Origin of the sequence: Parabacteroides sp. D25 (genome assembly GCF_000307475.1) — a bacterium.
Taxonomy (GTDB): Bacteria; Bacteroidota; Bacteroidia; order Bacteroidales; family Tannerellaceae; genus Parabacteroides; species Parabacteroides distasonis.
Genome location: NZ_JH976504.1, coordinates 138,729 through 254,071, shown reverse-complemented (window position 1 = coordinate 254,071; position 115,343 = coordinate 138,729). Strand labels below are relative to the sequence as shown.

96 protein-coding genes, 7 tRNA genes and 2 pseudogenes (2 of these 105 cut by a window edge) are annotated in these 115,343 nt (G+C 45.3%); 50 read left to right on the top strand and 55 right to left on the bottom strand.

All coding sequences use genetic code 11. The features are described from left to right. Together HMPREF0999_RS13825 and HMPREF0999_RS13820 are read left to right on the top strand one after the other, a co-directional pair. Positions 1-588: the 3' end of an MATE family efflux transporter gene (locus tag HMPREF0999_RS13825; protein WP_008779310.1), read on the top strand. 759 nt of this gene lie to the left of the window's left edge; 588 of the gene's 1,347 nt are visible here — the last part of the coding sequence; its start codon lies off the left edge, out of view; the stop codon is at positions 586-588. An 84-nt stretch (positions 589-672) separates the two neighbouring features. After that, positions 673-1,266 (top strand): DUF4251 domain-containing protein, encoded by a 594-nt coding sequence (locus HMPREF0999_RS13820; RefSeq protein ID WP_005859017.1) that lies wholly within the window; start codon positions 673-675, stop codon positions 1,264-1,266. A gap of 78 nt (positions 1,267-1,344) precedes the next feature. On the opposite strand, the gene HMPREF0999_RS13815 is transcribed toward HMPREF0999_RS13820, so the two are convergent. Then, positions 1,345-3,093: a RagB/SusD family nutrient uptake outer membrane protein gene (locus tag HMPREF0999_RS13815; protein ID WP_009276173.1), complete on the bottom strand. Its 1,749-nt coding sequence runs from the start codon at positions 3,091-3,093 to the stop codon at positions 1,345-1,347. A gap of 26 nt (positions 3,094-3,119) precedes the next feature. After that, complete coding sequence (locus tag HMPREF0999_RS13810) at positions 3,120-6,446, bottom strand: SusC/RagA family TonB-linked outer membrane protein (RefSeq protein WP_009276172.1); 3,327 nt, start codon at positions 6,444-6,446, stop codon at positions 3,120-3,122. 396 nt (positions 6,447-6,842) lie between these two features. Here HMPREF0999_RS13810 and HMPREF0999_RS13805 point away from each other — a divergent pair, with 396 nt between their 5' ends. From HMPREF0999_RS13805 to gltA, 3 genes are all read left to right on the top strand, one after another. Then, positions 6,843-7,229: a co-chaperone GroES family protein gene (locus HMPREF0999_RS13805; RefSeq protein WP_005859009.1), complete on the top strand. Its 387-nt coding sequence runs from the start codon at positions 6,843-6,845 to the stop codon at positions 7,227-7,229. A gap of 91 nt (positions 7,230-7,320) precedes the next feature. Beyond that, complete coding sequence (locus tag HMPREF0999_RS13800; RefSeq protein WP_005867880.1) at positions 7,321-8,118, top strand: sulfide/dihydroorotate dehydrogenase-like FAD/NAD-binding protein; 798 nt, start codon at positions 7,321-7,323, stop codon at positions 8,116-8,118. A gap of 20 nt (positions 8,119-8,138) precedes the next feature. Further along, positions 8,139-9,608 carry an NADPH-dependent glutamate synthase gene (gltA, locus tag HMPREF0999_RS13795; protein WP_009276171.1) on the top strand — a complete coding sequence of 490 codons (1,470 nt, stop codon included), beginning with the start codon at positions 8,139-8,141 and terminating at the stop codon, positions 9,606-9,608. Positions 9,609-9,701: 93 nt separating this feature from the next. Here gltA and HMPREF0999_RS13790 read toward each other — a convergent pair whose 3' ends face one another. The 12 genes from HMPREF0999_RS13790 to HMPREF0999_RS13735 all read right to left on the bottom strand — a co-directional run bounded on the left by HMPREF0999_RS13790 (position 9,702) and on the right by HMPREF0999_RS13735 (position 16,380). Continuing rightward, positions 9,702-10,085, bottom strand: a complete 384-nt coding sequence (locus HMPREF0999_RS13790) for a DUF3037 domain-containing protein (protein WP_005867882.1) — start codon at positions 10,083-10,085, stop codon at positions 9,702-9,704. Next, positions 10,063-10,845 (bottom strand): HipA family kinase, encoded by a 783-nt coding sequence (locus tag HMPREF0999_RS13785; protein WP_009276170.1) that lies wholly within the window; start codon positions 10,843-10,845, stop codon positions 10,063-10,065. The genes HMPREF0999_RS13790 and HMPREF0999_RS13785 overlap by 23 nt, the downstream gene beginning before the upstream one ends. A 92-nt stretch (positions 10,846-10,937) precedes the next feature. After that, positions 10,938-11,010 (bottom strand) — tRNA-Gly (locus tag HMPREF0999_RS13780). Positions 11,011-11,025: 15 nt separating this feature from the next. After that, positions 11,026-11,110: transfer RNA gene (locus HMPREF0999_RS13775), tRNA-Leu, on the bottom strand. Between the two features lie 22 nt (positions 11,111-11,132). Continuing rightward, positions 11,133-11,205, bottom strand: a tRNA-Gly gene (locus tag HMPREF0999_RS13770). A gap of 73 nt (positions 11,206-11,278) precedes the next feature. After that, the gene (locus HMPREF0999_RS13765; protein ID WP_005867883.1) at positions 11,279-11,752 is read right to left on the bottom strand and encodes a Rieske (2Fe-2S) protein; all 474 of its coding nucleotides are present in this window, start codon (positions 11,750-11,752) and stop codon (positions 11,279-11,281) included. Next, a complete protein-coding gene (argH, locus tag HMPREF0999_RS13760; protein ID WP_009276169.1) occupies positions 11,745-13,085 on the bottom strand; it encodes an argininosuccinate lyase in 1,341 nt (446 codons plus the stop codon). Before argH ends, HMPREF0999_RS13765 begins: the two co-directional genes overlap by 8 nt. 13 nt (positions 13,086-13,098) lie before the next feature. Further along, positions 13,099-13,512 carry a polyketide cyclase gene (locus HMPREF0999_RS13755; protein ID WP_005858994.1) on the bottom strand — a complete coding sequence of 138 codons (414 nt, stop codon included), beginning with the start codon at positions 13,510-13,512 and terminating at the stop codon, positions 13,099-13,101. A 22-nt stretch (positions 13,513-13,534) separates the two neighbouring features. Further along, entirely contained in the window at positions 13,535-14,170 is a 636-nt protein-coding gene (pyrE, locus tag HMPREF0999_RS13750; RefSeq protein WP_005858992.1) for an orotate phosphoribosyltransferase, read from the bottom strand. An 86-nt stretch (positions 14,171-14,256) separates the two neighbouring features. After that, positions 14,257-14,946: a ComF family protein gene (locus tag HMPREF0999_RS13745; RefSeq protein ID WP_005858990.1), complete on the bottom strand. Its 690-nt coding sequence runs from the start codon at positions 14,944-14,946 to the stop codon at positions 14,257-14,259. Continuing rightward, positions 14,927-15,427 (bottom strand): regulatory protein RecX, encoded by a 501-nt coding sequence (locus HMPREF0999_RS13740; RefSeq protein WP_008772662.1) that lies wholly within the window; start codon positions 15,425-15,427, stop codon positions 14,927-14,929. The genes HMPREF0999_RS13745 and HMPREF0999_RS13740 overlap by 20 nt, the downstream gene beginning before the upstream one ends. Next, on the bottom strand, positions 15,424-16,380 hold the full coding sequence (locus tag HMPREF0999_RS13735; protein WP_005858986.1) for a N5-glutamine methyltransferase family protein: 957 nt from the start codon (positions 16,378-16,380) through the stop codon (positions 15,424-15,426). Before HMPREF0999_RS13735 ends, HMPREF0999_RS13740 begins: the two co-directional genes overlap by 4 nt. A 56-nt stretch (positions 16,381-16,436) precedes the next feature. Between HMPREF0999_RS13735 and ribD the strand changes: the two genes are divergently transcribed. The 8 genes from ribD (at position 16,437) to murI (ending at position 25,436) form a co-directional block, all read left to right on the top strand. Then, positions 16,437-17,516, top strand: coding sequence for a bifunctional diaminohydroxyphosphoribosylaminopyrimidine deaminase/5-amino-6-(5-phosphoribosylamino)uracil reductase RibD (ribD, locus tag HMPREF0999_RS13730; RefSeq protein WP_009276168.1), 1,080 nt, complete (start codon positions 16,437-16,439; stop codon positions 17,514-17,516). Positions 17,517-17,635: 119 nt separating this feature from the next. Further along, positions 17,636-19,012, top strand: a complete 1,377-nt coding sequence (locus HMPREF0999_RS13725; protein ID WP_009276167.1) for a DUF6242 domain-containing protein — start codon at positions 17,636-17,638, stop codon at positions 19,010-19,012. A gap of 81 nt (positions 19,013-19,093) precedes the next feature. After that, a complete protein-coding gene (locus tag HMPREF0999_RS13720) occupies positions 19,094-19,798 on the top strand; it encodes a DUF6089 family protein (RefSeq protein ID WP_009276166.1) in 705 nt (234 codons plus the stop codon). Between the two features lie 11 nt (positions 19,799-19,809). Then, positions 19,810-20,553, top strand: a complete 744-nt coding sequence (locus HMPREF0999_RS13715) for an isoprenyl transferase (protein ID WP_008772657.1) — start codon at positions 19,810-19,812, stop codon at positions 20,551-20,553. Between the two features lie 14 nt (positions 20,554-20,567). Then, positions 20,568-23,258 carry an outer membrane protein assembly factor BamA gene (bamA, locus tag HMPREF0999_RS13710; RefSeq protein WP_008772656.1) on the top strand — a complete coding sequence of 897 codons (2,691 nt, stop codon included), beginning with the start codon at positions 20,568-20,570 and terminating at the stop codon, positions 23,256-23,258. Between the two features lie 172 nt (positions 23,259-23,430). Beyond that, a complete protein-coding gene (locus tag HMPREF0999_RS13705) occupies positions 23,431-23,946 on the top strand; it encodes an OmpH family outer membrane protein (RefSeq protein ID WP_005858974.1) in 516 nt (171 codons plus the stop codon). Positions 23,947-24,020: 74 nt separating this feature from the next. Further along, positions 24,021-24,515 (top strand): OmpH family outer membrane protein, encoded by a 495-nt coding sequence (locus HMPREF0999_RS13700; RefSeq protein ID WP_005858972.1) that lies wholly within the window; start codon positions 24,021-24,023, stop codon positions 24,513-24,515. A 90-nt stretch (positions 24,516-24,605) separates the two neighbouring features. Beyond that, positions 24,606-25,436 (top strand): glutamate racemase, encoded by an 831-nt coding sequence (murI, locus tag HMPREF0999_RS13695; RefSeq protein ID WP_009276165.1) that lies wholly within the window; start codon positions 24,606-24,608, stop codon positions 25,434-25,436. A gap of 311 nt (positions 25,437-25,747) precedes the next feature. Here murI and HMPREF0999_RS13690 read toward each other — a convergent pair whose 3' ends face one another. Together HMPREF0999_RS13690 and HMPREF0999_RS13685 are read right to left on the bottom strand one after the other, a co-directional pair. Further along, on the bottom strand, positions 25,748-26,116 hold the full coding sequence (locus tag HMPREF0999_RS13690; RefSeq protein ID WP_005858967.1) for a YccF domain-containing protein: 369 nt from the start codon (positions 26,114-26,116) through the stop codon (positions 25,748-25,750). Positions 26,117-26,119: 3 nt separating this feature from the next. Then, positions 26,120-27,418, bottom strand: a complete 1,299-nt coding sequence (locus HMPREF0999_RS13685; protein WP_008772654.1) for a M23 family metallopeptidase — start codon at positions 27,416-27,418, stop codon at positions 26,120-26,122. Between the two features lie 145 nt (positions 27,419-27,563). Here HMPREF0999_RS13685 and HMPREF0999_RS13680 point away from each other — a divergent pair, with 145 nt between their 5' ends. The 3 genes from HMPREF0999_RS13680 (at position 27,564) to HMPREF0999_RS13670 (ending at position 29,892) form a co-directional block, all read left to right on the top strand. Continuing rightward, complete coding sequence (locus HMPREF0999_RS13680; protein ID WP_009276164.1) at positions 27,564-28,934, top strand: MATE family efflux transporter; 1,371 nt, start codon at positions 27,564-27,566, stop codon at positions 28,932-28,934. A gap of 83 nt (positions 28,935-29,017) precedes the next feature. After that, positions 29,018-29,443, top strand: a complete 426-nt coding sequence (locus tag HMPREF0999_RS13675) for an META domain-containing protein (RefSeq protein ID WP_005858961.1) — start codon at positions 29,018-29,020, stop codon at positions 29,441-29,443. Next, the gene (locus HMPREF0999_RS13670) at positions 29,443-29,892 is read left to right on the top strand and encodes an META domain-containing protein (RefSeq protein ID WP_008772651.1); all 450 of its coding nucleotides are present in this window, start codon (positions 29,443-29,445) and stop codon (positions 29,890-29,892) included. The genes HMPREF0999_RS13675 and HMPREF0999_RS13670 overlap by 1 nt, the downstream gene beginning before the upstream one ends. A 49-nt stretch (positions 29,893-29,941) precedes the next feature. On the opposite strand, the gene HMPREF0999_RS13665 is transcribed toward HMPREF0999_RS13670, so the two are convergent. Both HMPREF0999_RS13665 and HMPREF0999_RS13660 read right to left on the bottom strand, forming a co-directional pair. After that, on the bottom strand, positions 29,942-31,999 hold the full coding sequence (locus tag HMPREF0999_RS13665) for a TonB-dependent receptor plug domain-containing protein (protein ID WP_009276163.1): 2,058 nt from the start codon (positions 31,997-31,999) through the stop codon (positions 29,942-29,944). A 6-nt stretch (positions 32,000-32,005) separates the two neighbouring features. Then, complete coding sequence (locus HMPREF0999_RS13660) at positions 32,006-33,199, bottom strand: exo-beta-N-acetylmuramidase NamZ domain-containing protein (protein WP_009276162.1); 1,194 nt, start codon at positions 33,197-33,199, stop codon at positions 32,006-32,008. A gap of 98 nt (positions 33,200-33,297) precedes the next feature. On the opposite strand from HMPREF0999_RS13660, the gene HMPREF0999_RS13655 reads away from it, so the two are divergent. From HMPREF0999_RS13655 to HMPREF0999_RS13645, 3 genes are all read left to right on the top strand, one after another. Then, complete coding sequence (locus tag HMPREF0999_RS13655; RefSeq protein WP_009276161.1) at positions 33,298-35,712, top strand: S9 family peptidase; 2,415 nt, start codon at positions 33,298-33,300, stop codon at positions 35,710-35,712. Between the two features lie 146 nt (positions 35,713-35,858). Further along, positions 35,859-36,401 (top strand): HDIG domain-containing metalloprotein, encoded by a 543-nt coding sequence (locus tag HMPREF0999_RS13650; protein ID WP_005867908.1) that lies wholly within the window; start codon positions 35,859-35,861, stop codon positions 36,399-36,401. A 65-nt stretch (positions 36,402-36,466) separates the two neighbouring features. After that, positions 36,467-39,211, top strand: a complete 2,745-nt coding sequence (locus HMPREF0999_RS13645) for a putative LPS assembly protein LptD (protein ID WP_009276160.1) — start codon at positions 36,467-36,469, stop codon at positions 39,209-39,211. 63 nt (positions 39,212-39,274) lie between these two features. Here HMPREF0999_RS13645 and ung read toward each other — a convergent pair whose 3' ends face one another. Continuing rightward, positions 39,275-39,937, bottom strand: coding sequence for a uracil-DNA glycosylase (gene ung / locus HMPREF0999_RS13640; protein WP_005858947.1), 663 nt, complete (start codon positions 39,935-39,937; stop codon positions 39,275-39,277). A 21-nt stretch (positions 39,938-39,958) separates the two neighbouring features. After that, entirely contained in the window at positions 39,959-40,996 is a 1,038-nt protein-coding gene (asnA, locus tag HMPREF0999_RS13635) for an aspartate--ammonia ligase (protein WP_005858945.1), read from the bottom strand. Between the two features lie 196 nt (positions 40,997-41,192). Here asnA and HMPREF0999_RS13630 point away from each other — a divergent pair. Continuing rightward, positions 41,193-41,266 (top strand) — tRNA-Arg (locus tag HMPREF0999_RS13630). A gap of 63 nt (positions 41,267-41,329) precedes the next feature. Here the strand turns inward: HMPREF0999_RS13630 and HMPREF0999_RS13625 are convergent. Then, positions 41,330-41,752, bottom strand: a complete 423-nt coding sequence (locus HMPREF0999_RS13625; protein ID WP_009276159.1) for a GNAT family N-acetyltransferase — start codon at positions 41,750-41,752, stop codon at positions 41,330-41,332. Positions 41,753-41,816: 64 nt separating this feature from the next. Then, positions 41,817-42,395 carry a Crp/Fnr family transcriptional regulator gene (locus tag HMPREF0999_RS13620; RefSeq protein WP_005858942.1) on the bottom strand — a complete coding sequence of 193 codons (579 nt, stop codon included), beginning with the start codon at positions 42,393-42,395 and terminating at the stop codon, positions 41,817-41,819. Positions 42,396-42,804: 409 nt separating this feature from the next. Between HMPREF0999_RS13620 and HMPREF0999_RS13615 the strand changes: the two genes are divergently transcribed. Next, positions 42,805-43,242, top strand: coding sequence for a DoxX family protein (locus HMPREF0999_RS13615; protein ID WP_009276158.1), 438 nt, complete (start codon positions 42,805-42,807; stop codon positions 43,240-43,242). A gap of 111 nt (positions 43,243-43,353) precedes the next feature. On the opposite strand, the gene HMPREF0999_RS13610 is transcribed toward HMPREF0999_RS13615, so the two are convergent. Both HMPREF0999_RS13610 and HMPREF0999_RS13605 read right to left on the bottom strand, forming a co-directional pair. Then, positions 43,354-43,428 (bottom strand) — tRNA-Val (locus tag HMPREF0999_RS13610). A gap of 33 nt (positions 43,429-43,461) precedes the next feature. Then, positions 43,462-43,536: transfer RNA gene (locus tag HMPREF0999_RS13605), tRNA-Val, on the bottom strand. Positions 43,537-43,772: 236 nt separating this feature from the next. Here HMPREF0999_RS13605 and purB point away from each other — a divergent pair. From purB to asnS, 3 genes are read left to right on the top strand one after another with little or no spacing between them, the layout of a single operon-like run. After that, positions 43,773-45,116 carry an adenylosuccinate lyase gene (gene purB, locus HMPREF0999_RS13600; RefSeq protein ID WP_005858936.1) on the top strand — a complete coding sequence of 448 codons (1,344 nt, stop codon included), beginning with the start codon at positions 43,773-43,775 and terminating at the stop codon, positions 45,114-45,116. Between the two features lie 59 nt (positions 45,117-45,175). Next, positions 45,176-46,663, top strand: a complete 1,488-nt coding sequence (locus HMPREF0999_RS13595; RefSeq protein WP_009276157.1) for a pseudouridine synthase — start codon at positions 45,176-45,178, stop codon at positions 46,661-46,663. A gap of 15 nt (positions 46,664-46,678) precedes the next feature. Continuing rightward, positions 46,679-48,085 (top strand): asparagine--tRNA ligase, encoded by a 1,407-nt coding sequence (gene asnS / locus HMPREF0999_RS13590; RefSeq protein WP_009276156.1) that lies wholly within the window; start codon positions 46,679-46,681, stop codon positions 48,083-48,085. Positions 48,086-48,168: 83 nt separating this feature from the next. Here asnS and HMPREF0999_RS13585 read toward each other — a convergent pair whose 3' ends face one another. Continuing rightward, positions 48,169-48,639: an Lrp/AsnC family transcriptional regulator gene (locus tag HMPREF0999_RS13585; RefSeq protein WP_005858930.1), complete on the bottom strand. Its 471-nt coding sequence runs from the start codon at positions 48,637-48,639 to the stop codon at positions 48,169-48,171. Positions 48,640-48,783: 144 nt separating this feature from the next. On the opposite strand from HMPREF0999_RS13585, the gene HMPREF0999_RS13580 reads away from it, so the two are divergent. Next, positions 48,784-49,332: a GNAT family N-acetyltransferase gene (locus HMPREF0999_RS13580; protein WP_009276155.1), complete on the top strand. Its 549-nt coding sequence runs from the start codon at positions 48,784-48,786 to the stop codon at positions 49,330-49,332. 52 nt (positions 49,333-49,384) lie between these two features. On the opposite strand, the gene HMPREF0999_RS13575 is transcribed toward HMPREF0999_RS13580, so the two are convergent. The 8 genes from HMPREF0999_RS13575 to HMPREF0999_RS13540 all read right to left on the bottom strand — a co-directional run bounded on the left by HMPREF0999_RS13575 (position 49,385) and on the right by HMPREF0999_RS13540 (position 54,556). After that, positions 49,385-49,855, bottom strand: coding sequence for an ExbD/TolR family protein (locus tag HMPREF0999_RS13575; protein WP_005858926.1), 471 nt, complete (start codon positions 49,853-49,855; stop codon positions 49,385-49,387). Next, on the bottom strand, positions 49,855-50,445 hold the full coding sequence (locus HMPREF0999_RS13570) for an ExbD/TolR family protein (RefSeq protein ID WP_005858924.1): 591 nt from the start codon (positions 50,443-50,445) through the stop codon (positions 49,855-49,857). The genes HMPREF0999_RS13575 and HMPREF0999_RS13570 overlap by 1 nt, the downstream gene beginning before the upstream one ends. Before the next feature lie 32 nt (positions 50,446-50,477). Further along, the gene (locus HMPREF0999_RS13565; RefSeq protein ID WP_005858922.1) at positions 50,478-50,951 is read right to left on the bottom strand and encodes a hypothetical protein; all 474 of its coding nucleotides are present in this window, start codon (positions 50,949-50,951) and stop codon (positions 50,478-50,480) included. Positions 50,952-50,960: 9 nt separating this feature from the next. Continuing rightward, positions 50,961-51,704 (bottom strand): MotA/TolQ/ExbB proton channel family protein, encoded by a 744-nt coding sequence (locus HMPREF0999_RS13560; RefSeq protein ID WP_008772636.1) that lies wholly within the window; start codon positions 51,702-51,704, stop codon positions 50,961-50,963. 80 nt (positions 51,705-51,784) lie between these two features. Continuing rightward, positions 51,785-51,872: transfer RNA gene (locus tag HMPREF0999_RS13555), tRNA-Ser, on the bottom strand. Positions 51,873-52,019: 147 nt separating this feature from the next. After that, entirely contained in the window at positions 52,020-52,805 is a 786-nt protein-coding gene (locus tag HMPREF0999_RS13550) for a TatD family hydrolase (RefSeq protein WP_005858918.1), read from the bottom strand. A gap of 3 nt (positions 52,806-52,808) precedes the next feature. After that, complete coding sequence (locus tag HMPREF0999_RS13545) at positions 52,809-53,783, bottom strand: polyprenyl synthetase family protein (protein WP_008779351.1); 975 nt, start codon at positions 53,781-53,783, stop codon at positions 52,809-52,811. An 80-nt stretch (positions 53,784-53,863) separates the two neighbouring features. Further along, positions 53,864-54,556 carry an energy transducer TonB gene (locus tag HMPREF0999_RS13540; protein WP_005858914.1) on the bottom strand — a complete coding sequence of 231 codons (693 nt, stop codon included), beginning with the start codon at positions 54,554-54,556 and terminating at the stop codon, positions 53,864-53,866. Between the two features lie 207 nt (positions 54,557-54,763). Here HMPREF0999_RS13540 and porQ point away from each other — a divergent pair, with 207 nt between their 5' ends. The 6 genes from porQ to HMPREF0999_RS13510 all read left to right on the top strand — a co-directional run bounded on the left by porQ (position 54,764) and on the right by HMPREF0999_RS13510 (position 61,940). After that, entirely contained in the window at positions 54,764-55,774 is a 1,011-nt protein-coding gene (gene porQ, locus HMPREF0999_RS13535) for a type IX secretion system protein PorQ (protein ID WP_005858911.1), read from the top strand. A gap of 32 nt (positions 55,775-55,806) precedes the next feature. After that, entirely contained in the window at positions 55,807-56,496 is a 690-nt protein-coding gene (gene cmk / locus HMPREF0999_RS13530) for a (d)CMP kinase (protein ID WP_005858908.1), read from the top strand. A 184-nt stretch (positions 56,497-56,680) separates the two neighbouring features. Next, positions 56,681-57,553 (top strand): 4-hydroxy-3-methylbut-2-enyl diphosphate reductase, encoded by an 873-nt coding sequence (locus HMPREF0999_RS13525; RefSeq protein WP_009276154.1) that lies wholly within the window; start codon positions 56,681-56,683, stop codon positions 57,551-57,553. A gap of 97 nt (positions 57,554-57,650) precedes the next feature. After that, positions 57,651-58,631 carry a 6-phosphofructokinase gene (pfkA, locus tag HMPREF0999_RS13520; RefSeq protein WP_005858904.1) on the top strand — a complete coding sequence of 327 codons (981 nt, stop codon included), beginning with the start codon at positions 57,651-57,653 and terminating at the stop codon, positions 58,629-58,631. Positions 58,632-58,712: 81 nt separating this feature from the next. Next, positions 58,713-60,464, top strand: a complete 1,752-nt coding sequence (locus HMPREF0999_RS13515; RefSeq protein ID WP_008779353.1) for a DUF6057 family protein — start codon at positions 58,713-58,715, stop codon at positions 60,462-60,464. A gap of 3 nt (positions 60,465-60,467) precedes the next feature. Then, positions 60,468-61,940 carry a TolB family protein gene (locus HMPREF0999_RS13510; protein WP_009017012.1) on the top strand — a complete coding sequence of 491 codons (1,473 nt, stop codon included), beginning with the start codon at positions 60,468-60,470 and terminating at the stop codon, positions 61,938-61,940. A gap of 49 nt (positions 61,941-61,989) precedes the next feature. On the opposite strand, the gene meaB is transcribed toward HMPREF0999_RS13510, so the two are convergent. The 9 genes from meaB to HMPREF0999_RS13465 form a co-directional block, all read right to left on the bottom strand. Further along, complete coding sequence (gene meaB / locus HMPREF0999_RS13505) at positions 61,990-63,087, bottom strand: methylmalonyl Co-A mutase-associated GTPase MeaB (protein WP_009017013.1); 1,098 nt, start codon at positions 63,085-63,087, stop codon at positions 61,990-61,992. Positions 63,088-63,096: 9 nt separating this feature from the next. Continuing rightward, positions 63,097-64,206: a DUF1573 domain-containing protein gene (locus HMPREF0999_RS13500; protein ID WP_009017014.1), complete on the bottom strand. Its 1,110-nt coding sequence runs from the start codon at positions 64,204-64,206 to the stop codon at positions 63,097-63,099. 27 nt (positions 64,207-64,233) lie between these two features. Further along, positions 64,234-64,611 carry a DUF1573 domain-containing protein gene (locus HMPREF0999_RS13495; protein ID WP_005858893.1) on the bottom strand — a complete coding sequence of 126 codons (378 nt, stop codon included), beginning with the start codon at positions 64,609-64,611 and terminating at the stop codon, positions 64,234-64,236. A 192-nt stretch (positions 64,612-64,803) separates the two neighbouring features. Further along, on the bottom strand, positions 64,804-70,485 hold the full coding sequence (locus HMPREF0999_RS13490) for an alpha-2-macroglobulin family protein (protein ID WP_009276152.1): 5,682 nt from the start codon (positions 70,483-70,485) through the stop codon (positions 64,804-64,806). Positions 70,486-70,572: 87 nt separating this feature from the next. Next, positions 70,573-71,070, bottom strand: coding sequence for a dihydrofolate reductase (locus HMPREF0999_RS13485; protein ID WP_005858889.1), 498 nt, complete (start codon positions 71,068-71,070; stop codon positions 70,573-70,575). A gap of 83 nt (positions 71,071-71,153) precedes the next feature. Beyond that, positions 71,154-71,546 (bottom strand): hypothetical protein, encoded by a 393-nt coding sequence (locus HMPREF0999_RS13480; protein ID WP_009276151.1) that lies wholly within the window; start codon positions 71,544-71,546, stop codon positions 71,154-71,156. 19 nt (positions 71,547-71,565) lie between these two features. Next, positions 71,566-72,222, bottom strand: coding sequence for an HIT domain-containing protein (locus tag HMPREF0999_RS13475; protein WP_009276150.1), 657 nt, complete (start codon positions 72,220-72,222; stop codon positions 71,566-71,568). Position 72,223: 1 nt separating this feature from the next. Further along, positions 72,224-74,236: an ATP-binding protein gene (locus HMPREF0999_RS13470; RefSeq protein ID WP_009276149.1), complete on the bottom strand. Its 2,013-nt coding sequence runs from the start codon at positions 74,234-74,236 to the stop codon at positions 72,224-72,226. Between the two features lie 3 nt (positions 74,237-74,239). Next, positions 74,240-75,859, bottom strand: coding sequence for an FAD-dependent thymidylate synthase (locus tag HMPREF0999_RS13465; RefSeq protein ID WP_009276148.1), 1,620 nt, complete (start codon positions 75,857-75,859; stop codon positions 74,240-74,242). A 441-nt stretch (positions 75,860-76,300) separates the two neighbouring features. Between HMPREF0999_RS13465 and HMPREF0999_RS13460 the strand changes: the two genes are divergently transcribed. Together HMPREF0999_RS13460 and HMPREF0999_RS13455 are read left to right on the top strand one after the other, a co-directional pair. Continuing rightward, positions 76,301-77,449, top strand: a complete 1,149-nt coding sequence (locus HMPREF0999_RS13460; RefSeq protein WP_009276147.1) for an aldose epimerase family protein — start codon at positions 76,301-76,303, stop codon at positions 77,447-77,449. 538 nt (positions 77,450-77,987) lie between these two features. Beyond that, on the top strand, positions 77,988-78,356 hold the full coding sequence (locus tag HMPREF0999_RS13455) for a hypothetical protein (RefSeq protein ID WP_005858880.1): 369 nt from the start codon (positions 77,988-77,990) through the stop codon (positions 78,354-78,356). Here the strand turns inward: HMPREF0999_RS13455 and HMPREF0999_RS13450 are convergent. Together HMPREF0999_RS13450 and HMPREF0999_RS13445 are read right to left on the bottom strand one after the other, a co-directional pair. Beyond that, entirely contained in the window at positions 78,348-80,324 is a 1,977-nt protein-coding gene (locus HMPREF0999_RS13450) for an OmpA family protein (RefSeq protein ID WP_008772625.1), read from the bottom strand. The genes HMPREF0999_RS13455 and HMPREF0999_RS13450 overlap by 9 nt on opposite strands. A 60-nt stretch (positions 80,325-80,384) precedes the next feature. After that, complete coding sequence (locus tag HMPREF0999_RS13445; RefSeq protein WP_010182051.1) at positions 80,385-81,599, bottom strand: S-adenosylmethionine:tRNA ribosyltransferase-isomerase; 1,215 nt, start codon at positions 81,597-81,599, stop codon at positions 80,385-80,387. A gap of 125 nt (positions 81,600-81,724) precedes the next feature. Between HMPREF0999_RS13445 and HMPREF0999_RS13440 the strand changes: the two genes are divergently transcribed. The 3 genes from HMPREF0999_RS13440 to HMPREF0999_RS13430 are packed head-to-tail and all read left to right on the top strand — an operon-like array spanning position 81,725 to position 85,426. Beyond that, positions 81,725-82,807 (top strand): DUF2027 domain-containing protein, encoded by a 1,083-nt coding sequence (locus HMPREF0999_RS13440; protein WP_005858870.1) that lies wholly within the window; start codon positions 81,725-81,727, stop codon positions 82,805-82,807. Beyond that, positions 82,797-83,270 (top strand): CYTH domain-containing protein, encoded by a 474-nt coding sequence (locus tag HMPREF0999_RS13435; protein WP_009276145.1) that lies wholly within the window; start codon positions 82,797-82,799, stop codon positions 83,268-83,270. Before HMPREF0999_RS13440 ends, HMPREF0999_RS13435 begins: the two co-directional genes overlap by 11 nt. Continuing rightward, positions 83,267-85,426 carry a S46 family peptidase gene (locus HMPREF0999_RS13430; RefSeq protein ID WP_009276144.1) on the top strand — a complete coding sequence of 720 codons (2,160 nt, stop codon included), beginning with the start codon at positions 83,267-83,269 and terminating at the stop codon, positions 85,424-85,426. Before HMPREF0999_RS13435 ends, HMPREF0999_RS13430 begins: the two co-directional genes overlap by 4 nt. 94 nt (positions 85,427-85,520) lie before the next feature. Here HMPREF0999_RS13430 and HMPREF0999_RS22740 read toward each other — a convergent pair whose 3' ends face one another. The 3 genes from HMPREF0999_RS22740 to hemW form a co-directional block, all read right to left on the bottom strand. After that, positions 85,521-85,688, bottom strand: coding sequence for a hypothetical protein (locus HMPREF0999_RS22740; RefSeq protein ID WP_005858864.1), 168 nt, complete (start codon positions 85,686-85,688; stop codon positions 85,521-85,523). After that, the gene (locus tag HMPREF0999_RS13425) at positions 85,681-86,280 is read right to left on the bottom strand and encodes a zeta toxin family protein (protein WP_005858862.1); all 600 of its coding nucleotides are present in this window, start codon (positions 86,278-86,280) and stop codon (positions 85,681-85,683) included. Before HMPREF0999_RS13425 ends, HMPREF0999_RS22740 begins: the two co-directional genes overlap by 8 nt. Positions 86,281-86,397: 117 nt before the next feature. Next, positions 86,398-87,525 carry a radical SAM family heme chaperone HemW gene (hemW, locus tag HMPREF0999_RS13420; RefSeq protein ID WP_009276143.1) on the bottom strand — a complete coding sequence of 376 codons (1,128 nt, stop codon included), beginning with the start codon at positions 87,523-87,525 and terminating at the stop codon, positions 86,398-86,400. Positions 87,526-87,715: 190 nt separating this feature from the next. Between hemW and HMPREF0999_RS13415 the strand changes: the two genes are divergently transcribed. The 3 genes from HMPREF0999_RS13415 to HMPREF0999_RS13405 all read left to right on the top strand — a co-directional run bounded on the left by HMPREF0999_RS13415 (position 87,716) and on the right by HMPREF0999_RS13405 (position 91,953). Next, positions 87,716-89,872 carry an elongation factor G gene (locus HMPREF0999_RS13415; protein WP_009276142.1) on the top strand — a complete coding sequence of 719 codons (2,157 nt, stop codon included), beginning with the start codon at positions 87,716-87,718 and terminating at the stop codon, positions 89,870-89,872. Positions 89,873-90,031: 159 nt separating this feature from the next. Continuing rightward, positions 90,032-90,802 carry a UDP-2,3-diacylglucosamine diphosphatase gene (locus tag HMPREF0999_RS13410; protein WP_005868472.1) on the top strand — a complete coding sequence of 257 codons (771 nt, stop codon included), beginning with the start codon at positions 90,032-90,034 and terminating at the stop codon, positions 90,800-90,802. Further along, positions 90,799-91,953, top strand: a complete 1,155-nt coding sequence (locus tag HMPREF0999_RS13405; protein ID WP_005868473.1) for a glycosyltransferase family protein — start codon at positions 90,799-90,801, stop codon at positions 91,951-91,953. Before HMPREF0999_RS13410 ends, HMPREF0999_RS13405 begins: the two co-directional genes overlap by 4 nt. A gap of 125 nt (positions 91,954-92,078) precedes the next feature. Here the strand turns inward: HMPREF0999_RS13405 and HMPREF0999_RS13400 are convergent, their stop codons facing one another. Next, the gene (locus HMPREF0999_RS13400; protein WP_008779363.1) at positions 92,079-93,359 is read right to left on the bottom strand and encodes an O-acetylhomoserine aminocarboxypropyltransferase/cysteine synthase family protein; all 1,281 of its coding nucleotides are present in this window, start codon (positions 93,357-93,359) and stop codon (positions 92,079-92,081) included. Between the two features lie 70 nt (positions 93,360-93,429). After that, positions 93,430-94,758, bottom strand: coding sequence for an MATE family efflux transporter (locus HMPREF0999_RS13395; RefSeq protein ID WP_009276141.1), 1,329 nt, complete (start codon positions 94,756-94,758; stop codon positions 93,430-93,432). A 74-nt stretch (positions 94,759-94,832) separates the two neighbouring features. Here HMPREF0999_RS13395 and HMPREF0999_RS13390 point away from each other — a divergent pair, with 74 nt between their 5' ends. Next, complete coding sequence (locus HMPREF0999_RS13390) at positions 94,833-95,720, top strand: TIM barrel protein (RefSeq protein WP_008772604.1); 888 nt, start codon at positions 94,833-94,835, stop codon at positions 95,718-95,720. A 107-nt stretch (positions 95,721-95,827) separates the two neighbouring features. Here HMPREF0999_RS13390 and HMPREF0999_RS13385 read toward each other — a convergent pair whose 3' ends face one another. Continuing rightward, complete coding sequence (locus HMPREF0999_RS13385; RefSeq protein ID WP_008779365.1) at positions 95,828-98,020, bottom strand: glutamine synthetase III; 2,193 nt, start codon at positions 98,018-98,020, stop codon at positions 95,828-95,830. Positions 98,021-98,165: 145 nt separating this feature from the next. Next, positions 98,166-100,370: a sodium-translocating pyrophosphatase gene (locus HMPREF0999_RS13380; protein ID WP_005858819.1), complete on the bottom strand. Its 2,205-nt coding sequence runs from the start codon at positions 100,368-100,370 to the stop codon at positions 98,166-98,168. A gap of 166 nt (positions 100,371-100,536) precedes the next feature. Between HMPREF0999_RS13380 and HMPREF0999_RS13375 the strand changes: the two genes are divergently transcribed. Both HMPREF0999_RS13375 and HMPREF0999_RS13370 read left to right on the top strand, forming a co-directional pair. Further along, positions 100,537-101,373 (top strand): patatin-like phospholipase family protein, encoded by an 837-nt coding sequence (locus HMPREF0999_RS13375; protein WP_005858815.1) that lies wholly within the window; start codon positions 100,537-100,539, stop codon positions 101,371-101,373. A gap of 59 nt (positions 101,374-101,432) precedes the next feature. Then, the gene (locus HMPREF0999_RS13370) at positions 101,433-103,136 is read left to right on the top strand and encodes an alpha-amylase family glycosyl hydrolase (RefSeq protein ID WP_008777935.1); all 1,704 of its coding nucleotides are present in this window, start codon (positions 101,433-101,435) and stop codon (positions 103,134-103,136) included. 161 nt (positions 103,137-103,297) lie between these two features. On the opposite strand, the pseudogene HMPREF0999_RS22010 reads toward HMPREF0999_RS13370, so the two are convergent. From HMPREF0999_RS22010 to HMPREF0999_RS13365, 3 genes and pseudogenes are all read right to left on the bottom strand, one after another. Then, a pseudogene (locus HMPREF0999_RS22010) lies at positions 103,298-103,471 on the bottom strand (inorganic phosphate transporter); the annotation flags it as partial. Next, positions 103,453-103,548 (bottom strand): annotated as a pseudogene (locus HMPREF0999_RS22510) (DUF47 domain-containing protein); the annotation flags it as partial. The pseudogenes HMPREF0999_RS22010 and HMPREF0999_RS22510, both read right to left, overlap by 19 nt. Then, on the bottom strand, positions 103,544-104,188 hold the full coding sequence (locus HMPREF0999_RS13365) for a DedA family protein (RefSeq protein ID WP_005858811.1): 645 nt from the start codon (positions 104,186-104,188) through the stop codon (positions 103,544-103,546). The gene HMPREF0999_RS13365 and the pseudogene HMPREF0999_RS22510, both read right to left, overlap by 5 nt. A 698-nt stretch (positions 104,189-104,886) precedes the next feature. On the opposite strand from HMPREF0999_RS13365, the gene HMPREF0999_RS13355 reads away from it, so the two are divergent. Next, the gene (locus HMPREF0999_RS13355; RefSeq protein ID WP_005858805.1) at positions 104,887-105,828 is read left to right on the top strand and encodes a ribose-phosphate pyrophosphokinase; all 942 of its coding nucleotides are present in this window, start codon (positions 104,887-104,889) and stop codon (positions 105,826-105,828) included. A gap of 79 nt (positions 105,829-105,907) precedes the next feature. Here the strand turns inward: HMPREF0999_RS13355 and mnmA are convergent, their stop codons facing one another. Beyond that, positions 105,908-106,984 (bottom strand): tRNA 2-thiouridine(34) synthase MnmA, encoded by a 1,077-nt coding sequence (mnmA, locus tag HMPREF0999_RS13350; RefSeq protein WP_005868490.1) that lies wholly within the window; start codon positions 106,982-106,984, stop codon positions 105,908-105,910. A gap of 169 nt (positions 106,985-107,153) precedes the next feature. On the opposite strand from mnmA, the gene HMPREF0999_RS13345 reads away from it, so the two are divergent. From HMPREF0999_RS13345 to HMPREF0999_RS13315, 7 genes are all read left to right on the top strand, one after another. Beyond that, on the top strand, positions 107,154-109,214 hold the full coding sequence (locus tag HMPREF0999_RS13345; protein WP_008779367.1) for a dipeptidyl-peptidase 3 family protein: 2,061 nt from the start codon (positions 107,154-107,156) through the stop codon (positions 109,212-109,214). Between the two features lie 3 nt (positions 109,215-109,217). After that, on the top strand, positions 109,218-109,913 hold the full coding sequence (locus HMPREF0999_RS13340; RefSeq protein WP_005858799.1) for a DNA alkylation repair protein: 696 nt from the start codon (positions 109,218-109,220) through the stop codon (positions 109,911-109,913). Between the two features lie 55 nt (positions 109,914-109,968). Beyond that, positions 109,969-110,430 (top strand): Fur family transcriptional regulator, encoded by a 462-nt coding sequence (locus tag HMPREF0999_RS13335; RefSeq protein ID WP_005858797.1) that lies wholly within the window; start codon positions 109,969-109,971, stop codon positions 110,428-110,430. A 33-nt stretch (positions 110,431-110,463) separates the two neighbouring features. Beyond that, positions 110,464-111,735, top strand: a complete 1,272-nt coding sequence (locus HMPREF0999_RS13330) for an adenylosuccinate synthase (RefSeq protein ID WP_005858796.1) — start codon at positions 110,464-110,466, stop codon at positions 111,733-111,735. Positions 111,736-111,855: 120 nt separating this feature from the next. Then, positions 111,856-112,542 carry a zinc metallopeptidase gene (locus HMPREF0999_RS13325; protein ID WP_005868492.1) on the top strand — a complete coding sequence of 229 codons (687 nt, stop codon included), beginning with the start codon at positions 111,856-111,858 and terminating at the stop codon, positions 112,540-112,542. Between the two features lie 175 nt (positions 112,543-112,717). Further along, complete coding sequence (gene hisS / locus HMPREF0999_RS13320; RefSeq protein WP_005858792.1) at positions 112,718-114,073, top strand: histidine--tRNA ligase; 1,356 nt, start codon at positions 112,718-112,720, stop codon at positions 114,071-114,073. Between the two features lie 125 nt (positions 114,074-114,198). After that, positions 114,199-115,343, top strand: partial view of a glycoside hydrolase family 30 protein gene (locus HMPREF0999_RS13315; protein WP_009276139.1) — the 5' portion only. The gene runs 286 nt beyond the window's last position; 1,145 of the gene's 1,431 nt are visible here — the first part of the coding sequence; the start codon lies at positions 114,199-114,201; its stop codon lies off the right edge, out of view.

Below are 115,343 nucleotides of genomic sequence, written 5' to 3'. Positions count from 1 at the left end.
GGCAGTGTGGTTGTGGTGATCATGAACCATGCGTTGAAAGAGAATGGAGGCGATTTGGCGATTGGTGCCAGCGGTATTATTTCCAGTATCGCCATGCTGCTGGTTATGTTGATTATCGGTATCGCCCAAGGGATGCAACCGATTGTCGGGTTTAATCATGGCGCTGGGCATCATGACCGGGTATTGGCTACCTTGCGGTTGTCTATTATAGTATCGACCTTGATTACAGGGGTAGGATGTATCGTCAGTTTATTATTCCCTAGACTGATCGTTAGCGTATTCTCGACGGATGCCGAATTGGTGTCGATTACGGACAATGGATTACGTCTGACGATGCTGGTCTTTTTCGTTGTCGGTTCCCAGATTACGATCAGCCAGTTTTTTCAAAGTATCGGTGTCGCATGGAAAGCGATGTTTCTGAGTCTAAGTCGGCAGGTTTTATTCCTGATACCGGCTATCCTGCTATTTCCTCCGATCTGGGGATTGGATGGCGTTTGGCTAGCGCAACCTTTCTCCGATTTCATTGCGGCGGTAACCGCATGGGGCTTTTTATGGTATCATGTTAAAAACGTGAAAAATAAGGGTTAAAGATGAACTTATGTCGATGTTAATTGTATTTTTATTGTATGTATAAAAGTACTTTTATAGACAAACCTTTAAAAATGAGTTAATATGAAGAAGATTGTATTATTGCTCGCCGTTTTATTATTTGGTGCAGGGTCGATGATGGCACAGCAGGACAAGTCAGCGGAGAAAGCTGCGAAGCAGGCTGAGAAAGAAGCAAAGAAAGCAGAGAAGGCAGCGAAGAAAGCTGCGGAGGAAGCCGAGGCTAACGCATTGTTTGAACAAGCGGTGCAAGCTTTGAAGAATAAGGATTTCGTATTGGAAGCGGATCGTATAGAGTTTAAGCGCGGTAGTTTTGTTTATGTTACTCCGAACACGAACTTCGTTTCGGTGAAGGGTGAGAAGGCTACCATTCAGTTAGCGTTTAATACTCCGGCGGCCGGTCCTAACGGAATAGGAGGTATAACGGTTGATGGAACAACTTCCGGTGTACAGATGAAGACTGACAAAAAAGGAAACGTTATGTACGAGATGAATGTGCAGGGTGTAGCGGTATCCGCTAGGGTTACGTTCCGTATGGCGAAAGGTACGAATAAATGTACTGCCACGGTATCACCTAACTTTAATAGCAACCGTATATCCTTTACGGGAAATCTCTATCCTTCGAGCGAGTCGAATGTGTTCAAGGGACGTTCTATTTAATGTAGATACAAAGAATCGTGAAGGCGGACTTTCTTTCGGGAAGCCCGCCTTTCTGTTTATAAGAAGGATGAGATTGGACTATTTCCAAGCATCATTTTGTACCAGATAAGCTTGGCCGTTCTCATCGTTTCCTGCGGTCTGGATCTCTGTCTCGGGAATCGGGAACATCGTCTTAGAAGCGGTTGGAGCGGATACACCATAGAATTTAGTTAGGTATTGCTTCTCATAATTTATATATGCCGTCAATTCCTTGTTCATATAATCACCTCCCCAACGAACCAGATCGAAAAATCGTTGTCCTTCCATCGCAAGTTCCAGCTTACGTTCCATATGAATCGCCTTGATACAAGTTTCCTTGTTGCTGAATGCGGCGTGACTGGATGGATAAGGTTTCACCAAATAATTGGCGGCAGGCGTTCCGTCTTCCAAATAAATGATATTGTCCGGTTTGGCTGCACGTTCACGGATATCGTTTACTTGCTGCATGGCGGCACTTAATTCTCCGTCGTTCGCTAGGCATTCCGCATATAACAATTTACAATCACGTAGGCATAGATATTGTAAATTCATGGCAGAACCGGGAGCCCAGCCGGATGAATAGGTGGAGCCAGCTAATCCGGCATCCTGTTCCGCTTTGCTATAGACATGCTTTTTGGGTAGGAATACCCCACCGCTGCTTACATTTCGTACCCAATCATTAGCGGGCAATCCCCAATCTTTATAAGGAATCTCCATACGTCCTACGGCGAAATCTAGACGAGGGTCTACGGCGATCGTCTTATCATTCTTAGAGATGTAATCATAATCGGTAACACGTTCTGTCACGGATTTTTTATTTCTGTACTCTCCCTCAAGATAAGGAAGCCCATTTTCGTCTACTTGGAATGAGTTTACCAATTCGTAAGAGGGTTGATAAAATCCGCAACATCCACCGGGGCCTGTGTTATGAGGATAATTCAGTAAAAATCCGTAATTCCCGTTATTATTGGCTCCGACAGAGAATTGTACCTCAAAGATAGACTCTTTCCCATTTTCGGTAGTTGCGTTAAAATTTGCGTCCAGATCATCTTGTAAGGCCAATCTCTCTCCTTTAGGACTTAATCCGTTTGCGATAATATCGGCCAAGATGGGTTTGGCGGCTGCCATATCACCTTGCTGCATCAGTATTTTAGCCTTTAACGCTTTTGCCGCTGTTTTCGTAGGACGTGCCACTTCGGTCTGTTTTTCGGGCAATCCTTCAATGGCCGCTTCTACGTCTGCTAAAATATTAGGATAGATATCCGTACCGTTATGAACTTTCGGATCGTTTTCTTCAGCGGCGATCGTCTCATCGATATAGGGCATGCCGGTCGGTCCGAAAATCTTTACCCCTTCGAACATGAATAGGGCACGTAAGAATTTCAGCTCCGCAGTCCGGTTGGCCTTGGTCGTCTCGTCCATATCTGCCGCTTCTTTCATCACATTGAGCGCTAAGTTGCAACGTTGTGCTCCATAATACGCGTCTTTCCACTTATTCAGTAAATAATCGTTTGTGGCGGTGACAGCATACGTCTCTACGGAGTTCAATACGGATTGGTCATTGGATTCGGAGCCTTTATTGGCGTCACCTCCGTATACACCGCCGAATACCCAGTTGAACATATTGTCATATCCGGTCGGCCGGGTCAAACCGGCATAAGCGTTGACCACCAATAACTCAACCCCTTCAGCATTTGTTAATGCTTCTTGGTCAATACTGCCTTGAGGAGCTTTATATAGAAAATCCTCACCGCAAGAACTCAAGGTAAATAAAGCAACTGCGCTTACTATTAATATTTTATGTCTCATAATAGTCGTTTTTATAGTAAATGGATTTAGAAAGTAAAATTCACGCCCAATAAGAATCGCATAGTTGTAGGCCAGCCTCCCATATCGACTCCTCTTTTTAAGTCTACACGTCCGGCTCCGTCGGTGTCAGAATCGCTTTGCCGTAAATAGGCGTTGGTAAACTCTGGGTCCAAGCCTGTATATCCGGTGATCGTAAGGATATTCTCGGCTTGTAAATACAGGCGAAGATTCTGGATACCAGCCTTCTTGAGTAATTCCTTAGGCAAGGAATATCCCAATACGAGATTTTTCAGGCGTAAGAAGGAGGCGTCTTCTACGTAATAAGAGCTAGAATAAGCTCCGGAATAGTTATCTTCCGTATTCAGCATAGGAAGGATAGCATTACTGTTATCGCCATTCAATGTCCATGATTGATCTCTGAGGCGTGAGGATTTATTACCGTTGAAAGTCCAGAAATCGGTAAAATATTTTGTGTTATTATATAAGTCATTGCCGATAGAGAAGTTCCAGAACATAGTAAAGTCCCAGTTTTTCCATGTTAACGTGGCGTTGAGGCCTCCGGTTAAGTCCGGATGAGGAGAGCCGATAAAGGTCCGGTCGCTATCATCCAATTTGCCGTCTCCGTTCAAGTCCTCGAAACGGAAGCGGCCGACATAAGCGGCAGCGTCTGCCTCTGTGATATCACTTTGTCCAAATGGCTTGGTTGCCATAACATCGGCTACGGACTCATAAAAACCATTTTGCTTCAACCCCCAGAATTCAGACACGGCATGTCCTTTTGTCGTACGGGTTACGTATCCTTCGATACGCGTACCGCTAGCCCATAGAGAATAATCGTCAGCTTCCGCGAGTTTCAAGACCTCATTTTTATAATGGGATAAATTCAAGGATAGATCCCATGCCCAGTCTCCTTTTCGGTCACGGTAATTAAACATGAAGTCGAAACCAGTGTTCTTTATATCTCCGAAGTTGATATAAGGGCTTCCGGATTCTCCGGCCATCGAGGTGTAGGCCGCTTGTATCAACATATTGGATGTCTTCTTCGTATACCATTCGAATGAACCGCTGAATTTACCATTCAGGAAGGTCGCGTCCAGACCCAAGTTGACCATCTTGGTCATTTCCCATTTCGTATCAGTGTTACCGTAGGTACTGAGGCGGAATCCGGTTGTCTCGCTATTGTTCGCTCCGGTCATGTCGTAATTCGTATAGGAGGTGCTGGTCGTGAACAAATTAGCGAAATTAGTCGCGACAGGAATCTCTGAGTTACCCGTGACGCCGTAACCGGCTCGTATCTTTAAGTCGTCCAGCCAATCTCGGCTTGGTTCCATAAATGCCTCCTCTGACATACGCCAACCGGCGGAGATAGAAGGAAAGACTCCGTAACGATTACTTTCCGAGAAACGGGAAACACCGTCCCGGCGGATAATACCAGTTAATAGATACTTATCCTTATATCCATAGTCTGCACGGGCAAACATACCAAATAGCGCGAATTCTCCATTGTAAGTGGAAGAGTTGGTACGTTGGCTATTGTTCTCGCCCATATCCAAGGTGTATGTATTGGTATTGTCTTCGAATAAATAGTTATATCTACGTGCGTTGAGGGATCTGCCTAAACCATCCCGAATAGCCTCTGTTCCCAATAAGATGTTCAAGGAATGGATCTCATTGAATGTCCGGCTGAAAGATAGCGTATTGGTCCAAACCCAACGATAATTGAAGTAATTACTTTCGTAGAAATTATTTTGGCCACCGGACTCGGAGAACTCCGGGTTGTTCTTGGTCATCGAGTAAGAATAATCATTACGATAATCGATACCGAAGTTTGTTTTAAAAGTCAGCCCGGTCCATAGGTCTGCTTCTCCATACACGTTGCCAAATACACGTTGGGTAGTGGCATAATTATCCTTATTTCTTTCACGAATAGCTACAGGATTCTGGAAATTGCCGGTCCCGGCGAATAAGGAGCCTGCATAATTGCCCGCATAGTCATAAACCGGTACATAAGGAGAGGCCCGATAAGTCCATGAGTAGATGTTGGACTCTGTACCTGAGAAGCTAAGTCCGTTGTTTTTGCTAAAACTATAAGTTAGGTTCTCTCCGAATCGCAACCATGGGCGGACGTTATACGATGAATTAGCACGTGCTTGATAGCGTGTGAAATAAGATTCGATAGCGGTACCTTGCTGGTCGAAATAGTTCATGCTCATGGTGTATTGCCCTTTATCGGTACCTCCAGACAAGGACAACTGGTGATTTTGCATCCAACCGAGTTGGCTGATTTCATCCCACCAGTTCGTATCGCCTACGGGCGCATAGACTACGTTGTTCGCTTGATCGTAATCGCTAGGATCGATGGAGGTGCTACCACCGGCGCCGGTTACGGTCATGTAATTGGGTAGATGATTAACCCAAGAGTCGGAAGTGCTTCCGAATTGCTGGTGGTAAGGTAATTCTCCATTGGCGCTGGCTCCTGTTAAGTCCAGATTGTTTTTCGAGGCTTGCCATTCGACATCAATACGGTCATAAGCGTTTAAGACGTCATAGCGTTTACCTGTTTTAGAGAAACCGTAATATCCGTCATAGGTTAATCTCGGCTGTCCCGTTTTTGTCCCTTTCTTGGTCGTGATCAAAATGACGCCATTCGCTGCTTGCGCTCCGTAGATCGCTGCGGAGGAGGCGTCTTTCAATACTTGCATACTCTCGATGTCATTGGGATTGATAGAGCTTAGGTCTTGGTCACGAGTGGATACACCATCGATAACATACAAAGGTCCGTTGTCATTGATGGAATTAATACCTCGGATGCGTACCATCGTGGCTGAACCGGGAGCACCAGAGGTACCGATGTTTACGCCCGCCGCTTTACCTTGCAACTGTTGTGTGGCGGAAGAACCGGAAGACGCCAATAGCTCTTCAGTATCGATAACCGCTACGGAACCTGTGATGTCCTTTTTCTGTTGGGTACCGTAACCGACAACGACTACCTCGTCTAGATTTTGGGTGTCTTCCTTTAAGGTAATGTTCATGACGTTCCCGCTTGCAGGTGTTTGTTGAGTTACGTACCCGATGTAAGAGATGACCAGAATGGCATCCGGCTCTACTTCTAATACGTATTTACCATCCAGATCGGTGATCGTTCCGTTCGTGGTACCCTTTACGACTACGTTAACACCTAATAGGGGCTCTCCTTTAGCGTCGGTGATCGTACCCGTTATTTTCCGGGATTGTTGCGTAACGGAGGTTTCCGCTTTTAATACGGAACTTTGCGGTATGATAGCACCGCCTGCCAACATAAAGCATAAAGCTAGTCCCAGCCTGCTTCTAAAGATCGCATGTCTGTGTTTCATAATAAAATAGGTTAATAAAGTATAGTAAACTAGGTTCAATATTAAAGTTTGTTTAGAGTCTGAGCAATAAAAGTCAGTGAATGGGCGGATTTATTCTGTGAAATCGTGTTTTTTATCGGTGAACAACTTTTGATAGAATCCGATTGTTTTCTGATGGGGATAAATGAGAAAGGGCACCCGAAAGTGCCCTTTTCCTTAATGTTTACCTATTCTGCCGGTCTGTATGATGAACCGGATTGTTATGGCTTTCACAAGTTCTAACGGTGTAAATGTAAATCAAGGGAAAAACTTAGGAAAATATAATCTGTGAACGAGCGGATTTATTCAACGAACAGGGTTTTTTGTTCGGTAAACTTTCCGTAAGTTCGCGAAATAAAAATTTAACATCTTATAATCATGCAACTATCCATAGATCAAAAAGACATCGATAAATTTCTGATGATAGGCGATAAAGTATTGATTAAGCCTAAGAATCCACAGAGCCAGACTAAGACCGGATTGTATCTGCCTCCCTCGGTTCAACAAGGGGAGAAGATACAAGCGGGTTATATCATAAAGACGGGGCCCGGATATCCGTTGCCTTCTCAATCTGAGGAGCATGAGGTCTGGGAGAAAAAGAAAGGGGAGGAGGTGCAATACTTGCCGCTTCAAGCCCGTGAAGGTGATTTGGCTGTCTATTTGCAGAATGCCGCTTACGAGATCAATTTTAATGACGAGAAGTTCTTGATTGTTCCTCATTCCGCTATTTTGATGTTAGTGCGTGATGAAGGTTTGTTTGAATAAAGCCTTTTGTTAAGGAAAATAGGGCTATATTCACTTTTTTATCTTATTTTTGCCAGCAAAACAAGACAAACTATCAACAGTAGCGATTATAATGAATAAGATTGTAAGTAAAGAACATTTCTCAGCCAACGTGGTGAAGCTGGAAGTCGAGGCTCCTTTGATCGCCCGCTCCCGCAAGGCCGGTCACTTCGTGATCGTGAAGGTTGGCGAAAAAGGCGAACGTATACCTCTTACCATTGCCGGGGCGGATACCGAGAAAGGTACCATCACCTTGGTGATCCAAGCGGTAGGCGGCTCATCCCGTAAAATCTGTGAATTGAACGAGGGTGACTATATCACGGATGTGGTGGGTCCGTTAGGGCAGGCTACCCATATCGAGAAGGTTGGAACGGTTGTTTGTGCCGGTGGTGGCGTAGGTGTCGCTCCGTTGTTGCCGATCGTGGAGGCTTTCCATAAGGCAGGAAATCGTGTGATCGTCGTATTGGCGGCCCGTACCAAGGACTTGGTGATCCTTGAGGAGCAGATGCGCCAAAACTCGGATGAGGTAATTATCATGACCGATGACGGATCATATGGTATGAAAGGCTTGGTGACGAATGGCGTGGAGAGCGTGATCAACCGGGAGAGGGTGGATTTATGCGTTACGATCGGTCCGGCTATTATGATGAAATTCGTTTCCGCTCTTACAAAGAAATACGAGATTCCTACCGTAGCTTCCTTGAATACGATCATGGTGGACGGAACGGGTATGTGTGGTGCTTGCCGTATTACGGTAGGCGGGAAGACCAAGTTCGTTTGTGTGGACGGACCGGAGTTCGATGCTCATCAAGTGGATTTTGATGAGATGATCATGCGCCTCGGCGCTTATAAGGATATAGAGAAGAAATAACGAAACCACGTAATTGAATCATGACAACAGAAGAATTAATCGCTGCTCGTCGTGCCGAACCTTGGCGGGAGGCGCTTCGCAAAAGCAAGAAAAATAAAGAACGTGCGGATATCCCCCGTGTGAAGATGAACGAGTTGGACCCGGAATACCGGAGTCGTACCCGTTTGGAGGAAGTTAACTTAGGCTTGACAAAAGAACAGGCTATGCAAGAGGCCGAGCGCTGTCTGGATTGTCCGAATCCTACTTGTATGCAGGGATGTCCGGTAAATATCAATATACCTACTTTTATCAAGAATATCGAGCGTGGGGAATTCTTGGAGGCCGCTAAGACCTTGAAAGAGACAAGTGCCCTGCCCGCTGTTTGCGGTCGTGTCTGTCCGCAGGAGAAACAATGTGAGAGCAAGTGTATCCATTTGAAAATGGGTAAGGAAGCGGTTGCCATTGGCTACTTGGAACGTTTCGCCGCTGATTACGAACGTGAGAGCGGTAATATCTCGGTTCCGGAGATTGCGGAGAAGAACGGTATCAAGATTGCCGTGGTAGGTTCCGGTCCTGCCGGATTGTCTTTTGCCGGAGATATGGCGAAGCGTGGATATGATGTGACTGTGTTCGAGGCATTGCATGAGATCGGTGGTGTATTGAAATATGGTATCCCGGAGTTCCGCCTACCGAATAAGATCGTGGACGTGGAGATTGATGGCCTTCGTAAGATGGGCGTACGGTTTGAGAAAGATTGTATCGTGGGTAAGACGATTAGTTATGATGATTTGCATGCGGATGGCTTTAAGGGCGTGTTCGTGGCAAGTGGCGCCGGTCTGCCTAATTTTATGAACATTCCGGGTGAGAACTTTGTGGGCGTGATGTCGTCCAACGAGTATTTGACCCGTGTAAACTTGATGGATGCGGCGAATCCGGAAAGTGATACGCCGGTGCTACAAGGGAAGAAGGTGGCCGTGATCGGAGGTGGCAATACCGCTATGGACTCTGTCCGTACCGCTCGCCGTCTGGGCGCTGAGCGTGCTATGATTGTCTACCGTCGTAGCGAGGAGGAGATGCCTGCCCGTCTGGAAGAGGTGAAACATGCGAAGGAAGAAGGTGTGGAGTTCTTGACGCTTCATAATCCGATTGAATATATAGGAGATGAAAGAGGTCGTGTTAAGCAGATGCGCTTGCAGAAGATGGAGCTAGGTGAGGCGGATGCCTCTGGTCGCCGTCGTCCGGTACCTATCGAGGGAGCTATCGAAACAATCGATGTGGATGAGGTGATCGTTAGCGTCGGTGTATCTCCGAATCCATTAATACCCCGTGCCTTTGGAGGCTTGGAGGTGAGCAAGAAGGGTACGATCGTAGTGGAGGAAGACAGTATGCGCTCCGCTTTAGGCGATGTGTATGCCGGTGGTGACATCGTTCGTGGTGGAGCTACCGTGATTCTGGCGATGGGAGACGGTCGTAAGGCTGCCGCCGCTATGGATGCGGACTTAAGAGGATAAGTATAATATCTATTAGTTCTATAAGGAAAGACGGGTTGTTTGGACGATCCGTCTTTTTTCTTTTATCGTGATACGGAGATTTATGTTTATTATCTATAAGACTAATTCTTGAAATAATCTCTCAAATGTCTGTTCTAGATCGTTGGAAAAACCGGGATGTGGACGCGAGGTTTGGATAGAGGCACTTCTTATGGCGGTAAGCCAACGAAAGCGCTCCGGAATATCTAGGCTGGCTATAGGACCTCCATCCTTTGCGCCGGAACATATCTTATCGAAAACGTGGAGATTCGTACACAAAGATTCCTTATCTATATCTGATGTGAACAGACGAAGTTTCTCCTCGTTTACATGATAGCGAGCCTTGATGAATTTAGGCCGTTTACAGAACATGATAAGGCCTACATTGATAAACTCCTCCCGTTCGATTTTCGGTACGATACGGATTACGGCATATTCATATAAGTGTTTGTCTTGCATGTCGAGCTTCATTTATAAACGTGTCAGAATGGGCGATTCGGTCAATTAAGAACCGGATATATACATCACGTATCTCTTGAGGCGTACCGGGACTATCGTTCCAATGCAACCAATCGTCGGGTACTAGACCTACGATCTCACGAATTTTCTCTTCCGTTAAGATACGTTTGAAATCCTTGTTTACTTCCTCCAGCAGCGTCGCTTGTGGCAATAATACATGATCCTTGATATGGATGAAAGGGCCGATCGCATGTTTTTGCCAATTTACCCATGAGAAATGGAAAAATAAGGAAGCTCCATGATCGATGAGCCAAAGTTCTTTATTCCATATCAACATATTCGTATTCCGGACCGTGCGGTCTATATTTGTCAAAAGAGCATCGAGCCATACGACTTGTGAGGCGAGTTTGGGATCTACACGATTGACTACCGGATCGAAAGTCAAGGCTCCCGATAAAAAATGTAATCCCAGATTGAGCCCTTGACTTGCTTGTAGTAAGTCTTGTATCTCCTCGTCACCTTCCGACCGCCCGAAAGCCTCGTCAAGATTCAGGAAGACCAATTCCGGTACATGGAAACCCAAGCAACGAGCGATCTCACCTCCGATCAACTCGGCTATCAAGGCTTTTGCCCCATGTCCGGCTCCCCGGAACTTAACGACATATTTAAACTCATCGTCCGCCTCCGCTAAAGCAGGCAATGATCCGCCTTCCCGCAGAGGCATGATATATCGGGTAACATTCGCAGTACGTAATTCCATAACCCTCACTTTAATTGAAGATAAAGATACGATTATATTTTAGAAATAAAAAGCCCCGCTATTCTTTCGAACAGCGAGGCCTTTTGGAAGCGAGCGGAAGACGGGACTCGAACCCGCGACCCTAACCTTGGCAAGGTTATGCTCTACCAACTGAGCTACTTCCGCAATTAAATTAGATCGTACTCGAAGCGGGACTTGAACCCGCACAGCCGCAATGGCCAAAGGATTTTAAGTCCTTCGTGTCTACCGATTCCACCATTCGAGCATCCACTCTTCTCTAAGAGTTGAGCGGAAGACGGGACTCGAACCCGCGACCCTAACCTTGGCAAGGTTATGCTCTACCAACTGAGCTACTTCCGCATTGTTTGTTTCTCTTTTGCGAGTGCAAAGGTAGTACAAATATTTATACTACCAAACATTTCCGGTGAAAAATTTAATTATGGATGTAAATTTTATTACCGTTTGTATCGACGACATATTGTTTGAGGGCTTGTTTCTCCTCAGCGCAAGGTCCTTCCACCGGATTGCCGATACCGTTTAAAAGTTCAAATTTACTACCGCATTTCGGACAAATGGCGTATACGGCAGATTCGTCCACATCTACGATGACATTAGCGGATGCCTCATGAGGACAAGCGGCATCGAATGCGAAGAATGCTCCAGTTCCGTTACTGGACAATCCATGATAGACCAATACGCCTCCAAAACCTGTTTGCTCGCCAGCTTGGTCTACATCTTTAGAGGTGTAGATCTTATAAGCCTGTATTGCATTCAACGCTTTATCTTGATAAGTCAGATCTAGTTCCAGATAGACCGCACGATAGGGAATGCGAGTCTCTATCGTGTCTGCGCAAGATAATAGCGTAAACAAGATCAAAAGTGGAAATATCCGTCTTATCTTATCCATGGATCAATTTCTTTTCAGCCTCGTTCATCCGTTCGAAAGAGAAAGAACCTATCACGCTACGCATCATGGCGGCGATTGGTTCATTACATAGATTACCGATACTACCTTCGTGCGTATGGTTGACGCTTTTCGAAGGAACGAATTTATCGGCCTCGATATCCAAACCTACTTGCTTATAAGCGTCGCGGAAAGGCATTCCGGCCAAGACACGGCGGTTCACTTCTTCCACGCTAAACAATAGAGAATATTTATCATCGTCCAATATATGCTCGTTCACTTTCACCTCACGCATCATATGAGTTACCATGCGTAAGCAATCCTTCAGCTCGTCGAAAGCCGGGAGGAAGACTTCTTTGATGATCTGGAGATCCCGGAAGTAACCGGAAGGAAGATTATTGCTGATCAAGATGATTTGCTGAGGCAAGCCTTGAAGCTTATTGCATTTGGCACGTGTCAACTCAAATACATCCGGATTCTTCTTATGCGGCATGATACTGGAGCCGGTCGTGAACTGATCCGGCAGTTTAATGAAGCCAAAGTTCTGGCTATTGAACATACAAGCGTCGAACGCCAACTTGGAGAGCGTAGCGGCGATACCCGCCATAGCGAAAGCTACGGTGCGTTCCATCTTGCCACGTCCCATCTGGGCGTATACCACATTGTAGTCCAGCGAGTCGAAACCTAATAAATCCGTAGTCATCTGGCGGTTTAGCGGGAAGGATGAACCATATCCGGCGGCGGAACCCAGCGGGTTGCGGTTGCAAATACGGTATGCGGCTTGCATAAGTTGCAAATCATCTACCAAGCTCTCCGCATAAGCGCCGAACCAAAGTCCGAACGAAGAGGGCATGGCTACCTGCAAATGCGTATATCCGGGAAGCAGTACATCCTTGTACCGGTTACTCTGGGAGATCAAAACGTCGAACAAGCCGGAAACCAACTCAACCAATTCCTGTATTTGCGAACGGGTGAAAAGCTTCAGATCCAATAAGACCTGATCATTACGGGAACGCCCGCTATGGATCTTCTTGCCCATATCGCCCAAACGACGTGTAAGCATGAGTTCCACTTGCGAGTGCACATCCTCGATGCCTTCCTCGATGATGAATTCTCCACGATCCGCTACGGCGTATATATTCCGTAATTCTGCTAATAAGACGTTTAGTTCCTCTTTAGTCAACAAACCGATACTTTCCAGCATCGTGATATGCGCCATAGAGCCTAATACGTCATATTTAGCGAGGTAAAGATCCATCTCACGGTCCTTACCTACCGTGAATATATCTACTTCATGATCTACCTGTACATTTTTTTCCCAAAGTTTCTGAGCCATAATGAAAAAGGAATTAATAAGGCAAGGAGGCGATAACGGTCGAGATTTTATCCACAGCCTCTTGCAAAGGTTTCGATACCATTGGTTTCAAGAACGGATTCAGATCGGCACGAACCGTGATTTTTAACCGTGTGTCGTCCTCGGCCACCTGTTTCAATTGTATCCATAAGAAAAGGGGAACAGGAGAGTTGGTCGTCGTGAACTTGATTAATTTATTCGGCTCTCTTTCTACGATCTGGAAGGTAATCTTACCAACGGGATCGACAGCGAAACTACAGGTATCGCTGTCGAACTCAAAATTTTTTATTTTATCTTGCGGGATGCGATCCTTGATACGTTCCAAGTTGGAAAGATCGGACAACATCGTGAAGATACGTTCATCATTGTGTGGGATCTGTTTGACCTCACTCACAAATTCTTCAGTCATTGAGTGTCTTTTTGTTTATTACTTATTTCGGGTCCCAGTTAGCCGGATCTTTACGCCATTCCTGAAGAACCGCGATCTCAGACTCATCGATGTAATGCGTACGGACAGCTTCTTCCAAGACAGCGTCGTAGTTACTCAATGTAGTCAATGTTACTTTAGCGTCCTTGAAAGCGGCTTCCGCTACAGGGAATCCATAGGTAAAGATAGCTACCATACCCGCGACATCGCAACCAAAGTTACGTACGGCCTGTACGGCTTTCAAGCTACTACCTCCGGTAGATACCAAATCCTCGATGATCACTACTTTAGAACCCGGTTTCAATTCTCCTTCGATAAGGTTTTCCAATCCATGATCTTTTGGCGTAGAGCGGATGTATACGAATGGCAATCCTAATAAATCGGCTACTAAAGCACCTTGAGCGATCGCGCCTGTAGCAACACCGGCAATGGCATCTACGTTCTCGAATTTTTCACTAATCACACGAGCCAACTCCAATTTAATGAAGCTACGAACGACCGGATAAGAAAGAGTCTTTCGGTTGTCATTGTAGATCGGAGATTTCCAGCCGGATGCCCAAGTAAACGGATTGGCCGGTTGCAACTTTACGGCTTTAATCTTTAATAATTTTTCTGCTACTAAACTTTCCAGTGTTTTCATACAATCCTATATTTATATCAGTCTGCAAAAATAGATAAACTGAATGACATTACCTTGAATATCGTACGTTAATTTTTTATTAATATTTATGCGACAGACAGGGCTAAAATGCTGATGCGTATGCCCGGAATCCCTGATAAAGCCTTTGCGCAAGCGGAAATCGTGGCTCCGGTTGTGATCACGTCGTCTATGAGCAGGATATGTTTGTTTTTTAAGCTTTCCGGATGAATGACATTAAAAATAGAACATACATTTAACCAACGATCGTAAATGGCCTTACGAGTTTGGGTACTTGTGTGGGTGGTGCGGGCTAGACTTTGCGTATCGATGGGGATATCCCATATGGAACGGATGCCGGAGGCGATCCATTCGGACTGGTTGTAACCTCTTTGCCGTTTTTTGCGGGGATGCAGGGGAACGGGGATAAGGAGGTCTACGGTACATATCGGGCTGTGATCCGCTTGGAGCTCTCTCGCTATCTGCCGTCCGAGTAGATAGCCCAACTCTTTATTATCATGGTATTTGAGCGAGTGGATCAGGCTTTGTACTTTTCCGCCTTTCTCGTATCGTAGATAAGCGGTGGCATATTCGATCCGGTTCTTTCCGATAAAAAGTTGCTCGACGGGGTTGTTCGCCTGTTGATGATATCCCGTGTGCGGCAGGTCGCATAGGCATTTCAGGCAAATTTGTTCTTCTCCCTCGACGAGTGGTCGTTTACATATTTTACATAAGTTTGGGAAAAACAGGTTGAGCAGATTATTCCATGTCGTCGGCATAATCCTCGCAGTCTGTTCCTTTGAATAATTGGCTTAGGCAATCCAACGTGATCCGGCTTTCGAAACCTCGTCCGGCGGCGAAACGGAGTAACTTGTTGAATAGGTCCCGCTCGTCTTTTCCTTTTGTCGATTTCTTTTTGCTTTTTAGTAAATCGAGTAAGATGGAGCGGTATTCTCCCTCGTCAATGGCGGCGAGCGATTCTTCCCGGATCGGGGAGGGGATGTTTTTCTTATAAAGCTCGTAGCCTATCTTTACCCGTCCCCATTTATTGAATCGTAGCTTATCGTTCACGAAGAAACGGGTGTAACGGGATTCGTCGATAAACCGCTCTTTCAGCAAGCGAGCGATGATACGCTCGGAGGCGTCGGGGGGAAGTCCGGCGGCATCGATCTTTTTCTGTACGTCTTGTATGCAGCGTTCGGCGGCGGAGCAATAGGCGGCTGCCCGGTGCAACATCTCGGGTTCGGTTATCTCTTTCATATTTTTGCTTTTACGATCCGGTCTTTTCCGTATAAATCTTGTATTAATTCGACTTCGGTGTAATTCTCTTGACGTAGCATCGCTACGGTCTCTTTTCCGCAAAGGGCGTTGATCTCGAAATAGAGATGCCCGCCTTCCGCCAAATGCCTTTGTCCGAAGCGGGCGATGGCCCGGTAGAAGAGAAGCGGATCGTCGTCGGGAACGAACAAGGCTAGATGAGGCTCGTTCTCCAGAACGTTCGCTTCCATGGTCGCTTTCTCTCTATACATTATATAAGGGGGATTACTGACGATGCAGTTTAAGCTTCCTATAAGAGACGCTTCGGTTTCCTCCGTATGGGATTTTAGTTTCACGTACGTGAAAATTTTGTTTCTCGTACATGAAAATCTAGTTTCACGTACGTGAAAATTTTGTTTCTCTTGCATGAAACTGGAATAACCTTCGGAAAGGATATCCAATTCATGGAAGGATACGGAAACTTGATTCATACGGGCGTTCTCCTCGGCCACGGCGAGCGCTTCGGGTGATATATCCACCGCCGCTACCTCTGCCTCCGGAAGATGTTTCGCCAAGGAAATAGCGATACAGCCGCTTCCCGTGCCGATATCTAATATACGAGGGGCTTGGCCTTGGTAGTCCGTGATGATCCGCTCGACCAACTCGGCGGTTTCCGGGCGGGGAATCAATACGTCCGGCGTCACCTTAAACTCCATCCCGTAAAAATCCGCTATGCCTAATAAGTATTGTATGGGCTTGTATAAACGCAGTCCTTCTACAATCTCCTTGATTTTAAATTTCTCCGTATCAGATAATTCTTTACCTTTGCCTAACAGGAGTTGATGGGTAGAAAGACCGCAAACACGTTCCATGATGAGCCGGACGAGCGCTTGGGCTTCGCCGGGAGGATAAATATCTTTGAGGGAATTTCGGATGTAAGCGACGGTCTCAGTCATATCTTTCTCTTGTTTTATCGCGAAAGTAGTGTAAAAACCGTTTATATGCAAAGATTATGGTAGAGGTTGAAGAGAAATACATGGCTCGTTGCATCGAGTTGGCTAAAGGAGGGAGGGGAAATGTCAGTCCGAATCCGATGGTTGGTGCGGTGGTTGTGCATAAGGGCCGTATTATCGGTGAGGGATTTCACAGGAAATGTGGGGAGGCGCATGCCGAGGTGAATGCTATCGCTTCCGTGAAAGACGAGTCTTTGTTGAAAGACAGTACGATTTATGTGAGTCTGGAGCCTTGCTCTCATTATGGGAAGACGCCTCCTTGCGCCGAGTTGATTATCCGGAAAGGGATTCCACGGGTGGTGGTCGGTTGCTTGGATCCTTTTCCCGAGGTGTCGGGGCGAGGTGTGCGGATGTTGCGTGAGGCCGGTGTCGAGGTAGTCACAGGCGTGATGGAGGAAGAAGCCCGTGCGTTGAACAAGGCGTTTATGACGCTACAAACGAAAGGCCGTCCTTATATTATCTTGAAATGGGCGCAGAGTGAGGATGGGTTTATCGACCGTTTACGTATGGACGTGTTGGAGCCGGTCACGGTTTTGTCTTCTCCGGAGACTTCCCGCTTGGTGCATAAACTTCGCTCGGAGGTGGCGGCTATCATGGTCGGTACACGGACTGCTTTATTGGACAATCCTTCATTGAACGTGCGCCATTGGTCCGGTAATTCTCCGGTTAGGGTTGTATTGGATCGCCGGCTCGTTATTCCCGATTCTTATCGGTTACTGGATGGTTCCTTGCGTACATTAATATTTACGGAGAAGGAAGTGGAAAACCGAGAGGACGTGGAGTATATCCGGATAGATTTCGAGGGTCCGGTGATCCGGCAAGTGTTAGATCATCTTGCTGTCCGGAAGTTGGATTCCTTATTGGTGGAAGGTGGGACTCAGCTGATTAATTCTTTCGTGGAAGCGGATGTGTGGGACGAGGCGAGGGTGGAAACAGCTCCGGTTCGCCTGTATCAAGGGGTGCATGCGCCGATGCTTGAAAAGGGGGTTGTTAGGCGTGTCTCTCGAGGTTCTGTTATGAGCATTAAAAATCATAACTATGAAATTTTAAATCATAACGATGAGTTCGAAAAATCATAACTATGAATTTTAAGGCTCATATAATCAACTAAAATATTATAAATATTAGCAGGTATTAGGGTGAAAGCAAAAAATGTTTCTACTTTTGTGCCTTTATATGCGACAAACTTATGTTTTTGATGAAAAATAAATTAGTACTATTTATAACAGGTTGTTTTGCGTTAGTGCTGTCTTCTTGTTTGAAGTCAGATGAAATCGTTGGTGTAGAAGCTATTAAGAATTGCCAGATACATACTTTTTCATTAAGTCATGATTCTGTGTCGGGGTTGGATACTGTGAAGTTTACGATAGACCAGCTAACGGGACGGATTTTTAATATAGACTCTTTACCTTTTGGTACGAAGATCGAGAAAGTGGTTTGTAAGATTGGGTTCGCTAATTCTTCAGTGATAGGTGGCGTGGAGGCTAGTCCCGAGGCTTATCCCGATTCCACTTATTATTTAAGTAGTTTGTCGGATTCCATCGATTTCTCCGCTCCGGTAAAGTTCGTGGTTCATGCGTATGACCAAGTCACGACAAAAGTCTATATGGCGCAAGTGAATATCCATCAAGTGGTTCCGGACTCTATGGTTTGGAGTATGTACGCGAATCCTATGATTGGCATTACCGTGAAGGATCAGAAGGTGGTAACCTACGATTATAATGGATCGGAGAATTACTTTATGTATGTGAAACCCGCCGAGTCCGGTAAACCTTACCAATTATATTACGCTCCGGTAAGCGCGCCTAAGGGCTGGCAGCCATTATCCTTGACCGGTCTGCCTTCCGATGGGCTTTTGATCTCCCAGATTACTGAGTATAACAAAGCTTTATATGTGCCGGCTACAAATGGCACTTTATATAGATCCGAGGATGGCTTGACTTGGAGCGCTGTAGAGAACGCCCCTTCCGTGAAATACGTTTTGGGTAGCGTGAAGCAGGGCACGAAACAGCCTTCCGCCTTGGCTACGATCGTGGATCAGGAAGGAAAGCTAGCGTTCTATGCGATGAACGAATCCATGGAGTGGATCGCCGGAGATGCGGTGCCTAGCGGATTCCCTGTTACCGGATTTAGCAATCTCCAATATGCCGCAATGTATCATGAGTACTTGATGACCGCCAGCGGACGTACCGTGGACAACCAAGTGGTTAATACGACTTGGGCTACCATGGATGGTATCTCTTGGGCGTTGATGGCTTCTGGTGACGCAAACTTCACGAAGCGTGAGGGAGCGATGATCACGAATTATGACGATAAGTTTTTCTTGATCGGAGGTATCGACGCTTCGAACAAGGCATTGAAAGATATGTATCAATCGATAGATTATGGTATTTCTTGGTCGTTGATCGACTCGATGGTGGTGTTACCGACCGACTATGCGGCGAGAGGCTTTTCCTCAATTATTGTGGATAAAGAGAATTTCGTGAACATTTTCGGAGGAAAGACCAGCACTGGTTCCAATGACTTGAACCAACTTTGGAGAGGCCGTATCAATCGTTTGATCCCGAAGGAATAGAAAAGTTCGATAGGAGATGTATAATTTTATGAGGCTTTTAGCGTTAGAAAAAGAAGTGTGGTATATATAACAGCAAGGCTTATGACTTCAACTTTTTTTCAGCGGCTTCTCATAATCATCCTATTAGCGGGTACGGTCCCTACGCTTTGGGCGCAGGAATATAAGTACGAGATCGGTGGTATGGCTGGTGGCGCCTTTTATATGGGCGACGCCAACAAGAATACGATATTTAAAGGAATGAATCCGGCGGTGGGAGCCGTGTTCCGGTATAACATCAACTTTCGTTGGGCCTTGAAAGCCAACTTGATGTGGGGACAGGTTTCCGGTAAGACCGAAGGTATGGAGAACGTTTTTCCGAATAATGCCCAAACCTCTTTCAACCGTAGTATCATGGAGTTGGGGGGACAGGCGGAGTTCAACTTTTTCCCGTATAGCGATAAGTTCGACTATGCGGGGGCGAAGCGTTTCTCTCCTTATGTCTTGGTGGGCATTGGGCTGACGGTGGCTCCGGGTGGCGGGAAGACTTTCGCCAGCCCGAATATTCCTTTAGGCGTGGGCATGAAATATAAGATCAAGAACCGCCTTAATTTAGGGTGCGAGTTCTCGTTTCGTAAGTTATTTGGCGATGGCCTAGAGGGAAAGGACATGTTGGACGATCCGTATGGTGTTAAGAGTAGCGCTCTTAAGAATAAAGATTGGTACTCTTTCTTGTTGTTGTCTGTTACATGGGATTTCGGCCCGAGGTGCCGTACTTGTAACAATGCGAAAAATATAAGTGAATATTAGTAAGATAAAAAATGTCGTTGATTGAGAAAATAGACAAGAATCGCTTGCCACGGCACGTGGCAATTATTATGGACGGGAACGGACGTTGGGCCAAGGCGAAGGGGAAAGACCGTAGCTTCGGGCATCAGGAAGGCGTTGTTTCGGTCCGTAAGATTATGGATGCGGTCACTCAACTCGGATTGAAATATCTGACGTTGTACACTTTCTCTACCGAGAACTGGAATCGTCCGGAAGAAGAGGTCCAAGCGCTGATGAGCTTGCTGGTCTCCGCCATTCACCGGGAGACTCCGGACATGATGAAGAAAAACGTCCGCCTTACCGCCATAGGCGACCTCTCCCGCTTGCGTGAGGATGCATATAATACATTGCAAGAATGTATCGATATGACTTCGGCGAACACGGGAACCACACTTGTTCTGGCGCTTAGTTATTCTTCCCGGTGGGAGATCACCAGAGCGGCTAGGCAACTCGCCCAAGAGGTCTTGGAACAGAAAATAAACCCCAATGATATAACCGAGGCCATGGTCTCGGACCACTTGACGACCAAGAATATCCCCGATCCCGATCTTTTGATACGGACCGGAGGAGAGAAACGCATCAGTAACTTCTTGCTATGGCAGTTGTCATATGCTGAATTCTTCTTTACGGATGTGTTTTGGCCGGATTTCAGAGAAGAAGAGTTGTATGAGGCTATATTGTATTACCAGCAACGTGAGCGTCGTTTCGGTAAGACAAGTGAGCAATTAATCTTATAAACAATAGCTGTTATATGTACAAAAGAATAGTGCTGTTTTTTATTTGCTTGGGTTTCGCTTGCGGTGCGTTTGCCCAAGAAATAGACACTACCCAAGTTGAGGCGCCGGCAGAAGTGCCGGTCATTTCGTACTCGTTGGCCGCGAAGAAATACAAGATCGCGGATATAAAGATTACGGGTATCAAGAATTATGATGATTTTGTGTTGATCGGCTTCTCGGGCTTGTCGGTAGGCGATGAGATTACCGTACCGGGAGAGGAGATCACTACAGCAGTGAAGCGTTTTTGGAAACATGGCTTGTTTTCGGATGTGAAGATCTTGGCGACGAAGATCGAGGGCGACCAGATTTGGCTGGAGATCCAGCTGAAGCAACGTCCGCGTATCTCGCAAGTCAATTACCACGGGATCAAGAAAGGCGAGCGTGAGGACTTGGAGGCGAAGCTGGGCTTGAAGAAAGGTTTCCAGGTGACGCCGAACGTCATGGACCGTGCCAAGATCGTGATCCAGAAGTTCTTCGATGGCAAAGGCTTTAAGAACGTGGATGTCGAGATCGAGCAAAAGGACGATCCCGCGAATGAAGGCGAGGTGATCGTGGATATCAATATCGATAAGAATGAAAAGACCAAGATCCATCGTATCTATTTTGAGGGTAACGAAAAACTGACCGCCCGGGAGTTGAAGAAGGCGATGAAGAAGACGAACGAGAAGTTCAGCTTGCCGAACGACTGGAAAACCAGTATCATGGAGATGTTCAGCACGAAGAAGTTCACGACTGAGGAATATGAGAACGATAAGAAAAATATAATCGCTAAATATAACGAGCATGGTTATCGCGACGCCGTATTGTTGTCCGATAGCGTAGCGAACTTTAACGAGAAGAAGGTAGATATCTTCTTGAAAGTGGATGAAGGTGAGAAATACTATTTGAAAGATATTCGCTTCGTGGGTAATACGCAATATTCTACGGACTATTTGATGGCCGTGCTGGGTATGAAACCGGGCGAGGTGTATAATCAAAAGAAATTGAACGAACGTTTGAGTACGGATGAGGATGCCGTTTCGAATGTCTATTTTAATAACGGTTATTTGTTCTTCAACGCCGATCCGGTAGAGGTGGATGTAGCGAATGACTCTATCTCGTTAGAGATCCGTATCCAAGAGGGTCCGCAAGCGACGATCAACCGTATTATCATTAATGGTAATGACCGTCTGTATGAGGATATCGTTCGCCGTGAGTTGCGTACGAAGCCGGGTATGTTGTTCAGCCGCGAGGATTTGATGCGTTCCGTTCGTGAGTTGGCCCAGATGGGACACTTCGACCCGGAAAACATGAATCCGGTGCCGCTGCCTGATCCTGAGAATGGAACCGTGGATATCGAGTATAACTTGGTTTCCAAGGCGAATGACCAGATCGAGTTCTCCGCAGGTTGGGGACAGACGGGTGTGATCGGTAAGTTAAGTTTGAAGTTTACGAACTTCTCTATGAAGAACTTCTTAAACCCGAAAACCTATAAGGGCATCATCCCGCAAGGTGAGGGACAGACATTGACCTTGAGCGGCCAGACGAATGGGCGTTACTACCAGGCTTACAGCATCTCCTTCATGGATCCTTGGTTCGGCGGTAAACGACCGAATACATTGTCTGTCAGCGCTTATTTCTCAAAGCAAACCGATATCAGTAGCAATTACTTGACCAATTCCGGTTATGGTTATGGCTATCCGGGCTATGGCTATGGTTATCCCGGTTATTATGGGGGCGGTTATGGCTATGGTAGCAACTATTACGGCAACTATGGTTACAATAATAGTTATGAGTATGCTTACGACCCGGATAAGTCTATCATGATGTTCGGTTTAGCGGCCGGTTATGGTAAACGTTTGAATTGGCCGGACGACTACTTCCAGTTCATGGCGACGTTGAACTATCAGTTGTATATGATGCATGATTGGGACTATTTCTTGGTTAATAACGGAAATTGCCATAATATCAACTTGGAGTTGATGTTGCAACGTAACTCTATCGATAACCCGTTGTATACTCGTAAGGGTTCACAATTCATGTTGTCTGTAGCTGCTACGCCTCCTTACTCTTTATTCGATGGTAAGGATTATGCGTCGATGTCAAGCTCAGACCCGGATAAGTATAAATTCATCGAGTATCATAAATGGAAGTTCAAAGCGAAGATCTTCTCTCCGTTGGCTCCGTTGACCGTGAAACGTACGCCGGTATTGATGACCCGTGTTGAGTATGGCTTCTTAGGTACTTATAATAAAAATAAGAAGTCTCCGTTCGAGACCTTCTATATGGGTGGTGACGGTATGAGTGGTTACTCCAGTACCTATGCTCAGGAAACGATCGGTTTGAGAGGTTATGAGAATGGTAGTATCGCCGGTAATGGTGGTTACAACTCTTATGGATACGCTTATTCTCGTTTGGCTATGGAGTTGAGATATCCGTTCTTGCTGGAGCCTTCCTCTACGATCTACGGATTGGTATTTGTGGAGGCTGGTAACGCTTGGACTGATTTGAAGAATTTTAATCCGTTTAACTTGAAACGCTCCGCCGGTGTCGGTGTCCGTATATTCTTGCCGATGATCGGTTTGATGGGACTCGACTGGGCTTATGGTTTCGACGAGCCGAATTATGGATCTAATGGTAAACGTAGCGGTAGTAACCTGCACTTTATCATCGGACAGGAATTCTAAAATATAGATCGGGTATAGCTTCGTATGTAGAGACGGGGCGTGTTCCGTATGTAGAGACGGGGCACGCCCCGTCTCTACATTTAAATAAATACTTTTAACGAATATTGGTAGGCTGTAAGTAAACCCTCTGTTATATTTGCAGTCATAAAGTAGAACTATAAATAAAGAGAGTATGAAAAAGATTATCACATTGAGCTGTCTGATGTTGCTTTGTTCTTTTGCCGGCATGGCACAGAAGTTCGCTTTAATCGACATGGAATATATATTGAAGAATATTCCGGCTTACGAAATGACCAATGAGCAGTTGAGCCAAGTTTCCAAGAAATGGCAAAATGAGGTGGAAGCGATTCAGCAAGAAGCTCAGAATATGTATAAGAATTATCAGAGCGATCTGGTATTCCTCTCTGCCGAGATGAAAACGAAACGTGAGGAAGAGATCGTGAAGAAAGAGCAAGAGGCGCAAGATCTGAAGCGTAAATATTTCGGTCCTGAGGGTGAGTTATATAAGAAACGCGAGAGTTTGATGAAACCGATTCAAGACGAGGTGTATAATGCGGTGAAAGAAATCTCGGAAGACAAGGGATATCAAATTGTTTGGGATCGAGCTTCAGCTATGAGCATTATTTTCGCTTCTCCGAAGATCGATATCAGTAATGAAGTGCTGATTAAGTTAGGATATTCAAAATAAATGCTTACATTTGTGCGCTTTATGCATGAAAAGTGTGAAAGCTTGATTAATAACAAAGTAATTATATAGTAAAAATGAAGAAACTTATTGTTTTATTGTTGATGATTCTCCCGTTGGGAGCTATCGCTCAGGAAGTTAAAATTGCGTTTGTAAAAACTCAAGAGGTGTTTATGGCTATGCCGGAGGTATCTGGTATGGAAAAACAAATGGCAGACTTGAATGAGAAATATAGAGTTGAATTGAAGCAAATGCAAGATGAATACCAAAAGAAATATTCAGACTTCGTAGCGCAGCAAGATTCATTGACAGAAAATATCAAGTTGAGAAGAATGCAAGAGATTCAAGATATCCAAGAACGTATGGATAACTTCGTTCAGGTAGCTCAGCAAGACGTACAAAAGAAACAACAGGAATTGTTGCAACCGATCCAACAGAAGTTGCACGAGGCTATCCAGAAGGTAGGCGAGGAGAAGGGATATACGTATATCATCGATCCGGCAGCTTTGCTTTATACGGGTACTAACGCGGTAGACGCAACTCCGTTTGTTCGTACGAAACTCGGTTTGTAATTAGCGAGAAAATTTATTCTATAGAATAAAAGAGGGGGTGTTTTCCGAAAGGATTGCACCCTTTGTACTTTATAAAAGAAAGGTTCTGATATGTTTCCACAAGCTCCCGGTCCGATCGGTCTTTTTGATTCGGGTTATGGCGGACTGACGATTTTCGATAAGATCCATCAGTTGATGCCCGGTTATGATTACGTTTATCTGGGCGATAACGCACGTTCTCCTTATGGAACCCGTTCGTTCGAGGTCGTTTATCAATTTACCCGTCAGGCGGTATCGCGTCTGTTTGAGTCGGGTTGCCAATTGGTGATCTTGGCTTGTAATACGGCATCCGCGAAAGCGCTTCGTACGATCCAACAAAAAGACTTGCCTACATGGGATCCCAATCGTCGTGTATTGGGAGTCATCCGTCCTACAGTTGAGTTAGTGGATACGATCAGCCGTACTAAACATATCGGTATCGTAGGTACGAGCGGTACGATTACGTCCAATTCTTATACGATAGAGATCGGCAGGATGTACCCACATATCCAAGTGACAGGCGAGGCTTGCCCCATGTGGGTTCCTTTGGTGGAGAATAATGAGTTTAATTCTCCGGGAGCGGATTATTTCGTGAAAAAGCATATCGACCATATATTATCCGTAGATCCGCAAATCGATACGCTTATCTTGGGATGTACTCACTATCCCCTTTTGATGGATAAGATCCGTGCTTTTCTTCCTTCCGGCATCACTCTATTCTCGCAAGGCGAGCATGTAGCGGAGAGTTTGCGAGATTATTTAGGGCGTCACCCGGAAATGGATCGTAAACTCACGAAGGGAGGAAGTTGCCGTTTTCTTACCACGGAGTCGGCAGAGAAGTTTTCTGAGGCGGCCTCTATCTTCATGAATACTCCGGTTTCGGTTTCCCAGATCGAGCTATAACGCCCCTAGGCCCTATGAGGGAGATGTATATGAACGCTATTTATACTTCCCTCCTTCTTTATGAATACTTGAAAGATATCGGATGAATTCATTTGAATATCTAGTATAATTCTACAGATCACGCCGTGAACTCTACAGACCAAGGCTTGATCTATACAAACCAAGGCGTGGTCTGTACGTACCATACCGTGATTTATGAAATAGAATAAGGAGCGAGAATGTATAGGTATAGAAAGAAATAGGTATAATACCTTATCCTAGCCTAAATTCTTGCCGGATGTCTGTCTTCTACAGAAAAGTCAGACGTTCCCTTATTGTATGCTCTTTCCGAAAGGTGCCAAGGCTAAAGCTGCCATCTTAAAATGTTGCATGCCGAAAGGGATGCCGATGATCGTGATACATAGCAAAAGGCCGAATCCCAGATGCGTAAGGCAAATCCAAAAGCCTCCGACGAATATCCAGATCACATTCATGATAAGTGACAGGCATCCTCCGGAATTCCCCTCGTCTACGACACGGCTGCCAAAAGGCCATAAAGCCAGTATCGCTAATTTTAAGGTCTGGAGGCCAAAAGGTATACCAATGATCGTTATCATTAGTATTAGGCTGGATATCAGATATTCTACACTTGTTATAATCCCTCCGAAGAGTAACCATATTATATTCCCCAAGAATTTCATACGCTAGTTATTTAAATGGTTGATACTATCTTTCTCATATATAACAGATGCTTTGCTAACTGTGGCTACATGAAAGCTATCTATTTCCGCCAAGATTTGCCGCTTAACGAAAGCGAAACTATCCCTATAGGCCGGTTTCACCGGTTCAGAAGGGGGAGCTTCCATTTTTAGCGGATCGATAGGTTGCCCGTTTTTGTGGACACGGAAGTCTAGATGCGGTCCGGTAGAGAGTCCGGTGGAGCCTACATAAGCGATTTCTTGGCCTTGTTGCACATGGCTGCCTACTTGGATTCCTTTGGCGAAGCGGCTTAAGTGCATATAAGTCGTGGTGTATACGGAGTTATGTTTCACTTTCAGGAAATTGCCCCCGCCGTTTTGATATCCCTTGGCGATAACCGTACCAGCTCCGATGCTGCGTACCGGTGTACCGGTCGGTGCTGCGTAATCAACCCCATGATGCGCCCGGTATCGTTTGAGGATCGGGTGGAAACGGGCGTTCGTAAAACGGGATGTGATCCGGAAAAAGTCTAATGGCGCTTTCAAGAACGCTTTGCGAAGGCTGTTCCCTTCCTCATCAAAGTATTCGAAGATACTGTCTTGGGTGAAAGGAATCGCTACAAACTCTTTGCCTTGATGCGTAAAGATCGCCCCCTCAATAGAGGCGATGCTCAAGGCGGTGGTATCGTCGATGTAAGCCTCATTGTATAGAACCTTGAAGGAGTCTCCATCCTTGATATCGAAGAAATCGATTTGCCAAGCGTACACGTCCGATATCTTGATCGCCAGATACGGATCACCTCCGTTGGCCTTGATCACGTTCCATAGGGAAGAGTTTAATACTCCTTCCGTATATTTTTTCTTGAGGGTGATCGGCTTATTAAATTCATAGGCGTTGATCGTATCGCCGGTCAAGTCGATTACGGCATAATCGGTCAGCGACTTGGCGAAGGCGATATATCGGATCGTCTCCAAGGAATCTACCGTGGAAAATGTGTAATAATGCATGCCGGCTCGCAGTTTCGTCGGATCGAGGACATGGGTGGATGCCCTGCTGATACTGTCTGCTTTCAAGGCCGTGAAGCCCAGCCCGGAGAAGATGGAGGCGGGATTATCCCCGTTTTTCATCAAATACTCTTTTACGTCCAAGGAATCGATACAGATGCCGTATTGATACAGATGCTGTGAGCTATCCACCCACTGCGTATCCATGTCTGCGTCTTCCGTGGGCTGTTGGGGCTGTTTGCAGGAGAAACAACTCATCAACATGACTAATACGATACATATAGGTAGTTTCTTGTCCATTTGTCTTCGTTTGTTCATCAAAAATTATTCAACCGGATACAAACTTACGGAAAATAATAGAAATAGCGAAACCTATTTAGCGTAAAGCTTTGTACCTTCGCGGACTCGTAAAAAAGGTGTTTAGGTAGAAAGCAGATCAATGGACATGTATAGACTATTCCGTGCCCCGAGAGGGCTGAGAGGCAAATTATTTAAATTAACAGGGCCTATCTTTCTGGAAACCTTGCTGATGTTGACTTTAGGCGTGGTGGATACGCTTATGCTGAGCCATCATTCCGATAATGCGGTGGCGGCGGTAGGTGTGGTGAATCAATTGCTGAACATGGTATTCCTGCTGTTCAATATTACCACGACCGGAACTTCCGTCATGTGCGCCCTCTATTTCGGGGCGAAAGATAATAAGAGTTTTATTCAGGTATTAGGGACGTCTTTGCTGTTTAACGCGGGAATCGGTTGCTTGATCAGCTTGATGCTTTTCTTGTTCGGTAGGGAGATGCTGGTCCTGATGGATATCCGTCCGGATCTGATGCCGGACGCTGAGACTTATATGCACATTGTCGGAGGGTTCGGCTTCTTCCAAGCGGTTAGTTTCACGATATCGGCGGTGCTCCGTGCGGCGAACAAGCCGAATTACGCGATGCAGGTGACCTTGTTGATCAATGTATTGAATGTGTTTGGAAATTATGCGTTGATATTTGGCCATTTCGGTTTCCCTGCCCTCGGTGTACAAGGAGCGGCTATCTCTACCTCTGTTTGCCGGGGAGTGGCGATGACACTTTTGTTTATCATGCTGTTCAAGCGGTTGGTGCCTCGTATCCCTTTGGCTTATTTCCGTCCGTTCCCGTTTCAGAAGTTGAGAGACGTGTTGAAGATCGGTTTGCCTTCGGCGGCGGAACAAATCTCGTATGATGCCTCGCAGGTGACGATCGTTTACTTCATCAATATGTTGGGTAATGAGTACTTGACAGCGCGTGTTTATGTGATGAATATCGTGATAATCGGCTATATCTTCTCTTTGTCGATCGCGCAAGCTACTTCTATTTGTACCGGCAATTTGGTGGGCGCGAGAAAGAAGCAAGCCGCTTATTTATTGAGTTGGTATGCTTGGAGGAGGTCGTTGCTGATTACGCTGGTCGCTAGTACCGGGGTTTATCTGCTGGGACGTCCTTTATTGGGGATATTTACTGAGAATCAAGCAATCATAACGATCGCGATGGGAGCCTTGCTGGTAGATGTACTCTTGGAGCAAGGGCGGGCCACGGTACTGCTGTTCTTATTCTGCTTGCGTTCGGTAGGCGACGTCGTGGTCCCGGTAATTATCGAGTTATTCTGTATGTGGTTCTTTGCCGTGTTCTGCGGGTATATGTTCGGTATCGTGTTCGGATTAGGCTTAGCGGGGATGTGGTTCGCTTTTGCTTTGGACGAGTGTTCCAGGGGAGCGGTACTCTGTTTGCGATGGCGAACGCAGAAGTGGAAAAAGAGGATGTTAATCAAGAACCCTGTTAATATAAGCTAAAACAGGGTGCTCTTGGGAACATTTTGCCTTCTATTTGCGTCTTACTAATTACAATAGATATTTTATAAAAGATTATGATGAAGATGAAAAAGGTATTGTTTTATGCGTTTTTGCTTCCCGCTTTCGTTGGGATGATGTTTTCTTGTTCAGACGTCAAGACAGATGTGAAGAAGTTGGAAGGTAAATGGAATGTGGTAGAAGTGAAAGGTGAGAAAGTCTTGGAAGAAGGCCTGCCGCAGATGGACTTCAATATGGCTGAGAAGAAATTACATGGAAATACAGGCTGTAATTTATTCAATACGACGATCACGTTAGATCCGGAAGATGTATCTTCTATTACGATCGCTCCGGGCGCTACGACTATGATGGCTTGTCCGAATATGGATTTGGAGACGAGCGTGCTTCAATCGATGGATCAGGTTCGTTCCGTGAAGGCCGGAAAAGATGAGAATGAGATGTTGTTGGTAGACCAAGATGGTAATGTATTATTAGTATTGGAGAGAAATTAATGCGAAAAGGTCTTTTTTATATTTGCCTGCTTTTGGTAGGCGTCGGTTTGTTCGCCGGTTGTAAGTCCAAGAAAGCGGTGGTAGCTTCTTTCTCGGATCTGGATGGTGAATGGGGTGTCGTGGAGATGAACGGTAAGACGTTGAATCCCGAGGAGACTCATCAGGTTTTGGTGTTCGACGTGGCTCGTCAAGGGCTTTCAGGAAATGCCGGTTGCAATCGGTTGATGGGGAAGATCGAATATAATGATGCTTATAGAAATATCATTAAGTTCCCACAGGTAGCGACTACCCGAATGGCTTGCCCGGATATGAGCGGCGAGCGTGAGTTGCTGGAAGCGCTTAATAAGGTGGTGCGCTTTGAGGCACAGGGTGAGGCGGCTCCTGTTACGGAAATCGCTTTGTTCGGGACCAATAATGATAAGTTGTTGGTGATCAAAAAGCAAAAATAAAATCACCCAGTTGTAGAGACGGGGCACGCCCCGTCTCTACAACTGGGTATTAATATTTGAAACTATAACGGAATCCTGCCTTAAACCAAATACCCGGTTGGGGGATATTTCCCAGATCATAATAAGTGGAATTGAGCAGATTATTTAACTCCGCATATAGATTTAACCGCTGATATTCCCAATTTACTTTCATATCTACTAAGCAATAAGGAGCGTAAGGTTCCTCATAAGCCGGCTTAAGATTCTCGTATTTAGTATAACTACCTGCCCGGTCTTGCCAACGGACATACCAAGTGGCCGAAAAACCTTTCCAGATAGAATGGCTTAATTGAGCCGTGAACTTGTGCTTCAGATAATCTAACGCATAATTCGATATATACCCCTCACTATCCTTGTCTTGATGGATAAACGCATATCCCAGTTCTATTTTCCGGATAAAGAACCGTTCGTTGCCCAGTTCCCTCGGTAATAAACTCAGGTTAGTCTCGAAACCAAGGTTATCGACTTTTGTCAGATTTTGGCTTTCCCAGATATCTTCCGGTTTCTCTTTCACCCAATCGATCATGTTCTTGCCTTTTCGGTAAAAGCCGGCTATATGAGCCCGGAGGAAGTAAGTGTTGTATTTCAGTCCGACCTCGAATGCCTCGCTTTCCTCCGGTTTTAGGTCCGGATTTCCTTTATTCGTCTTACCCTCATAATAAAGATCGGTGAAAGTCGGCATACGCAATGCCCGGTTCCAGCTCCCATACAGACGGAAATTGTCCCCGATACGGTAACTGGCATCTATTCCCGGATAGAAATGAATCCCTTCGTTTAAGGCCGAATTATAGTTTGCCAAGACCCCGACTGACAACGTGAAGCGGCGTAATAATACGTTATGCTCAAGAAAGTAGCTGATGTTACTTCGGTTATCGCTTTTTAGATATTGCCCCTCTTTCTCGAAAGGAACATCCTGCGGTTCCTTCATCGGCTTGCCTAATACGTTACTCTTTACTCCCTCGTTTCGGAATTCCACGCCCATACTGGTTCTTCCTAGTTTCCACTGTGTCATGGCGTTGAGGTTGGCTCCAAATACTTCCGTCTCATGGTAATTATGCCCGGTATACCAATCGGCGGGATCACTACGGAACAACTCGTACCGGTCGAAATGTCGGGTCCAGTATACCTTGGGGGTGAACTTGATTTTGCCATGTATTTCTCCTCCGGCGGAGAGGAAGAAGCGGCGAGTCTTGTCGTATTGATTGGGATAGGAAGCGGAGTAGAAGCTATTCGCTCCATAACCTTTGTCGTTGTATCCGGCTTGGAATTGGAAATCGGCCTCCTCGCTTTTAAGTTCCGATTGCCAAAAAAGATTTAATTGTTTGAAGTCTGTATTGTCTATATACCCTCCGGACGAGGTATACCCTGCGGAAAGGCGCTGTCCGAAATGAGTGGTCGCGTGATTGATGGCAGCTTCCAGTTTCCATAGCTTATGCATTCCGGCGTAATTGTCGGTCGAGATCCTGTTCTCTTTTCCTGTTTTCGTGATGATATTGATCGCTCCGGCGAAAGCGCTGGCCCCGAATATACGGGAAGAAGGGCCGGATACCACCTCGATGCGCTCTATGTCCGAGAGATTCACCGGGAGGTCAAAACTATAATGGCCGGTTTGTGGGTTGGAGAGGTTGACCCCGTTTAAGAGAACCGCTATTTGGTCGAACGTCCCTCCCCGGATGGAGATATCGGCTTGGGTGCCTCCTTCTCCTCGTTGCCGGACGTCTATTCCCGCGGCATATTCTAAAAGATCTTGGATACTGGTGACAGGTGCCGCCGCGATATCACGGGCGGGAATGACTGTCACGATCTTGGTCGCTTGATTCCGTGCGATAGGCGCACGGGAGGCGGTAACTTCTACCTCTTCCAGCTCTACGGAAGCTTCCTCGCCGGTCCGGTTAGGCTCGATTGTCTTTTGAGCTTGCGCCGTGTCGGGCAGGGCGAATAGTAACGTGCTTGCTGTCACGACTCCAATGTTAATGACTTTGTGCATACTCCGGAACGCGGCGTAACGTTTCCGGTCGAATCGGCGGAAACGTACGGCGACTTGGGTATGCGATTCCCAATAATTCATTCGTTCTTATTTTTTATTTTGAGTAGGATAGTCCGGATAAAGTAAATACTTTTTACGCATGGCCTTGTATTGATCCAGCTCGGGTTTCCAACTTTCCCGGATCTCTTTCTCGGATAAGCCCCTTACGATCTGGTAGCGGAGCTGCTTCGTGCCTGCCAATAAATCGAACCAGTTCGGACGGGAGAAGAAAAAGGCTTGATCCTTTCCCGCTTTATTGTAGAAGTCGAGGAAGAATCGCAAGGTTAATCCTCCTTCGAACGGATATTCCCGCAGATCGATGCCGTAACATACTTTATCCTTTTGCAAGGGATTGGTATCGAATCCGGGCAAGGAGGTCGGGGTAAAAGTGAAATCCCCGTATTTAGGGTCCGAGAAACCTAGTACTTGAAACGGATAATAGGTTCCTCTTCCCACGCTAACGTTCGTAGCCTCAAAAAAGCAAAGCGACGGATACAGGCGGATAGACTGGTCATTCGGGAGGTTCGGAGAGGGTTTGACCGGTAACCAATAGGGATCTCCGTGTTTCCAATTCTCCATCTTTACGATCTTTAACCGGCAGGTATCGGGCACACTTTTCAGCCAGCCTTCCTTATTGATCATCCATGCCAATTCCCCTACGGTCAAGCCGTGCAAGATCGGGAGCGGATCGACACCGACGAAAGACTCGAATCCTTTCTGGCGGATCGGTCCGTCTACGAAGTCATTCGGGTTCGGGCGGTCCAACACGATAAACTCTTTGTTGTTTTCGGCGCAGGCTTCCATCACGTAATGCATCGTACTGATATAGGTGTAGAAACGGGCACCTACATCTTGTATATCGAAAACAATCACGTCGAGGTCGCCCAGTTGCTCGGCGGACGGTTTCTTGTTTTTCCCATAGATAGAGATGATGGGGACACCTGTTTTCAAGTCCCGGCTATCTTTTATCTCCTCTCCGGCATCACCGGTTCCCCGGAATCCATGTTCCGGAGCGAACACCTTCTTAACGTCTATGCCTTCCGCTACTAGCGCATCTAATAAATGAATCTGCCGCTTTTCCAAAATGGAAGTCTGGTTGACCACTAATCCGACCCGCTTATCCTTAAGCAAACGGGTGACGACATCCATCCGCTCGGCACCTAGCTTTAACGGGGCGTTTTGTGAATAGACCGTTGGCGTCAGGCTAAAAAGTATGACTAGAAATATAAAGATCTGTTTCATTACATATATAATAACTGTATACTAACCGCAAAAGTACGAAATGTTTTTCACAGAAAGTTTATACTTTTGAGGCGAATAACAGACAATACTAAGAATCTATGAATGTAAAAACACTTTTTTATGCGGTAGCCTTCTTGAGTTTATCATGGGTGCCTTTTACCTATGCGCAAGATGTCCTACCGGAATATACGCAAGCACGCCGTTTCGCCCCGTCGAATGCGGAACAGCTACTTTTCTCTTATACCCTTACCCCCAATTATTTTAATAATAGTGACAAGTTCTGGTATGAGTATAAGACGAGTGAGGGGACAAACTGGTATCTGGTGGACCCCAATTCGAGAAATAAACGATTATTATTCGATCGGGATGAGTTGGCGGCACAGATAAGCGAGATCGTGAGAGAGCCTTTTACCGGACAACAACTTCCTATCGAAGATTTACGCTTAAAGGAAGATGATCGCACGTTTACTTTCTCGATAAAGGGTACGAACGGGAACTATTTTTTCTCGTATGATTATCCGTCCTCCCGGTTGACTCGGATTACGAAAGACGAGATTCCTGCTAAAATCCGTTGGGCGAATATATCGCCGGATAAAAAGCGGGTCGTCTTCGCGAAAGATTTGAACCTGTATGTCATGAGTTATGAGGATTATGAGAAGGCCGTGAAGGACCCGGAGGATAAGACGATATCCGAGATCGCCTTGACTACGGATGGCGAAAAAGATTTTGGCTTTGGTATGCCCCGGACCTTCTTGAATACCGATACTTTATGTGACCATAAGCGGAAATATGTAATGGGGAACTGGTCTCCCGATGGTCGTTATTTCGCCGCAACTTTGTCGGATCAACGTGCAGTGCAAGATTTATGGGTGATTAACTCGATCGCCAAACCTCGTCCTACACTTGAGACCTATAAATATCAGATGCCGGGAGAGGCGGGTTCTCCAATCGTTCATTTATATCTCTTTGATTTGGAAAATACCGGGAAGCGGAAAGAAATCCGGGTGGATTGTTTTAAAGATCAAACAATCAATCTAGCCTCCAAGCCGGATAAGGAGCGTACGGGACTCACTCGGAACTCGATCTGGTTGGGAGATAACCAGACCTTCTATTTGACCCGTGTCAGCCGGGATATGAAACGGGTGGATATCTGTTCGTATACGATCGGGGAGGATTCGGTAAAAGCGATCATTGAGGAACGTCTAAATACCTCTATGGAAACCCGCCCGCTAGCGATGACCGATAATGGTAAGGAATTGATCCATTGGAGCGAACGGGATGGTTGGGCGCATCTGTATCTATATGACGCGCAAGGAAATTTGAAAAACCGTATCACCAAAGGACCTTGGCATGTGGACGCCATCGTAGACGTGGACAGTAGGAATCGTGTCGTTTACTTCAAAGCGAATGCCCGGGAAAAGGGAGATACGACTCCTTATTACGAGCATTTGTACCGGGTGAATCTGGATGGTTCGGGCTTAAAGCTGATTACTCCGGGCGATTATTTCCACCTGGTCTCTATGGATAAATCCATGCGATATATCGTGGATAACTATTCTCGTGTCAATACGATCCCGGCTACGGCATTGTATGATAACCAAGGTAACCGATTGATGACCTTGGAGGAGAGTGACTTCTCCCAATTATTCATGGCAGGTTATAAATTCCCTGGGCCTTTTTCGGTAAAGGCGGCCGACGGGGTGACCGATTTGTATGGTGTCATGTATAAGCCTTTTGATTTTGATTCCACGAAAGTATATCCGGTCATTAACTATGTATACCCCGGACCGCAACAGGAGGGAACTTTCTTTCGCTACATCCCGATGAATCCTCGTACGGATCGTTTGGCGCAAGCCGGATTTGTCGTGGTGTGCATGGGACACAGGGGAGGGCATCCCAGTCGCTCCAAGTGGTATCATAATTATGGATATGGAAATTTGCGTGATTATCCGATGGCGGATCATAAAGTGGCTATCGAGCAGTTGTGCGCTCGTTATAAATTCATGGATATCAACCGGGTCGGCATACACGGACACTCCGGTGGCGGTTTCATGTCTACAGCGGCTATGCTGCTTTATCCGGATTTCTTTAAGGTAGCGGTATCTTGTGCCGGCAATCATGACAATAACATTTATAACCGGTGGTGGGGAGAGAAACATCATGGGGTAAAGGAGATCACGGATGATATGGGAAATATCTCGTTCGATATTCGCATCCCGACCAATCAGGAATTGGCGAGGAACTTGAGAGGCCATCTGTTATTAATCCATGGCGATATCGATAATAATGTGCATCCGGCGAATACCATTGTTGTCGTGGACGAGTTGATCAAGGCGGGCAAGCGCTTTGATATGTTGATCGTACCGGGAAAACGTCATCATTTTGATGACTATAATGAGTATTATTACTGGCGGATGGTCGATTACTTCTCTGAGTATTTGAGAGGCGAACGGGAAACAGGTGCGGATATAAAAGATTTGAAGCTGGGCAATTGGTTTCAGGGGTATCAGTGATGAGAAGTAGTACTGACTTTGCCAAGTAATACATACTAACATCGCCAACGTAGTATATATTACTTGGCCAATGCGGTATATCTTCCGCGAACTCATCCATATGTGAGAGAGATTGTTTATTTTTGTCTCGCAAAAAAATAAATAGGATGAAACCTCTTGATATAATAAAGAAATATTATCCGGAAAGTTCGGATGCCTACCGGATTTTGGTGACTCATAGCCGCAGCGTGGCGGATAAGGCATTGGCATTGGCCCGTTTGCATCCGGAGATGAATCTGGATCTGACTTTTATTGAGGAAGCGGCAATGTTGCATGACATAGGGATCTTTTTGTGTAACGCTCCGGATATCGATTGCCATGGGGAGGCCGATTATATCTGTCATGGCTATCTGGGAGCCGATTTAATGCGGAAAGAGGGGTATCCTCGCCACGCCTTAGTTTGCGAGAGGCATACGGGGACGGGGCTTTCGCTTGCCATGATCGAGGAACGGAACCTGCCTGTTCCACATCGTGATATGCGTCCTGTGTCATTGGAAGAACAATTGATCTGTTTCGCTGATAAATTCTTTAGCAAGACTAAATTGACGAAAGAGAAACCGGCTGATAAGATAAAACAGAGCTTATCCAAGTATGGAAATGAGACAGTTGAGCAGTTTGAACACTGGTGTAAACTCTTTTTAGGGGAATAAAAGCATAAGGGCTCGTTTATTTATTATACATTTGCACGCTGTAACACACTGCAAAGAACGAAGTAATGTTTTTGATATATAGAGTCCTAATCATTCTATTCGTTTTCCTCTTGGGAGGCTTGGGCGTGCAAGCGCAGGAGATTGTCGCTCCTGCCGATAGCTTGGCGCAGGCTGATTCTCTCTTGGTGGCTCCTACGGATAGTACTACGTTAGCGGAAGATTCGATTCCTAAGAAGCAGACCGGGCTGGATGCTCCGGTCAGTTATCAAGCGACCGATTCTATCGTGATGACAGCTGGCAACTGGGCATATCTTTACGGGGAAGGCGATGTCAAATACCAGAATATCGAGCTGCAATCCGAATTGATTGAGATGAATATGGATAGTAGCATCGTGTTCGCTAAGTTTGGACTCGACTCTATCGGGCAGGAGTTTGGCTATCCGTTGTTTAAGGAGGGCGACCAGCAATATGAGTCGAAGACGATGCGGTATAATTTCGGTACCAAGAAAGGATATATCACGGACGTGATTACCCAGCAGGGCGAAGGGTATGTTACCGCCGGGCGAACGAAAAAGATGGAAGGGGATATCTTAAACATGGTGGGTGGTAAGTACACGACTTGCGATGAGCATGAGCATCCTCACTTTTACATCCAGATGACGAAAGCGAAGGTGCGCCCGAAAAAGAATATCGTAACGGGTCCGGTCTATCTGGTCTTGGAGGACGTGCCGTTGTATCCGATCGGGTTACCTTTCTGTTTCTTCCCGTTCTCGAGTACATATTCATCCGGTATTATTATGCCGACTTTCGGAGACGAGTCTACCAGAGGTTTCTTCTTGCGTGACGGTGGATATTATTTCGCCTTGAGCGATTATATGGACTTGGCTTTGTTGGGAGAGATTTATACCAAGGGATCTTGGGGATTGTCGGCCCGTTCGGCTTATCGGAAACGCTATAAATTCTCGGGCAGTTTTAATGCTTCTTATTTGGTGACGAAATTGGGCGATAAGGGATTACCCGACTATAATTTGTCTAAGGACTTCAAGGTAAACTGGACGCATACGCAAGACCCTAAGGCGAATCCTTATCTGTCTTTCTCGGCGAGCGTAAACTTCTCGACCTCTTCGTATGACCGTAATAATCAGAACAGTTTATACCCGAACGCAAACGGGTATGCCGACGTGAACCAGAATACGAAGAGTTCATCCATTAACGTAACGAAACGTTTCCCGAATAACCCGTTCACGATCTCCGGTACGATGAGTATAAACCAGACGACCCGTGATTCTTCTATCGCCGTAACCTTGCCTAGCATGACGGTTACGATGAGCCGTATCTTCCCTTTCAAGCGGAAGCATCCGGTCGGGAAGGAGCGTTGGTACGAGAAGATCTCCATGAGTTATTCCGGTACGTTCAGTAATAGTATCACGACAAAGGAAAACTTATTATTCAAATCGAATTTGATCAAAGATTGGCAGAATGCTATGCAGCACTCGATTCCGGTAAGCGCTACATTCTCCGTGCTCAAGTACTTGAATATTTCTCCCTCTTTCAATTATAAGGAACGTTGGTACACCAGCAAGATCGAACAGGAATATGATACGCAGAAACAGGCTTTGGTAGCCCGCGACACTACGTATGGTTTTTATCGTATTTACGATTTTAACGCTTCTATCTCTGCGTCTACTACCTTGTATGGTTTTTATAAGCCGTTACCATTCTTGGGTAATAAGGTTGAGATGATCCGTCACCGCTTCGAGCCGTCTATTACGGTAAGCGCCCAGCCGGACTTCGCTTCTTCTCGTTTTGGTTTTTATGAGACTTATGTATATCAAGATGCGAATGGTGAGGATCGTGAATATACGTATTCTCCGTTTGCTCATAATATGTATGGCGTTCCGGGAACGGGAAAACAAGGAAATATCAGTTTTGACGTAAATAACAATATCGAGATGAAGGTGCGTTCGGATAAGGACTCTACTGGATTCAAGAAAGTTAGTCTGATCGATAAGCTGTCGTTAGGCATGAGTTATAATATGGCGGCGGATTCATTTAAGTGGAGCGACTTGAGTGTCGGTTTACGTTTGAAATTATCCAAGAGTTATACGTTGAACTTGAATGGTCAGTTCGATACCTATACGTACGATGAGAATGGGCGGCGTGTCGATATTCCCCGTTGGAAAGCAGGAAAGGGTATTGGTCGTTTGAGAGGGACTAGTACCAGTTTTTCCTATACATTTAACAATGATACGTTTAAGAAGTTGTTTGGAGGAGGTGATAGTTCATCGGATAAATCCGGGAATCAATCGGCTTCTACGGATCCGAACGCAGATCCGGATGGCTTGAACCCGGATGGAGAAGGAGAGGGCGAGAATAAGGAAAGTGGTGGCCGTCTGTTGGGCAAAAAGAAAGAGACCGGTGAGACAGATGCCGATGGCTATTTAATTTCCAAGATTCCTTGGAGCCTCTCGTTTAGTTATGGTTTGAGTTTGCGGTATGGTGATTTTAATCGTTCTAAACTGGAGTATGATTACGCCTTGACTCACTCTTTGAGCTTTAACGGAAATATCCAGCCGACAAAGAACTGGCGTTTTAACTTTAACGCTACTTATGATTTTGACGCTAAGAAGATCTCTTATATGACTTGTAACGTAACTCGTAACTTGCACTGCTGGCAAATGACGGCTAGTTTCGTTCCGGTCGGTCCTTATAAATCCTATACATTCAGTATCGCTGTAAGCTCTGCTTTATTGAAAGATTTGAAGTATGATAAGAGAAGTAATTATAGGGATGGACAGCAGTGGTATTAAGAACCGAAAATTGAGAATTGAAAATTATTGGATTGTATAGCTAATTTTCAATTCTCAATGATCTTACCATTCGATGGGAGTTTGCCCAGTTGCGATTAAATAATCATTGGCTTTGCTGAAATGCTTGTTTCCGAAGAATCCCCGGTAAGCGGAAAGTGGGGACGGATGGGCTGATTTAAGAACCAGGTTACGGGATGAATCGATGAAAGCACCTTTCTTTTGTGCGTAGGAACCCCATAATATGTAAACGATATGGCTTCTTTCAGCCGCCAGACGATGAATAACAGCATCGGTAAAGGTCTCCCAACCTCTATTTTGATGGGAACCGGCTTGATGCGCTCGTACTGTGAGCGTGGCGTTTAGCAGTAATACGCCTTGATCTGCCCAACGAATCAAGTTGCCGGTTGTTGGAACCGGATGCCCTAAATCATCTTGTATTTCTTTGAATATATTGATGAGGGAAGGGGGGAAAGGTACCCCATCCTGCACGGAGAAACAAAGTCCGTGCGCCTGTCCCGGCTCGTGATAAGGATCTTGGCCGAGGATAACGACCTTCACTTTATCGAACGGGCAGTGCTCAAAAGCGTTGAACATATAAGGACCGGGAGGATAAACAGTACCTTGGCGGTATTCTTGTTTAACGAAATCGGTCAATTGCTTGAAATAATCTTTTTCAAACTCGTCGGCTAACCGTTTTTTCCAGCTTTCTTCAATCTTTACGTCCATAATATAATAGTTGGCTGTTAACTAAATAAGCATCATTCCAGCCGCACGTGCTTCCTTGCGCATCTCCTCCGGCCAGATACTTGCCTGTATCTCTCCGATATGGGCCTTACGAAGATAGAACATACACAACCGGCTTTGTCCGATACCACCGCCGATACTTTGCGGAAGTTCACCGCTCAAGAGGCGTTTGTGGAAATAGAGTTCTTTTTTCTCCCCGGCTTTGCAAATATCCAACTGGCGTAGCAAGGCTTCCTTATTGACGCGGATACCCATAGAGGATAGTTCCATAGAACGGTTTAGTACATCATCCCAAACCAATAAATCCCCGTTCAATCCGGTTTGTCCGTTCTCGGCGATCGTAGACCAATCATCGTAGTCCGGAGCACGTCCGTCATGCTTCTCTCCATTGCTTAGCGAGCATCCGATACCGATAATGAATACGGCCCCGTATTCCTTGGTAATAGCGTCTTCCCGCTCTTTCGGTGTAAAGGTAGGATATTTTTGTAACAAATCCTCTGAATGGATGAAATGAATCTGTTGGGGGAGCGTCGGGCGGATTTGAGGAAACATCTCGTAAACTAAATATTCGGTACGGACCATAGCGGCATATATGCGACGGACGATTTCCTTGAGGAAATCGATCTTACGTTCGCTTTCGCTCATTACACGTTCCCAGTCCCATTGATCCACGTATAAAGAGTGTAAATTACCTAGCTCCTCGTCTGAGCGGATGGCGTTCATGTCGGTGTAAATACCGTAACCTTCTTCAATGTGGTAATCGGCGAGTGTCAGTCGTTTCCATTTGGCGAGTGAATGTACGATCTCTGCTTTAGAGTCGTTTAAATCCTTGATAGGAAAAGTGACGGCTCGCTCGGTCCCGTTAAGATCATCATTGATACCCATGCCCTTAAGTACGAATAAAGGTGCGGTTACGCGTCTTAGGCGCAGCTCGGATGAGAGGTTTTGCTGGAAAAAGTCCTTGATCTTCTTGATTCCCATTTCAGTCTGGGATAAGTTAAGTAAGGCTTTATACCCTGCGGGTTTAATAAGATAGCTCATATACTTGTTGTACTTTGTGTTTGTGAAATATGTGCGGCAAAGATAATGATTAATGGCAAAATAACAAGAATGTGATCGCTTTTATTTGCAAAATGGCAGAATAAGCAGAATACTTATATGCAAAATATCAAAAATAAAATATTTCTCTCCTGTATTTGCTAAACTAAGATATTATATGTACTTTTGCGCAGTCTTTGGCTCGGTAGCTTAGTTGAATAGAGCGTCAGATTCCGGTTCTGAAGGTCGTGGGTTTGAGTCCCACCCGGGTCACAAGAAATCCTTGGTAATCATTAGATTTCCAAGGATTTTTTGTTTATGTGATTTTAAGGAAAACTATAACCGCATGTGTAAAATAGGATATTCTTTACCTTCTCCGTCCAAATCAGACCTTTTGTATGTGCTAAAGCCTATATGTTTATAAAAACCGACAGCTTGATTATTTTGCTCATTCACATCGACTTTTGTTACTTGCAAATTATCTATGGCATAAGTGATTAATTTTTTTCCTATTCCTATACCTCGATAATTATTGTCAATGAATAACATTTCAAGATTTCCTTTTGCGATTCCCATAAATCCTACTAAGATTCCCTCTTGTTCAAATCCGAATAGAGTGACATGTTGAAAATATACTGGAAGTTGTTCCTTATAGTATAGAAAATCTTCCTCTTTAAGAAAATCATGTGTATTTAATACTGCACTTTCCCAGATTTCCATCAAACGTGGATGATCTGTAACTTTAATTTTTCTAATCATAATTGTAATTACTATTTAAAGCTACAAAGTTCGGAACTTTTACATTTAAAGCACTGAATCTAAGTTAAAAAATACGTTTACGGATTCTGCTTAGTGCTTGTGGTGTGATACCCAAATAAGAAGCTATATCTTTTAGCGGTATATAGTTTAGTGTAATGCCATATTCTTCAATCATCTGTAGATAATACTGTTCAGGGGAATATTTAATCAAGTCGATATTTCTTTTCAAGAGTTTATTCAGCAATATAGCATTCAAATCTTCAAATACAGTTTTTACCTTAGGTATAGCGGTGTATAGTTCATTTTCTTGTTTCTTGTCTATTCGGTAAATAACGCTATCTACAATTGTTTGCACATTAAACGCAGACTTTGTTTGTAATGTAAAAGATATGTTCGACATTGAGAACGTACCCTCTTTACAAAACCAAAAGATTTGTTCTTCTCCTTTATGATTTAATAGCCAACAACGTAATATTCCATCAAAAACGAAATAACTATACCTCTCTATTTCTCCTTCCTTGACCAAAAATGTACCTTTACTAATCAATATTCGTTCAAAATATTGGTCAAATAACTTAGATTCCTTCAAATTGAAAGTACTGGTGCTATAATTAAATCCTTTAAGTAGTTTTTCTAAAAGCATAGTCTAAATGTAATAATTCGTAATATACTTACTCATTTGATATATTCACTGTTACTCCTGTTCTCCTTAATTTAATTTCTCATATTCAGTGAAATATATTTTCGACTACAAACTTACGAAAAAACCGAAAGTTTTTATGTACGTTTATGATGGAGTTATTTAAGTAATGAAAGAACACGGAAAACAAAGGTAATTAGCATGTTGTTAAATTGTTATTCTTTTGAAGATGTATTATTTCAAGTCGTTGTATTATAATAAGGTAAATAGTGTTATGATAGTAGTGGCAAACGTTTTGCAAGGCGAAAGATAAGCCGCTTGTCAATTCCCGGAGCTTTTGCTGAACTAACCTTACTTCGTTTTTGTTTTATTACCAGAAAGATGAATTGATAAGATAAAAAATAGGGGAATTATGTCAGCATTTTACAAATTTCTTTTTCCAATGAAGCCGGATGGTACAGCTATATCGTTACTGTTGTTGGCGCTTCGTTTGTTATTTGGAGGTCTATTGCTTTCGCATGGGATACAGAAGTGGACGAATTTTGAGAGCATGTCCGCCGCATTTCCGGACCCACTGGGAGTTGGACATTCGGTTTCTCTAGGCTTGGCCATTTTTGGGGAGCTTTTTTGTTCGATTGGCTTTATTCTCGGTGCGCTCTATCGGTTGGCAATGATCCCGATGATTTTTACCATGGGAGTGGCTTTCTTCGTGATTCACGGGAATGATCCGTTTTCTTTGAAAGAGTTGGCGTTCGTTTACTTGGTCGTTTTTATCTTGATGTATATAGCAGGACCTGGTAAGTTCTCGTTAGATCGTCTGATCGCTGTCCTCTTGTCGCAGAAGAGATAGGGAATTGTAGGGAAGTTAACTTGCTTTGGAAAAGTTTCTGGAACCTCGGGTAAACTCTCTGGTTCCTAAATAAAAAAAGACTGTCTGGAAACCAAACAATCTTTTCTATTGTGGGCGTTGACGGATTCGAACCGCCGACCCTCTGCTTGTAAGGCAGATGCTCTGAACCAGCTGAGCTAAACGCCCGAAAATCTTTCGGTGAAATAATAAATTTAAAGGTGGGCGTTGACGGATTCGAACCGCCGACCCTCTGCTTGTAAGGCAGATGCTCTGAACCAGCTGAGCTAAACGCCCTTTAAACTTATTTTTTCGTTCGCTTTATCTCTCTAAAGCGCTGCAAAGATACGGCTTTTTTTATTACCACCAAACTTTTTGACGAAAAAATGTGGATGAATATGAATTTTGTTTGGATGTGGCTACGTAAGTGTCTGATGGTCCTAAAAACGGGGCATTTAGTTAAAAATAACGATTGCTTACCTTATTATTCAATGGAAAAGACTTAACTTTGCGACTCTATATTAATAATGTATATGGTATTATCGACACTGACTGCTATTTCGCCCGTGGATGGGCGATACAGGAATAAGGCTGAGAATCTGGCGGCTTATTTTTCAGAATACGCACTTATCAAGTATAGGGTGCGAGTTGAGATCGAGTATTTTATTACTCTATCTGAGTTTCTTCCGCAATTAAGCGAGTTAAATGCGGCGGAAGTAAAAAAGGGGCTCCGGAAAATTTATCAGGAGTTTACGGAGGAGGACGCTTTACGAGTGAAGGAGATCGAGAGCGTGACAAACCACGATGTGAAAGCGGTGGAGTACTTTATTAAGGAAAAAACAAATCATTTCCTTGCGGAGAAATACCACGAGTTTATTCATTTTGGATTGACTTCTCAGGATATTAATAACACATCTGTGCCTTTATCGATCAAGGACGCTTTGCAAGAGGTGTATTATCCGGGTTTGGAAGAGGTGATCGGCGCCTTGAAAAAATACGCCGAGGAATGGATGGATATCCCGATGTTGGCTAAGACACATGGGCAACCGGCATCTCCGACTCGTTTGGGTAAGGAGGTGATGGTCTTTGTTTACCGTTTGGAGCAACAGTTGGCATTGTTAAAGGCCGTTCCTATCTCCGCTAAATTCGGTGGGGCTACAGGAAACTTCAATGCGCATCATGTAGCGTATCCGGAATATGATTGGAGGGCATTCGGTAACAAGTTCGTTAGTGAGGTGTTAGGCTTGAAGCGTGAGGAGTGGACTACCCAGATCTCTAATTATGATAATCTGGCAGCGATCTTCGATGGCTTGAAGCGTATCAATACGATCTTGATCGACTTGAATCGTGACTTCTGGCAATATATCTCCATGGAGTATTTCAAGCAAAAGATCAAGGCGGGTGAGATCGGTTCGTCTGCTATGCCACATAAGGTGAACCCGATTGATTTCGAGAACGCTGAGGGTAATCTAGGGATCGCTAACGCTATTTTAGAGCATTTGGCTACGAAATTGCCGGTATCTCGTTTACAAAGAGACTTGACGGATTCTACCGTGTTGAGAAACGTAGGCGTGCCTTTGGCACATATAGAAATTGCCTTCAAGAGCTTAACAAAAGGCTTGGGTAAATTGTTATTGAACGAGAACGCCCTAAGTAGGGATTTGAATAATTGCTGGGCTGTGGTAGCCGAGGGTATCCAGACGGTCTTACGCCGTGAGGGTTATCCGAAGCCTTACGAGGCATTAAAAGCTTTGACACGTACGAACCAGACTGTTACGGAGCAATCTATCAAGGAGTTTATCGAAACCTTGAATGTTAGCGACCGGATTAAAGATGAATTAAGGGCTATAACGCCTCATAATTATACAGGAATTTAGTGATAATACAGGTAGCCGTGAGGCTACCAAGTTTTTAACCATTGTTTAATTTATAACAAATGAGTACAGAAGAAAGAGATGAATCTCAACTGCGTCCAAAAAAAGTGATACCAAGTATCAGACGGGAAAACACAGACCAAGAAGGTGAAAGAAGACCTTACAATCAGGGTTATAATAAACCTGAGGGTAGCTATGAACGTAGACCGTATCGGTCTTATGGAGAAAATAACCGTCCTTCATACGGGGATCGTCCGAGCCGTCCGCGTTCTTACGATAATAACCGTGAAGGCGGGTATGGCAACAACCGTGAGGGGGGCTATGGTAATAGTCGTCCATCTTATGGCAACAATCGCGATGGTGGGTATGGAAATAATCGCCCGTCTTATGGCAACAACCGTGAAGGTGGCTACAACAGCGGCCGCTCGTCTTATGGAAATAACCGCCCGTCATATGGGAATGGAGGAGGGCAATACAATCGTCCGTCTCGTCCTAATTATGATGGACCGGCAAAGGCTTATTCCGCTAGTCCTTCCGGAGAGGGAATGTCTGCGGATGGTATGAAGAAAAGAAGACCTAGAGTAGGTGATACCCGGGTTGATTACAATGATTCACGTTCAAGCGGCGGGGACGGTTACGCACCCAGACGTTCGTATGGTAACGATAACTCTTATGGCGGTAATCGTCAAGGGGGTGGTGGATATGGAAATAATCGCCGTCCTTCTTACAATAATAATCGCCGTTCCGGTGGAGGAGGTGGTTTCCAAAGACAGCAGGGTTACAACATGCGTCCGAAACAGATCAAGTATAAGGAAGTCTTGGCGGATCCGAACGAACCGATTCGTTTGAACAAATTCTTATCTAACGCTGGTGTTTGCTCTCGTCGTGAGGCGGATGAGTTTATCCAGAAAGGGGCTGTTAAGGTAAACGATGTCGTGGTAACGGAATTGGGTACTAAGATTACTCGTCAAGATGTTGTTACATTTAACGAGAAGCCGGTTCAGATTGAGAGCAAGGTGTATATCGTATTGAACAAGCCGAAGAATTGCGTAACGACTTCTGATGATCCTCAAGAACGCTTGACAGTAATGGATTTGGTGAAGAACGCTTGCCAAGAACGTATTTATCCGGTAGGCCGCTTGGACCGCAATACGACAGGTGTCTTGTTATTGACGAACGATGGTGATTTAGCTTCTAAATTGACTCACCCATCTTTCAAGAAGAAGAAGATCTACCATGTGTGGTTGGATAAGAACGTGGCTATCGAGGATATGGAGAAAATCGCCAACGGCCTTGAGCTTGAGGATGGGGAGATCCATGCGGACGCTATCAGCTATGCTAGCGAGGACGATAAGAGCCAAGTGGGTATCGAGATCCATTCCGGCCGTAACCGTATCGTGCGCCGTATTTTCGAATCGTTGGGATATCATGTGACGAAATTGGATCGTGTTTATTTCGCCGGTTTGACTAAGAAGAACTTAGGCCGCGGTAAATGGCGTTACTTAAATGAAAGGGAAGTGAACGCTCTTAGGATGGGAGCTTTCGAATAAAAAAAAACGATACAGATGGAAACAATTAAACGAACAAAAATTGTAGACGTGCTGAAAAGCGAAGCTTTCGGTACTACCGTGAACGTGAAAGGATGGGTTCGCACCCGCCGTGGTAGCAAACAGGTGAATTTTATCGCCTTGAATGACGGTTCTACAATTAATAATGTTCAGATCGTTGTGGATGTAGATAAATTGGGTGATGAGTTCTTGAAACCGATTACCACGGGAGCTAGTATCAGCGTAAACGGTATCTTGACACAATCCCAAGGCAAGGGGCAAAGCGTGGAGATACAGGCTACTGAGATTGAGATCTTCGGTACGGCTGATCCAGCTACTTATCCGTTGCAGAAAAAGGGACACTCCATGGAGTTTTTGCGTGAGATCGCTCATTTGCGTCCTCGTACGAATACATTTGGAGCGGTATTCCGTATTCGTCACAATATGGCTTACGCTATCCATAAGTTTTTCCATGATAGAGGCTTTTTCTATTTCCATACGCCGATCATCACGGCTTCCGACTGTGAGGGTGCCGGACAGATGTTCCAAGTTACTACCAAGAATTTGTACGACTTGAAAAAGGATGAGAATGGCTCTATCATTTATGAGGACGATTTCTTCGGCAAGCAGGCTAGCTTGACGGTTTCCGGACAGTTGGAGGGTGAGTTGGCAGCTACAGCCTTGGGACAGATTTATACGTTTGGCCCTACGTTCCGCGCTGAGAACTCAAATACGCCTCGTCATTTGGCGGAATTCTGGATGATTGAGCCGGAAGTCGCTTTTAATGATATCACGGACAATATGGAGTTGGCCGAGGAGTTCATTAAATATTGCGTACAATGGGCGTTGGATAACTGTATGGAGGATATCAAGTTCTTGAACGATATGTTCGATAAGGAATTGATCTCTCGTCTGGAAGGGGTCTTGAAAGACTCATTCGTTCGCTTGCCGTACACTGAAGGAATCAAGATATTGGAAGAGGCTGTCGCTAAAGGACATAAATTTGAGTTCCCTGTTTATTGGGGTGTAGACTTGGCTTCTGAGCATGAACGTTTCTTGGTGGAGGATCACTTCAAACGTCCGGTAATTTTAACGGATTACCCGAAAGAGATCAAGGCTTTCTATATGAAGCAAAACGAGGATGGAAAGACGGTGCGTGCCATGGACGTATTGTTCCCGAAGATCGGAGAGATCATCGGCGGTTCCGAGCGTGAGGCCGACTATGATAAGCTAATGACTCGTATTGATGAGTTGGGCATCCCGATGAAGGATATGTGGTGGTACTTAGATACTCGCCGTTTTGGTACGGTGCCTCACTCTGGTTTCGGTTTGGGCTTTGAGCGTCTTTTGCTGTTTGTTACAGGCATGGCAAATATACGTGACGTGATACCTTTCCCGCGTACACCGAATAATGCTGAGTTCTAATAGCGCTTAGTGATCATGATAAAAAGGGCCCGTAACCGGTTTCAACCGAATTACGGACCCTTTTCTTATATTAGCTTCCTTTATTAATCGTCGTCCAGATCAATAGGAATTTGTCTTTTGAATGCCTCCTTAAAGGATATGAGCGATTCGGTGCGAGCCAAGCCCAATGGTTGAAGCTTGTTGTGGATGATGCTTAGCAAATGCTGGTTGTTCTTTGCGTATATTTTTATAAACAGGTCGTATTGCCCCGTTGTATAATGGCATTCCACGACTTCCGGTATCTGCAACAGCGCTTCTGTAACGCTTGGAAATTGTCCGGGAGACTTTAGGAATAACCCCATATATGCGCAAGTTTCATACCCAACTTTTGTGTTATCCACGATGAATTCTGAGCCTTTGATAACCCCTAAATTAGTCAGCTTTTGTATGCGTTGATGAATAGCCGCTCCGGATACGTTACATTCCCTCGCTACTTCCAAAAATGGCATACGCGCATTGCCGATGATTAGTTTAAGTATCTTCTCGTCCAGTTCATCTAGTTGATGATGTGCCATATATTCAGTATATTTGTATTACTGTTAGATTATATCTTTCATATTTAATACAAATATAATGATAATCTTATAATCACCTAAAGATTATGTTAGATTATTTTGATTTTGTAAGCATTCTTTATTCAATTATTAAGTATTTTTTTTATGAGCGAAGATCATGTAATAATTAGTAAGCCTGTCCGGGAGATAGCCGATCCTTTATTGGATCTAGTAGAGAAAACATATACTAGTTCTTTCCCCGAGGAAGAGCGTCGTGATTTCTTTTTGGTACGTAAGCTTTTGGAGGAAGATAGCCGTTTCGAGATGTATGCCTTGCTACGGGATGGTATTTATGTGGGTTTCATTACGGGATGGCAATTTGAGGGCTTTGTTTATGCGGAGCATTTCGCGATCGACGAGTCCGCTCGTAACGGAGGAATCGGAGCGAAAGCAATGACAAGTTTTTTAGCTCTCCACGAAGATCCGGTTGTCTTAGAGGTAGAGATGCCGACAGAGGAGATGAGTAAACGTAGAATCGGTTTTTATGAACGTCTGGGGTTTGTCTTGGATCACCATGTATATTTCCAACCTCCATATCGTAGAGGAGAGGCGTTATTAGAAATGCGTTTGATGACTCATGGGGAACTTGATCTGGAGCGATCTTTTAAGCGAGTTAAGACCATTATTCACCAAAATGTCTATGGAGTGAAATAAAAAAGGCGGGATTCTATTTCCCGCCTTTTTTAGATATTCTATTTGTAGATCATTATTCGTCGACACGTTGAGCGGCAGAATAACTAATCTTTAATGCGTATGCTTCACGAAGAGCCTGCTTGATGTCTGTAATCGTTCCCATCTTGGTCTCTTTATCAGCCTTGATAGAAACCGTCATAAACGGCTGGTCCTCTTCCTTCATACTGGACTTTTCCTGTGCGATATAATCCTGAATTTCCGAAGTTTCCGCAAAAGCGTCATTTAATTGGATACGAGTTTCAGAACCCATCTTCGCTCTCAAATCTCTAGTCGGCTTACCGACATAGATAAATGTTACCAAAGATTTCTTCTCCAATTTTTGAAGCTCTGTAGCTTGTGGAGCATGGAACTCTACTTTCAATGTTACCTCACGCATAGATGTTACCATCATGATGAAGAACAAGAAAGCGAACACCAAGTCAGGTAATGATGATGTATTCAATTCGGGCATTTCACGACCGCCCGCTTTACTAAACTTTCCCATTACTTTTTACCTCCATAATTTTTAGGTTCAGCTTCTGATATCTTTTGCGGATAAATCTGCTGTACAGCTTTTTGTTGTTCTTCGTCCAAATCAGCGAAATTCTTACCGAATTTTTCCTTAGAAACCTTATTTCTCAATTCGTTATAAGCAGCCGCAATTTCATTCTGCACATCGATATAAGCTTGGTATTCAGTACCACGGTCATTCTGTAAAGAAATTACGTGGTTCTTCGTTACCATCATCTTTCCGAAGAATGGAACATCAGCCTCTACACGCTCAGGCTTATGTTCGTCATTATAAGGATTATCAATGAACTCTTTGATTCTTTCTTTCAATTGCTTGATATCGACAAATTGATCACCGCAGAGAATCTGGTTATTACTGTTGATCAATACAACCAACAAGTTTCTCTTTTTGATGTCAACATCGGTATCGTTCTTCTGATCTTTAGGTACAGGGGGCGGCAAACGTCTTGCCAAACCTTTATCTGTATCCATTGATGTAGTAATAAGGAAGAAGATAAGCAACATGAAAGCGATATCGGCCGAAGAAGAACCATTGATACCCGGTGTCTTTCTTTTCTTACCCATTTCTTTCTTGTTTTATCAGTTCGTTATTACTATTATTTACCCATGATTCTCTTTACAGAACCCCAAACTACACATGCTACGATCAGAACCAAAAGTACGATTGTAGACATGATCCACATATCTGTGATCTTTAACCAACCCGGAGTGTTGTAAACTTGAGAGTCTGCGTTCAAACCTGTTAAAGGAGTTGCGTCACCCATCGTGTAAGTGATGAACAAAACGGCAACGAAGCAAACCAATACAACCAAAGACATAATCGCTGATTTAGCGTTTGTCTTCAACAACGTCAAAAATTGCCAAACGGCAAACAACATTGTACTGATGATTGTCACGAAGAACAATACTGAAGTCCAGTTAATCAATAACCCGGTATAGATGGGCTCTTTCATTTCAGCGGCAGGGTCAACGACTCCACCCGCATAAAACATACCCAGAACAATAATACTGATAATAGAACTTATCAGTAAAGTCCAACTGGATATTTTTCTTATTTTAGTAACTGCCATAATTCGTTATTATTTTTTGAATTTGACGTTGTATTTGATAACCAAGTCAAGCAAAGAGATAGAAGCATCTTCCATTTGATTCAAGATAGCCTCCAATTTGCTTAACAAATAGTTATAGAATACCTGAAGGATCAAAGCAACGATCAAACCACCTACAGTAGTAATCAAGGCCACTTTCATACCACCTGCTACAACCGTCGGGCTGATATCACCAACTTGCTCGATTTTATCGAACGCCATGATCATACCTACTACAGTACCCAAGAATCCTAAAGACGGAGCCATTGCGATAAACAATGTGATCCAAGACATATTCTTTTCCAAAAGACCTCCTTGAACACCACCATAAGAAACGATAGATTTTTCTACAACGTCGATACCTTGGTCAATTCTCATCAATCCTTGGTAAGCGATAGAAGCGATAGGGCCTCTTGTGTCACGAGCGATAGCTTTAGCGCCTTCAACATCACCTTTGTCTAAAGCATCTTCGATACCCTTCAACAATTTGCTGGAATTCGTTTCAGCTAAGTTCAAGTAGATAATTCTCTCTAAGCAGAAAGCCAAACCGAAAATCAAAGCGATAGCAACCAAACTCATGAAGTCGGCACCACCTTCGATAAACTTTGTTTTTAATGCTTGATACATACCTCCTTCAACAGCTGTAGCTGCGTCTGCAGCGTCCTGCGCGAATGCTACGGTAGAAGTTCCAAGGGCACATAAACCCAAGAATGCTTTTGCAAATAACTTTTTCATTGTGTGTTTAATTTTTAAGATTAATAATTCTCTTATTTGTTTTTATTTTATTGTTAATTAATTCATGGTATTCTCCACCGCGGAGAGAGCGGGATTCGAACCCGCGAAACCCTTTAGGGGTTTACACGCTTTCCAGGCGTGCCTCTTCAACCACTCGAGCATCTCTCCAATTATTCGCCTAGCTTCTTCTAAAACGACCGCAAAATACGAAAAAATTCCCATATGCAATCTTTTCAGTGCACAAATCTATAGTTTTTGCTTGACATATACACAATATCCACGAAATAAATTTTGACTTCATTCGAAAAAAAGTGTCTATATGGGTTTATTTACGCTTTTAAACAATTCTAATGTGTTTTTTCGAGTAGCGTTTACGGTTTCCTCTAGCGTGAGGCCGAATGTTTCCGCCACTTTCTCGGCCGTCTTCCATATGTAAGTAGGCTCATTCCGTCTACCTCTGTAGGGGACTGGTGAAAGATAGGGTGCATCTGTTTCCAAGAGTATCTTTTTAAGATCCGTTTGCCGAATGACTTCGGACAGTTTTGAATTTTTAAAGGTAACAACTCCGTTTATCCCGATCTTGAAGGTGGGCAGTTTCTTTATTTCTTCCAGCTCTTCCGTTGTGCCGGTAAAACTATGAAATACGCCCTTAAGTCTTTCCGCTCCGACTTTATGTATGCATTCCAGAACTTCCGGATATGCGTCGCGGGTATGGATGGCTACGGGCAGGTTCAGATCGATGCTCCAACGCAATTGTTCCTCGAAAACGATTTGTTGCTCCTTTAAATAAGTCTTATCCCAATATAGATCGATCCCGATTTCACCGATACCGCAATAAGTACGTTTAGATAGATAGGATTCCGTTTGTTTTAGGATATCGATATAATTGCTATCCACACTGGTCGGATGCAATCCCATCATGGGGAAAGCGAACTCTGGGTATCGATCGCATAAATCGTGCATTCTGTCAATCGTCGTCAGGTCTACGTTTGGCAGAAGCAGGGTGTCGATACCTGAGTCTTTTGCTTTTTGAGCCAGTTCGTCTTGCTCCGGATCGAAATCCTCCAGATATAAATGGCAATGTGTGTCTATTAACCTCATGGATTAGGATTGTCTATGCATTAAATGATCACAAACCTCTTTTAGGATCGTTAATTTTTCGGGGGCGACTTGTAAAGCTTTTAAGTTCTCTACGGATGCGTCGTAATAGGCTTGGATTTTATTTTCTGTTAATTGTTTTAGCTGCAATTCGTTGTAGATAGAGGTGAATGCCTGTATCTTTTGAGCCGGGTCGAATTCTTTTTTATCCATCCAGCTACGGAGAGCTTCCGCTTGTTCTTTATTGGCCAGTCTGAGAGCGTTGATCAATAAGAATGTTTTCTTGTTGCAAAGGATATCGCCGCCAATGTTTTTCCCGAAAGTGGCGGTGTCACCATATACATCTAGTAAATCATCTTGCAGTTGAAACGCTAGACCTATATTGATACCAAACGCATATAAGTTGCCTGCGTCTTCCTGTGAGGCACCTCCGAGTAGGGCACCCGTCTTAAGGGAGCAGGCCAGTAGTACGGCTGTCTTTAGCCGGATCATCTCGATGTATTCTTCCTCGCTCACATCCATGCGAGACTCGAATTCCATGTCGAATTGTTGGCCGCCACATATTTCCGCCGCGGTTTGCGTAAATAAATCCAACACTTGTTTAAGGTGGCCGTGTTCCGTTGATCCGATTAATTGATAAGCCGCTATTAGCATCGCATCTCCGGAAAGAATCGCCGTATTGGCATTCCATACCTTGTGTACGGTAGGTTTGTTCCTTCTTTTATCAGCTTCATCCATCAGGTCGTCGTGCAGCAAGGTGAAGTTATGGAAAACTTCCAGACCTAAAGCGGGCTTGATCGCATTCTCTATACTATTATTATATATATTACATGCCATCAACGTTAACGCCGGACGTATTCTTTTTCCTCCGAGGGACAAGATGTACTCTATCGGCTCGTATAAGCTCTTGGGAGGATTGGTGAATTGTAGTTGAGAGATCTCGCTTTCTATTCTTTGAAGTATATTCTCGAATGCTAACATAGCTGTATCAATTAATGGAGTTATGAAATAAAAAAAGGCTGCGAAAATAAAGCAGCCTTTTTGATATGTTTAATGTTATACTATTGCAATCTGAACGTGATAGGCACAGTATACTTAACACGTACTGGTTTACCTCTCTGCTTACCCGGAGTCCATTTAGGCATGGTACCGATCACACGAAGAGCCTCTTTATCCAATGAGGGGTCTACACCACGTAATACCTCAGCGTCTACTACTGATCCGTCTCGGTTAACCACGAATGCGCAGATTACACGACCTTGGATACCGTTTTCCTGTGCGATTACCGGATACTTGATTGATTTAGCGATAAACTTCAGCAACTCTGCGTCTCCACCCGGGAACTTCGGCATTTCCTCTACAACCGTAAAGATCTGCTGAGCGGATTCTTCTTCTTCCTCTACTACTGCAGGCGGTGTATAAACGGCTGTTTGAGCCTCTTGCTGATTATCCTCTGATGATAAGATATCTTGCTGTTCCAATTCAACGTCGTCTTCAACAACGTTCAAAACCTCGGTTACAACTGGTGCTGGAGGTGGTGGAGGTGGAGGAGGCGTATTCTCCGGTCTCGTGATTTCCACTTCTTCCTCGGCGATGATGTCTGCTACACCCTCGCTAGCCTGAACGACCATTACATCGCGGGTGCTCCATTCGAAGCCCACGAACAAGACAGCTAAGCCCACTACGAATCCCATCAGGATACTTAGAGACTTACCTCTCTCAAGGTCCGCTTTCGGTGATTTTTTAATTTCCATACGTTTATAATAATTTATAAGTGTTTTTCACTTCTGCAAAAATACAAATTATTTCATATATCAAACAAAAATGAGAGCGATAATATACCTTTTTGGCATTTTTCCCGTTTCTGTTAATGTGAAATCCGTATTTCTGAGATTTGCGGGTGTAAAGTAAAAACATTTTTCCGAATTAATGTATCTTTGAACGATTTTTTGCATGAAAATATGAGAAATAAACTATTTATACTGATTTTATTCGTTGTTACACTGTCTGTCTCAGCGCAAAACGGGAGTGAGGCGTATACTTTCTTACGTTTTCCGACCTCGACCCGGGCTAACGCCTTGGGTGGGCATACCGTGGCGTTGGTAGAAAGAGACCCTTCGCTTATCTTCCATAATCCGGCCTTGCTAGGTGCGGAGATGGATGGGATGATCAACTTGAATTATATGAATTACATCTCGGATATCAACGTAGGAAGTGCCTTGTTCACGAAAGCGCATGGCGAGAAAGGGGCTTGGGGCGTAGGCGCTACGTTTATAAGCTATGGCGATATCAAGGAGGTGTTACCGGATAACGTCGTGACCGGAGCGAGCCTGTCGGCGAAAGATATCAGCGTGAACGGTTTTTACTCCCGTGACTTGAATGAGCGTTGGCGGGGTGGATTATCGTTGAAGTTCTTGTATTCGGGGCTGGCTGATTATACCTCTATCGGTTTATGCGTGGATGCGGGATTGAGTTATTATAATTCGGATAAGGGCTTTTCCTTTGGTTTCGCCTTGAAGAATATCGGCGCGCAACTGAAAGCTTACGAGGATGAGCGACAAAAGATGCCTTGGGATATCCAGATGGGTATCACGCAGAAAATGGCGCATGCCCCGATTCGTTTTTCTTTGACGGCCCAATACTTGAACCGTTGGAAGTTCGATTATATCGATAATACGGATAAAGAGTATGACGGGGATTCTTTCGTTAAGACGTTGGCGAAGCATTTTATCATCGGCGTGGATTTTATCCCGTCCGAGAACTTTTGGGTGGGCGTAGGATTCAATCCGAAGGTCAATATGGATATGAAGTTGAAAGGCGGGGGAAGTTTCTCCGGCTTCTCGGCGGGCGCAGGTGTAAGGATCAAGATGTTTGACGTGGGCTTCTCGCTGGCGAAATATCATCCGTCCGCCATGTCGATGATGATTAGCGTATCTACGACCTTGGCCGATTTTAAGAAGGTGACAGAATAAACCTATACATTAATATATATATATATATATATATGAAGAAAATAGTTATCGCTATAGACGGCCACTCTTCCAGTGGCAAAAGCACCATGGCTAAAGATCTTGCCAAGGAGATTGGATATACGTATATCGATACGGGTGCCATGTATCGGGCCGTGACTTTGTATTGCATCCAGCATGGATTTTTTGAGGGAGAGAAGATTAAGGAGGAAGAGCTGAAGGCTTCTATCCATGATATCGATATTTCATTTCGTTTGAACGCGGAGACCGGCCGGCCGGATACCTATTTGAACGGTGTGAATGTAGAGAAAGAGATCCGTGGTATGGAAGTGGCGGATAAAGTGAGTCCGGTAGCCACTCTAGGCTTTGTGCGCCGTGCGTTGGTCGCTAAGCAACAAGAGATGGGAAAGGCGAAAGGCATCGTGATGGATGGCCGTGATATCGGTACGGTCGTATTCCCGGATGCGGAGTTGAAGCTTTTCGTGACGGCCTCGCCGGAGGTACGTGCCAAGCGCCGGGTGGATGAGCTGGAGGCGAAAGGGATCCCCGCTTCTTACGAGGAAGTGCTGGAGAATGTGAAGAAGCGGGATTATATAGATTCAACCCGGGAGGAAAGTCCTTTGAGACAAGCTGATGATGCCTTGGTATTGGATAATTCCCATATGACCTTGGAAGAGCAAAAGGCTTGGTTGCTGGAACAATATCATAAAGCGATCGGTTCATAAACGAGTGCTTGGAGTTTCCTATAAAGAAAACTTTTGTCTCTTCGAATGAAAACTATAGTTTCGTTACTAGGAAACAAAAGTTTCACTATGGGAAAACTCTAGTTTTGTTATGAAGAAACTTTAGTTTCTTGTGATTGAAAATTAAGAAAACTGTAAGTGCTTGTTTGTTAATGATATTATAGATATGATAGAAGTCGAGATAGATAAAGATTCCGGATTCTGTTTTGGGGTTGTCACCGCCATAGAGAGCGCTGAGCGGGAGCTGGGAAATACGGATACGCTGTATTGCCTAGGCGATATCGTTCATAACAGTTTGGAGGTGGAGCGGTTGGAGCATATGGGGCTGCATACGATCGACCATGAGGGACTTTCAAGGTTGAGAGACCGGAAGGTGTTGCTCCGGGCGCATGGCGAGCCACCTTCTACCTATGCTTTAGCGAAGCGAAACAATATCACGATTATAGACGCTACTTGCCCGGTTGTCTTGCGTTTGCAGCGCAAGATCCATAAATGTTATCAAGAGACCCGGGCGAATAACACCCAGTTGGTTATCTATGGGAAGAAAGGCCATGCGGAGGTGAATGGCTTGGTGGGGCAGACGGAGGGCACGGCGATTGTCATCGAGAAAATAGAAGACCTCGATCGTCTGGACTTTACCCGTGCGATCAGCCTGTTTTCCCAAACCACGAAGTCCTTGGATGGATTCAAGGCGGTAGTGGCGGAGATCAAGCAGCGGATGGCGGAAGGGGTGGAGTTTAATTATTACGATACGATTTGCCGTCAGGTGGCGAATCGTCTTCCGAATATAAAAGCGTTCGCCTCCAGCCACGATTGGGTCTATTTTGTGGCTGGTCGTAAAAGTTCCAACGGGAAGATGCTGTTCGAGGAGTGCCGGAAAGCGAACCCGAATACGCTCTTTATTTCCGAGGTATCAGAGATTACCGAGCCTTTGCCCGAGGGCGTGCGCCGGGTCGGGGTTTGCGGCGCTACATCCACTCCCAAGTGGTTGATGGAGGAAGTAGCGGTCCGGATCAAGGAATTGAACGCTTCGGAATGATATTTTGATTAAGATTACGTGAACTTTCCGGGAGAAAGACAGAAGGATAACTAAATATTTACTACTTTTGCCGGAGAACATTAAAATCAATGACGCTATGTCTACAGTAAAGTGTGTTGGTATTTTAACGTCCGGAGGTGATGCCCCGGGAATGAACGCCGCTATTCGTGCGGTAACACGTTCCGCTATTTATAACGGAATGAGAGTGAAAGGTATTTACCGTGGTTACAAAGGGTTGATCCTGGATGAGATTGAAGAGTTTAAGACACAAAATGTCAGTAATATAATTCAGCGCGGCGGAACAATCCTTAAGACCGCCCGTTGCGTGGAGTTCAAGACTCCCGAGGGACGAAAACAGGCCTATGATAAGTTGCAAGAGCATGGGATCGATGCCTTGATCGCTATCGGTGGTGACGGAACGTTGACGGGAGCGCGTATTTTCGCTCAGGAGTTTAATTTCCCGATCGTAGGATTGCCGGGTACGATTGATAATGACTTGTATGGCACGGATACGACGATCGGCTATGATACAGCCTTGAACACGATCATGGAATGCGTGGATAAGATCCGTGATACGGCTACCTCGCATGATCGTCTGTTCTTTGTGGAGGTTATGGGGCGCGACGCCGGTTTCTTGGCGTTGAACGGAGCGATCGCTTCTGGTGCCGAAGCCGCTATTATCCCGGAAATCTCCTTGGAGAAAGATCAATTGGCTGAGATGATCGAGAATGGATTCCGTAAGTCCAAGAACAGTAGTATCGTATTGGTTGCCGAGAGTGAGGTAACCGGTGGCGCTATGGGGGTCGCTGAGCGTGTGAAGAAGGAATATCCGCAGTTCGACGTGCGTGTCTCTATCTTAGGTCACTTGCAGCGCGGTGGTTCTCCTACGGCACAAGATCGGATCTTGGCGACGCGCATGGGCGTGGCTGCGATCGACGCCTTGTTGGATGATCAGCGTAACGTGATGATGGGTATCCAGAACGACCAGATCGTCTATGTACCGTTCTCTAAAGCGATCAAGAATGATAAGCCTATTAACCGGGATTTGTTGAACACGCTCCGTGTTTCTTCAATCTAAATAAGGCATATGTTTATACGAATAGGAACCCGGATGTAGCGATTGCGTACATCCGGGTTTTTATTTGAAGAACCTGATATCATGAAGAAGTATAGCGGCGTGGCCTTGCATGTAATCGTATTTGTCTTTCTGTTTATCTTCTTGAGGATATTCAGTGAGTACCATTTTTACTGTGTCGAGCAGAACCAGTTATTCCAGTTGACTCCCATTTTTATTATCGATAAGTTAATGCAACCGGGAGGTTTAGCGATGGTTCTCTCCGGTTGTTTGGTGCAGTTCTTCATTCTCCCGAATGTGGGAGCTATGATAACGGCGGCCCTGCTGACAAGCCTAGGGGCCTTGTTCTGGGCGATCTTGAAGCGGATCGATCCGCGAAGCCATGGTATTTTATGGGCTTGGCTTCCCGTCCTATCCTTGTTGTTTGTGCAATGGGATTTTAATTACAGGTTTCAAGGAACGGTCGCCTTCGGTATGATGCTGCTTGCTTTATATCTCGTTTTAGGGATAAGGAATTTCATACCTCGTTTGATAGCAAGTCTGTTTGCCTCCCTGTTACTCTTTGGGTTGGCCGGGCCGGTCTCTTTGTTGTTTGCCTTATCCATGGTCGGATATGAGGCCATGAGCCGGACGCCCCGTTGGTATTATTCCGCGATTTTACCGATGATCGTGTTGATCTTGGGTGGATTATGTGTGCGTTACTCGGTGATCGGAGAATACCGCTTTGTCTTTTTACCGGATAGTTATTATTATTTCCGTTTGGTGCCGGATAAGGTAATTTATTTCTCATGGATCGCTTTCTATGCGGCGTTGGTTGTAACCTGCCTCTGTAAAAACAAGGAATCATGGGCTGGTAAAAAGCGTCTAGCGTTGGGAATCTCCCAATTCATTATCTTAGGGCTTATCTTCTGGAAAGGCTTCGATCTATATGGCGAACAGAAATCATACCGTTTGAAGATGATGGACTATTTTACTCGGACAGAGCAATGGGACCGGATCTTGGTATCATGCAAGGAGCCGACCACTAATCAACTCTATTTATGTTACCAAAATATGGCTTTGGCCCGGAAAGGTATTCTGGCGGATGAGGCGTTTAAGTACACGCAGCACGGGCCTCGTGGATTAATGGTGGCATGGAATAAATCGACCACCATATCCGCCTTGTTGAGTGATGTTTATTTTACGATGGGAAATGTCGCCGCGGCTCAAGAGATGGCATTCGAGAGTAATATCGGCGCTTTATGTGATGGAAATCCCCGCATGACGCAACGTTTGGTGCAAACGAACTTGATTTATGGAGCCTATCCGGTCGCGGAGAAATATATCGCTGTCTTAGAGAATACTTTCTATTATAAGGATTGGGCCAAAGCGCAGCGGAAATTCCTGTATAATGATGAGGCGGTCGAGACAGATCCTCTATTGGGGAATATGCGCAGGAACCTGCTAGCTGAGAATCATCTGATCCAGATGGATGGATTCGACACGGACTTGATTCGCTTGGCGGAGCAGAATCCTTCCAATAAAGCCGCTTTCCACTATGCCGGCGTGTTCTATCTTTTAGCAAAAGATGTGACGCGCTTTAAGACGTTGGTGGAAACCTATTACGGAACGGATTTACTCCCTTCTTTACCGGTCTCTTTTCAAGAGGCGGTCATCATCCTATCGGAGAAAGATCCGGATTACTGGAAACGTTTCGGTGTCTCGGAATCTATCGTAGGGCGATTCACCGATTATAAGAGGCAAGTGCTCGCTGGGCGGAATAATAGTAATGCGCTGCCCGGTTTGATGTATCGCTCTTATGGCGATACCTATTGGTATTATTATATGTTTAAATAGGAGATGAGAAAAATGTATATAATAAGATGTATATGTCTGTGGATGATTCTGGGCTTGATGGCTTGTTCCGGTCCGGTACGTATACAGAAGAATCTGGAAGTCAAGCCGGAGATCTTTCCGGATTATGTGGATGTGACAATCCCGCCGAATATAGCTCCCTTGAATTTTAAGCTGAAAGATGCTTGCGTTGAGGCCCGTGCCATTCTCGAATGTGGCCCGGAGAAATTAGAGATCAAGACCGGGAAAGACGCTTGTTTCGTGATCCCGGCCTCCGGTTGGAAAAGGCTGTTGCGTGCCGCTTCCGGGAATCATCTGAATGTAACCGTACAAGCCTTCGTGAATGATGAATGGATCGCGTATGCCCCCTTCATCATCAAGGTGGCGAAGGAGCCGGTCGATGGTTGGTTGGCTTATCGTTTAATCGAACCGGGCTATGAGTTGTGGAACCGTATGGGTATCTATCAACGTAACTTGGAAAATTATACGGAGAACGCGATCATCGAAAATAAGATGAGCGGCAATAACTGTATGAACTGCCATTCTTTCTGTATGCAGAATCCGGAGAAAATGCTTTTCCATATGCGTGAGACCTATTCTTGTACCTTATTGATCGATGGAGATAAAGTGGAGAAGCTGAATACGAAGACCGATCAGACCCTTTCTCCACTGGTCTATCCTTCTTGGCATCCTTCCGGAAAATATGTCGCTTTCTCTGTGAATAAAACCAAGCAAGCGTTTCATATGAACGATAGGAATCGGGTGGAGGTATTCGACTCGGCCTCGGATGTGGTCGTCTATGATACGCAAAAGCATGAGATCGTGACTTCTCCGCTGCTGTCTTCAGAGGGAGCGTTCGAGACTTTCCCTACATTTTCCCCGGATGGAAATACGCTCTATTTCTGTTCGGCTAAAGCCCGTACGATGCCCAAGGAATACGATCAAGTGAGATACGATCTATGCTCAGTCTCGTTCGATCCCGCTACACGCCGTTTCGGGACGGTAGTCGATACTTTATATAAGGCATCGGAGATCGATAAAAGCGTTTCTTTTCCCCGGGTTTCCCCGGATGGAAAGTATTTGCTCTATACCTTGTCCGGTTATGGGAATTTCTCTATTTGGCATAAGGATGCCGATTTGTACATGATTGATTTATCGACTCTGCGAAGTTATCCATTGGAGGCGGCGAATAGCGACGATGTGGAAAGCTATCATTCATGGAGTAGCGATAGTCGTTGGATCGTGTTTAGCAGCCGTCGGATGGATGGTTTGTATACAAGGCTGTTCATCGCTTATATCGATGAGAAAGGACAGGCTTGCAAACCTTTCCTGTTACCCCAGAAGGATACGGATTTTTATTTTCGCTTTATGAAATCCTACAATATACCTGAATTCATCACAGGAGAGGTAAAGAGACAAGGGCGTGCGTTGGCCGTGAAAGCGAAAGAAGACAAAGGAGTCGATGTAAGGTTCAAGTAAAAAAGAGTGTAGCATGATCAGATCGTGCGACACTCTTATGCTTTTATACCTATTTCGTAGCGATATTATCCAAGAACAGATCGATCATCCGTTTGGCTGCCACGAAAGAGCTGATCTCGTTGTTCAAGACTTGCTTCTCCGTTTGTTCCAGCATGCCTTCTACCGCCGGGTTATGATAGAACTTATCCCGCAACGTGTCGTTGATGCTTTCGTACATCCAGTATTTAGCTTGCTCGTTACGTTTGTAATCGAAGTAGCCGTTCTTTTTGGTGAACTCCATGTACTCTCCGATCATATCCCATATTTCTTTGATACCTAGGTTGTAATAGCCGGAATAAGTCAATACTTTCGGGAACCAGCCCGATTCCGAAGGTGGGAAAAGATGTAAGGCGTTCCGGAATTGAGCGGCGGCGAGATTCGCCTTTTCGATATTGTCTCCATCCGCCTTATTGATAATAATACCGTCCGCCATTTCCATGATACCTCGTTTGATACCCTGCAACTCATCTCCGGTACCGGCCAATTGAATCAACAGGAAGAAGTCCACCATCGAATGTACGGCCGTCTCGCTTTGTCCGACACCCACGGTCTCTACGAATACGGTATCGAAACCGGCGGCCTCGCATAATACGATCGTCTCACGGGTCTTACGGGCGACCCCCCCTAAGGAGCCTGCGGATGGTGAAGGACGGATAAAGGCGTTTTTCTCTCTCGACAAGGCCTCCATACGAGTCTTATCTCCTAGGATACTACCTTTCGAGCGTTCGCTACTCGGGTCGATCGCTAGTACGGCAAGCTTACGCCCTTGGTTGATCAAGTGCATACCGAAAGAGTCGATAGAGGTACTCTTTCCCGCTCCGGGAACACCCGTAATACCGATACGAACCGATTTCCCGGCGAAAGGCAAACATTTCTCGATAATCTCCTGCGCCACCTGTTGGTGCTCATGCTTGGAGCTTTCCACCAAGGTAACTGCTTGACTGAGTATCGTGATATTCCCTTTTAAGATACCTTCCACGAATTCGGAAGGCGTATATACCTTGCGTTGGACACGCTTTTTTATATAAGGATTTACGGTAGGGACATCCGCAATGCCCTTATTCACTTTCAATCCCTTGTACTGATCATCGTTTTCTGGATGTTCCATATCAATCTATTATTTGTATGCCGTCACCTTGATCAAGCGGATAGGCCCGTTCGGGTCGTTGCATACGACATTAATAAGTGCTTCAAGTTTTGTCTTTATCTCTTTCGGTCGCAAGGTTACTTTGAAAGTAGCGGTCGCTCCCGGTTTAAGTTCTTTCTTGCCGCCGGACAAATCGACACGCTCATCATCACAAGTGACGCTGTAGATCGTGAGCGGAGTCTTTCCGGCATTCGTAATCTCAAACGTACCCGATACCTTACCACCGATCAACGGAACGATACTTTTCTTGTTCGGTAGCTTGCCGAATTCCAGTAAAGTGCCGGATAATTCCGCTATCGGGGCTTGGGCTTTATCCGCAGCGGATAGTTTGCTGAAATTATCGGTCACGTTGGCGGAGATCTGGATCTCTCCGGATACTTCCTTCTTTCCGGCGCTCTGTATCATGATCGGCAAAAGCGTAGAGACTCGTCCTTTCCGCTTCAGGACCTTGGCATCCATAAGGATCGTAATGGCACCGACCTCGTCCGGTTGAAGGGTAGCCGGGTTCACCTGTACGTTAAGGTAGTGAGGTACTTTACCCAGATGAATCGTAGCCGAGGTCTTTCCCTCGTTCTTAATGTTGATCTTCTCGCCCAACGTTTCCTCCGGACGGATACTGCTGAATAGAACAGTCTTCGTATGCAGCTTCAGATCACCGATAGAATAAGGATACGTAAAGACCGGCTGCGAAGGTTTCGGGGTGACATTTCCCTTAATGGCTAGGCTGTAACTCCCTTTCTTCCCATTGCTGAATATCGATACGGTTTTATAAAACGGGCCGGGGCGTCCTTTCGGATTATACGTTATCTTAACTTCACCGGTCTTACCGGGAGCGATCGGCGACTTAGTCCATTCCGGCCGTGTACAACCGCATGACGCGGTAACACGGGTGATGACCAAAGGGGCGTCTCCCGTATTCTTTATCGTGAAAGTATGACTGGCGAATCCATCGGCCTCGGCTATTGTCCCGAAATTATAAGTCAACTCGTCCGACAAGATTTGGGCGCCTTGTTGTGCCCAAGCTGTCGTTATAGATATAATTGCTGTAAGAGCAAGGATCAACCTTTTTATATTCAGCATTCCAATTGGGGGTTTTTTACGTATTTCTTATTCAACCTCTCCCCGGATGTTCATGATGAAGCTTCCGGTTTTTCCGTTACTGTATACGGAAATGGTCTTCGTGAAAGGACCCGGACGTCCTGCCGGATCGAAAGTAACCTTGATCTGGGCTTTCTTACCCGGAGCTACCGGTTCTTTCGGCCATTCCGGGGTCGTACATCCGCAAGACGCGATTACACGTGTAATGACCAGAGGCATATCGCCCGTATTGGATACTTCAAACGTATGGGATACTTTTCCGTCTGCTTCCTTGATGGTACCGAAGTCGAAACTGGTTGTTTCCGCGGAAATAACTGCTTTCTTCTGAGCCGAAGCCATTCCTGTCGCTAACAGGATCGCCATGAAAATAAAAACTATTTGTTTCATCTTATCGTTTAGTTTTAATTCGAATTACAAAGATAGTCATTTCAATTGAAAGTTGAGAATTGAAAACTGAAAATTAGAGGAAGATAACGCTTCTTGCGATGCCTATTCTTACCTTCTTACGGTGCCCATTCTAACCTCCTTATACTGGGCATTGTAAGGAGGTTAGAACGGGCATTGTAAGAAAAGGCTTGTTTAGGGCATGATCCGCAAGCTTTCTCCGGCGGTGTGCGACACGAATTCCGGGGCGTACATACATTGAATCGTACTGATACCTCCGGCGTATTCGCCGCTACGGGATACGTAGACCGGATATTCCAAGACGAACGTACCTTCCGGCAGACGATTGATGAAGAAATTCTCGGATACGTCTTTCGGGGATCTGTAATACCAGATACCGTCTCTTGATTCCGGGCCGGAAAGTTGATCGGCCGGTTCGAAGCAGCCCGCACGTAGATCTTTCAAGAATACGTAATTCATTTCACGGTCTGTCCGGATCGTTAGCCGAACGATTACCTTGTCTCCGATGCGGAGCGGTTGCTCCGGTGTTACGGGACGGATTTGGCGGTTGGTACCGTTATTGGTCTCGACGAATAATTTCTTCTCGACACTCAACACCCCTTTTTGTCCTTTTACCTTGTCGATCTCTTGGAAGTATTGCTCGAAAACAGCTCCCCATGCCGGCGTGTTTCCTTCCTTGCGGATCGAGAGCACGGGGTTGGCGGAATTATTTGCCGGCTCGTTCGGAAGTATCGTTTTGAGGTAACCGGTGGCGATTTCCCCTTCCGCGGTACTATAGATCTTGCCGTCCCATGTCGCTACACAAGTGTTTTGCGTGTTCAGCCAATCGCTACCCGTGAGTAGCAAGGCGTAAATGGCGTTTACCGTGGCGGGTACGGATTCCCAGTTTTGTGTACGTTTCTGGTTTAGCAACCATTGTTTCATCCGGTTTGTATTCTGGGTATCCGGCGCGATCTCGTTAAAGACGGACATTAATAAGCAATGCGTGTCGATCGGTGAGGTGAAATAATCACTCCCCCTGCGGTTGTTTGCCCAATACATACCTTTCTCCTCGGAGATCGTAGCGGTCTTCTTTAGTCCTGTCAGGATCGCTGTCGCCACCTCCTTTTTACCGTTTCGATGCATTAACAAGGCGATTTCGCCCTTACTGATTAAGGAATATTGATTCCAGTGCTTCTCCGCTTGGTTCGTATAGAAACGGATCGCTTCCCGGGCGTCTCCCAGTTCCGGGATATCCCGGTAGGAACTGCGGACGAATAAGAACTCTACCTGCTCCGGCGAGGGCCATGCGTTTTGCCATTTCTTATCGTATTTCAGCAAGTTCTCATAATCCGTTTGCATACTTTTGTCCAAGAACTTGAGGGCCTTCATTTGCATCTCTTTCTCCGCTTGCCCATATTGGATCGCGTTTAGCTGTACAAGCTGTGACATACCTTTCAGGATAGAAAGAGTGATCGCACGGCTTGCGGGGAAACCTTTGAACCAGCTCCATCCACCCTCTTCGTTCTGTTGTTGGATCAGTTGTTGCAAGGCCGCTTCCCGTAATCCGTCCGCACGGTTTAGGTCGAACAATAAAGACAAGCGTTGTTTTTGCTCTGTCTCGTTATCGGCGGCTAGTACCCAGGGCGTCTCCTCCAAGAGTATGTTCTTCAGCTCTTGGTTCTTTTCCAAGTTTGAATAGAGAGTAGAGGCATTCCCTCCTTGAGCGGTCCATTGGTTGATCACTTTCTGGATGCGGGGATGGGCTTGGGCGATATAGGAAGCCAACGTATTGCTGTAATAAGCGGCAAACCAAGATAAGATATTATCATTGTTCGGCTGTGTGATCGTCGGTAATGCCTGTACCGCGTACCAAATCGGATTCCCGGTCATCTCCAGCGTGAGACGGAATGGTGTCGCTCCCTCCGAGTTCCCGGAGATACGGATTTGTTTCTCTCCTTCCTTGAGCAAATAGAACGGGGTACTTTCCGTGATGAGCAATTGATTGGAAAGAACAGGTACGATCTGCTGCTCCCCGTCGCTTCCCTTTTCAGAGTCGGCTAGGATACGTACGCCCAGTAGGTTGATCTGTTTGGGGACCGGGATCATCCAGCTTACAGTAGCGATGCTATCCGGTTGCAACTCAAACGGACGTTGTGACTTGCTCAAGCAGATAATCGGTTGGTCTGTAGCGGGATCGAATAGTTCGATGCGTACACGGCCGGATACCGCTTCCTCGGAATTGTTGATGACTTGCGTGCTGATGCTGACCTCATCCCCTTGGCGGACGAAACGAGGCAGATTCGGTAGAACCATCAAGGGTTTGCTGCTAATGACCTCTTTCGTAAGCAGACCGTATTTTAGGTCTTGGGTGTTGGCCAATAGCTGTAGTTTCCAAGTCGTATTACTTTCCGGCAGGGTGAAATTTACGAATACGTCTCCTTCCTCGTTCGTTTGTAAGGTCGGGTAGAAGAAGGCGGTTTCCGCGAAGTTCTGCCGGATTTGCTCCGGACTTACCGGCTGGCTGCTCTCTTTGGCGAAAGGATCGGATAGGTTGAACACGGGTTCCCCTTCCGTAGATTCCACGCTAGACTCTTCTAACACGGCGCTGTCTTCCATGATGTTCATGGATTCCGTCACTACTGGGGCTGCCGCGGATTTCAGCATGATACCACCCGTGGCGAAAGCCCGGTTGCTGGAGCCGTATCCTCGTATGACAATCTCATTGAATAGACCGAACCAATTTAAACGGTCATACTGATATTGAGGTACTTTTATATACTTGGCCTCTGTCTGGTCATATTGATAACTACGCTGGAATCCGGCTCCGGTTGAGAAACGGGGAGCTTGTAGCAGGATCGTTCGCTGCGGGGAGAAATACCAATTGAATGGTATGATTTTATCTAGCGAGGCATCATACATGCTGGTCAGTACCTCGGCGGATACGATCGTGGAGTCCGCGTCGGTGATACGGAATTTCCAGCTCTCTTTACTTCCCGGAAGTAAACGATCCCGGAAGGTTATCGGCTTGATGGTCAACTGCCGGTTGGGTAGCTGAAGCTCTACGGGTACTTGGGTAATATATAGTTCACCTTCTTTTACGAACGTAAAGGATACGATGATTCCCTCTCCATATTCCGGCTTGAACGGGATCTTAAACCGATGGTTCGCGTCACTTAGCTTAATCAACTCATGATGGATGCGGTTATTTCCGGCAAACCATTCATAGAGTACGTAGGCGTCCTTGTCGGAGGTGCCGAATACGATTTCCGCTTCCTCCCCGGGTAAACAAGTTGTCTTCTCTTTCAGCAGCCAAGTATGGGTAAATACGGGAGGACGCTTGTCGTTCTTTCCGTATAGGATGAAATCGGACTGGTTCTTACTCTGCCGTCCTTGGCTATCTTTGGCTTCTACTAAAATACGGTAACGCCCGGAGGGCAATGGGTTGAAAATAGCCGGACTGATTTCTTTGCCACTGGTAAAGCTACCGGAAGCTACTTGCTTGCCTTCTTGATAGCTCTCTCCGCTATTCTTATCGGATCGGTTTGCGATCAGTTCTACGATCTTGAAAGTACCGGAGGTGGAAACCATCTCCCCATTGATTGTCCGGGCTTCGACTACGGCTTTTACCGAGTCTTTCTCGATTTGTGGCGGTAGGTTGGTGAATAAGACGATACTGGATTCTCCTACCGAGAAGGTGTAATTCGCCTCTTGGGTCTCTCCCTTGCTATCGGTTACGGTAGCCGATACCTCGTAGGTCTGGTATGCGGAAGCGTATGGATTCGGATCTTCCTCTTTTTGGGGACGGAAAGATACGTGGAATGTCCCATCGCCGGAAAGAGTGGCGCTACCTTCCGCTACCTGTGTCGGAGCGCTCGGACGGAAATACTTCCACAACAGGAAGGGCCTGCGTGTAATACGCCAAGTGACATCGCCGCTGGGCAGTGACACGCCGGAAAATGTAGCCGCCTTGCCTTGTATGGTAACGGAATCGCCGAAAGCGATATCGCCCTTGATCGGGAGGAAGTACGCTTGGAAAGTCGGGCGTTTGTATTCCTCTACATGAATATATACGCTCATCTGTCCGGTACTTAACCGGAAGACGCCGCTTAGGGTCTGTTTGGGGATGGAGAACTCGCCGTTAAAAGAACCGAAGTCATTAGTCGTGAATTTCTTCTGGGCTAGCTCTTTCCCGTTAGCGTCATACAAAGTCACCGTAAAAGTCTGTCCGGCCACGGCATGCGGGTCGTTCGAGTCTTTTACGTAGGCGAGACCTTTGAAGAAAATGGTTTGTCCCGGACGGTAAAGTCCACGGTCCGTAAAGATCGAGACTTCTACCGGGTTCTTTTCCGGTCTGCGGCCGGAACCCATCGGGTAGATATTTGTCAGCATAGCGTTGGTATCTCCCGGTCTGCTGGCTTGGAACGCCAATACTTGACTGTTCGCCGGAAGCGTGGCCAATCCTTCCCGGTCTGTTTTGACGGTACCCAGTTCTTGCAAGTTACGACGCTGACCGCCGTAATAGGTAACGATCGCTCCGTCAACCGGCTTCCCGCTAAGATAGTCGGTAACCATGACCTCTTGTTTATTACCGGAAAGATTACGATAGATTGCGGCCAATCGGGTTACGCTAACCGTATTGATCGTCTTTAGCTGTTGTCCGGGTACGGTTACGACACATTCATACAATCCCGGTTGATCCATAGATATATGTAAGGTCGTATCTTGCTGCGAATAGGTGTTGGGCAGTAGCAAAGAGAATGTCTTCTCGTTTACGAGTTGTCCCAAGGTGCTGCCACTTGATTTTTTTGCGGATGTATGGGCTGCCGCTTGTAAAGGTGTTTTCGAGCTTCGATAGATTTGTACGATGACTTTCTGTACATTCTTATATTCCAGCTTGATCCCCAGTTGCTGTCCCGGATAAACCGTATTGTTTGTAGATGCGGATAAAGTAGGTTGTTCCAATTGTGCCAAGCGATTCTTTAAGATAGCCGTGCGAGGGTAACCGGAATATCGTTTGATACCCTCCTCGCATAGTTTCACCTCTTCCGCTTTGATAGAATCCCATTGGGTAGAGACGTAACGAAACATACTGCCGCTAACCAAATCCAATTTGGCGATTAAGATCTCGGCGGCATAGTTTTGAGAAGCTAAGTTCCTGTAAAGCTCATCCAATGCGTTCATGTAAGCCTCAAAAGACTCTTTATCCCTTTTATCCCCGTAAAGGAATCGTAGGTAATCCAATTCCGTAAGGAGGACCGATTTCATATTCGGCTCCTTATTTTGAAAGGCGATCAAGTCTTTATAGATCTGTACGGTCGGTTGGATGTCCAGTGCCCGGAAGGCAAGGAACTCATAGAGGGTCGGACGCAGGGTTTGCGAGTCCTTTCCGATCTCCAGAATATCCTTGAACTTGCTGACAGGCGTATTTTGCAATAAGGCCGTAGGTCGCAATGATAAATCGATCTCTTCCTTGATCTTATCCGTGAATAAGTTGGAAGTCCATACCCGGATATCCTCCGGGATATAACCGCTTAATTGGGTTCTTTGGTTGATGGTCCACTGGTTCCGTTGGTAGTAATTCTGATACATCTCCGCCAGCATGGAATGTAATACCGCCACGGAAGCCGAGTCGGCGCAACTGTTGGTGTAATTCTCCACCTCCTTGATCAGTTCCGGGAACTGATCATCGTTTACCTCCATCTGTTCTTTCATTTTAAGGATAAGATTCTTGATCACCATAGGGGTATTCTTATCGTTTATAGCTTGCGTGATAACAGAACTTTTTTGTTGAGGCTGGGCGGCCCGGCTATACATAATAACCGCCGAGATGCCGCAAAGTATCAGGGCAGATAAAATAATTGCTCTTATCTTCATATCTTTTGGGTTTTATAAGTTTAACAATAAACCTTTCCTATATAGATACAAAGAAAGAGCAAAAAGTTGTAAAACGTACGTTAATGTTTATTTTTTACGCACGTAGGTGATGTAAGTGTAGGGGTAAGGGTTCTTCTCGTCTGCGGGATACTCCTCACGCTCAGTCTCTTCCCAAAGGTCCCAGTTTACGACGGGGAAGAACGAGGTCGCGTCGGGAAACTCATGATGGATGCGGGTAATATACATTTTGTCGGCTATTCTCAAGGCCTGTCTGTAGACCAACGCACCGCCAATGATGAATATCTCGTCCTCTTTCTCACATAAATCCAGAGCGGCCCCCATAGACTCGCAAGCGAAACAATTCACGAAACCAGCCTCGGGCATAGTCGTCAATACGACATTCTTCCGATTGGGCAGTGGCGCTACAGGGAGAGACTCGAATGTCTTACGTCCCATGATTACCGCATGTCCCGTGGTTAATTCCTTGAAACGCTTCATGTCTGAAGGCATGTGACATAATAATTGCTGATTCTTTCCGATCGCGCTTTTATCTGCGATTGCTGCGATGATAGAAATTGTACTCATAGACTTATTGATTTTAATATAAGTGTTATAATTAGTAACAAAGGTACTTACTTTTGTTTGTATAACAAAATTGGGCAGGTTCGTTAACTGTTCTGTGATAGATTATCGATGTATGCCTTTATCTTAGGAGCGGGATCTTCCCAATGCTGGGGTTTCATGATTTTTCCGTCTTTAGGGTTATATATGGGTTTTCCGTCTTCTCCTAATTTTTCCATGTTTGCTTTTTGTATGATATCAAACAACTCATCCGGTTTGATCCCCATTTCAACTAAAGTGCCTAGAGCGAAATAGATGAGATCTATCATGGCATCCGCTTGTTCGTAGATATCAGGAGCGACCAGAAATTCGGCTATTTCCTCCATAAGCCATTTTGCCCTATCTTTCGCACGTTCCTTGGGGATAAAAGCAGGACGATCAGAACTAGGGTGCCCGAATTTATCGTGGAATAATTTTACCTTTTCCCATTCTTTATTCATCGTATGTAAATTAAAGAGTTTATAATATATCATTGAGCGTTTGGATGAGATTTGGCTCTATGGCCTTGATCCTTTTCCAGTCCCATTCTTCGTTGATTTTGTAATATTCCGCGATTTTCATTCTAAAGAATTGAGACACATATCTTTCTTGTGTTTTGGAGATATCAGTAGCGTATATGGAGCCATCTGCGTTCATCGCCATTAGATATTGCGGAGTATTCCTAAGACTCTGATAGCATTCTGTAAATGTATGGAACCGAGATATATTCTCTTCTTCGAGTAAGAAAGAGGTTAAATCAAGAGAAGTAGGTACTGGTATTATGTGGATATGAGCATGGTATACGCTACACGTGCTATATTTAAAGGAACCTCCTCCATGTTCAAAACATACAACATGCCCGTACGATGCTAATTTTTCTTTGAGTCCATTCAGTAAATCTTCCAATTCACTTAATTCCTCATCGGTGAGTTTGGACATACTTTCGATATGCCTTTTTGAAATGACAAGCAGGTAGTGCTTGAGAAAATGCCCAATTGTGGGCATCACGACAAAATGCTCACAATCTTTCATGATCCTAGATGGGATCTTGGCATTCATATATAATTTCCCAAAAAGGCTATCTTCGGGATCATGAATTTCCGTGCAGAACTCACAAGAAGTCCTTTTGTTCAGCATCTTATTCCTTGTTTTCTTTCAACATCTTGTTCCATTCTTTTATTTTCTCTTGATGGCATTCCGATTTATCACAATTCTTTAATTCCAATAAACCTTCGGAATCCTCGCCTTTGGCGCCACACCAATCCAAATAGCTTTGGTCTTCTTCTTGTTGGTACGATGAGGAGAGAGCTTTAGTAAGATCTTTGACTAACGCGGTCTTTGTCCGTTTGACAAATTCATCCTCGCTAATATCAGAGTCATTAGATTTTCCTTTTGCCCAATAGAACAGTCGTCTGGCCTCTTCGTCCGGACGGTCGAAAAGTATCCTGTGATCGAATCGTCCTTTTCTTCTGACGGCTGAGTCTATATTATGTAAGTAATTTGTTCCCAATACGAAAATGATGTTTTGCTTATCATGTAAATCTTGCAGTTTGGGAAGCATGCTGGCCGTGAGGAAATTGAGGATCGTCCTACTCGATGTTGTCTCTCCGGACTCGGATCGGTTTCTGAATAATTCATCGCATTCATCGAAGAATACGACAGCATGATGCAGATTGTATAGATCGTTAAAGATTTCTCTGCTGGTACTTTCTATGAAATCGAGCCCCTTCTTTATGAAATGGCTTGGTGATAATTCGACCAGTGGCCAGCCCAAGGCCTTAGCCATTTGCTTCACGATATAGGTTTTCCCGCTGCCCGGGGGACCACATATAATGAAGGAGATATTGTCTTTTTGGGGAGAAAGAAGCAAACAGCCTTTTTCCTTATTTCCTATAATCGGTCGGATAATCCCATCGATTGTTTCTTTAGGTTTTAAGATGTGATCCGGTTCGATGATTTCATCATTCCAGCGTTTGATCTCTTTTATTGTATTTTGTTCGTCATAGACATAGTTTGTCACGCCTAGCCTTTTTAATGCTTTTATGCGTGCGTACGCTTTTTCAGCAAGCCAATATTTATACAAAAAACGGCATGTATAAGCCGTGATCCATGTTTCCGTATAGCCTTTGAGCTTGATTCGGTCGCTGCTCCAGCCATATACGCACGGATTGTCAAGCTTCTCGAACGTGGCGGTTATATAGTTGAATAATTTTCTGAAAGAAGGGATAATAATATCTAAGACTTGCTCTACGTTGTCATTGCAATCGACTAAGAATTTATAGTCAATGATGGCCTCGGCCAGTTGTGACGCGATTTGGATGCTAGCTTGTTGAATAACATCTCCGGAATCATCGAACGATATCGTAGCTCCCGTGGGCCAGCAGCCATCGTTATGTTGTAATTTGACAATCGCCTCAAGGCATGAGATGCAAAAGGGGGAGGTCTTAAAACCGGGATCTCTTGTTATTTTACAGCAAAGTGCGATTACCAATGAGATGGGGTCGAAGGATAATTCTTTTACGTTATAGCGAGCCATGTGGTAATTGATATGGCTATCTATCAAAGTGTCCACGGATGGTATTTTTATGATTCCGTTGGCATCCCCATATATGGTTTCGATGTATTTCTGGCAATTGAGTAAGCTGAGCAGGAACCAAGGTGACCTACCTGCCTCCGGGTAATAGTATTCATCGTTGGCGTTATTGGATAGGATGTCCGTTTTGGCAGTTTCTATATCAATGGCTTCTTTTGCCGCATTTATGATGTCTTCGCCAATCGTATGTTTATACTTCTGGAGATAAACCATCACCTTTAATATTTGTTCCAGCAAGATGATGGAGCGGCTACCATTGTTGGTTGAGTATTGATCTTTTTTCGCAAATATATCGGGGGTAAATATATGGGTCAGTTCAAGGGTCATTTCTTTTAGCCCGAATGCTTCCGCCTTATAAGTCTCCGCGCTTTCCAACAAGGCGGAGTAGGCTTGGAAGGTAGCGGTATAGAAGATACCTTCTTTTTGTTCCGGTATTATTTGTTTGGAAGAGCGGACGAACCCCGTACCTTCATCCGTTCTTTTGTGGCTGACCAGTGAGTCGACTGCTCGCTTCAACCAGTCTAGGGCGTTGTTTATATACAAATTATCCGTTTCCATATCCTACAGCTTTCTATCTTTTTTATTTTCCGCATCTTCCCTTGACAAGTCGTAGAAGTTCTTATCCACGAATTTCATGCAATCATCGACAAAATCATGTTTTGCTTTATTAATGATTAAATCGTGCATATCGATACAAACCTTACGGTAAGAATAATGACCTTGCTTTTGCGATCTTAATTCGATGAAGTGGGTCGCTTCCCTTAGATTCATACATATCTCATACCGTACCCGGTATGCGAAAGGAATGACGTATTGGGCGACTTCTTCTCCGAACGCGTCGTTTATTTTCTCATAGATACCTTCGGATTTGATCAAGGCATTCTCATAAAGCTTCTTCAATCGAGGCAAGTCTTCTAGCTCAATAGGGATTATGTACCCGTTGCGAGGTGATAACTTTTGCCATTCTAAAGTCAGCATCCTGTGTCGTTGCAGGTCTCTGAATGCTCCGTAATCCGATAGAACCTCGAATTTATAGGATATTGTCTCCAAGGCTCTTCCCGGTTTATGTCTCCTGTTCTGCCGGTTGCCACAATACTTTTTCAGGATGTCCCGTTTTTCTTCTTCAGTGAATGTCTCGATTCTCTTCTGTATATCCTTTTCTGATTCAAATGTATATTCGAATAATATGGACTGTATTATTTTATCCAGACCGTCTTTATCCCATGCGATCAGATTGACCTCATTCTGTGTGTGTCTGATTGGAAGCGCAACGGTTTCTTTTTTTAATAGACTTTTCACTACGCCATTCATATCCGAATGAATATCTTTGATATATTGACTCCAAAGTTTACCTCTGTTCTCTAGATCGACTCTGGTTAAAAAGGCGGGTATTATCTTCCTTAGTTCGTGCAATATCATATCGGCATATTGTATGACCTCGGCATTATCGCTTGCGTACATTTTAACCAACATGTATTCAAAGGCTTGTCCATTCGCGTACACCCCAAGGTTAGACCTTGTGGACGCGGGTAATAAACCTCTGACGATGTCACATGCTTTTGCCCTGATAATCGCTTCCCAAGCCCTGTCTGTCTGTTTTTCTCCTTGCGGGTATTTCTTCTTTAATATTGGGGTAAGTTCTTCGAGGATCTCTGTATATGTGTCAAATAGAAAGTCCATATATTCCTTATACAGGCTTTCTAATGGAGAACCGGCTATCTCAGGGGGGATAACATAGTGATATTGTCCGTTTATCTTTTTATTATAGTACACATATCGTGTACTCTGCTCTAAATAGGAAGCTATACGTCCTTTTTCTATGATTTTTGTCAAGATATTGGATACTTGCTCGCAAGCTATGTGCGCACCACCCAGTTGGGCGACAGAGTCATCGCCAAAGTCCAAGATCATTTTGTCATACAGGGAAGAGGCTCTTTCCATACCGGCAACAGGCATACTATCTGTCGTAAGTTTCGTTGAATGGGTATAGAACTCATCTAAAAATAACCTTCTTAATGATTTATTAGATCGACTATATCTAGCGAAAAGCGCTCCTTTTACGACATCGGGTAAATTAATAAGGCCAAAAACAGGCTTATCCGTATTGGTGAAATATTTGTTTAATATCTCAAGCTCTTGATCAGTGAATGATTCTTGTATGAAATAAAGTTGTTTGCTCATAGAAAATTATAATGTGTTTAATATGATGACACTTGGCCTCTCTTTGTTTTTGGCAAGCGTTGATACTTTCGCCGTGATAGAGACCGGTTGCAAAGGTATTAAAAAATTCCATGATGCCATTTGTAAAGTACGAGTCTTCTACCGGTTTCTTCGGGTCTCCTTGGCGGTTTCTTCGGGAGGTATTAGGGGATTTGTATGAAGATCTAGCTTATTTATCAGCTGTTGGACGATCATCTACCAACTGTTGCATGATCGTCCAACGGCTGTTGCATGATCATCTACCAATTGATGGATGGTTAAGATATCAAGAGGAATGGTGTAGTGCTTCGAGTAGAAATCGGTAAGGATTCCCGAGAAAATGCGTAAGGATATTGGACCTCATGTGGATAGAATGCGTATCTTTGCCCGAAGAATAACATTTATTAATTTTAAAGGAAAGAGATGAAAAAACTTTGTTTTGCGGTCATGGCAATGTGTATGTTATTGTCATGCGGAGGTAAGAATGAGAAGGGGGCGGCTACGGAAGAGGCTACTCTCTCCGGTTTGATGAAGTCGGACTTCGTGTCTGAGGTAGATGGTAAGCCGACTGCTTTGTATGTGTTGAAGAATAAGAAAGGGGCTGAGGCTTGCGTGACGAATTGGGGCGGACGCTTGGTGGCCGTGATGGTGCCCGATAAGAGCGGCAAGATGACGGACGTGGTGCTGGGTTACGATAATATCGCGCAATACGTGGCGAACCCGGACATGAATTATGGCGCCTTGATCGGACGTTATGGCAACCGTATCGCGAATGGTAAGTTTACGTTGGACGGAACGGAGTATCAACTTCCGCAGAATAATAACGGGCATTGCTTGCATGGAGGTCCGAAAGGATATCACGCGGTAGTTTGGGACGCGAAACAGATCGATGACCAAACCTTGGAGTTGACTTATCTATCGAAAGACGGTGAGGCAGGTTTCCCCGGTAATCTGGATATCAAGGTGATCTATAAGCTGACGGATGATAACGCCGTTGATATTAAGTACGAGGCTACGACGGATAAACCTACTGTCGTGAATTTGACAAACCATAGTTATTTCAACCTTTCCGGTGTTCCCGGCTCGCAAATCATGGATCATACGATCATGATCGACGCGGATACATATAATCCGGTGGACGAGACTTTGATCCCGACCGGTATCGAACCCGTGGAAGGCACGCCGATGGATCTTCGCAAACCGGTAGTGGTAGGCGCTGATATCGACAATCCGTTTACGCAATTGGTTTACGGTGGTGGTTACGATCATAACTGGATATTGAACGCCGCCGGCGATATCAATAAGGTAGCCGCTAAAGTTGTATCTCCGACAAGCGGTATCGTTATGGAAGTTTACACCAACGAGCCGGGTCTTCAATTCTATGCCGGTAACTCAATGACGAAAGCGGGTGATAAAGGCAAGTTAGGTGTGGTTTACCCGCATCGTGGCGCTCTATGTCTGGAGACTCAACATTACCCGGATAGCCCGAATCAGCCGGCATTCCCGAGCGTAGTGCTTCGTCCGGGCGAGAAATATACGAGTGAGTGTATTTATAAGTTCTCGGTAGAGTAAATAAGGAAGAAAGTTCCGGATTTGGAAATATCCACATAATGGTGAGGCGTATATACATAAATAGGATGTATATGCGCCTCTCTTTTTTACTCACGGAAGCATCTTGTTTATAGTGGAAGAATTTATCGCTAGAGAGTATACGCTATCTTTTCCCAATAGATTTTAAAAGAGAAAAATAAATCCATATGATGTATGAGAAAAAGCGTTATATTTGTATCGATAAAGTAAACTCTTGTGGAAATTCAAGGGTTTATGAATCAAAGTGTGATTACGATAAGCGTTTAAGATATTATCTTTGGAACTGAAAATCGCCAAGTTTCAAGTCGGACAGAGATAATAGGCAACTAAACGCTCACGCTTGTTATATATACTGCCTAATAGTATACGTAATAAGGCGTGGGCTGTTGTTTATTATTTGTCCGATGGGTGTTTGGCGATGCCTCAGTTTCGAATAGTAGATTAACAGTTCCCACGCTTCTTTTTTGTAGCATATAGAAATACCGAACAAGGTGAACGGTCCGGTTTGAGGGAAACGTATATGGAGGTAATTAAAAAGCAACGTTTGGCTGTCTGTCGTATATTATTGGATGTAGTGGAAGGTGCGTGTGAGGTCCGTGATCCGGATCTGATCATGCGGACTCGTCATTATCCGGCACTTCAAAGGGAGATGTGTTTTGCGGATCGGGATTGGGAAGAAGCGAGAGATTTGAGTGTACTTGCCTGCTTGGTACTATCCAAGGAATTGCATTATAAGGTTAAGATGATGATCGGTTTGGTAGCTCATGACTTGTATTCAAGGGAGTCCTCGGTCTCTTATCAGCAACGCCTGTCCTTCGATGTGCTGATGAGTGCGATCGATTGGCCAGTCTCTTTTAAGGAGATCACGCTCTTTGCTCCCTCAAAATAAGTTATAGTTTGTACGTAAGACCTTGAATTCCGTTCTGCGGTTGATCTGGTCGGCGATCTCTTGCTGTTCCGGCGGCAGGGCAAGGATGAATTCCTCGGTAAGCACATCGCCTTCTTTCAAGAAATCGAATTGTTTAGCCATCTTCTTGTTGATCGTCTTGGGAACGCTTTCTCCATATCCTTTCGCTTCCAGACGAGCCGCCTCGATACCTCCCGCTATTAGGTAATCCACGACCGATTGCGCACGGCGTTGAGCCAAACGCTCGTTATACTGGTCCGTACCTTTCCGGTCCGTGTGGGCACCCAGTTCGATCGTTACGTTCGGGTTATCGTTCAGCATCTTGATCATCTCGTCCAAAGCTTTCTTGGATTCCGGACGAAGGGTCGCTTTATCGAAATCGTAGAAAATGTTATCGATAACAACCGGCTTGCTGATCGGAGAGAGAAAGAAATCCACGATATACGTCTCGTTTTTCTCCTCGGGGCCGGTATGCAACTCGTAATTCTGGTTGAGGTAACCACGGGCGCTGGCCATCATGACATAACGGATGTCCCGTTCCAACTCGACACGATAGGTTCCGTCTTTCTTGACCGGGACTTTCACGTTCAGTCCGTCTTTTCCGACGATGCGTACGGTAGCGTCCTCGATCGGATATTCATCGACATCGTTTACGATTCCTTCGATGAAGATGGTGATCGTAGGCCGTTCAAAGGAATATATATGGTCATAGCCCCGTGCGTCGTTGCGGTTGGAGCAGAAGAAGCCCCGTTCCTCTTTTCCGGCGAAGGTGATACCGAAATCGTCTGCCATAGAGTTGATGGGAGCGCCTAGGTTCTCGACATTCCACTTCCCTGTACTGTCTTGCGTGGCCTTGAACAGATCGAGACCGCCCATTCCCGGATGTCCGTTGGACGCGAAATAAAGGGTGACGGAATCCCGGACATACGGGAACATCTCGTCTCCCGGGGTGTTGATCTCTTCTCCTAGGTTCTCCATCGGGCCGAAATCGTTTCCCGCTACCCGGGCACGGAAAATATCCTTGCCACCGAAACCGCCCACGGCGTCGGATACGAAATACAAGTATTTGCCGTCCGGCGAGATGGAAGGATGGCCGAGGGCGGTAACCGAGTCTTTTACGATCGTCGCACGGGTTCCTTTTCCCCATTTGGCGCTGCTTCGGGTAGATATGTAAATCTCGGCGGTACGAGGGCCTTCCGGATCTTGGGCGCAATAGGTATAATACATCGTGTTTCCATCGGGGGAGAAAGAGGGGGTTCCTTCGTCGTATTCCGTATTCACCTCGTCTTCAAGCTCTACGGGAGCTAGCCAAGCCCCTTTCTCGTCTTGCTTGACAAGGAAGAGGTTATTGTTATTTTGCCCGGTGATGGCGCTAACTTTTGCGTCTTTGTCTTTCGAGCGGGAAGAAGCGAAGTATAGTTGGTCGTATTTATCTCCGGCCAGCATCGGACTGAATTCTCCCCGGCGGGAATTGAATTTATCCATGCGTCTTACCTCGTAGCGGGTAGGGTTCTTTTTCCATCCGGGAGCTAACTCGCATCCTTGTATGCCGTTGATGGCTAATAAATTGCTAGGATCGTTCTCCATATAGATATCGTAGTTCTTGATCGCTTCCGGATAACGTCCGGTCTTCTGTAACATCTGTCCCATGCGTAGGTAGACGGTACTATCGGGGTAATCATAGCGGATGGCGTTCATATAGGCACTAGTCGCTTTCGCCGTATTGTTGATCAACCGGTTACATTCGGCCATACGGTAAGCGATATAGCCGCGCAAATCCCTTTTCTTCGGGGATGTTTTCGTGTAAACTTTACGATAAATGGCGGCTGCCTCATAGTATTCCCCGATACGCTGCTTCTCCTCGGCATCGCTCAACTTCGCCGATTTGCAGGAATACAAGGAAGATACGATAAGCAAAAATAAAACATATATAGTAAAATGTGCTTTCATTCAATCTGGAATATATTCGTGCAAATATAACGAATTGTATGGGATCTTATTGTATGTCTGTTACAATAACAAGGAACTATCCCCATAACTCAGAAACCTGAAATCGTGCTCTAAGGCATACTCATAGATGGATTTCCAGTTTCCTTTTACGAAAGCGGAGATCAGCAAGAGCAAGGTGCTTTTGGGCTGGTGGAAGTTGGTGACGATTCCTTTTACGATCTTGAACTCATAGCCCGGGGCGATGATGATTTGTGTAGCCGTTACCAGCGTATCCGCATCATGCTTATCCAGATAATCGAGGATGTTTTGAAGGGAACGCTCCGCTGTCAGCCGGTTGTTATTCATGTCGTAAGGCATCCATTGTTTTACGACGAGATCTTCGGAAGTCGCTTCGGGGTTATTATCTAGGATCACGCCCATGTAATAGAGACTTTCCAAGGTCCGTACGGAAGTCGTTCCTACGGCGATGATATTTCCAAGGTTACTTTTGATACGTTCGATGGAACTGCGGCGGACGGAGATAAATTCCGTGTGCATCTCGTGCCCTTCGATCGTGTCGCTTTTTACCGGTTTAAAGGTACCCGCTCCGACATGCAAGGTGACTTCTTCCCGCCCGATGCCCCGAGCATCTATATCGGCAAGTACTTCCGAAGTGAAATGAAGTCCGGCGGTCGGTGCGGCGACGGAGCCTTTTATCTTAGAATAAACCGTTTGATAGGTCTGTAGGTCGCTCTTCTCTGTTTCTCTGTGTAAATAAGGAGGAATCGGCAAGACCCCGGCGGCATCCAAGATATCGGCGAATGTATAAGTCTCGTTATCCCATGTGAATTCGATCAAATGTGTGTCACCATGAGACTTTTTCTTATCCGCTGTCAGCACGACCGGTTGATCCTTAATGAAGATCGTTTTGGATAAAGTGCCTTCTTTCCATTTCTTAAGGTTGCCAACCAAGCAAGTCCAGCTACAGCGTCGGGTCTCTTGAAAAATCAAGGCGTAATCATGAGGCTCGATGGGCTCTAAGCAGAAAATCTCGATGCGTGCGCCGGTCTCTTTCTGGAAAAGTAGGCGGGCTTGTATGACCCGGGTATTATTGAATACCATCAAGCTGTTTTGGGGAAGATAATCCGTGATATGCTTAAAGATACTTTCGCTTATTTCCCCGTTACGGTAGAGTAAAAGTTTGGACTCATCCCTTTTAGGCAATGGAAACTTCGCGATTCGTTCGTCCGGTAACGAATAGTTATAATCTTCGATACGTATTTCTTGTGTCTTCATTACTTCTTCTGTCCTGTTAAAAAAACATCCGTTTGTACGGATTCCGAGTGCAAAAGTAGTAAATAGGTTTCGGATTCGCGGATTATTCCCTAATTTTGTGCGCATAATATAATAAGGTATAGAATATGAGTATTCAAATAGGTGATAAAGTTCGCTTCCTGAATAGTGTGGGAGGTGGAGTCGTACGTGGATTCCGTGGAAAGGACCAAGTGTTGGTTGAGGATGAGGATGGGTTTGAGGTTCCTGCCTTGATCAAGGAATGTGTCGTGGTTGGGGGCAATGATATGCAAGTGCATAGCTCGAATCGCCCGAAAGTACAGGCTCCGGTAGAGACTCCTTCCCCAAAGAAGCCTGAACCCAAAGAGGAAAAGGTCGAGGAGACACCGGAGGGAGAGCGTCTGAATGTGTATCTGGCTTATCTCCCGGTCGATCCGAAGGCGTTTCAGCAATGTGGCTATGAGACGTATTTCGTGAATGATAGCAATTACTATTTGTTCTTCAATTATATGAACCGAACGAATAATAGCTGGACAAGTCGTTATAACGGGATTATTGAGCCGAATACGAAAATATTCCTAGAGGAGTTCGGTAAGCCGGAGTTGAATGATCTGGAAAGGATCTGCGTGCAACTGATCGCTTTCAAGAAGGATAAACCCTATTCGTTGAAAAACGCCGTATCTGTAGAGTTGCGCTTGGATACGGTTAAGTTCTACAAGCTTCACTGCTTTATGGAGAATGATTTCTTTGAGGAGGATGCCTTGATTTATCCGATTATCCGCAATGACTTGCCCGAGAGAGAACTATTGGTCTCTGCGGCGGAGTTGAAGGAAGCTATGCAGCAAAAGGTTCGTGAGGAACGTAGGGTTCCCCGGCAAATCGTGAAAAAGAAGCCGACGAATAGCGCTATCCTTGAGATCGATTTGCATATAACCGAATTGTTGGATAATACGAATGGATTGAGCAATGCGGATATGCTGACGTACCAGTTGGGAAAATTCCGTGAGGTGATGGATCAGTACGCTCTTAATAACGGACAGAAGATTGTCTTTATCCATGGAAAAGGCGATGGTGTACTGCGTAAGGCGATCGAGAAGGATTTGAAGACCCATTATAAGCAACATTATTTTCAAGACGCTTCTTTCCGCGAATATGGCTTTGGTGCGACGATGGTAACGATTAAGGCTGATACCTCGAAACATGGCCATTGAGATAGAACGGAAATTCTTGGTCTCCGGTGATTTCTTACCGGAGGCTGTTAGCTCCACCCGTATCGTGCAGGGATATATTTGCTCACAGCCCGGACGTACGGTTCGTATTCGTATCCGGGGAGAGGAGGGATTCCTAACGATCAAAGGCGCTTCGGATGAGAAAGGCTTGAGCCGTTATGAGTTCGAACAAAAGATTCCTCTGGTGGATGCCGAGCGGTTGTTGGAACTTTGCGAGCCGGGTGCGATCGACAAGGTTCGTTATCTGGTTCCCAGAGGTAGCCATACGTGGGAAGTCGATGTTTTCCACGGAGCGAATGAAGGGTTGATCCTTGCGGAGATCGAGTTATCGTCAGAGGACGAGCCTTTTGAGAAACCGGCTTGGCTGGGTAAGGAGGTAAGTGGAGATCGCCGTTATTATAATTCAATGTTGACAAAACATCCTTTTAATAGTTCAAATGCATGAAGAAACTCTTTTTATCTGTAGCGGCCGCTATATTGGCGTTTCCGGTCTTGGCCGATGAGGGCATGTGGCTGCTCCCTTTATTGAAGCAACAAAAGTTTGCGGAGATGCAGGCCCTTGGTCTGCGATTAAGCGATCAGGAAGTGTATAGCGCTGAGGCTCCTTCTCTGAAAGATGCCGTGGTTCGTTTTGGCGGTGGTTGTACGGGCGAGATGATCTCTCCGGACGGGTTGGTGCTGACGAATCATCATTGTGGTTATAGTAGCATCCAACGGCATAGTACCTTGGAACATGATTATCTGACGGACGGCTTTTGGGCGATGTCTCGTGATAAGGAGCTTCCGAATCCGGGATTGACGGTTACTTTTATCGATAAGATCGATGACGTGACGGATTATGTGAGGACGGAACTGAAAAAGATCACGGATCCGAACAGCATGGAATTCTTGTCCGCTAAGTACTTGAATGGCCTCGCTAAAGCGAAAGTAGGTGAGAAGTTCTTACAGGATAACCCCGGTACGGAAGTCGAGATCAAGGCTTTTTATGGAGGTAATAAGTACTATATGTTTACCAAGAAGGTCTATTCGGATGTCCGTTTAGTCGGTGCTCCCCCTTCCTCTATCGGTAAGTTCGGGGCGGATACGGATAACTGGATGTGGCCTCGCCATACCGGAGACTTCTCTCTTTTCCGTGTGTATGCTGATGCGAACGGAAATCCGGTGCCTTATTCGGAAACCAATGTCCCGCTTCGTCCGAAACGCTGGCTGAAGCTTTCTATAAAAGGTGTGGAGGAGAACGATTATGCTATGATCATGGGGTTCCCCGGTCGTACCAATAAATACTATACCTCATGGGAGGTAGCCGAGCGTCGGGATATAGATAATGCGGTACGTATCAATATCCGTAATCTCCGTCAAGAGGCGATGCTGGAAGAAATGTTGAAAGATCCGCAAGTCCGGATTCAATACGCTAGTAAGTATGCGGGGTCTACGAACGCTTATAAGAATGCGATCGGTAGTAACTGGGCGATCAACAAACGTAATTTTGAGCAGATGAAAAACGATGAGCAGGATCGTTTGATCGCTTGGTCGAAGAAGATGTGTGAGCCTGCTTATCCGGAAGCGCTTCTGACATTGGAGCAGATCGTTAATGATCGTAAGGATTTGCGTTTCCGTAGTTGGATGTTGGATGAGGCATTGAGCCGTGGCATCGAGTTCTCCAAAGTTCCGACCGATATCGGGACTGTTTGTGAGGCTTTGGAGGGGAAAGATCGTTCCGAGCAGCAAAAACAGGTCACTCAATTGGAGAGGGCTTTCCACCGTTTCGCTGATAAGGATTATGCGCCGATGGTTGATAAGAAGATAGCGAAAGTCATGTTAAAGGAATATAGGCGTTTGGTCGCTCCGAAGTCGCAGCCCGCTTATTTCTCCGTAATCGATAGCAAGTTTAAGGGGGATGTGGATAAATTCGTTGATTATCTGTTTGATAAATCGATCTATGGTAGCGAGAAGAACTTCAATGCGTTCAAGGAGCATCCGTCTGTCAAAACTTTGAGAGAAGATCCGATGATTCTGTTTGCGCAATCCGTAAAGGATGAGAAAAGGGCGTTAGATAAGGCCTTGGCTGATTTTGATGCCGGATATGCGATCGCCCATCGTGCGTATGTGAAAGGACTTTTAGCGATGTATGGAGACTTAGCTAGTTTTCCGGATGCGAACTCTACGCTTCGTCTGACTTATGGGCAGGTGAAAGGTTACAGTCCTCGTGATTGCGATTATTATGGTCATCAAACCACTTTAGACGGCGTCATGGAGAAGGAGGATTCTACGAATTGGGAATTTGTGGTTTCTGCTCGTTTGAAGGAATTATATCAAGCAGGAGACTTTGGCCCTTATAAGATGCCTAACGGTAAAATGCCGGTTGCCTTCTGTGCTACGACCCATACAACCGGAGGGAACTCCGGTAGTCCGGTATTGAATGGACAAGGAGAGTTAATCGGTATCAATTTCGACCGTAACTGGGAAGGAGTAGGAGGGGATATCCAATATCTGCCCGATTATCAACGCAGTATTATCGTAGATATCCGTTATGTCCTATTCGTAATCGATAAATATGCCGGAGCCGGTTATTTATTGAACGAGATGGAATTCTCAAGATAGAGAAGTAAGTTAACTTACTTCTCTATAAATACAAAAAAAGGAGACGTATCTTTTAAAGATACGTCTCCTCTTTTTGTATATTTATATCTATAACTTAATAAATCTTGTCAAGATCAACAGCTTTGACTCTGAAGATATGACCGTTACGAGAGAATACCAACTCTCCGTCTTCCTTCTTCTTCTGATTCACCAAACGCTGAAAAGCTATATTTGCACCTTTTACTATATTCTCTTCGAATTCTCTAACTTCTTGCTCATTCATGATGTTCAAGTTTTGTAAAAATATCTAGATTATACACTTCCCTTTTATCATTCTTGAATCCCTTGGCGATCACTTCCATGGGAGACATCGAATTATCAGTTATCATCCAATAGTCACTAATAGGAAGGTATAGCTCAAATAAATTGTGGATACCGGCCTCATACCGACGCCGTATCGTTGCTTCCGGAATATTGTGACCTCCGGCGGCTACCCTCATTTTCACACGTTCCACGGCTAGATCCGGCGTATTCAGCCAGAAGTAAAGCAATGTAACATAATAACCTTCCCTTTGTGCTTCCCGTATCAGGTTTGCGACTGAACGGGTGGCCAGCGTAGTTTCCATTGCGAAAGTCTCACCAGCACCGATGAGTTCCTTTATCCGCTTATACATAATACGACTAGCTTCAACGGCGACGGCTATACTGTCTGCATTAAAAGGGGAAAGTCCCTTGGCTATCTCGTCTGAGTTAACAAACTCCCTACATTTTAGCATTTCTGGTAAAATAGTGAAGGAAGCTGTTGTTTTTCCTGCTCCGTTGCAACCTGATATTATATACAAATATGGCACTGTTTGCTGTTTTTGATGCTGCAAATATATGTAATAGTTTTTTAATATGCGTCGTTTTATTTCTCAAAAATCGTGAAAATGTGCAGGAAATGTACTTTTAACTAACAGGTTTGTTGGGGAAAGTGGTGGTTTTGTTAATTTTTATACCCAAAGTAGATCACTCATGATTCCGTCGGAAACGAAGATTCCTGACTTGGATAAAATCAATTTGTCACCGGTTTGTAATAAGAGACCTTGGTTGATATGGGGTTGAGCTTGCTTTTGACAATAAGAAAGGAGCTTCCTGCCAAATTTTGTCTGGATATCAGCGAAAGAGACTCCCCACATGGTTCGAAGGCCGGTGATGATGAAGTCGTTGTACCGGGTGCATAGGTCTAAATCCTCGGATTCTATTGTCGGATGCCCATTTTCTATACCTTCTATATATATAGGTAGAGAAGATGGATTCCATTCCCGGTCTATTCCGTTATAAGAATGGGCGGAAGGACCGAGCCCCAGATATTTCTTTCCGGTCCAGTAGGAGCTATTGTGCTTGGAGAAGAATCCGGGACGGGCGAAATTGGAGATCTCGTAATGCAAATAGCCTGCTTCTGCCAACCGGTCTATTAATGTGGAAAAGAACGAGACGCTTAACTCCTCGTCTACGGGAGTTACTTTTCCCGCTTCCATTAATTTGTAAAGTGCGGTACCTTCTTCGTAAATGAGGTGGTAAGCGGAAAGATGGGGAACATCCAGCCGGATCGCTTGTCGCAAATTCTCTTCCCATGCTTGCTTCGTTTGGTTAGGAAGTCCGTAGATCAAATCGATACTGATATTTGTAATCCCATATTCCTTGCATAGTTCTACTGCTTTAATCGCTTGTTCCCGGTCATGGCGACGATTCAGAAAACGCAAATCTTCCGGATGAAAACTCTGTACACCCATGCTGACCCGGTTAAAAGGATAATTACGGAGAAGCGATACATATTCTCGTTTCATGTCATCCGGATTCGCCTCTAAGGTAATCTCCGCTTGCTCGGCTACATCAAAAAGACGATAGATGGCTTCGAATATCTTACCGAAATCCTTCTCGTCTAATTGAGAGGGAGTGCCTCCCCCGAAGTAAATGGTTTCTAATGCTTCGTTTCCTATATATCCCTTCCGCAATTCCATCTCTTTTATAAGTGCGTTTATATACGGCTCTTTATACTTCATCTCCGTATTGGAAAAAAAGTCACAGTATAAACACCGCTTGGCGCAAAAAGGAACGTGGATGTATAAGCCTGCCATCTGTATGGACACAATTATATCTTTACACAAAGATATGATTTTAATTCCAAAAAACCTTGCTGCTGCACAACATAGTTCTCAAACACCGGGCGATAATTGCTTTTTTCCTTTACAATCTCTAATTTGCGCCCTCGTGAAAGTGATTCACGCCAAATAAACGTATTGTTAAACTCAAATAAATCCTGATATCATGAAAGTATACCAAACAAATGAAATTAAGAACATCTCTATCTTGGGAAGTTCGGGCTCTGGGAAAACCACTCTCGCTGAAGCTATGCTTTACGAGGGTGGAGTTATAAAACGTCGCGGCTCCGTTGAGGCAGGAAATACGGTGTCCGATTATTTCCCGGTTGAGAAAGAGTATGGATACTCAGTGTTCTCAACCGTTTTCAGTGTAGAATGGCAGGATCGGAAGCTGAATTTCATCGATTGTCCGGGTTCGGATGATTTCGTGGGAGGAGCTGTTTCCGCTCTGAATGTCACGGATACGGCACTGATGGTATTGAATGCCCAGTACGGTGTTGAGGTTGGAACCGTTAACCAGTTCCGGTATACTGAACAATTTCATAAACCGGTGATTTTCGTTGTCAATCAGCTTGATAATGATAAAGCCGACTATGAGGGAACTATCGCCCAGTTGAAAGACCGTTGGGGCAGTAAGATCGTTCCTATCCAATATCCGATTAGCTGCGGCTCTTCTTTCAATGCCGTGGTGGATGTATTAAAAATGAAGATGTATCGTTGGAAACCGGAAGGTGGAGTTCCTGATGTATTGGAAATCCCCGCCGAGGAAATGGATAAGGCGATGGAGTTGCATCAAGCCTTGGTGGAAGCCGCCGCTGAGAACGACGATATGTTGATGGAGAAATTCTTTGAGGAAGGTGCCTTGAGCGAGGATGATATGCGTGCCGGTATCCGTGCGGGCTTGGTTACTCGCGGTATGTTCCCGGTATTCTGCGTATGTGCCGGTCGTGATATGTGTGTTCGTCGTACGTTGGAGTTCTTGGGTAACGTGGTTCCTTGTACAGACAAGATGCCTCGTCTGATTACTACGGAAGGCGTAGAGGTGACTCCGGACTCGAATGGTCCTACTAGCTTGTTCTTCTTCAAGACTACCGTGGAACCTCATATTGGTCAGGTTTCCTATTTTAAAGTGATATCAGGAAAAGTAAAAGAAGGTGACGATTTGATGAATGCCGATCGTGGTTCCAAGGAGCGTATCGCACAGTTATTTGCGGTAGCCGGACAAACTCGTACCCCGGTTACGGAAATGGTGGCGGGTGATATTGGAGCGACCGTTAAGTTAAAGGATGTTCGCCGTGGTAATACATTGAACGGAAAGGGTTGTGATTATCGTTTCGACTTCATTAAATATCCGGATCCGAAATATCGTCGTGCTATCAAGCCGGTGAATGAGGCTGACGCCGAGAAGATGATGGAAATCTTGATACGTATGCGTGAGGAAGACCCGACATGGGTAATCGAGCAGTCCAAGGAATTGAAGCAGACAATCGTTTCCGGTCAAGGTGAGTTCCATCTTCGTACATTGAAATGGAGAATCGAGAATAATGATAAATTGCCGATCGAATATCTGGAGCCGAAGATCCCGTATCGTGAGACGATTACGAAAGCGGCTCGTGCGGATTACCGTCATAAGAAACAATCCGGTGGCGCAGGCCAGTTCGGTGAAGTTCACTTGATTATCGAGCCTTATTATGAAGGTATGCCTGCTCCGGATACCTACCGTTTCGGCGGACAGGAGTATAAGATGAATGTTCGTGATACTCAAATAATTGATTTGGATTGGGGTGGTAAAGTCGTGTTCGTAAACTGTATCGTTGGTGGTGCTATCGACGCTCGTTTCTTGCCAGCTATTTTGAAAGGTATCATGGCTCGTATGGAGCAAGGGCCGTTGACGGGTTCGTATGCTCGCGATGTGCGTATTTGCGTATACGATGGTAAGATGCACCCGGTAGACAGTAATGAAATCTCTTTCATGCTTGCCGGACGCAATGCGTTCAGTACCGCTTTCAAGGAGGCTGGCCCTAAGATCTTGGAGCCTATTTACGATGTCGAGGTTTCCGTTCCTGCCGATTATCTGGGAGATGTGATGAGTGACTTGCAAGGACGCCGCGCCTTGATTATGGGTATGAATAGCGAGAAGGGATTTGAGAAACTATTGGCGAAAGTTCCTTTGAAAGAGATGTCTAACTATTCTACTTCACTAAGCTCCATTACGGGCGGACGTGCTTCCTTTACGATGAAGTTCGCTAGTTACGAGTTAGTTCCTGCCGATGTACAAGAGAAGTTGTTAAAGGCTTACGAGGCTACTCAATCAGAAGAATAGGTAAAGTAAAATGTCATCATAATTTTTTAATATTTAAAGTTAAACGAGAAAAGGCCGGCTTTGTGAAGAGCTGGCCTTTTTGTTATGTCTTTTTCATTAGGTTGTCGTGAACTTGTAATACCGAAAGTGTTCTTTTGTATCATCTTAAACAAGAAAAAGATGATATTAAGAAAGTACTATCCGACTATTGTCCTCTCTGATATCCATTTGGGATCGGAACATTCCCGGACGGAGGAGGTCACCCGTTTTCTCAAGCACGTAGATTGCGATCGATTGATTTTGAATGGTGATATCATCGATGGCTGGCAATTGAAGAAATCCGGTAAACGCTGGAAACAAAAGCATACCGATTTCTTTAAGGTATTGATGAAGATGATGGAGAAAAGGGGTACGGAGATTATCTATGTAGTGGGGAACCATGATGATTTTCTCGACAGCTTGGCTCCTTTTAAGTTCTCCAATATATCGATCGTAAAGGATTATTTGCTGAAGACGAGACAAGGAAAACGCTATTTCGTGACACATGGCGATATTTTCGATACGGTTACGACCCATATGCGTTGGCTTGCCATGCTTGGGGATGTGGGGTATACTTTTTTATTGTGGTTGAATAAGGTTTACAATCATCGTAGAGAGCGGCAAGGAAAACCTTATTTCTCTTTATCCCAAGAGGTGAAACACCGGGTGAAAAGTGCGGTCTCTTATATCTCGGAGTTTGAGAAAGAGCTGGTACGCTTAGCGGAGGCCAAGCATTTGGATGGGATTATTTGCGGCCATATTCATCAAGCGGCGAGCGTATGGTATGGTAATGTGCATTATCTAAATTCCGGCGATTGGGTGGAAAGCATGACCGCTCTCGTGGAGGATGAACAAGGAGAGTGGGATATTGTTACATATAATAATGTACAACTATATGCGGATGCCGTATGAAAATTCTGTTTATCATACAAGGTGAGGGACGTGGGCACTTGACCCAAGCGTTATCCTTACGCCAGAAATTGATGGCCGAAGGACATGAGATCGTTGGTGTGTTGGTAGGAAAAAGCCCGGCCCGCCGTTTGCCGGATTTCTTCTTGAATAAGATACAATCGCCGGTATATCCGTTTGAGAGTCCGAATTTTTTACCGACGGCTAAGAATAAACAAGTGAGTTTGATGCGTAGCGTATTATATAATGTATTGCGTCTGCATAAATACATGGGAAGTATCCGTTATATCGACCGGATGATTCGGCAGACGGATGCGGATGTTGTCGTGAATTTCTACGAGCTATTGACGGGGCTGACTTACTTGATTCTCCGTCCGAAAGCAACGATGGTATGTATCGCCCATCAATATCTATTCTTGCATCCGGACTTCGTTTTCCCGAAGCAGAGCACATTGTCGTTGGCGTCGCTACGATTTTTTACGAGATTAACGGCGATAGGCTCCGTCAAAAAATTAGCCTTGTCTTTCCGGAAGATGCGTGAGGCGCCGTTGGGAGGAATAGTCGTGGTTCCTCCTTTATTAAGGCAAGAAGTCTTGGATGCGGTTCCCTCGAACGGCAGTTATTTGCATGGTTATTTGTTGAATAGCGGGTTTAGTGAGGAGATCCGTTCTTGGCATTCCCGTCATCCTTCGGTTCCGATGCATTTCTTTTGGGATAAGAAAGATCAGCGAGCCGAGGTGAAAATAGACGATTGCCTTTCTTTCCATCAGCTGGATGATACGTTGTTTCTACGTTATATGTCGGGGGCGAAGGCTTATGCTACGACCGCCGGGTTCGAATCCGTATGTGAGGCGATGTATCTGAATAAACCTGTATTGATGGTTCCTACACATATTGAGCAAGCTTGCAATGCTTACGATGCCTCTTTGTCTGGCGCAGGCGTTGTCGCTGATTGTTTTGATCTGGACGTGTTATTATCCATTTCGGAAAGTCATGTGGAGAATCCGGTCTTCCGGCATTGGGTGAAACAGGCGGATTGGCTTATTCTTCGTGAGTTCCGTGAGGATTTGTTGCGTGAGGAACATCCGGTAACGAGCCTAGGGAGGATTACGACAAATTGGGTGGCGCGTCTGGGGAGATTCCTGCCTATCTAGGAACTTATAGCAGTACCGTGCTGTAGATGCAGGTGTGCCATGCTGATGGCACAGGCGTGCCACACTGATGGCACAAGCGTGCCACGCTGATGGCACAAGCGTTTCATCAGCATGGCACAGATGTCTTATTTATTCAGCGCTTGCTCAATATCGGCGATGATATCATCGGCGTTCTCGATACCTACAGAGAAGCGGATTAAGTCCGGAGCCACGCCAGCCTCTATCAATTGCTCATCGCTCAACTGGCGGTGCGTATGACTGGCCGGGTGAAGCACGCAAGTACGGGCATCCGCTACGTGAGTTACGATAGCGGCGAGTTTCAAGCTATCCATAAACTTGATCGCCACCTCACGTCCACCTTTCAATCCGAAGGATAATACACCGCAAGAGCCATTCGGTAGATACTTCTTGGCGAGTTCATGGTACGGATTGCCTTCCAATTCCGGATAATGAACCCAAGCTACCTTATCACATTTCTGTAGCCACTGCGCTACCGCCAAGGCGTTTTTGCAATGCTGCGGTACACGAAGATGCAAGGTCTCCAATCCCAGATTCAATAGGAATGCGTTTTGCGGGGATTGGATCGCTCCAAGGTCACGCATCAGTTGGCTAGTCGCTTTCGTGATGAACGCTAATTTCCCGAATGCCTTGGTATAGGTCAATCCGTGGTAAGAAGGGTCCGGTTGGCAAAGTCCCGGGAACTTCTCGGCATGCGCTTCCCAATCGAAATTGCCGCTGTCCACGATACAACCGCCTACGCTCGTGGCATGGCCGTCCATATATTTGGTCGTGGAGTGCGTGACGATGTCCGCTCCCCATTCGAACGGACGGCAATTGATCGGCGTGGCGAACGTATTATCGACGATCAAGGGTACGCCATGATTATGGGCGATGCGGGCGAACTTCTCCACGTCCAATACCATAACGCCCGGATTGGAGATCATCTCGCCGAACATCGCCTTCGTATTCGGGCGGAACGCCTTGGAGATCTCTTCCTCGCTCGCGTCTTGATCTACGAACGTGCATTCGATTCCCAGCTTCTTCAAGGTAACGGCCAGTAGATTATAAGTACCTCCATAAATGCTGGTAGCGCTTACGATATGATCGCCAGCCTCGCAAATATTGAAGAAAGCGAAAAAGCTAGCGGCCTGTCCGGATGAGGTCAGCATGGCGGCCACGCCACCTTCCAACGCTGCGATCTTGGCGGCTACAGCCTCGTTTGTCGGGTTTTGAAGGCGGGTATAGAAATAGCCGCTTTCCTCCAAATCGAACAATTTAGCCATCTGCTCGCTCGTCTCATACTTGAATGTCGTGCTTTGATAGATCGGGAGGACACGGGGTTCTCCTTTCTTGGGTTGCCAACCGGCCTGTACGCACAGGGTTTCCGGTTTGAATTTGTTATCCATATAGGTTGTTTTTTTAATTGAATGTCATTTTAATCGCGAATGTACGGAAAATCGGTAAGAATTGTTCCGCTTACAAGATCTTCTTCTGTAAGATACTGAACCAGATGAAAGCGACGATACCTTTTAGCATGCTGGAAAGGCTGATCGCCCACCAAACACCCGTAATACCCAGTCCCGCTGCCGCCAGCCCGATGGCCAAAGGTATGCGTAAGGTGTTACACGAGATGCTGATGATCGCCGGTGGAACTGTTCGGCCGGTACCGTAGAACATGCCTTGCGTGGTAATTTCCAACATCATGAGGATCATCGAATAGCCATCGATCCGGAGGAATATGCCGCCAGCCTCGTAAGCGGCTTGCTCCGGCACGATCAGTGAGAAGACCTCGCTACCGTAAAAGACGAATAGCAAGGTACAGAGCACGCCGATGATCGAAGTCATTTTAAGCGTCGTATGATAAGCGGTCAGGATACGTTCTTTCTTGTGTGCGGCGTAGTTCTGGGCGGTGAAAGCGGAGAGGGCCGTACTGAAGCCTTGTGAGGTGTTCCATGCGATCGCCTCCATTTGTCCGCCTGCCGTAAGCGTCATCAAACCGATATGCCCTCCGTAGGTGGAAGCTGTACGAGCCATAAAAAGATTGATGATCGCGAAGAATGTATTTAATAACGCTACCGGCAGGCCCAATTGGAAGATCCGCTTGGTGTAGCGTTCTTTTAAACGGACAAAGAAAGGGAATCCCCCGAACAATTTATTGCGGCATTTTAGCTGATAGACGAATAGTCCGCAAACCACCGCTTGGGAGATCCACGTAGCCCAAGCCGCGCCCGCCGTGCCCAAATGGAAGCCGAGTATAAATAAAGGATCTAGCACCATATTCAGTAAAAGACCTGTTCCGCTGATATAAAATGGAATCTTACTCAATCCCGCCGCATTATGAATCCCGGTAAACGCCGCCGAGAGGAAGATAAATGGGAATGCGGAAGCGACGATTCTTAAATATTCCACGGCGTTCAACGCGATCGGTTCCTCCAGTTTGTAGAAGCCGATAATCGGATGAGCGAGGACGAATAGCAAGAATCCCCAACAAAGCGAGAGGATCAAGGCGATCGTTAGGTTATGGGAAGCGAATCCTCGGGCATCTTCCACGTTTTGCGCCCCGATACTTTGCCCGACACTCACCTCCGAGCCTACTTTATTCAAGTAAGAGATCGAGTTCGTCATCCAAGTAAGGATACCAACGGCGCCGATAGCGGCTACGGCCTCGCTTCCCAATCGGCCTACCCAAGCCATGTCGGTGATGCTATAGGCCATTTGGATAAATGAGGTACCCATGATCGGCATCGCCAGATTGAATAGTTGCCGGGAGATGACCCCTTCGGTCAGATTTTTTGTTCCTTGCATGATCGTTTGTTTAAATGTGCGCGAAAGTAGAAATAATTTTGCTACCTTTAGCGACGTTAATCTTAAAGAATAGTATGATGATAACGAGACGGAATTTTTTGAAAGCGGGTGCCGCTGTGGCTGCGCTGAGTGTAGTACCGAACGGCTTTGCCTCTATCTTGGCTAAGAAAGAGAAAGCGATAGGTGTACAGTTGTATAGTGTCCGGGACGACTTGAAGACGGATTTTGACGGTACGATGAAGGCTTTGGTGGATATCGGTTATAAACGGATGGAAGCCGCCGGTTACCGGGATGGCAAATTCTACGGGAAATCCCCGGCCGAGATGAAGAAATATCTGGCGGATCTGGGTGCCCGTATGGTAGGTTCCCATACCGGAAGCGGTTTGCTGGCGGAGGGTGATACCAAGGGATGGGACTTCTGGAAAAAGAATGCCGCCGATACGGCAGAGGTAGGCTGTAAATGGATTGTTCAGGCGGGTTATCCCTCCAAAGATATCAAGAGCCTTTCGGACGTGAAGCGTTTAGCGGATCAATTTAATAAATGTGGTGAGATCGCGAAGGCGAACGGGTTGCGTTTCGCTTTCCATAACCATGTGGATGAATTCCATGAGCTGGAAGGGAAGATCCCGTTCGACGTGATGATCGAGAATACGGACAAAGGGCTGGTTACTTTCCAGATCGATACGGCTCAATTAGTGTATGGCGGTTTTAAATGTCATGATTACGTGAACCGTTATCCCGGTCGTTTCGCCAACTGGCACTTGAAAGACGCGAACGCGGATGGAAAGGGCAGCACAGAGATGGGCGCCGGAATCGTAGACTTCAAATCCTTATTCGCTGTGGCGGAGAAAGCCGGATTAGAGGATTACTTCATTGAGCAAGAGCGTTATAATATGACACCGTTGCAAGCGATGAAACATGATTATGACTTCTTGATGAATGCTTCTTATGTGAAGTGGTAAACGGGAGTATAGGCGTAGCCTTATGCCTGTATCGGTGTAAGGCTGCGCCTATATCAGTGTGAGGCTATGCCGATACTGGCGCAAGGCAACGCCAGTATTGGTGTTTTTTATCGGATAAACAGGAGTTCCCTATACTTCGGCAACGGCCACATCTGGTTGTCCACCATCAGTTCCAGATCATCGATATGGTCACGGATCTCATCCAAATAAGGGGCTACCGAGTCGTGGTAAGCGATCGCCTTTTCCCGCATATCGGTCAAGCGGTTCGCTTTCTTGCGGGCCTCTACCATCTCATCCACTTTCTTGGTCACGGCACAGATATGCCCGGCTATCTTACGAACCAAGCGACGGGGCTCTTCCGACATATCGCGGAATTCCGGGTCATCGCCGAATGTCTCTTTCAACTTCGCTATATTATCCAGCAATACGCTCTGGTAGCGAACGGCTACCGGGATGATATGGTTCAAGGATAAATCCCCTAATACCCGAGCCTCGATCTGTACCTTTTTGATATAGACTTCCCATTTTACCTCATTACGCGCTTCCAATTCTTTCTGGGTAAGTACGCCGGTAGACGTGAACATCTCGATCGACTCCGGTTTAAGATAAGCGTCATATTGCAAGGGAACACTATTTTGGCAATCCAGACCTCGCTTGGCGGCTTCCTCTTTCCATTCGTCCGAATAACCGTTTCCATCGAAGCGGATCGGCTTAGATTCCTTGATATAGGCTTTCAGCACCTTGAAGATCGCTACTTCCTTGCTTTTTCCTTCCGCTTGCAAAGCCTCTACGTCCTTCTTGAATTGTTGCAATTGATAGGCTACGGCGGAGTTCAACGCTAACATGGCTGATCCGCAGTTCACGGAAGAACCCGGGGCACGGAACTCAAAACGGTTTCCGGTGAAAGCGAAAGGAGAGGTACGGTTACGATCCGTATTGTCCAACAGCAGTTCGGGGATCTGCCCGAAGCCAAGATGCAAACCCTTTTTATCGTCTACCTCGATAGCGTCCTCGATAGAGCTATTCTCAAACTTATCCAAGATCTCGCTGATTTGCGTTCCGAGGAAAGTGGAGATGATAGCGGGAGGTGCCTCGTTCGCACCTAGGCGGTGTGCGTTCGTGGCGGAAGCGATACTCGCTTTTAATAAAGCGTTGTATTTATAAACGGCCATGATAGTGTTCACCACGAAGGTGATGAAGCGTAGGTTGTCCTCACGGTCTTTACCCGGAGAGAATAAGTTTACCCCCTTGTCTGTTCCCATAGACCAGTTACAGTGTTTACCGGAACCGTTTACCCCGTTAAATGGCTTCTCGTGCAATAATACACGGAAATTATGACGGCGGGAGACACGTTTCATGACCGACATCAATAATTGGTTATGGTCGTTGGCTAGGTTACATTCCTCGTAAATAGGAGCTAGCTCGAACTGGTTGGGGGCTACCTCGTTATGGCGGGTCTTTACCGGGATACCTAGTTTATAGCATTCGGTTTCCAAGTCTTTCATGAATTCTTGTACACGAGAGGGGATAGCGCCAAAATAATGGTCGTCTAATTGTTGGTTCTTCGCGCTCTCATGTCCGAGCAAGGTACGCTCGGTGAGTGAGAGGTCCGGACGGGCGGAATACAAGTCCTCGTCAACAAGGAAATATTCCTGTTCCCAACCTAGGTAAGTAATTATCTTATTGACATCCTCATCGAAATATCTATATACGTCCTTGGCGGCTTCTCCCAATACTTCGATAGAGCGGATCAGCGGGGTCTTATAATCCAGTGCTTCACCGGTATAAGCGATAAATACGGTTGGGATACAAAGTGTGTCATCTACGATAAAAGCGGGAGAGGAGGGGTCCCAAGCGGAGTAGCCGCGGGCCTCGAAGGTATTACGAAGTCCACCGTTCGGGAAACTGGAAGCGTCCGGTTCTTGCTGGACAAGCAATTTGCCGCTGAACTCCTCGATCATGCCACCGTTACCATCGTGTTCCACGAAAGCGTCGTGCTTCTCGGCGGTGCCATCGGTAAGCGGTTGAAACCAGTGGGTGTAATGAGTGACTCCTTTTTCCAGTGCCCACATACGCATGCCGGCTGCCACATGATTGGCGATTTCCCGGTCGATAGGTGTGCCATTGTCAATGGCGTGGGTCAAGGCTTTGTACGTTTCCTTGGAGAGATATTTCTGCATTGCCTTCCGGTTGAAGACATTCTCGCCATAGTACTCAGATACTTTGTGTTCGGGAGTAACGGCTTCCACGGCCTTTCGGTTGGATGCCTTCTCCACAGCATTAAAGCGTGAGATTGACATTGTTGAATTGTTTTATGTTTTTACGACGCAAAAATACAAAACAGTTGACAATTGACAGTCAATGATTGACAATTATTTAGTTTTCTCTATTAAATTGTCGATTTACTTCTCTAACTGTCAAATGCCAACTACTAACGGTCAACTATTAAAACAAACTCCAAGCCACCGTCAATCCCGCCATCACGATCGCTACCATGCTCATCAACTTGATAAGGATATTCAAACTCGGGCCGGAAGTGTCTTTGAACGGATCGCCAACCGTATCGCCGACAACGGTTGCCTTATGCGCCTCGCTACCCTTGCCGCCGTGGTTTCCTTCCTCGATGAATTTCTTTGCGTTATCCCATGCTCCTCCGGCGTTCGCCATGAATACGGCTAATACGAAGCCCGTGCTTAATCCACCGATCAATAGTCCGACAACGCCTGTCACACCAAATATGAGTCCCGTTAAGATGGGGGCGATAATAGCTAAAACGGAGGGAAGTACCATTTCGTGTTGCGCTCCCTTCGTCGAGATCTCAACGCAACGGGCATAATCCGGTTGTGCCTCTCCAGTCAGAATACCCTTGATTTCCTTGAACTGACGGCGAACTTCCTCCACCATGTGCCCGGCCGCACGTCCTACAGCGTTCATCGTAAGGCCACAGAACATGAATGCCATCATGGAACCTAGGAACATTCCGGCTAAAACCTTAGGATTCATTAAGGTAACATCATAATATACCATAAAGTCCGAGAATGAGGCTTTAGATATTTCGATACTCCTGCCATCGGTAAAGTTCAGGACAGTCTCTCCTAAACGGAGCAAACCGATCTTGATCTCTTCTACATAAGAGGCCAACAGAGCCAAGCCGGTTAACGCAGCGGAACCGATAGCGAAACCTTTACCTGTAGCGGCAGTCGTATTTCCTAATGAATCCAATGCGTCTGTACGCTTGCGGACTTCTTTCCCTAGGTTACACATCTCGGCGTTGCCTCCGGCATTATCCGCTATGGGACCGTAAGCGTCTGTAGCCAACGTAATACCTAAGGTCGATAGCATACCTACGGCAGCTATACCGATTCCGTATAATCCCATGCCCACGTTCGTGAAGTCGAATCCGGAGGCGAACAAGAAGGAACAAATAATACCGACCACGACGGCAAGTACCGGGATGGCCGTAGAGAGCATCCCTAGTCCGAGACCGGAGATAATAACCGTTGCCGGGCCTGTCAGCCCCGATTCGGAAACCAGCCGGGTCGGCTTATAGGACTGGGAGGTATAATACTCCGTCGCTTGCCCGATCACGATTCCGACTAGCAGACCTACGATCACGGAACAACCGATCCAGAACCAATTCTCCATGCCTAATACATAAAGAATCCCGAACGTGGAGATAGCGATCAATACGGAACTCAAGTTCGTTCCTATGGCTAAGGCTTTCAGTAGTTGCTTGATCGTCGCGTTCTCATTCGTACGGACGGCGAAAATACCAATAATAGATAAAATGATACCGACAGCGGCGATAAGCATTGGGGCGACAACCGCCTTATATTGTAATTCTACGCTTCCGGAAGAAACGAATGCGGCGGCTCCCAATGCGGCGGTCGCTAGGATGGAACCGCAATAAGATTCATATAGGTCGGCTCCCATACCGGCGACGTCACCTACATTGTCGCCTACGTTATCGGCGATTGTCGCCGGGTTACGAGGATCGTCCTCCGGGATCCCAGCCTCAACTTTACCTACTAAATCCGCTCCGACATCGGCGGCTTTCGTATAGATTCCTCCTCCCACACGTGCGAACAAGGCTTGCGTGGAGGCACCCATTCCGAATGTAAGCATGGTTGTCGTGATAATGGTGAGTTTATGGGTCGGGTCCAAAGCCTCGTCTGGGATGAAAGCATTTAACAGGATATACCAGAATGAGATATCCAGCAATCCAAGCCCAACGACTACTAAGCCCATGACCGCCCCGCTTCGGAAAGCCACTTGTAAACCTTTATTCAAGGAAGTGCGGGCTGCGTTCGCTGTACGGGCCGAGGCATAAGTCGCTGTTTTCATGCCTAAGAAACCCGCTAATCCTGAAAAGAAACCTCCTGTCAGGAAGGCGATCGGAACCCATTCGTTTTGAACATGGAAGCCATAGGCCATAATAGAGAATAAGATTACTAGGACAACGAAAACCGAGGCGACTACTTTGTATTGCTGTTTCAGATACGACATCGCCCCTTCACGTACAAAGGAGGCGATCTTTTTCATCAACTCAGTTCCTTCACTCTCTTTCATCATTTGCCTGAAGAAGAACCAGGCGAATGCTAGCGCTAGGACAGACGCTAACGGGATAATCCAGAAGATACTCGTAATCATAACATGGTAGATTTAATGTTATACTTAAGAAAACAATGTGACAACACCTTTGCTTTCCGTGTAAATGTAGCAAAAATAAAAGAGGATGGAAACTTTTTCCCTAATAATAATGTTTCTAATTAAAAAAAACAGCATATTTGTTACCAGATTAAGAGACAAGAAATAAATGGCAGAAGAGACAAACCATAAACCCTATAGGTTGGGCTTGGCGCTTAGCGGAGGCGGAGCGAAAGGTTTTGCGCATATCGGCGTATTTCGAATGATGGAAGAATGTGCGCTAAGACCGGATATTATAGTCGGTACCAGCGCGGGAGCTTTAATGGGCGCTTTGTTTGCCGATGGTTATTCGGCGGCGGAGATCCAAGAGCTTTTTACCGGACGTGAGTTCTCGGAATTCGCCCAGTTGCAGATTCCTAAGGCGGGTTTGTTCGATAGTAAGCGCTTTCGTTATTTCTTGAGGCGACACTTGCGGACCAAGAACATCGAGGACTTGCAAATTCCTCTGGTGGTTGTCGCGACTGATTTGGATAATGGCGAAAGCCATGAATTTAGGAGTGGTCCTATTGTTGAGGCGGTGACAGCTTCTTGTAGTATCCCGATTATTTTCAGTCCTGTAGTCATCAATGGCGTTCATTATGTGGATGGAGGATTATTTCACAACTTTCCGGTCTCCATCATCCGTGAGGAATGTGAGCGTATTATTGGGGTGAACGTAAGCCCGTTGATCCCGCAAAAATATAAGCAGACCATATTCCATATCGCCGAGCGCTCTTATCATTATATGTTCCGGGCAAATACGCTGGAGGATCGAGAGATGTGTGATGTCTTAATAGAAGCGGAGGAGTTTGGCTTATATAAGACATTCGATCTTGAGAATGTAGACGTGATTTGTAATATTGGCTATTCCGCCGCTGCCCGTTGCTTTGAGAAAGTGTTGGATGAGAATAAATATGAAACCTTGGTGAAAGCGATCGCGGCAAGAAAGAAAGGCCTGATGCCGTGACAAATCGTCTGTCTGGACAAAGCGCTTTCCCACAAAAACTTTATATATAGATGAACGCAATGGAACAAAAAAACAAGATGGTAATTTATCAGGTATTCCCGCGTTGGTTTGGGAATCTGCGACCATCTCCTGTAATGAATGGTAGTTTAGCCGAGAATGGAGTGGGTAAGTTTTCGGCTTTTACTCCTTTGGCTTTATCCAAAATCAAAGAACTAGGTGTTACTCATGTATGGTATACAGGGGTGATAGAGCACGCTACAAAAACCGATTACACCATGTTTGGCATCCGGAAAGACCATTCTGCCGTAGTAAAAGGTAAGGCCGGATCTCCATATGCTATAAAAGATTACTATGATATAGATCCGGATTTGGCGGATAATATCCAGAACCGTATGAGTGAGTTCGAGGATTTGGTGAAACGTACGCATGAGGCTGGGATGAAGGTTATTATCGATTTTGTACCCAACCATGTAGCACGTCAATATTTCTCGGACGCACGGGAACCTTTCGTGGAGGACTTAGGTCAAACGGATAATGTGTCCAAGGCTTTTGATGTGAATAATAACTTTTATTATCTTCCGGGGCAAACCTTGACGCTTCGTTTTGATCCGCAGCGTGAGGAGGATTTTGCCTATAGTGAGTTTCCGGCGAAGGTGACCGGTAACAATCATTTCGATGCCTATCCAAGCCAGAACGATTGGTATGAGACGGTGAAGCTGAACTACGGCGTGGATTATATGCACGGTGGTGCTTGCCATTTCAATACCATTCCCAATACGTGGGAGAAAATGTTGGAGATCTTGTTGTTCTGGGCTGATAAGGGAGTGGATGGTTTTCGTTGTGATATGGCGGAGATGGTCCCGGTCGAGTTTTGGAACTGGGTGATTCCTCAGGTGAAGAAGGTGCGTGATGTGATCTTTATAGCGGAGGTGTATAATCCGGATGAGTATAGGAATTATATTTATACGGGACACTTTGATTATTTGTATGACAAGGTTGGTCTTTATGATACGGTTCGTGCGGTGATGTGCGGACAGGCTCCGGCTAGTAATATATCGCATTGTTGGCAATCGTTGGAGGGTATCCAGAAAAATATGTTGAATTTCTTGGAGAATCACGATGAACAGCGTGTCGCTTCTGATTTCTTTGCGGGGGATGCTCGTCCGGGTATTCCGGGCATGATTGTCTCCGCAGCCATGAATACGAATCCGGTTATGATCTATAGCGGTCAGGAACTTGGCGAAAGAGGAATGGACGCTGAAGGTTTCAGTGGACGTGATGGCCGTACGACCATCTTCGATTATTGGAGCGTCGAGAGTTTGCGGAACTGGAATAATAATGGACTCTTTGATGGGGCTAAATTAACGCCGGCAGAACGCTCGTTGCGTGAGATGTACGCTAAGTTATTGAATGTGGTACGATCCGAGCCGGTTATTGTCGAGGGAGCGTTTTATGATTTGATGTACGCGAACTCCGGTAATCCTTATTTCAATCCGAACCGTCAGTATGCGTTCTTGCGCAAATGGAAGAACGAGGTACTTCTGGTGGTCGTGAATTTCGACCGTGCCGACCAATGTGTATGGGTAAATATCCCGGTCGAGGCATTCAAGGCTCTTGATTTTGAGGATAACAAACCGGCTGAATTGACCGACTTGTTAACCGGGGAAACGACTATCAGTACGCTAACAGACGCTTATCCTTATCAAGTGAAACTCCCGGCTTATTCCGGTAAGATGCTAAAGTTCTCTTTTCTCCATAAATAAGAGCTTTCTTGAAAAGTTTAGGTGTGCTGTATAGATAATTCGTTGGTGGAGTTAGGTGGTTGATACGGGACATCTAGCTTCATCGGGCAAGTAACTTAAGTGAAATGGCAAAGTAACTTAACATACTTGCCCAATGAAGCTAGGTGACTTTTTCCTTTGATTTAAATGAAAAGAAGGGAAGCCGTATAATAAATGCCAGCCGCTAAAAGCCCACTTCCCGGGATCGTAAGAACCCATGCAGCCATCAAGCTTTGAGTTACTCCCCAACGAACGGCTGAGAAACGTTTGGTCGCACCAACTCCGATAATAGCCCCTGTAATCGTATGCGTGGTACTCCGCTATCAGAGATGGGGCGTGGGTTATAGATGGTAATACGTTTGGCGGAACTGTTTATTCCATCAATAACATCATCTTTTCCGTGCTTTTAGTTTTGCCCGTACTACCTCTATTACGGCAGGAAGTATGGATATGAATATAATTGCTATGATCAATAGCTTGAGGTTCTGCTGTACGAAAGGAAGATCTCCGAAAAAGTATCCTGCATAGCAGAAAAGCAGTACCCAGAAAGCGCCGCCTATCAGGTTGTAGATCATGAAATAGTAATAGTGCATTTTACCCATTCCGGCTACAAAGGGAGCGAAAGTACGGACAATCGGTACGAATCGGGCGATGATTATGGTTTTGCCTCCATATTTTTTGTAGAACTCATGCGTTTTGTCCAAATGGCTTTTCTTGAATATCTTGGAGTTGGGATTGTTAAATAGTTTACGACCAAAAAAATGACCTATCATATAATTACAGGAGTCTCCCAATACTGCCGCCGCGAATAATATCAAGGCTAAAAGATTTATCTCTAAAGGCATACCGGGTAACGCTGTTATCGCTCCGGCGACGAACAAGAGGGAATCCCCGGGCAAGAATGGGGTGGCTACCAATCCCGTTTCACAAAAAATGATTAGGAATAATATCGCGTAGGCCCAAGTATGATATTCTTGTACGATCTCGATCATATGCTGATCGATATGTAAGATGAAGTCTAATAAAAATTCCATTTTAGATTGATTATTAATTGATAAGAACTATCCTATATGACCCAATAAGAAAACAAAATAGATGTTTATTCTATTCCCTTTGAGAAATCTAGAAAATAAGAATAGTGAGAATGCAGACATTAAAGTGCTATCTTCTACTTTTTTGATGGAAATAAGGGGGAAAGAGAGTTTAAATGAGAATACGTCTTAGAGTATAGATATAGTACCCATAGGAGAACTTAAGGGGATTTATACAAAATGAAATGAATGTTTGTCTTTCTTTAGGATATTGAGTTTTTATAAACCGTACGATCCTTTCCGCGGATGAGGATAGGTTTGTCCTTGAGTTTTTTGATGTGGAGATGTTGCGGAATAGTGAAGCCCTGATATAGCCATCTTCCATCTTATAGCTTTGTTTTCCGTTGTATAGCTCTTTTTCGTATCGTTCGATATCTGCTTGGGGGATATTGTATTCCGTCTTGTCTTCATTCGGAGAGTACATGGTGTAAATATCGTTGTATTTCTGTTGGTTCTCGGGAGTTGATGAAGAACCCGAAGTCAGAAATACACTTACCAATACGAAGAAATAGAGTAAATACTTCATCATTGCGGTTGCAAATATAGAAAGTTTTCCAAATATAAAGAGGTTATTGTAAATAAGTTTTGTACTTTTGCGGCACAATTTAAATCTATTCACTTTAAGATAAATATTCGGAATAATGAGTGCACAAACTCCTTTCTTGGTGTTTTCGGGAACGAACTCCCGGTATCTTGCAGAGAAAATTTGCAACAGTTTAGGTTGTCCTCTGGGACAGATGAATATCCAGCACTTTGCCGATGGTGAGTTCTCTGTTTCTTATGAAGAGTCTATCCGCGGTAGAGATGTATTCTTAGTACAATCTACATTCCCTAATTCAGACAATCTGATGGAGTTGCTTCTGATGATTGACGCGGCTAAACGTGCTTCCGCACATTCAATCATCGCTGTAGTCCCTTACTTCGGTTGGGCTCGTCAGGATAGAAAGGATAAGCCTCGTGTTTCTATTGGCGCTAAGTTGATCGCTGATATGTTGAGTACGGCAGGTATCAATCGTTTGATTACGATGGACCTTCATGCGGATCAGATCCAAGGATTCTTTAATGTTCCGGTGGATCACTTATATGCTTCTTCCGTATTCTTGGATTATATCAAGACGTCTTTGCCTTTGGATAACTTGTGTATCGCGACTCCGGATGTTGGTGGTACGAAACGTGCCAGCAGCTATTCTAAGTATTTAGGCTTGCCGATGGTCATTTGCCACAAATCTCGTTTGCGTGCCAATGAGGTGGCCGAGATGCGTATTATCGGTGATGTGACGGGCTTGGATGTCCTTTTGGTTGATGACATGGTGGATACGGCCGGAACAATTACGAAAGCCGCGAACTTGATGTTGGAGAATGGCGCTAAGTCTGTTCGTGCTATCGCCAGCCACGCTGTGATGTCTGATCCGGCTTCTACTCGTGTAGATCAGTCCGCTTTAGCGGAAATGATCTTTACGGATTCTATTCCTTACGCTAAGAAATGCGAGAAAGTAAAGGTATTATCTGTCGCTGACATGTTCGCTGAGGCGATCCGTCGTGTATGTAGTGGAGAGTCTATCAGCTCTTTGTATGCTATTTAATAGAATAAGATAGAAAAATAAAAACGGTCGCTTCCTTTTGAGGCGACCGTTTTTTATTTAGAATAAATCTGAATATGCGTTACTTGGTCTCATCAATAATCATGCCGCTGCCCAGACATAAGTGATGGTCTTTGTCGTAGATTACACTGTATTGGCCGGGAGCGATACCTTGAATCTTTTCGTCGGATTCTACACGATATAGATCTCCGATACGACGGATGTAGCCATGCGTAAATTCCGGGGTATGACGGATCTTGAAAGTGATTTCTTTCTCACCCTCAAATTCTCCCCATGGATCTTCCGTGATGAAATCGAAACCTTGCATATTAATCACCTTGCCATATTGCGTTTCCGGGTCGTAGCCGTTGGAGACATAAATGATATTTCGCTTAATGTCTTTTTGGATAACGAACCAAGGGCCGCCACTTAATCCCAATCCCTTACGTTGGCCGATCGTATGGAACCAATATCCATTGTGTTTACCCAAGACCTTACCCGTCTCTAGTTCCACGATTTTTCCCGGGCGTTTCCCTAAATAACGCTCTATAAAGTCGTTGTAGTTAATCTTGCCTAAGAAGCAAATGCCTTGGCTATCTTTACGCTTGGCGCTCGGCAATTTCTGGGCCTCGGCGATGGCACGTACCTCACTTTTCATTAAATGCCCGATCGGAAACATGAGTTTCTGTATCTGTAGGCGGGTGATTTGCCCTAAGAAATCAGTCTGATCTTTTACCGGGTCCTTGGCGGTAGAAAGCCATATCTTGCCGTCTATCTCCGTGGTCGTGGCATAATGACCGGTAGCGATCTTATCGAAATCCTTGCCCCATTTTTCCTCGAAACAACCGAACTTGATATATTTATTACACATCATATCCGGGTTAGGGGTAAGACCGCGTTTGACAGATTCGATCGTATAGCTTACCACCCGATCCCAATACTCGTCGTGTAGGGAGACGATCTCGAACCGGCATCCATACTTGCGGGCGATATATGAGGTGATCTCGATATCCTCTTCCGCCGGGCAATCGATATAGCCATCCTTGTCTTCCATACCGATACGGATATAGAAGATGGTCGGATCGTATCCTGCCTCTTTGAGTTGATGCACTACGACAGAGCTGTCTACTCCTCCTGAAACTAATGCCGCTATTTCCATTCTCTTTTTTGTCTTTGCTTTTGAACTTACAAAAGTAGAGAAAAAATCTCAAACCTTTGATATTGACTGTATATTCTCTATCTTTGCGGTTGGCCCTTATTGGAATGCGGGCCTTCAAACTATGTACTTTAGATGTAATATATTATAGGAAAAGCAAATCGTAGTAAGTATGAAAAAAATAATGTTATCGCTTATGACAGCTATGGTTATGACGGCTTGTACAGGCCAACAGTCGGATACGGCATCTCAAAATTCCGATAAGGAGTTCAATTATGTAGTGGATCAGTTCGCTGATCTGGAGATTCTTCGCTATAAAGTTCCGGGTTTTGAGTCCCTGTCCTTGCAACAAAAGCAACTATTATATCATCTTTCCGAAGCGGCCTTGATGGGACGTGATATATTCTTCGATCAGAATGGACGCTATAATCTGGCGATCCGCAGGACACTGGAGGCTATTTATACGAATTATAAGGGAGATCGGGAGGACCCTCAATTCAAGGCTTTGGAAACCTATTTGAAACGGGTGTGGTTCTCCAGTGGTATCCATCATCATTATGCGTTGGACAAGTTTGCCCCGGGGTTTTCTCCTGAGTTCTTGATGGATTGTATTCACCAAATCGACGCTAAGAAGTTACCTCTTCGTGAGAATCAAAACGTGGATCAGTTCATGATCGAGATCGCTCCGGTAATCTTTGATCCGGGCGTTATGCCAAAGCGTAGCGTACAAAGCGGTGACGGTGATCTGATCAAAGCTTCTTCTAATAATTATTACGGGGGAGGCATCAGTCAAAAAGAGGTAGAGGACTTCTATGCGCAAATGAAAATGGGAAAGGATACCATTTCCCCGATTTCTTACGGGTTGAATAGCCGTTTGGTAAAAGAGAACGGTACGGTCGTTGAAAAGGTTTGGAAAGTAGGAGGGCTTTATTCCGCCGCGATAGAAAAAATCGTAGATCAATTGCGACAAGCCTTGCCTTTCGCCGAGAATGATACGCAGAAAGCGATCATCGGGAAATTGATCGAATATTATCAAACGGGCGATTTGAAGACTTTCGATGCTTATTCGATCCTTTGGGTAGAGGATACAGCTTCGGAGGTGGATTTTGTGAATGGCTTTATCGAGACTTATGGGGATCCGTTAGGAATGAAAGCAAGCTGGGAGTCTACCGTGAATTTTACGAATAAGGAGGCGACTAAGCGTACAAAAATCATCAGTGATAATGCGCAATGGTTTGAGGATCATTCTCCGGTAGATAAGCGTTTCAAGAAAGAGAAGGTGAAAGGAGTTAGCGCTAAGGTAATCACGGTATCTATGTTGGGAGGTGATTGCTATCCGGCTACCCCGATCGGTATCAATTTGCCAAATGCGGATTGGATTCGTAGGGATCATGGCTCGAAGTCTGTTACGATAGAGAATATCACGGAGGCTTATGATAAGGCGTCTCAAGGAAATGGCTTTAGCGAAGAGTTTGTTTGGAGTGACGTGGAGCGGAACGGTATGAGGCAGTACGGTTTCTTAACGGATAATCTACATACGGATTTACATGAGTGTCTGGGACATGGTTCCGGTAAATTGCTGGAAAATACGGACCCGGATGCGCTGAAAGCCTATAGCTCTACACTGGAGGAAACCCGTGCGGATTTGTTTGGCCTGTATTATTTGGCAGATCCAAAGCTGGTGGAACTGGGATTGCTTCCGGACGGCGAGGCTTATAAATCGGAATACTATAAATATATAATGAATGGCTTGATGACCCAGTTGGTTCGCATCGAGCTAGGCAAGAATGTAGAAGAGGCGCATATGCGTAACCGTCAGTTGATCGCTAAGTGGGCTTACGAGAAAGGGAAGGAAGCGAATGTGATCGAACTGAAAAAACGGGATGGCAAGACCTATGTGGTTGTGAATGACTATCCGAGGTTACGTGAGTTGTTTGGGACATTGCTTGCTGAGATTCAACGTATCAAGAGTGAGGGTGACTATGCGGCCGGAAAGAATCTTGTTGAAGGATACGGCGTGAAAGTAGATCCGGAGCTGCATGCGGAGGTCTTGGAGCGCTATGCTAAGTTAAACTTGGCTCCCTATAAAGGTTTTGTCAATCCTGTGATGAAAGAGGTAAAGAACTCTAACGGTGAGGTTACTGATATTGTCTTGGACTACACGGAAGGTTATACAGATCAGATGCTTCGTTATGGCCGTGATTATTCTTTCTTGCCGACTTATAATAATTAATAGATGGAAAGTTTACAAGACGAGATAAGGGAGATCCGTAAGGAACTTCGTTTGGCGATGAACGGGGTGATTTCTACGAGTATGCGTGAGAAAGGTATCGTATATAAGTTAAATTTCGGGGTTCCGTACCCCGAAATAAAGGGAATCGCCCGTAAGCATAAACCGAATGGAGAGCTAGCGGCGGCTTTATGGAAAGAAGACATCCGTGAGTTTAAGATATTGGCGACCTTTCTCCAACCCGCCGAGACGTTGCCTTTGGATGAGGCGAAACGTTGGGTCAAGGAGATTCCTTATTTAGAGATCGCGGAGCATTGTTGCCGGAACTTGTTCGTTCATCTGCCTTATATGGAGGACTTCACGTCTGATCTGGTTGCTGATAAGAAAAATGAGTTCGCTCGCACGGTCGCCTTTCTTACTTGGGCCGAGAATTTCAAGCGAGGTGGCAGCTTATCTTCTGTGGTTTTAGGATCTTTCTTGGCAGAAACCTTAAGTAGTCTAGCGGAGACTAAGGATTTTAAATCTACGCTGAAAGAGAAACAAGCGTCTATTCAAGCCATGAAGTTTTATGGGCGTCAATCCGAGGGGAATGCGGAAAGGATCCTAGACGGTTTCAAGGAATTTCAGGAGGCTGCGGGAAACACGCCGGAATTACAAGAAATCTATAATGAATTAAAATTCGAGTTTGAATATTATCGGTAAGGCTTTGCGTTTAAAATAAATGCGCTAACTTTGTCGTTTGTGCGGTCTTTAGGAGATGGAAGCGAAAGTTTATACGGAAATACGTGCGTTGTTTACCGAATATCTAACGGAGAAGAAACTGCGGAAAACCGAGGAGAGATATGCTATATTCAAGGAGATATGTGCTTTTCCCGGTCATTTTGATGTGTGTATGCTTTCGGATCGGTTGGAGCAAGACAACTTCCATGTCAGTAAGGCAACACTCTATAATACGTTGGATGTACTGGTTGATGCCGGTTTGGTGGTGCGTCATCAAATAACCGTCCAGTCGGTGCAATATGAGTTGAGGATTTATGCTGATACGCATTTGCATTTGGTTTGTACGAGATGCGGGACCATGCGGGAGCTGCGAAATAGTGCGTTGAAAGCGGATATGAGAAACTTGAAAGTCTCTCGTTTTACGCCGGAGTATTATTGTTTGTACATTTATGGCCTGTGCAGTAAATGCAAGTTTAAGCAGCAAAGGTCAGTTAAATAAGAATATTAATAGCCTATAATAAATATAGAAAAGATGAAAGTAGACGTTTTGTTAGGATTGCAATGGGGCGACGAGGGCAAAGGCAAGGTTGTCGATGTGCTGACTCCGAATTACGATGTGGTAACTCGTTTTCAAGGAGGCCCTAATGCCGGACATACATTGGAGTTTAACGGGGAAAAGTATGTGTTACGTTCGATTCCTTCCGGTATTTTCCAAGGTGGAAAAATAAACGTAATCGGTAACGGTGTCGTTCTGGACCCGTTATTGTTCAAGCAGGAAGCGGAATCATTGGCAGCGAGTGGTCACGATATCACCAAGCAGCTTTATATCTCTAAGAAAGCTCACCTAATTTTACCTACTCACCGGATCTTGGATGCCGCTTACGAGGCCGCAAAAGGTTCCGGAAAGATCGGTACGACTGGAAAGGGTATCGGCCCGACTTATACGGATAAGATTAGCCGTAACGGTGTTCGTGTGGGCGATTTATTGCATAACTTCGAAGAGAAATATGCGGCCGCTAAAGCAAAACATGAAGCGATCTTGCGTTCATTGAACTATGAATATGATATAACCGAGATGGAGGCTCAATGGATGGAGGCCTTGAACTATCTCAAACAATTCAAATTGATTGATAGCGAGCATGTCATCAATAACTATTTGAAGGAAGGTAAGTCGGTCTTGGCGGAAGGCGCTCAAGGTACGATGCTGGATATAGACTTCGGTTCTTATCCATTCGTGACTTCCTCTAACACGATCTGTGCCGGATGTTGTACGGGACTGGGTGTTTCTCCCCGGAATATCGGTGAGGTATATGGAATCTTCAAGGCTTATTGTACACGTGTAGGTAGCGGTCCGTTCCCGACCGAGTTGTTTGATGAGGTGGGAGATAAGATCGGTCAATTAGGCCATGAGTTCGGTGCGGTTACGGGACGTAAACGTCGTTGTGGCTGGATTGATTTGGTAGCCTTGAAATATGCCGTGATGATCAACGGTGTAAGCCAATTGATCATGATGAAGAGTGATGTGTTGGATACCTTCGATACGATCAAGGCTTGCGTGGCTTATAAGATGAATGGTGTCGAGACTAATGAGTTCCCGTATGAGATCGATGATACGATCGAACCTGTATACGTGGAATTACCGGGTTGGAAGACGGACATGACGAAGATGCAGAGCGAGGATGAGTTCCCGGAGGAGTTCAACGCTTACCTTTCTTTCTTGGAGGAAGAACTGGGTGTGCCTGTGAAGATCGTTTCCGTAGGACCGGATCGTGAACAGACGATTGTCAGATATACAGAAGAATAAACTCGTTATAAATCGTACAAAATGGCAGAAGACCACATTCCTCAAGGGGTGTCTCCTGCCATTTTTGTCTTTGGCAAACTTTTTGTCGTTGTTTTATAAAACTAAATAAGATAGAAATTTATGAGTATGTATTGGATTATATTTATTGGATTTGCGCTATTGAGTTGGCTGGTGTCATCCCGCCTTCAGGGCAAGTTTGAGAAGTATTCGAAAATCCCTATGCCGAATGGCATGACAGGAAAAGATGTCGCTGAGAAGATGTTGCATGACAATGGTATCTATGATGTAAAGGTGATTTCTACACCCGGACATCTGACGGACCATTACAATCCCGCTAACCAGACGGTGAACTTGAGTGAGTCGGTTTATTATAGCAATAGTATCGCCGCCGCTGCGGTTGCCGCCCATGAGTGCGGTCACGCTGTGCAGCATGCTACCGCTTACGCTCCGTTGAGAATGCGTTCGGCCTTGGTTCCGGTTGTTAGTTTCGCCTCTAATATCATGACATGGGTGTTGTTGGGTGGTATGTTATTATTGCATACGTTTCCTCAGTTATTGTTATTCGGTATAATCTTGTTCGCTACGACTACGCTATTTAGCTTTATCACGCTTCCGGTCGAGATCAATGCCAGCCAACGTGCTTTAGCGTGGTTGAGCAATGCCGGTATAACAAATGCTTATACGCATGATAAGGCAGAGGATGCTTTACGTTCCGCTGCTTATACGTACGTGGTCGCCGCGTTAGGTTCGCTTGCTACATTATTATATTATATAATGATATTCTTGGGGGGAAGAAGCCGGGATTGATAAGCCTCGGAAGAGGCTTTCCATGGATGCCCATTGTAAGGATGTTTGAATGCCCATTGTAAGATGCTTATAACTGCGATTGTAAGCTCCTTACAGTGGGCATTGTTATTTTCTTATTTATTTCGAGCAAAAACATTACCTTTGCGGACAGAATAATCATTTAAAACATAAGATCATGCAAAAACCTTCCATACCCAAAGGTACCCGGGACTTTTCGCCGGAGGAAATGGCGAAACGTAATTATATATTCAACACGATCCGTGAAGTATTTCACTTGTATGGCTTCCAGCAAATAGAGACTCCTGCCATGGAAAACCTTTCTACATTGATGGGTAAATATGGCGAGGAAGGGGATAAGCTCCTTTTCAAGATATTGAATTCCGGAGATTGTTTCGCGGGCATCTCAGATGAGGAGTTAATGGAAAAGAACCCGTTGAGATTTGCTGCTAAGGCTTGTGAGAAAGGCTTGCGTTATGATTTGACCGTTCCGTTCGCTCGTTACGTGGTACAACATCGTAATGAGATCAGTTTTCCGTTCAAACGTTACCAGATCCAACCGGTTTGGCGTGCCGATCGTCCGCAAAAGGGACGTTACCGGGAGTTCTACCAATGTGATGGCGACGTTGTGGGTTCTGATTCCTTGATCAATGAGGTGGAACTGATCCAGATTATGGACGAGGTGTTCCATCGTTTTGGCATTCGTGTGTGTATCAAGATGAACAATCGTAAGATCCTTTCCGGTATTGCCGAAATCATAGGCGAGGCGGATAAGATCGTAGACATTACGGTAGCTATCGACAAGCTGGATAAGATTGGCTTGGACAACGTGAATGAAGAGCTTCGTTCCAAGGGTTTACCCGAGGAGGCGATCGAGCGTTTGCAGCCGATCATTATGCTGCAGGGTTCAAATCAAGAAAAGATCGCTACCTTGAAAGAGGTATTATCTGCGTCTGAGACTGGTTTGAAAGGTGTAGCCGAATTGGATTTTATTTTGGAGCGCATCTCTCATACGTCAATCCGTGCGGAATTAGAGCTTGATCTGACATTAGCTCGCGGCTTAAACTATTATACAGGTGCGATTTTCGAGGTGAAAGCCTTGGACGTACAGATCGGTAGTATCACGGGTGGTGGTCGCTATGACAACCTGACAGGGGTATTTGGCATGGAAGGCGTATCTGGTGTCGGTTTCTCTTTCGGCGCTGATCGTATCTTTGATGTATTGAACCAATTGGATTTATATCCGGAAGGATCTTTGAAGACTACACAGCTTCTATTCGTGAACTTCGGACAGAAAGAGGAGATTCATTTATTGCCGCTGATCGCTAAGGTTCGTAAGGCGGGGATTCGTACAGAGCTATATCCTGAGTCTACTAAGATGAAAAAGCAAATGGGATATGCGGACGCTAAGAAAATCCCGTTCGTTGCGATAGTCGGAGAGAATGAGATGGCCGAGAATAAAATCAACTTAAAGAATATGCTCACGGGTGAGCAAACCCTTGTGACTATCGAGGAGCTGATAGAACGCTTTTAGAGAATAGTGGATTATGGAACACGGACTACACGGATGACACGGTATTAGTATTTATCCGTGTGTTCCGTGTCATCCGTGTAGTCCGTGTTTAAATGGTTCTAAACTTATAAATTAATGAAACGACCATGAAAATACCTGTTTTTATACTCTCAATATCTTTATACCTTTCTTCCTGCTCTTTCACCCCCCGGGCCGAGTGGGTAACGACAACCGAGAATACCCCTTGGGCTGAGCAACCCGATCTGATCTCCGCCCTTGCGGATACGATACCTAATATTGATATAACAATTCTAACAGAAAAGCATCAACAACAAATTGATGGTTTCGGAGCCTGTTTTAATGAATTAGGTTGGCTTTCCTTGAGTAAGCTGGAGCCAAGTGTACGTGAGGAAATCATGGAAGAGCTTTTCTTCCCCGGAGTCGGAGCCAACTTCACGATTTGCCGGATGCCTGTAGGAGCAAATGATTTCTCCCGTGATTGGTATTCGTATGACGAGGTAGACGGTGATTTCACGATGGAACATTTTACCATCGCCAATGACCAACAAACGTTGATCCCTTTTATCAAGAACGCCCAAAAGTATCAGCCAGACTTACGCTTGTGGGCTTCCCCGTGGTGCCCTCCTGCTTGGATGAAATATAACAAACACTATGCCTCTGCCTATACGGGTGAGAATTATGACGAGAAGTATCGAAATGGCTTGCCGGCCGATAAGGTCGGCCATGAAGGTACGGATATGTTTATCCAAGACTCTCTTTACCTGAAAGCCTATGCCCTCTATTTCTCTAAATTTATCGAGGCCTATAAGAAACACGGAATTCCAATCTTTGCCATAATGCCCCAGAACGAGTTCAACTCTGCGCAAATATTCCCGAGTTGTTGTTGGACATCGGCTTCTTTGGCTAATTTTATCGGTAATTATCTCGGGCCGGCCATGCAGGTTCAAGGAGTGGATATTATGTTCGGCACGATGGAACGTGCGAATGAGTCGCTTGTTGATACGGTATTGACAGATCCCGCTAGTGGTAAATATGTAAAAGGTGTCGGTTTCCAATGGGCGGGTAAGGGAGCTATCGCCGGAATCCACAAACGTTATCCCGGGTTGAAGCTTTACCAAACCGAGCAAGAATGTGGAGATGGCAAGAACGATTGGAAGGGTGCCATGTATTCTTGGGGGTTGATGCGACATTTTCTGGATAATGGCGTTTCTGCCTATATGTATTGGAATATATCTTTGGAAAATGGAGGGATCAGTCGTTGGGGATGGGC

Excerpts from the sequence above, each read along its gene's own strand:
- HMPREF0999_RS13820 (WP_005859017.1), top strand. The coding sequence starts at position 673 with ATGAAGAAGATTGTATTATTGCTCGCCGTTTTATTATTTGGTGCAGGG.
- HMPREF0999_RS13815 (WP_009276173.1), bottom strand. The coding sequence starts at position 3,093 with ATGAGACATAAAATATTAATAGTAAGCGCAGTTGCTTTATTTACCTTG.
- HMPREF0999_RS13810 (WP_009276172.1), bottom strand. The coding sequence starts at position 6,446 with ATGAAACACAGACATGCGATCTTTAGAAGCAGGCTGGGACTAGCTTTA.
- HMPREF0999_RS13805 (WP_005859009.1), top strand. The coding sequence starts at position 6,843 with ATGCAACTATCCATAGATCAAAAAGACATCGATAAATTTCTGATGATA.
- HMPREF0999_RS13800 (WP_005867880.1), top strand. The coding sequence starts at position 7,321 with ATGAATAAGATTGTAAGTAAAGAACATTTCTCAGCCAACGTGGTGAAG.
- gltA (WP_009276171.1), top strand. The coding sequence starts at position 8,139 with ATGACAACAGAAGAATTAATCGCTGCTCGTCGTGCCGAACCTTGGCGG.
- HMPREF0999_RS13790 (WP_005867882.1), bottom strand. The coding sequence starts at position 10,085 with ATGCAAGACAAACACTTATATGAATATGCCGTAATCCGTATCGTACCG.
- HMPREF0999_RS13785 (WP_009276170.1), bottom strand. The coding sequence starts at position 10,845 with ATGGAATTACGTACTGCGAATGTTACCCGATATATCATGCCTCTGCGG.
- HMPREF0999_RS13765 (WP_005867883.1), bottom strand. The coding sequence starts at position 11,752 with ATGGATAAGATAAGACGGATATTTCCACTTTTGATCTTGTTTACGCTA.
- argH (WP_009276169.1), bottom strand. The coding sequence starts at position 13,085 with ATGGCTCAGAAACTTTGGGAAAAAAATGTACAGGTAGATCATGAAGTA.
- HMPREF0999_RS13755 (WP_005858994.1), bottom strand. The coding sequence starts at position 13,512 with ATGACTGAAGAATTTGTGAGTGAGGTCAAACAGATCCCACACAATGAT.
- pyrE (WP_005858992.1), bottom strand. The coding sequence starts at position 14,170 with ATGAAAACACTGGAAAGTTTAGTAGCAGAAAAATTATTAAAGATTAAA.
- HMPREF0999_RS13745 (WP_005858990.1), bottom strand. The coding sequence starts at position 14,946 with ATGCCGACGACATGGAATAATCTGCTCAACCTGTTTTTCCCAAACTTA.
- HMPREF0999_RS13740 (WP_008772662.1), bottom strand. The coding sequence starts at position 15,427 with ATGAAAGAGATAACCGAACCCGAGATGTTGCACCGGGCAGCCGCCTAT.
- HMPREF0999_RS13735 (WP_005858986.1), bottom strand. The coding sequence starts at position 16,380 with ATGACTGAGACCGTCGCTTACATCCGAAATTCCCTCAAAGATATTTAT.
- ribD (WP_009276168.1), top strand. The coding sequence starts at position 16,437 with ATGGTAGAGGTTGAAGAGAAATACATGGCTCGTTGCATCGAGTTGGCT.
- HMPREF0999_RS13725 (WP_009276167.1), top strand. The coding sequence starts at position 17,636 with ATGAAAAATAAATTAGTACTATTTATAACAGGTTGTTTTGCGTTAGTG.
- HMPREF0999_RS13720 (WP_009276166.1), top strand. The coding sequence starts at position 19,094 with ATGACTTCAACTTTTTTTCAGCGGCTTCTCATAATCATCCTATTAGCG.
- HMPREF0999_RS13715 (WP_008772657.1), top strand. The coding sequence starts at position 19,810 with ATGTCGTTGATTGAGAAAATAGACAAGAATCGCTTGCCACGGCACGTG.
- bamA (WP_008772656.1), top strand. The coding sequence starts at position 20,568 with ATGTACAAAAGAATAGTGCTGTTTTTTATTTGCTTGGGTTTCGCTTGC.
- HMPREF0999_RS13705 (WP_005858974.1), top strand. The coding sequence starts at position 23,431 with ATGAAAAAGATTATCACATTGAGCTGTCTGATGTTGCTTTGTTCTTTT.
- HMPREF0999_RS13700 (WP_005858972.1), top strand. The coding sequence starts at position 24,021 with ATGAAGAAACTTATTGTTTTATTGTTGATGATTCTCCCGTTGGGAGCT.
- murI (WP_009276165.1), top strand. The coding sequence starts at position 24,606 with ATGTTTCCACAAGCTCCCGGTCCGATCGGTCTTTTTGATTCGGGTTAT.
- HMPREF0999_RS13690 (WP_005858967.1), bottom strand. The coding sequence starts at position 26,116 with ATGAAATTCTTGGGGAATATAATATGGTTACTCTTCGGAGGGATTATA.
- HMPREF0999_RS13685 (WP_008772654.1), bottom strand. The coding sequence starts at position 27,418 with ATGGACAAGAAACTACCTATATGTATCGTATTAGTCATGTTGATGAGT.
- HMPREF0999_RS13680 (WP_009276164.1), top strand. The coding sequence starts at position 27,564 with ATGTATAGACTATTCCGTGCCCCGAGAGGGCTGAGAGGCAAATTATTT.
- HMPREF0999_RS13675 (WP_005858961.1), top strand. The coding sequence starts at position 29,018 with ATGAAAAAGGTATTGTTTTATGCGTTTTTGCTTCCCGCTTTCGTTGGG.
- HMPREF0999_RS13670 (WP_008772651.1), top strand. The coding sequence starts at position 29,443 with ATGCGAAAAGGTCTTTTTTATATTTGCCTGCTTTTGGTAGGCGTCGGT.
- HMPREF0999_RS13665 (WP_009276163.1), bottom strand. The coding sequence starts at position 31,999 with ATGAATTATTGGGAATCGCATACCCAAGTCGCCGTACGTTTCCGCCGA.
- HMPREF0999_RS13660 (WP_009276162.1), bottom strand. The coding sequence starts at position 33,199 with ATGAAACAGATCTTTATATTTCTAGTCATACTTTTTAGCCTGACGCCA.
- HMPREF0999_RS13655 (WP_009276161.1), top strand. The coding sequence starts at position 33,298 with ATGAATGTAAAAACACTTTTTTATGCGGTAGCCTTCTTGAGTTTATCA.
- HMPREF0999_RS13650 (WP_005867908.1), top strand. The coding sequence starts at position 35,859 with ATGAAACCTCTTGATATAATAAAGAAATATTATCCGGAAAGTTCGGAT.
- HMPREF0999_RS13645 (WP_009276160.1), top strand. The coding sequence starts at position 36,467 with ATGTTTTTGATATATAGAGTCCTAATCATTCTATTCGTTTTCCTCTTG.
- ung (WP_005858947.1), bottom strand. The coding sequence starts at position 39,937 with ATGGACGTAAAGATTGAAGAAAGCTGGAAAAAACGGTTAGCCGACGAG.
- asnA (WP_005858945.1), bottom strand. The coding sequence starts at position 40,996 with ATGAGCTATCTTATTAAACCCGCAGGGTATAAAGCCTTACTTAACTTA.
- HMPREF0999_RS13625 (WP_009276159.1), bottom strand. The coding sequence starts at position 41,752 with ATGATTAGAAAAATTAAAGTTACAGATCATCCACGTTTGATGGAAATC.
- HMPREF0999_RS13620 (WP_005858942.1), bottom strand. The coding sequence starts at position 42,395 with ATGCTTTTAGAAAAACTACTTAAAGGATTTAATTATAGCACCAGTACT.
- HMPREF0999_RS13615 (WP_009276158.1), top strand. The coding sequence starts at position 42,805 with ATGTCAGCATTTTACAAATTTCTTTTTCCAATGAAGCCGGATGGTACA.
- purB (WP_005858936.1), top strand. The coding sequence starts at position 43,773 with ATGGTATTATCGACACTGACTGCTATTTCGCCCGTGGATGGGCGATAC.
- HMPREF0999_RS13595 (WP_009276157.1), top strand. The coding sequence starts at position 45,176 with ATGAGTACAGAAGAAAGAGATGAATCTCAACTGCGTCCAAAAAAAGTG.
- asnS (WP_009276156.1), top strand. The coding sequence starts at position 46,679 with ATGGAAACAATTAAACGAACAAAAATTGTAGACGTGCTGAAAAGCGAA.
- HMPREF0999_RS13585 (WP_005858930.1), bottom strand. The coding sequence starts at position 48,639 with ATGGCACATCATCAACTAGATGAACTGGACGAGAAGATACTTAAACTA.
- HMPREF0999_RS13580 (WP_009276155.1), top strand. The coding sequence starts at position 48,784 with ATGAGCGAAGATCATGTAATAATTAGTAAGCCTGTCCGGGAGATAGCC.
- HMPREF0999_RS13575 (WP_005858926.1), bottom strand. The coding sequence starts at position 49,855 with ATGGGAAAGTTTAGTAAAGCGGGCGGTCGTGAAATGCCCGAATTGAAT.
- HMPREF0999_RS13570 (WP_005858924.1), bottom strand. The coding sequence starts at position 50,445 with ATGGGTAAGAAAAGAAAGACACCGGGTATCAATGGTTCTTCTTCGGCC.
- HMPREF0999_RS13565 (WP_005858922.1), bottom strand. The coding sequence starts at position 50,951 with ATGGCAGTTACTAAAATAAGAAAAATATCCAGTTGGACTTTACTGATA.
- HMPREF0999_RS13560 (WP_008772636.1), bottom strand. The coding sequence starts at position 51,704 with ATGAAAAAGTTATTTGCAAAAGCATTCTTGGGTTTATGTGCCCTTGGA.
- HMPREF0999_RS13550 (WP_005858918.1), bottom strand. The coding sequence starts at position 52,805 with ATGAGGTTAATAGACACACATTGCCATTTATATCTGGAGGATTTCGAT.
- HMPREF0999_RS13545 (WP_008779351.1), bottom strand. The coding sequence starts at position 53,783 with ATGTTAGCATTCGAGAATATACTTCAAAGAATAGAAAGCGAGATCTCT.
- HMPREF0999_RS13540 (WP_005858914.1), bottom strand. The coding sequence starts at position 54,556 with ATGGAAATTAAAAAATCACCGAAAGCGGACCTTGAGAGAGGTAAGTCT.
- porQ (WP_005858911.1), top strand. The coding sequence starts at position 54,764 with ATGAGAAATAAACTATTTATACTGATTTTATTCGTTGTTACACTGTCT.
- cmk (WP_005858908.1), top strand. The coding sequence starts at position 55,807 with ATGAAGAAAATAGTTATCGCTATAGACGGCCACTCTTCCAGTGGCAAA.
- HMPREF0999_RS13525 (WP_009276154.1), top strand. The coding sequence starts at position 56,681 with ATGATAGAAGTCGAGATAGATAAAGATTCCGGATTCTGTTTTGGGGTT.
- pfkA (WP_005858904.1), top strand. The coding sequence starts at position 57,651 with ATGTCTACAGTAAAGTGTGTTGGTATTTTAACGTCCGGAGGTGATGCC.
- HMPREF0999_RS13515 (WP_008779353.1), top strand. The coding sequence starts at position 58,713 with ATGAAGAAGTATAGCGGCGTGGCCTTGCATGTAATCGTATTTGTCTTT.
- HMPREF0999_RS13510 (WP_009017012.1), top strand. The coding sequence starts at position 60,468 with ATGAGAAAAATGTATATAATAAGATGTATATGTCTGTGGATGATTCTG.
- meaB (WP_009017013.1), bottom strand. The coding sequence starts at position 63,087 with ATGGAACATCCAGAAAACGATGATCAGTACAAGGGATTGAAAGTGAAT.
- HMPREF0999_RS13500 (WP_009017014.1), bottom strand. The coding sequence starts at position 64,206 with ATGCTGAATATAAAAAGGTTGATCCTTGCTCTTACAGCAATTATATCT.
- HMPREF0999_RS13495 (WP_005858893.1), bottom strand. The coding sequence starts at position 64,611 with ATGAAACAAATAGTTTTTATTTTCATGGCGATCCTGTTAGCGACAGGA.
- HMPREF0999_RS13490 (WP_009276152.1), bottom strand. The coding sequence starts at position 70,485 with ATGAAGATAAGAGCAATTATTTTATCTGCCCTGATACTTTGCGGCATC.
- HMPREF0999_RS13485 (WP_005858889.1), bottom strand. The coding sequence starts at position 71,070 with ATGAGTACAATTTCTATCATCGCAGCAATCGCAGATAAAAGCGCGATC.
- HMPREF0999_RS13480 (WP_009276151.1), bottom strand. The coding sequence starts at position 71,546 with ATGAATAAAGAATGGGAAAAGGTAAAATTATTCCACGATAAATTCGGG.
- HMPREF0999_RS13475 (WP_009276150.1), bottom strand. The coding sequence starts at position 72,222 with ATGCTGAACAAAAGGACTTCTTGTGAGTTCTGCACGGAAATTCATGAT.
- HMPREF0999_RS13470 (WP_009276149.1), bottom strand. The coding sequence starts at position 74,236 with ATGGAAACGGATAATTTGTATATAAACAACGCCCTAGACTGGTTGAAG.
- HMPREF0999_RS13465 (WP_009276148.1), bottom strand. The coding sequence starts at position 75,859 with ATGAGCAAACAACTTTATTTCATACAAGAATCATTCACTGATCAAGAG.
- HMPREF0999_RS13460 (WP_009276147.1), top strand. The coding sequence starts at position 76,301 with ATGAAAAAACTTTGTTTTGCGGTCATGGCAATGTGTATGTTATTGTCA.
- HMPREF0999_RS13455 (WP_005858880.1), top strand. The coding sequence starts at position 77,988 with ATGGAGGTAATTAAAAAGCAACGTTTGGCTGTCTGTCGTATATTATTG.
- HMPREF0999_RS13450 (WP_008772625.1), bottom strand. The coding sequence starts at position 80,324 with ATGAAAGCACATTTTACTATATATGTTTTATTTTTGCTTATCGTATCT.
- HMPREF0999_RS13445 (WP_010182051.1), bottom strand. The coding sequence starts at position 81,599 with ATGAAGACACAAGAAATACGTATCGAAGATTATAACTATTCGTTACCG.
- HMPREF0999_RS13440 (WP_005858870.1), top strand. The coding sequence starts at position 81,725 with ATGAGTATTCAAATAGGTGATAAAGTTCGCTTCCTGAATAGTGTGGGA.
- HMPREF0999_RS13435 (WP_009276145.1), top strand. The coding sequence starts at position 82,797 with ATGGCCATTGAGATAGAACGGAAATTCTTGGTCTCCGGTGATTTCTTA.
- HMPREF0999_RS13430 (WP_009276144.1), top strand. The coding sequence starts at position 83,267 with ATGAAGAAACTCTTTTTATCTGTAGCGGCCGCTATATTGGCGTTTCCG.
- HMPREF0999_RS22740 (WP_005858864.1), bottom strand. The coding sequence starts at position 85,688 with ATGAATGAGCAAGAAGTTAGAGAATTCGAAGAGAATATAGTAAAAGGT.
- hemW (WP_009276143.1), bottom strand. The coding sequence starts at position 87,525 with ATGGCAGGCTTATACATCCACGTTCCTTTTTGCGCCAAGCGGTGTTTA.
- HMPREF0999_RS13415 (WP_009276142.1), top strand. The coding sequence starts at position 87,716 with ATGAAAGTATACCAAACAAATGAAATTAAGAACATCTCTATCTTGGGA.
- HMPREF0999_RS13410 (WP_005868472.1), top strand. The coding sequence starts at position 90,032 with ATGATATTAAGAAAGTACTATCCGACTATTGTCCTCTCTGATATCCAT.
- HMPREF0999_RS13405 (WP_005868473.1), top strand. The coding sequence starts at position 90,799 with ATGAAAATTCTGTTTATCATACAAGGTGAGGGACGTGGGCACTTGACC.
- HMPREF0999_RS13400 (WP_008779363.1), bottom strand. The coding sequence starts at position 93,359 with ATGGATAACAAATTCAAACCGGAAACCCTGTGCGTACAGGCCGGTTGG.
- HMPREF0999_RS13395 (WP_009276141.1), bottom strand. The coding sequence starts at position 94,758 with ATGCAAGGAACAAAAAATCTGACCGAAGGGGTCATCTCCCGGCAACTA.
- HMPREF0999_RS13390 (WP_008772604.1), top strand. The coding sequence starts at position 94,833 with ATGATGATAACGAGACGGAATTTTTTGAAAGCGGGTGCCGCTGTGGCT.
- HMPREF0999_RS13385 (WP_008779365.1), bottom strand. The coding sequence starts at position 98,020 with ATGTCAATCTCACGCTTTAATGCTGTGGAGAAGGCATCCAACCGAAAG.
- HMPREF0999_RS13380 (WP_005858819.1), bottom strand. The coding sequence starts at position 100,370 with ATGATTACGAGTATCTTCTGGATTATCCCGTTAGCGTCTGTCCTAGCG.
- HMPREF0999_RS13375 (WP_005858815.1), top strand. The coding sequence starts at position 100,537 with ATGGCAGAAGAGACAAACCATAAACCCTATAGGTTGGGCTTGGCGCTT.
- HMPREF0999_RS13370 (WP_008777935.1), top strand. The coding sequence starts at position 101,433 with ATGGAACAAAAAAACAAGATGGTAATTTATCAGGTATTCCCGCGTTGG.
- HMPREF0999_RS13365 (WP_005858811.1), bottom strand. The coding sequence starts at position 104,188 with ATGGAATTTTTATTAGACTTCATCTTACATATCGATCAGCATATGATC.
- HMPREF0999_RS13355 (WP_005858805.1), top strand. The coding sequence starts at position 104,887 with ATGAGTGCACAAACTCCTTTCTTGGTGTTTTCGGGAACGAACTCCCGG.
- mnmA (WP_005868490.1), bottom strand. The coding sequence starts at position 106,984 with ATGGAAATAGCGGCATTAGTTTCAGGAGGAGTAGACAGCTCTGTCGTA.
- HMPREF0999_RS13345 (WP_008779367.1), top strand. The coding sequence starts at position 107,154 with ATGAAAAAAATAATGTTATCGCTTATGACAGCTATGGTTATGACGGCT.
- HMPREF0999_RS13340 (WP_005858799.1), top strand. The coding sequence starts at position 109,218 with ATGGAAAGTTTACAAGACGAGATAAGGGAGATCCGTAAGGAACTTCGT.
- HMPREF0999_RS13335 (WP_005858797.1), top strand. The coding sequence starts at position 109,969 with ATGGAAGCGAAAGTTTATACGGAAATACGTGCGTTGTTTACCGAATAT.
- HMPREF0999_RS13330 (WP_005858796.1), top strand. The coding sequence starts at position 110,464 with ATGAAAGTAGACGTTTTGTTAGGATTGCAATGGGGCGACGAGGGCAAA.
- HMPREF0999_RS13325 (WP_005868492.1), top strand. The coding sequence starts at position 111,856 with ATGAGTATGTATTGGATTATATTTATTGGATTTGCGCTATTGAGTTGG.
- hisS (WP_005858792.1), top strand. The coding sequence starts at position 112,718 with ATGCAAAAACCTTCCATACCCAAAGGTACCCGGGACTTTTCGCCGGAG.